The sequence below is a fragment of the Gordonia sp. J1A genome (assembly GCF_055393515.1).
Window position 1 is genome coordinate 168,235 of sequence record NZ_AP041607.1, and the last position, 115,343, is coordinate 283,577.

The 115,343-nt window shown below is 66.5% G+C and carries 99 protein-coding genes, 1 tRNA gene, 3 rRNA genes and 5 pseudogenes (1 of these 108 running past the window's edge); 57 read left to right on the top strand and 51 right to left on the bottom strand.

Annotation, left to right across the window (positions count from 1 at the left end; genetic code table 11):
- The 4 genes from ACZ5QD_RS00815 to ACZ5QD_RS00830 form a co-directional block, all read left to right on the top strand.
- Positions 1-1,115 (top strand): 16S ribosomal RNA (locus ACZ5QD_RS00815) (it extends 406 nt beyond the left edge of the window).
- A gap of 455 nt (positions 1,116-1,570) precedes the next feature.
- Positions 1,571-4,714: ribosomal RNA gene (locus tag ACZ5QD_RS00820) — 23S ribosomal RNA — on the top strand.
- A 181-nt stretch (positions 4,715-4,895) separates the two neighbouring features.
- Positions 4,896-5,012, top strand: a 5S ribosomal RNA gene (gene rrf, locus ACZ5QD_RS00825).
- Together the 16S, 23S and 5S rRNA genes form the textbook arrangement of a ribosomal RNA operon.
- 573 nt (positions 5,013-5,585) lie before the next feature.
- Entirely contained in the window at positions 5,586-6,320 is a 735-nt protein-coding gene (locus ACZ5QD_RS00830; RefSeq protein WP_006897595.1) for a TetR/AcrR family transcriptional regulator, read from the top strand.
- Here ACZ5QD_RS00830 and ACZ5QD_RS00835 read toward each other — a convergent pair.
- Complete coding sequence (locus tag ACZ5QD_RS00835; RefSeq protein WP_006897594.1) at positions 6,265-7,686, bottom strand: amino acid permease; 1,422 nt, start codon at positions 7,684-7,686, stop codon at positions 6,265-6,267. The two genes, ACZ5QD_RS00830 and ACZ5QD_RS00835, sit on opposite strands and share 56 nt — an antisense overlap.
- Positions 7,687-7,727: 41 nt before the next feature.
- On the opposite strand from ACZ5QD_RS00835, the gene ACZ5QD_RS00840 reads away from it, so the two are divergent.
- Positions 7,728-8,225, top strand: coding sequence for a GNAT family N-acetyltransferase (locus ACZ5QD_RS00840; protein WP_062368117.1), 498 nt, complete (start codon positions 7,728-7,730; stop codon positions 8,223-8,225).
- A 23-nt stretch (positions 8,226-8,248) separates the two neighbouring features.
- On the opposite strand, the gene ACZ5QD_RS00845 is transcribed toward ACZ5QD_RS00840, so the two are convergent.
- Positions 8,249-10,015, bottom strand: a complete 1,767-nt coding sequence (locus ACZ5QD_RS00845) for a BCCT family transporter (RefSeq protein WP_006897592.1) — start codon at positions 10,013-10,015, stop codon at positions 8,249-8,251.
- A 377-nt stretch (positions 10,016-10,392) separates the two neighbouring features.
- Between ACZ5QD_RS00845 and ACZ5QD_RS00850 the strand changes: the two genes are divergently transcribed.
- From ACZ5QD_RS00850 to ACZ5QD_RS00870, 5 genes are all read left to right on the top strand, one after another.
- Positions 10,393-10,974, top strand: coding sequence for a hypothetical protein (locus ACZ5QD_RS00850; RefSeq protein WP_231875779.1), 582 nt, complete (start codon positions 10,393-10,395; stop codon positions 10,972-10,974).
- Positions 10,975-11,048: 74 nt separating this feature from the next.
- Entirely contained in the window at positions 11,049-11,636 is a 588-nt protein-coding gene (locus tag ACZ5QD_RS00855) for a copper chaperone PCu(A)C (RefSeq protein WP_006897590.1), read from the top strand.
- The gene (locus tag ACZ5QD_RS00860) at positions 11,633-12,850 is read left to right on the top strand and encodes a Dyp-type peroxidase (protein WP_278126442.1); all 1,218 of its coding nucleotides are present in this window, start codon (positions 11,633-11,635) and stop codon (positions 12,848-12,850) included. The genes ACZ5QD_RS00855 and ACZ5QD_RS00860 overlap by 4 nt, the downstream gene beginning before the upstream one ends.
- A gap of 340 nt (positions 12,851-13,190) precedes the next feature.
- The gene (gene mfd / locus ACZ5QD_RS00865; RefSeq protein ID WP_464367025.1) at positions 13,191-16,781 is read left to right on the top strand and encodes a transcription-repair coupling factor; all 3,591 of its coding nucleotides are present in this window, start codon (positions 13,191-13,193) and stop codon (positions 16,779-16,781) included.
- Positions 16,782-16,842: 61 nt separating this feature from the next.
- Positions 16,843-18,399, top strand: coding sequence for an HNH endonuclease signature motif containing protein (locus ACZ5QD_RS00870; protein ID WP_464367248.1), 1,557 nt, complete (start codon positions 16,843-16,845; stop codon positions 18,397-18,399).
- Positions 18,400-18,418: 19 nt separating this feature from the next.
- On the opposite strand, the gene dapA is transcribed toward ACZ5QD_RS00870, so the two are convergent.
- The gene (dapA, locus tag ACZ5QD_RS00875) at positions 18,419-19,351 is read right to left on the bottom strand and encodes a 4-hydroxy-tetrahydrodipicolinate synthase (protein ID WP_006897586.1); all 933 of its coding nucleotides are present in this window, start codon (positions 19,349-19,351) and stop codon (positions 18,419-18,421) included.
- Positions 19,352-19,423: 72 nt separating this feature from the next.
- Here dapA and ACZ5QD_RS00880 point away from each other — a divergent pair, with 72 nt between their 5' ends.
- Together ACZ5QD_RS00880 and ACZ5QD_RS00885 are read left to right on the top strand one after the other, a co-directional pair.
- The gene (locus ACZ5QD_RS00880; RefSeq protein WP_006897585.1) at positions 19,424-20,401 is read left to right on the top strand and encodes a LysR family transcriptional regulator; all 978 of its coding nucleotides are present in this window, start codon (positions 19,424-19,426) and stop codon (positions 20,399-20,401) included.
- A gap of 64 nt (positions 20,402-20,465) precedes the next feature.
- Complete coding sequence (locus ACZ5QD_RS00885; RefSeq protein ID WP_006897584.1) at positions 20,466-21,608, top strand: nucleoside triphosphate pyrophosphohydrolase; 1,143 nt, start codon at positions 20,466-20,468, stop codon at positions 21,606-21,608.
- 96 nt (positions 21,609-21,704) lie between these two features.
- Here the strand turns inward: ACZ5QD_RS00885 and ACZ5QD_RS00890 are convergent.
- From ACZ5QD_RS00890 to efeU, 8 genes and pseudogenes are all read right to left on the bottom strand, one after another.
- A pseudogene (locus ACZ5QD_RS00890) lies at positions 21,705-23,942 on the bottom strand (DUF3427 domain-containing protein); the annotation flags it as partial.
- Positions 23,939-24,958: an IS481 family transposase gene (locus ACZ5QD_RS00895; RefSeq protein WP_143932887.1), complete on the bottom strand. Its 1,020-nt coding sequence runs from the start codon at positions 24,956-24,958 to the stop codon at positions 23,939-23,941. The pseudogene ACZ5QD_RS00890 and the gene ACZ5QD_RS00895, both read right to left, overlap by 4 nt.
- Positions 24,959-25,070: 112 nt before the next feature.
- Positions 25,071-25,913, bottom strand: a pseudogene (locus ACZ5QD_RS00900) (phospholipase D-like domain-containing protein); the annotation flags it as partial.
- A 63-nt stretch (positions 25,914-25,976) separates the two neighbouring features.
- Positions 25,977-27,281, bottom strand: coding sequence for a hypothetical protein (locus ACZ5QD_RS00905; protein ID WP_346075856.1), 1,305 nt, complete (start codon positions 27,279-27,281; stop codon positions 25,977-25,979).
- A gap of 120 nt (positions 27,282-27,401) precedes the next feature.
- Positions 27,402-27,815, bottom strand: coding sequence for a TIGR02611 family protein (locus tag ACZ5QD_RS00910; RefSeq protein WP_464367026.1), 414 nt, complete (start codon positions 27,813-27,815; stop codon positions 27,402-27,404).
- A gap of 35 nt (positions 27,816-27,850) precedes the next feature.
- Positions 27,851-29,152 carry an iron uptake transporter deferrochelatase/peroxidase subunit gene (gene efeB, locus ACZ5QD_RS00915; protein ID WP_372452502.1) on the bottom strand — a complete coding sequence of 434 codons (1,302 nt, stop codon included), beginning with the start codon at positions 29,150-29,152 and terminating at the stop codon, positions 27,851-27,853.
- Between the two features lie 94 nt (positions 29,153-29,246).
- On the bottom strand, positions 29,247-30,464 hold the full coding sequence (gene efeO / locus ACZ5QD_RS00920; protein WP_464367027.1) for an iron uptake system protein EfeO: 1,218 nt from the start codon (positions 30,462-30,464) through the stop codon (positions 29,247-29,249).
- 80 nt (positions 30,465-30,544) lie between these two features.
- Entirely contained in the window at positions 30,545-31,438 is an 894-nt protein-coding gene (gene efeU, locus ACZ5QD_RS00925; RefSeq protein ID WP_278126466.1) for an iron uptake transporter permease EfeU, read from the bottom strand.
- A gap of 308 nt (positions 31,439-31,746) precedes the next feature.
- On the opposite strand from efeU, the gene ACZ5QD_RS00930 reads away from it, so the two are divergent.
- From ACZ5QD_RS00930 to ACZ5QD_RS00950, 5 genes are all read left to right on the top strand, one after another.
- A complete protein-coding gene (locus ACZ5QD_RS00930; protein ID WP_062368088.1) occupies positions 31,747-32,490 on the top strand; it encodes a lytic transglycosylase domain-containing protein in 744 nt (247 codons plus the stop codon).
- Between the two features lie 80 nt (positions 32,491-32,570).
- Positions 32,571-33,854 (top strand): phosphopyruvate hydratase, encoded by a 1,284-nt coding sequence (gene eno / locus ACZ5QD_RS00935; protein WP_006897576.1) that lies wholly within the window; start codon positions 32,571-32,573, stop codon positions 33,852-33,854.
- Positions 33,855-34,209: 355 nt separating this feature from the next.
- Positions 34,210-34,575, top strand: a complete 366-nt coding sequence (locus tag ACZ5QD_RS00940) for an FtsB family cell division protein (protein ID WP_006897575.1) — start codon at positions 34,210-34,212, stop codon at positions 34,573-34,575.
- Complete coding sequence (locus ACZ5QD_RS00945) at positions 34,576-35,103, top strand: DUF501 domain-containing protein (protein WP_006897574.1); 528 nt, start codon at positions 34,576-34,578, stop codon at positions 35,101-35,103. It begins immediately after the preceding gene.
- On the top strand, positions 35,100-36,062 hold the full coding sequence (locus tag ACZ5QD_RS00950) for a Ppx/GppA phosphatase family protein (RefSeq protein ID WP_062368085.1): 963 nt from the start codon (positions 35,100-35,102) through the stop codon (positions 36,060-36,062). Before ACZ5QD_RS00945 ends, ACZ5QD_RS00950 begins: the two co-directional genes overlap by 4 nt.
- A 26-nt stretch (positions 36,063-36,088) precedes the next feature.
- Here the strand turns inward: ACZ5QD_RS00950 and ACZ5QD_RS00955 are convergent, their stop codons facing one another.
- The gene (locus ACZ5QD_RS00955) at positions 36,089-36,598 is read right to left on the bottom strand and encodes a DUF4395 domain-containing protein (RefSeq protein WP_464367249.1); all 510 of its coding nucleotides are present in this window, start codon (positions 36,596-36,598) and stop codon (positions 36,089-36,091) included.
- 194 nt (positions 36,599-36,792) lie between these two features.
- Between ACZ5QD_RS00955 and ACZ5QD_RS00960 the strand changes: the two genes are divergently transcribed.
- Positions 36,793-37,707, top strand: a complete 915-nt coding sequence (locus tag ACZ5QD_RS00960; protein ID WP_464367028.1) for a hypothetical protein — start codon at positions 36,793-36,795, stop codon at positions 37,705-37,707.
- A gap of 3 nt (positions 37,708-37,710) precedes the next feature.
- On the opposite strand, the gene recQ is transcribed toward ACZ5QD_RS00960, so the two are convergent.
- The 5 genes from recQ to ACZ5QD_RS00985 form a co-directional block, all read right to left on the bottom strand.
- On the bottom strand, positions 37,711-39,537 hold the full coding sequence (gene recQ / locus ACZ5QD_RS00965) for a DNA helicase RecQ (protein WP_045536920.1): 1,827 nt from the start codon (positions 39,535-39,537) through the stop codon (positions 37,711-37,713).
- 8 nt (positions 39,538-39,545) lie between these two features.
- Positions 39,546-39,851, bottom strand: a complete 306-nt coding sequence (locus ACZ5QD_RS00970; protein ID WP_006897569.1) for a hypothetical protein — start codon at positions 39,849-39,851, stop codon at positions 39,546-39,548.
- A gap of 46 nt (positions 39,852-39,897) precedes the next feature.
- A complete protein-coding gene (locus tag ACZ5QD_RS00975; protein WP_006897568.1) occupies positions 39,898-40,833 on the bottom strand; it encodes an alpha/beta fold hydrolase in 936 nt (311 codons plus the stop codon).
- A 154-nt stretch (positions 40,834-40,987) separates the two neighbouring features.
- On the bottom strand, positions 40,988-42,157 hold the full coding sequence (locus ACZ5QD_RS00980; protein WP_006897567.1) for a fatty acid desaturase family protein: 1,170 nt from the start codon (positions 42,155-42,157) through the stop codon (positions 40,988-40,990).
- 5 nt (positions 42,158-42,162) lie between these two features.
- A complete protein-coding gene (locus ACZ5QD_RS00985) occupies positions 42,163-43,239 on the bottom strand; it encodes a ferredoxin reductase (RefSeq protein WP_062368026.1) in 1,077 nt (358 codons plus the stop codon).
- Between the two features lie 167 nt (positions 43,240-43,406).
- On the opposite strand from ACZ5QD_RS00985, the gene ACZ5QD_RS00990 reads away from it, so the two are divergent.
- The 4 genes from ACZ5QD_RS00990 (at position 43,407) to ACZ5QD_RS01005 (ending at position 47,576) form a co-directional block, all read left to right on the top strand.
- Positions 43,407-44,099: a TetR family transcriptional regulator gene (locus ACZ5QD_RS00990; protein WP_006897565.1), complete on the top strand. Its 693-nt coding sequence runs from the start codon at positions 43,407-43,409 to the stop codon at positions 44,097-44,099.
- A gap of 53 nt (positions 44,100-44,152) precedes the next feature.
- Positions 44,153-45,601 carry a serine/threonine-protein kinase gene (locus tag ACZ5QD_RS00995; RefSeq protein ID WP_039867852.1) on the top strand — a complete coding sequence of 483 codons (1,449 nt, stop codon included), beginning with the start codon at positions 44,153-44,155 and terminating at the stop codon, positions 45,599-45,601.
- Between the two features lie 14 nt (positions 45,602-45,615).
- A complete protein-coding gene (locus ACZ5QD_RS01000; protein ID WP_006897563.1) occupies positions 45,616-46,533 on the top strand; it encodes a serine hydrolase in 918 nt (305 codons plus the stop codon).
- 179 nt (positions 46,534-46,712) lie between these two features.
- Complete coding sequence (locus ACZ5QD_RS01005; protein WP_006897562.1) at positions 46,713-47,576, top strand: serine hydrolase; 864 nt, start codon at positions 46,713-46,715, stop codon at positions 47,574-47,576.
- Between the two features lie 34 nt (positions 47,577-47,610).
- Here ACZ5QD_RS01005 and ACZ5QD_RS01010 read toward each other — a convergent pair whose 3' ends face one another.
- From ACZ5QD_RS01010 to ACZ5QD_RS01025, 4 genes are read right to left on the bottom strand one after another with little or no spacing between them, the layout of a single operon-like run.
- Complete coding sequence (locus ACZ5QD_RS01010) at positions 47,611-48,966, bottom strand: dipeptidase (RefSeq protein ID WP_006897561.1); 1,356 nt, start codon at positions 48,964-48,966, stop codon at positions 47,611-47,613.
- A gap of 28 nt (positions 48,967-48,994) precedes the next feature.
- A complete protein-coding gene (locus ACZ5QD_RS01015; RefSeq protein ID WP_006897560.1) occupies positions 48,995-49,753 on the bottom strand; it encodes a pirin family protein in 759 nt (252 codons plus the stop codon).
- Entirely contained in the window at positions 49,750-50,202 is a 453-nt protein-coding gene (locus ACZ5QD_RS01020) for a MarR family winged helix-turn-helix transcriptional regulator (protein WP_006897559.1), read from the bottom strand. The genes ACZ5QD_RS01015 and ACZ5QD_RS01020 overlap by 4 nt, the downstream gene beginning before the upstream one ends.
- Entirely contained in the window at positions 50,199-51,170 is a 972-nt protein-coding gene (locus tag ACZ5QD_RS01025) for a pirin family protein (RefSeq protein ID WP_006897558.1), read from the bottom strand. Before ACZ5QD_RS01025 ends, ACZ5QD_RS01020 begins: the two co-directional genes overlap by 4 nt.
- A 112-nt stretch (positions 51,171-51,282) precedes the next feature.
- On the opposite strand from ACZ5QD_RS01025, the gene ACZ5QD_RS01030 reads away from it, so the two are divergent.
- Together ACZ5QD_RS01030 and ACZ5QD_RS01035 are read left to right on the top strand one after the other, a co-directional pair.
- Positions 51,283-51,696: a hypothetical protein gene (locus ACZ5QD_RS01030; protein ID WP_006897557.1), complete on the top strand. Its 414-nt coding sequence runs from the start codon at positions 51,283-51,285 to the stop codon at positions 51,694-51,696.
- A gap of 74 nt (positions 51,697-51,770) precedes the next feature.
- Positions 51,771-51,989: pseudogene (locus ACZ5QD_RS01035) on the top strand (aquaporin); the annotation flags it as partial.
- 689 nt (positions 51,990-52,678) lie between these two features.
- On the opposite strand, the gene ACZ5QD_RS01040 reads toward ACZ5QD_RS01035, so the two are convergent.
- Together ACZ5QD_RS01040 and ACZ5QD_RS01045 are read right to left on the bottom strand one after the other, a co-directional pair.
- A complete protein-coding gene (locus ACZ5QD_RS01040; RefSeq protein ID WP_464367029.1) occupies positions 52,679-53,404 on the bottom strand; it encodes a GAP family protein in 726 nt (241 codons plus the stop codon).
- Complete coding sequence (locus ACZ5QD_RS01045; protein ID WP_464367030.1) at positions 53,374-54,321, bottom strand: DUF1214 domain-containing protein; 948 nt, start codon at positions 54,319-54,321, stop codon at positions 53,374-53,376. Before ACZ5QD_RS01045 ends, ACZ5QD_RS01040 begins: the two co-directional genes overlap by 31 nt.
- 115 nt (positions 54,322-54,436) lie before the next feature.
- On the opposite strand from ACZ5QD_RS01045, the gene ACZ5QD_RS01050 reads away from it, so the two are divergent.
- A complete protein-coding gene (locus ACZ5QD_RS01050; RefSeq protein WP_464367031.1) occupies positions 54,437-54,868 on the top strand; it encodes a hypothetical protein in 432 nt (143 codons plus the stop codon).
- Here the strand turns inward: ACZ5QD_RS01050 and ACZ5QD_RS01055 are convergent.
- A complete protein-coding gene (locus ACZ5QD_RS01055) occupies positions 54,865-55,251 on the bottom strand; it encodes a transposase (RefSeq protein ID WP_464367032.1) in 387 nt (128 codons plus the stop codon). The two genes, ACZ5QD_RS01050 and ACZ5QD_RS01055, sit on opposite strands and share 4 nt — an antisense overlap.
- 134 nt (positions 55,252-55,385) lie before the next feature.
- Here ACZ5QD_RS01055 and ACZ5QD_RS01060 point away from each other — a divergent pair, with 134 nt between their 5' ends.
- The 3 genes from ACZ5QD_RS01060 to ACZ5QD_RS01070 all read left to right on the top strand — a co-directional run bounded on the left by ACZ5QD_RS01060 (position 55,386) and on the right by ACZ5QD_RS01070 (position 57,890).
- Positions 55,386-56,684: an IS256 family transposase gene (locus tag ACZ5QD_RS01060; RefSeq protein ID WP_156479494.1), complete on the top strand. Its 1,299-nt coding sequence runs from the start codon at positions 55,386-55,388 to the stop codon at positions 56,682-56,684.
- 312 nt (positions 56,685-56,996) lie between these two features.
- Positions 56,997-57,230 carry a hypothetical protein gene (locus ACZ5QD_RS01065; RefSeq protein ID WP_464367033.1) on the top strand — a complete coding sequence of 78 codons (234 nt, stop codon included), beginning with the start codon at positions 56,997-56,999 and terminating at the stop codon, positions 57,228-57,230.
- 72 nt (positions 57,231-57,302) lie between these two features.
- Positions 57,303-57,890: a hypothetical protein gene (locus ACZ5QD_RS01070; protein WP_464367034.1), complete on the top strand. Its 588-nt coding sequence runs from the start codon at positions 57,303-57,305 to the stop codon at positions 57,888-57,890.
- A 521-nt stretch (positions 57,891-58,411) separates the two neighbouring features.
- On the opposite strand, the gene ACZ5QD_RS01075 is transcribed toward ACZ5QD_RS01070, so the two are convergent.
- The gene (locus ACZ5QD_RS01075; RefSeq protein WP_464367035.1) at positions 58,412-60,067 is read right to left on the bottom strand and encodes a recombinase family protein; all 1,656 of its coding nucleotides are present in this window, start codon (positions 60,065-60,067) and stop codon (positions 58,412-58,414) included.
- Positions 60,068-60,156: 89 nt separating this feature from the next.
- On the opposite strand from ACZ5QD_RS01075, the pseudogene ACZ5QD_RS01080 reads away from it, so the two are divergent.
- Positions 60,157-60,734, top strand: a pseudogene (locus ACZ5QD_RS01080) (aquaporin); the annotation flags it as partial.
- Between the two features lie 4 nt (positions 60,735-60,738).
- Positions 60,739-61,587 (top strand): alpha/beta hydrolase, encoded by an 849-nt coding sequence (locus ACZ5QD_RS01085; protein ID WP_464367036.1) that lies wholly within the window; start codon positions 60,739-60,741, stop codon positions 61,585-61,587.
- A gap of 22 nt (positions 61,588-61,609) precedes the next feature.
- Here ACZ5QD_RS01085 and ACZ5QD_RS01090 read toward each other — a convergent pair whose 3' ends face one another.
- From ACZ5QD_RS01090 to ACZ5QD_RS01130, 9 genes are all read right to left on the bottom strand, one after another.
- Positions 61,610-62,467 carry an SDR family NAD(P)-dependent oxidoreductase gene (locus tag ACZ5QD_RS01090; protein WP_464367037.1) on the bottom strand — a complete coding sequence of 286 codons (858 nt, stop codon included), beginning with the start codon at positions 62,465-62,467 and terminating at the stop codon, positions 61,610-61,612.
- Positions 62,464-62,625 (bottom strand): hypothetical protein, encoded by a 162-nt coding sequence (locus tag ACZ5QD_RS01095; protein WP_006897552.1) that lies wholly within the window; start codon positions 62,623-62,625, stop codon positions 62,464-62,466. Before ACZ5QD_RS01095 ends, ACZ5QD_RS01090 begins: the two co-directional genes overlap by 4 nt.
- 117 nt (positions 62,626-62,742) lie before the next feature.
- Complete coding sequence (locus tag ACZ5QD_RS01100; RefSeq protein WP_045536899.1) at positions 62,743-64,236, bottom strand: serine/threonine-protein kinase; 1,494 nt, start codon at positions 64,234-64,236, stop codon at positions 62,743-62,745.
- A gap of 8 nt (positions 64,237-64,244) precedes the next feature.
- Complete coding sequence (locus tag ACZ5QD_RS01105; RefSeq protein ID WP_045536897.1) at positions 64,245-64,934, bottom strand: hypothetical protein; 690 nt, start codon at positions 64,932-64,934, stop codon at positions 64,245-64,247.
- Positions 64,935-65,047: 113 nt separating this feature from the next.
- Positions 65,048-65,668 carry a TetR/AcrR family transcriptional regulator gene (locus ACZ5QD_RS01110; protein WP_464367038.1) on the bottom strand — a complete coding sequence of 207 codons (621 nt, stop codon included), beginning with the start codon at positions 65,666-65,668 and terminating at the stop codon, positions 65,048-65,050.
- Positions 65,669-65,677: 9 nt separating this feature from the next.
- The gene (locus ACZ5QD_RS01115) at positions 65,678-67,933 is read right to left on the bottom strand and encodes an MMPL family transporter (protein WP_464367039.1); all 2,256 of its coding nucleotides are present in this window, start codon (positions 67,931-67,933) and stop codon (positions 65,678-65,680) included.
- Between the two features lie 47 nt (positions 67,934-67,980).
- Entirely contained in the window at positions 67,981-69,381 is a 1,401-nt protein-coding gene (locus tag ACZ5QD_RS01120; protein WP_464367040.1) for a YibE/F family protein, read from the bottom strand.
- Between the two features lie 37 nt (positions 69,382-69,418).
- The gene (locus ACZ5QD_RS01125) at positions 69,419-70,576 is read right to left on the bottom strand and encodes an acyl-CoA dehydrogenase family protein (RefSeq protein ID WP_006897546.1); all 1,158 of its coding nucleotides are present in this window, start codon (positions 70,574-70,576) and stop codon (positions 69,419-69,421) included.
- Positions 70,577-70,626: 50 nt separating this feature from the next.
- Positions 70,627-71,244 (bottom strand): TetR/AcrR family transcriptional regulator, encoded by a 618-nt coding sequence (locus tag ACZ5QD_RS01130; RefSeq protein ID WP_006897545.1) that lies wholly within the window; start codon positions 71,242-71,244, stop codon positions 70,627-70,629.
- Positions 71,245-71,354: 110 nt separating this feature from the next.
- Here ACZ5QD_RS01130 and ACZ5QD_RS01135 point away from each other — a divergent pair, with 110 nt between their 5' ends.
- Entirely contained in the window at positions 71,355-71,975 is a 621-nt protein-coding gene (locus ACZ5QD_RS01135; protein ID WP_039867849.1) for a phosphoribosylanthranilate isomerase, read from the top strand.
- A gap of 106 nt (positions 71,976-72,081) precedes the next feature.
- Positions 72,082-73,584 carry an HNH endonuclease signature motif containing protein gene (locus ACZ5QD_RS01140; RefSeq protein WP_464367041.1) on the top strand — a complete coding sequence of 501 codons (1,503 nt, stop codon included), beginning with the start codon at positions 72,082-72,084 and terminating at the stop codon, positions 73,582-73,584.
- Here the strand turns inward: ACZ5QD_RS01140 and nagE are convergent.
- The gene (gene nagE, locus ACZ5QD_RS01145) at positions 73,547-75,613 is read right to left on the bottom strand and encodes an N-acetylglucosamine-specific PTS transporter subunit IIBC (protein ID WP_062367163.1); all 2,067 of its coding nucleotides are present in this window, start codon (positions 75,611-75,613) and stop codon (positions 73,547-73,549) included. The genes ACZ5QD_RS01140 and nagE overlap by 38 nt on opposite strands.
- A 175-nt stretch (positions 75,614-75,788) precedes the next feature.
- On the opposite strand from nagE, the gene ACZ5QD_RS01150 reads away from it, so the two are divergent.
- The 5 genes from ACZ5QD_RS01150 (at position 75,789) to ACZ5QD_RS01170 (ending at position 81,389) form a co-directional block, all read left to right on the top strand.
- The gene (locus ACZ5QD_RS01150; protein ID WP_464367250.1) at positions 75,789-76,808 is read left to right on the top strand and encodes an iron-siderophore ABC transporter substrate-binding protein; all 1,020 of its coding nucleotides are present in this window, start codon (positions 75,789-75,791) and stop codon (positions 76,806-76,808) included.
- 62 nt (positions 76,809-76,870) lie between these two features.
- Entirely contained in the window at positions 76,871-77,854 is a 984-nt protein-coding gene (locus ACZ5QD_RS01155) for a FecCD family ABC transporter permease (RefSeq protein ID WP_464367042.1), read from the top strand.
- Positions 77,851-78,894, top strand: coding sequence for a FecCD family ABC transporter permease (locus tag ACZ5QD_RS01160; RefSeq protein WP_464367043.1), 1,044 nt, complete (start codon positions 77,851-77,853; stop codon positions 78,892-78,894). Before ACZ5QD_RS01155 ends, ACZ5QD_RS01160 begins: the two co-directional genes overlap by 4 nt.
- 23 nt (positions 78,895-78,917) lie before the next feature.
- Positions 78,918-79,892 (top strand): siderophore-interacting protein, encoded by a 975-nt coding sequence (locus tag ACZ5QD_RS01165; protein ID WP_464367044.1) that lies wholly within the window; start codon positions 78,918-78,920, stop codon positions 79,890-79,892.
- Positions 79,893-79,982: 90 nt separating this feature from the next.
- Positions 79,983-81,389, top strand: coding sequence for a class II fumarate hydratase (locus ACZ5QD_RS01170; protein WP_464367045.1), 1,407 nt, complete (start codon positions 79,983-79,985; stop codon positions 81,387-81,389).
- A gap of 32 nt (positions 81,390-81,421) precedes the next feature.
- On the opposite strand, the gene ACZ5QD_RS01175 is transcribed toward ACZ5QD_RS01170, so the two are convergent.
- The 5 genes from ACZ5QD_RS01175 to ACZ5QD_RS01195 form a co-directional block, all read right to left on the bottom strand.
- Entirely contained in the window at positions 81,422-83,122 is a 1,701-nt protein-coding gene (locus ACZ5QD_RS01175; protein ID WP_433820544.1) for a fumarate hydratase, read from the bottom strand.
- A 100-nt stretch (positions 83,123-83,222) separates the two neighbouring features.
- On the bottom strand, positions 83,223-84,074 hold the full coding sequence (locus ACZ5QD_RS01180) for a patatin-like phospholipase family protein (protein ID WP_464367046.1): 852 nt from the start codon (positions 84,072-84,074) through the stop codon (positions 83,223-83,225).
- A gap of 53 nt (positions 84,075-84,127) precedes the next feature.
- Positions 84,128-84,658: a DinB family protein gene (locus tag ACZ5QD_RS01185; protein WP_006897535.1), complete on the bottom strand. Its 531-nt coding sequence runs from the start codon at positions 84,656-84,658 to the stop codon at positions 84,128-84,130.
- Between the two features lie 96 nt (positions 84,659-84,754).
- Complete coding sequence (locus ACZ5QD_RS01190; protein ID WP_051999673.1) at positions 84,755-85,168, bottom strand: hypothetical protein; 414 nt, start codon at positions 85,166-85,168, stop codon at positions 84,755-84,757.
- Entirely contained in the window at positions 85,135-85,545 is a 411-nt protein-coding gene (locus ACZ5QD_RS01195; RefSeq protein WP_006897533.1) for a hypothetical protein, read from the bottom strand. The genes ACZ5QD_RS01190 and ACZ5QD_RS01195 overlap by 34 nt, the downstream gene beginning before the upstream one ends.
- A 102-nt stretch (positions 85,546-85,647) precedes the next feature.
- Between ACZ5QD_RS01195 and ACZ5QD_RS01200 the strand changes: the two genes are divergently transcribed.
- On the top strand, positions 85,648-86,916 hold the full coding sequence (locus ACZ5QD_RS01200) for a competence/damage-inducible protein A (RefSeq protein WP_222111289.1): 1,269 nt from the start codon (positions 85,648-85,650) through the stop codon (positions 86,914-86,916).
- Between the two features lie 33 nt (positions 86,917-86,949).
- Here ACZ5QD_RS01200 and ACZ5QD_RS01205 read toward each other — a convergent pair whose 3' ends face one another.
- On the bottom strand, positions 86,950-87,552 hold the full coding sequence (locus ACZ5QD_RS01205) for a DUF998 domain-containing protein (RefSeq protein WP_222111288.1): 603 nt from the start codon (positions 87,550-87,552) through the stop codon (positions 86,950-86,952).
- 43 nt (positions 87,553-87,595) lie between these two features.
- Positions 87,596-89,194 (bottom strand): FUSC family protein, encoded by a 1,599-nt coding sequence (locus ACZ5QD_RS01210; RefSeq protein ID WP_222111287.1) that lies wholly within the window; start codon positions 89,192-89,194, stop codon positions 87,596-87,598.
- Positions 89,195-89,293: 99 nt separating this feature from the next.
- Between ACZ5QD_RS01210 and ACZ5QD_RS01215 the strand changes: the two genes are divergently transcribed.
- On the top strand, positions 89,294-90,439 hold the full coding sequence (locus ACZ5QD_RS01215) for a lactonase family protein (RefSeq protein ID WP_222111286.1): 1,146 nt from the start codon (positions 89,294-89,296) through the stop codon (positions 90,437-90,439).
- Between the two features lie 144 nt (positions 90,440-90,583).
- Here the strand turns inward: ACZ5QD_RS01215 and ACZ5QD_RS01220 are convergent.
- Positions 90,584-90,656 (bottom strand) — tRNA-Leu (locus ACZ5QD_RS01220).
- 112 nt (positions 90,657-90,768) lie between these two features.
- Between ACZ5QD_RS01220 and ACZ5QD_RS01225 the strand changes: the two genes are divergently transcribed.
- From ACZ5QD_RS01225 to ACZ5QD_RS01245, 5 genes and pseudogenes are all read left to right on the top strand, one after another.
- Complete coding sequence (locus tag ACZ5QD_RS01225) at positions 90,769-91,461, top strand: TetR/AcrR family transcriptional regulator (RefSeq protein ID WP_260868606.1); 693 nt, start codon at positions 90,769-90,771, stop codon at positions 91,459-91,461.
- A 2-nt stretch (positions 91,462-91,463) separates the two neighbouring features.
- Entirely contained in the window at positions 91,464-92,318 is an 855-nt protein-coding gene (locus ACZ5QD_RS01230; protein ID WP_222111285.1) for a 3-hydroxyacyl-CoA dehydrogenase, read from the top strand.
- A gap of 218 nt (positions 92,319-92,536) precedes the next feature.
- Positions 92,537-93,118: pseudogene (locus ACZ5QD_RS01235) on the top strand (MFS transporter); the annotation flags it as partial.
- 79 nt (positions 93,119-93,197) lie between these two features.
- Entirely contained in the window at positions 93,198-93,464 is a 267-nt protein-coding gene (locus tag ACZ5QD_RS01240; protein WP_260868657.1) for a hypothetical protein, read from the top strand.
- Between the two features lie 70 nt (positions 93,465-93,534).
- Complete coding sequence (locus ACZ5QD_RS01245; protein ID WP_222111284.1) at positions 93,535-94,242, top strand: DsbA family oxidoreductase; 708 nt, start codon at positions 93,535-93,537, stop codon at positions 94,240-94,242.
- Between the two features lie 18 nt (positions 94,243-94,260).
- Here the strand turns inward: ACZ5QD_RS01245 and ACZ5QD_RS01250 are convergent, their stop codons facing one another.
- Together ACZ5QD_RS01250 and ACZ5QD_RS01255 are read right to left on the bottom strand one after the other, a co-directional pair.
- A complete protein-coding gene (locus tag ACZ5QD_RS01250) occupies positions 94,261-95,385 on the bottom strand; it encodes an Rv3169 family protein (RefSeq protein WP_464367047.1) in 1,125 nt (374 codons plus the stop codon).
- Positions 95,385-96,506 (bottom strand): phosphotransferase family protein, encoded by a 1,122-nt coding sequence (locus tag ACZ5QD_RS01255; RefSeq protein ID WP_464367048.1) that lies wholly within the window; start codon positions 96,504-96,506, stop codon positions 95,385-95,387. The genes ACZ5QD_RS01250 and ACZ5QD_RS01255 overlap by 1 nt, the downstream gene beginning before the upstream one ends.
- Positions 96,507-96,633: 127 nt before the next feature.
- Here ACZ5QD_RS01255 and ACZ5QD_RS01260 point away from each other — a divergent pair, with 127 nt between their 5' ends.
- The 4 genes from ACZ5QD_RS01260 (at position 96,634) to ACZ5QD_RS01275 (ending at position 100,980) form a co-directional block, all read left to right on the top strand.
- Positions 96,634-98,847, top strand: coding sequence for an MMPL family transporter (locus tag ACZ5QD_RS01260; protein WP_346075914.1), 2,214 nt, complete (start codon positions 96,634-96,636; stop codon positions 98,845-98,847).
- A 9-nt stretch (positions 98,848-98,856) separates the two neighbouring features.
- Complete coding sequence (locus tag ACZ5QD_RS01265) at positions 98,857-99,480, top strand: TetR/AcrR family transcriptional regulator (protein ID WP_464367049.1); 624 nt, start codon at positions 98,857-98,859, stop codon at positions 99,478-99,480.
- An 89-nt stretch (positions 99,481-99,569) separates the two neighbouring features.
- Positions 99,570-100,436, top strand: a complete 867-nt coding sequence (locus ACZ5QD_RS01270; protein ID WP_006898061.1) for a Bax inhibitor-1/YccA family protein — start codon at positions 99,570-99,572, stop codon at positions 100,434-100,436.
- Between the two features lie 109 nt (positions 100,437-100,545).
- Positions 100,546-100,980, top strand: a complete 435-nt coding sequence (locus tag ACZ5QD_RS01275; protein WP_006898060.1) for a hypothetical protein — start codon at positions 100,546-100,548, stop codon at positions 100,978-100,980.
- 86 nt (positions 100,981-101,066) lie between these two features.
- Here the strand turns inward: ACZ5QD_RS01275 and ACZ5QD_RS01280 are convergent, their stop codons facing one another.
- Complete coding sequence (locus ACZ5QD_RS01280; protein WP_464367050.1) at positions 101,067-102,287, bottom strand: acetyl-CoA C-acetyltransferase; 1,221 nt, start codon at positions 102,285-102,287, stop codon at positions 101,067-101,069.
- A 97-nt stretch (positions 102,288-102,384) separates the two neighbouring features.
- Here ACZ5QD_RS01280 and ACZ5QD_RS01285 point away from each other — a divergent pair, with 97 nt between their 5' ends.
- Both ACZ5QD_RS01285 and ACZ5QD_RS01290 read left to right on the top strand, forming a co-directional pair.
- The gene (locus ACZ5QD_RS01285) at positions 102,385-103,800 is read left to right on the top strand and encodes a cystathionine beta-synthase (RefSeq protein WP_006898058.1); all 1,416 of its coding nucleotides are present in this window, start codon (positions 102,385-102,387) and stop codon (positions 103,798-103,800) included.
- Positions 103,800-104,942, top strand: a complete 1,143-nt coding sequence (locus tag ACZ5QD_RS01290) for a cystathionine gamma-synthase (RefSeq protein WP_006898057.1) — start codon at positions 103,800-103,802, stop codon at positions 104,940-104,942. Before ACZ5QD_RS01285 ends, ACZ5QD_RS01290 begins: the two co-directional genes overlap by 1 nt.
- 40 nt (positions 104,943-104,982) lie before the next feature.
- On the opposite strand, the gene ACZ5QD_RS01295 is transcribed toward ACZ5QD_RS01290, so the two are convergent.
- Positions 104,983-105,486, bottom strand: a complete 504-nt coding sequence (locus tag ACZ5QD_RS01295; protein ID WP_062367151.1) for an SRPBCC family protein — start codon at positions 105,484-105,486, stop codon at positions 104,983-104,985.
- 251 nt (positions 105,487-105,737) lie between these two features.
- Here ACZ5QD_RS01295 and ACZ5QD_RS01300 point away from each other — a divergent pair, with 251 nt between their 5' ends.
- The 3 genes from ACZ5QD_RS01300 to ACZ5QD_RS01310 all read left to right on the top strand — a co-directional run bounded on the left by ACZ5QD_RS01300 (position 105,738) and on the right by ACZ5QD_RS01310 (position 107,186).
- Entirely contained in the window at positions 105,738-106,037 is a 300-nt protein-coding gene (locus ACZ5QD_RS01300; RefSeq protein WP_197078048.1) for a hypothetical protein, read from the top strand.
- Positions 106,027-106,665, top strand: coding sequence for a DUF3558 family protein (locus ACZ5QD_RS01305; protein WP_464367251.1), 639 nt, complete (start codon positions 106,027-106,029; stop codon positions 106,663-106,665). The genes ACZ5QD_RS01300 and ACZ5QD_RS01305 overlap by 11 nt, the downstream gene beginning before the upstream one ends.
- A gap of 89 nt (positions 106,666-106,754) precedes the next feature.
- Complete coding sequence (locus ACZ5QD_RS01310; protein WP_006898053.1) at positions 106,755-107,186, top strand: helix-turn-helix domain-containing protein; 432 nt, start codon at positions 106,755-106,757, stop codon at positions 107,184-107,186.
- A 73-nt stretch (positions 107,187-107,259) separates the two neighbouring features.
- On the opposite strand, the gene greA is transcribed toward ACZ5QD_RS01310, so the two are convergent.
- The 3 genes from greA to ACZ5QD_RS01325 all read right to left on the bottom strand — a co-directional run bounded on the left by greA (position 107,260) and on the right by ACZ5QD_RS01325 (position 109,067).
- Complete coding sequence (greA, locus tag ACZ5QD_RS01315) at positions 107,260-107,748, bottom strand: transcription elongation factor GreA (RefSeq protein ID WP_006898052.1); 489 nt, start codon at positions 107,746-107,748, stop codon at positions 107,260-107,262.
- Between the two features lie 114 nt (positions 107,749-107,862).
- Complete coding sequence (locus ACZ5QD_RS01320; RefSeq protein ID WP_375002460.1) at positions 107,863-108,612, bottom strand: queuosine precursor transporter; 750 nt, start codon at positions 108,610-108,612, stop codon at positions 107,863-107,865.
- On the bottom strand, positions 108,609-109,067 hold the full coding sequence (locus tag ACZ5QD_RS01325) for a DUF4307 domain-containing protein (RefSeq protein ID WP_006898050.1): 459 nt from the start codon (positions 109,065-109,067) through the stop codon (positions 108,609-108,611). The genes ACZ5QD_RS01320 and ACZ5QD_RS01325 overlap by 4 nt, the downstream gene beginning before the upstream one ends.
- A 79-nt stretch (positions 109,068-109,146) precedes the next feature.
- On the opposite strand from ACZ5QD_RS01325, the gene mca reads away from it, so the two are divergent.
- From mca to ACZ5QD_RS01345, 4 genes are all read left to right on the top strand, one after another.
- Positions 109,147-109,998 (top strand): mycothiol conjugate amidase Mca, encoded by an 852-nt coding sequence (gene mca, locus ACZ5QD_RS01330; RefSeq protein ID WP_045537340.1) that lies wholly within the window; start codon positions 109,147-109,149, stop codon positions 109,996-109,998.
- Complete coding sequence (locus ACZ5QD_RS01335) at positions 109,995-110,360, top strand: hypothetical protein (RefSeq protein ID WP_006898048.1); 366 nt, start codon at positions 109,995-109,997, stop codon at positions 110,358-110,360. Before mca ends, ACZ5QD_RS01335 begins: the two co-directional genes overlap by 4 nt.
- On the top strand, positions 110,320-112,356 hold the full coding sequence (locus ACZ5QD_RS01340; protein ID WP_375002457.1) for a thioredoxin domain-containing protein: 2,037 nt from the start codon (positions 110,320-110,322) through the stop codon (positions 112,354-112,356). The genes ACZ5QD_RS01335 and ACZ5QD_RS01340 overlap by 41 nt, the downstream gene beginning before the upstream one ends.
- A 271-nt stretch (positions 112,357-112,627) precedes the next feature.
- On the top strand, positions 112,628-113,719 hold the full coding sequence (locus tag ACZ5QD_RS01345) for a 3-deoxy-7-phosphoheptulonate synthase (protein WP_006898046.1): 1,092 nt from the start codon (positions 112,628-112,630) through the stop codon (positions 113,717-113,719).
- Positions 113,720-113,824: 105 nt separating this feature from the next.
- On the opposite strand, the gene ACZ5QD_RS01350 is transcribed toward ACZ5QD_RS01345, so the two are convergent.
- Complete coding sequence (locus tag ACZ5QD_RS01350) at positions 113,825-115,273, bottom strand: PepSY-associated TM helix domain-containing protein (protein ID WP_375002455.1); 1,449 nt, start codon at positions 115,271-115,273, stop codon at positions 113,825-113,827.
- Between the last annotated feature and the right edge of the window lie 70 nt (positions 115,274-115,343).

Consider the following 115,343-nt stretch of genomic DNA (forward strand, 5'->3'; position numbering starts at 1 on the left):
ATGACGGCCTTCGGGTTGTAAACCTCTTTCGCTAGGGACGAAGCGTAAGTGACGGTACCTGGAGAAGAAGCACCGGCCAACTACGTGCCAGCAGCCGCGGTAATACGTAGGGTGCGAGCGTTGTCCGGAATTACTGGGCGTAAAGAGCTCGTAGGCGGTTTGTCGCGTCGTCTGTGAAATTCTGCAACTCAATTGCAGGCGTGCAGGCGATACGGGCAGACTTGAGTACTACAGGGGAGACTGGAATTCCTGGTGTAGCGGTGAAATGCGCAGATATCAGGAGGAACACCGGTGGCGAAGGCGGGTCTCTGGGTAGTAACTGACGCTGAGGAGCGAAAGCGTGGGGAGCGAACAGGATTAGATACCCTGGTAGTCCACGCCGTAAACGGTGGGTACTAGGTGTGGGGCTCATTTCACGAGTTCCGTGCCGTAGCTAACGCATTAAGTACCCCGCCTGGGGAGTACGGCCGCAAGGCTAAAACTCAAAGGAATTGACGGGGGCCCGCACAAGCGGCGGAGCATGTGGATTAATTCGATGCAACGCGAAGAACCTTACCTGGGTTTGACATACACCAGAAAGCCGTAGAGATACGGCCCCCCTTGTGGTTGGTGTACAGGTGGTGCATGGCTGTCGTCAGCTCGTGTCGTGAGATGTTGGGTTAAGTCCCGCAACGAGCGCAACCCTTGTCCTGTATTGCCAGCGGGTTATGCCGGGGACTTGCAGGAGACTGCCGGGGTCAACTCGGAGGAAGGTGGGGATGACGTCAAGTCATCATGCCCCTTATGTCCAGGGCTTCACACATGCTACAATGGCGCGTACAGAGGGCTGCGAGACCGTGAGGTGGAGCGAATCCCTTAAAGCGCGTCTCAGTTCGGATTGGGGTCTGCAACTCGACCCCATGAAGTCGGAGTCGCTAGTAATCGCAGATCAGCAACGCTGCGGTGAATACGTTCCCGGGCCTTGTACACACCGCCCGTCACGTCATGAAAGTCGGTAACACCCGAAGCCGGTGGCCTAACCCTTGTGGAGGGAGCTGTCGAAGGTGGGATCGGCGATTGGGACGAAGTCGTAACAAGGTAGCCGTACCGGAAGGTGCGGCTGGATCACCTCCTTTCTAAGGAGCAAACAACACGTCGATGCTGGTGCCGAATGTGTATCGGGTCGGTGTTTGTTCATGGGTGAAACACAAGAATCCATCATTTGTTTGTCGGTGGCCTGCGAGATGCGGGCGGGCCGGCGGGTGGTCGACCGTGAGTGATTGCGGTTGTGGACGAAGCACACTATCGGGGTTCTGAGGGAACACGCGTTCTGCGCGGGTTGTCTTGGTGCTCACTGTTTTCCGCCCCGAGTGTGGGGTGTTGGGGGTGGTGGGTGTGTGTTGTTTGAGAAGTGCATAGTGGATGCGAGCATCTAGCCCAGCGAGTTCCTTGGTGTTCTTGTTGGGTTGTGTGTTCTGCAATTTCGATTCTGGTTTGTGCGATCGCGTGTTGTGATCGTTGATTTTTGTTTGTTGTCCGCATTCGCGTCTCGGGCACTGTTGTGGTGTGTGGGGTGTGTTTGTGGGTGTTGTTGTAAGTGTTTGAGGGCGTTCGGTGGATGCCTTGGTACCAGGAGCCGATGAAGGACGTGGTAGGCCGCGATAGTCCTCGGGGAGTTGTCAAACGAGCTGTGATCCGAGGGTGTCCGAATGGGGAAACCCAGCACCAGTGATGTGGTGTTACCCACTCGTGAATGTATAGCGGGTGTGGAGGGAACGTGGGGAAGTGAAACATCTCAGTACCCACAGGAAGAGAAAACAAGTGTGATTCCGTGAGTAGTGGCGAGCGAAAGCGGAGGAGGCTAAACCATGCGTATGTGATACTCGGCAGGGGTTGTGCGTGTGGGGTTGTGGGGTGATCGTTCATCGTGCTGCCGTGCGGTGGGTCAGTGATAAATCGACATGTTAGGTGAAGTGGCCTGGAATGGTCTGCCGTAGTGGGTGAGAGTCCCGTAGCTGAAAGCGTGTTGACTGGCTTCGATTGTTCCCAAGTAGCAGCGGGCTCGTGGAATCTGCTGTGAATCTGCCGGGACCACCCGGTAAGCCTAAATACTTTCTGGTGACCGATAGCGGACTAGTACCGTGAGGGAAAGGTGAAAAGTACCCCGGGAGGGGAGTGAAATAGTACCTGAAACCGGACGCTTACAATCCGTCAGAGCCTGCGCACCTTTCGGGGTGGTGGGTGATGGCGTGCCTTTTGAAGAATGAGCCTGCGAGTTAGTGCTCAGTGGCGAGGTTAACCCGTGTGGGGTAGCCGTAGCGAAAGCGAGTCTGAATAGGGCGTGTTGAGTCGCTGGGTCTAGACCCGAAGCGGAGTGATCTACCCATGGCCAGGGTGAAGCAGCTGTAAGAGGTTGTGGAGGCCCGAACCCACTTCAGTTGAAAATGGAGGGGATGAGTTGTGGGTAGGGGTGAAAGGCCAATCAAACTCCGTGATAGCTGGTTCTCCCCGAAATGCATTTAGGTGCAGCGTTGCGTGTTTCTTACTGGAGGTAGAGCTACTGGATGGCCGATGGGCCCTATCAGGTTACTGACGTCAGCCAAACTCCGAATGCCGGTAAGTGAGAGCGTGGCAGTGAGACTGCGGGGGATAAGCTTCGTAGTCGAGAGGGAAACAGCCCAGATCGCCGGCTAAGGCCCCTAAGCGTGTACTAAGTGGAAAAGGATGTGGGGTCGCTGAGACAACCAGGAGGTTGGCTTAGAAGCAGCCACCCTTGAAAGAGTGCGTAATAGCTCACTGGTCAAGTGATTCTGCGCCGACAATTTAGCGGGGCTCAAGTACACCGCCGAAGCCGCGGCACTCACACATTTCATCCATGCCTGCCTGCGGGTGGGTGTGTAGTGGTGTGGGTGGGTAGGGGAGCGTCCTGCATCCGTGGAAGCAGCGGAGTGATCCAGTTGTGGAGGGTGTGGGAGTGAGAATGCAGGCATGAGTAGCGAAAGACAAGTGAGAAACTTGTCCGCCGGATGACCAAGGGTTCCTGGGCCAGGTTAATCCGCCCAGGGTGAGTCGGGACCTAAGGCGAGGCCGACAGGCGTAGTCGATGGACAACGGGTTGATATTCCCGTACCCGTGTATCCGCGCCCAGTGATGAATCATCTGTACTAACCATCCAAAAGCTGTCGTTGATTTCTTCGGATTTCTCTGATGGTGGCTGCGTGGGACCTTGGGTGTAGTAGTCAAGCGATGGGGTGACGCAGGAAGGTAGCCGGGCCAACTGGTGGAATAGTTGGTGTAAGCCTGTAGGGTGAGACATAGGCAAATCCGTGTCTTTTTGAGCCTGAGAGGTGATGCGTAGCCGTTGTGGTGAATTCGGTGATCCTATGCTGTCGAGAAAAGCCTCTAGTGAGTTGGTACACGGCCCGTACCCCAAACCGACACAGGTGGTCAGGTAGAGAATACTAAGGCGATCGAGTGAACTGTGGTTAAGGAACTCGGCAAATTGCCCCCGTAACTTCGGGAGAAGGGGGACCACGACCGGTGATCACTTTTTCGGTGTGAGCTGGTGGTGGTCGCAGAGACCAGAGAGAAGCGACTGTTTACTAAAAACACAGGTCCGTGCGAAGTCGTAAGACGATGTATACGGACTGACGCCTGCCCGGTGCTGGAAGGTTAAGAGGACCGGTTAATCATCTTTCGGGGTGGTGAAGCTGAGAATTTAAGCCCCAGTAAACGGCGGTGGTAACTATAACCATCCTAAGGTAGCGAAATTCCTTGTCGGGTAAGTTCCGACCTGCACGAATGGCGTAACGACTTCTCTGCTGTCTCAACCACAGGCTCGGCGAAATTGCAGTACGAGTAAAGATGCTCGTTACGCGCGGCAGGACGAAAAGACCCCGGGACCTTCACTATAGCTTGGTATTGGTGTTCGGTGCGGTTTGTGTAGGATAGGTGGGAGACTGTGAAGCCGGCACGCTAGTGTGGGTGGAGTCGTTGTTGAAATACCACTCTGATCGTATTGGGCTTCTAACCTCGGACCCTGATCGGGTTCAGGGACAGTGCCTGGTGGGTAGTTTAACTGGGGCGGTTGCCTCCTAAAGTGTAACGGAGGCGCCCAAAGGTTCCCTCAGCCTGGATGGCAATCAGGTGTTGAGTGTAAGTGCACAAGGGAGCTTGACTGTGAGACGTACATGTCGAGCAGGGACGAAAGTCGGGACTAGTGATCCGGCACCGGCATGTGGAAGCGGTGTCGCTCAACGGATAAAAGGTACCCCGGGGATAACAGGCTGATCTTCCCCAAGAGTCCATATCGACGGGATGGTTTGGCACCTCGATGTCGGCTCGTCGCATCCTGGGGCTGGAGTAGGTCCCAAGGGTTGGGCTGTTCGCCCATTAAAGCGGCACGCGAGCTGGGTTTAGAACGTCGTGAGACAGTTCGGTCTCTATCCGCCGCGCGCGTGTAGAAACTTGAGGAAACCTGTCCCTAGTACGAGAGGACCGGGACGGACGAACCTCTGGTGTGCCAGTTGTTCCGCCAGGAGCACTGCTGGTTAGCTACGTTCGGAAGGGATAACCGCTGAAAGCATCTAAGCGGGAAGCCTGTTCCAAGATGAGGTTTCTCACCCACCTTCGGGTGGGGTAAGGCCCCCTACAGATGATGGGGTTGATAGGCCGGAACTGTACGCACAGTAATGTGTTCAGGTGACCGGTACTAATCGGCCGAGGACTTACCAACAACACTCACCAACAATTCTTTTCGGATTCAACGAATCACGACGGATGGGTTGTGTGAGTCGGTTTCGGTGATTGCGTACACGCACACAGAATGTTTGCTCGTTCATCCACTATGTACTTCTGAAACAACACACAGACCACAACTCTGGTGAGGGGTTGTGGTGTGGATGGTTTCATATTGTTACGGCGGCTATAGCGGTGGGGAAACGCCCGGTCCCATTCCGAACCCGGAAGCTAAGCCCACCTGCGCCGATGGTACTGCACTGTAATGGGTGTGGGAGAGTAGGACACCGCCGAACACAACTTGTTGAGCCCCGATCAGACACCGTCTGATCGGGGCTCAACCCATTTCCCGGGACGTGCCCCCCGGCGAGTGTTGTCTGGGGTACGGCGCGCCTGACAGACCGCGAACGCACCCTCTTCAGACTGGTTGAGCGAGCGAAGCGAGTCGAAACCACCACACGACGGGAGAGCGGTCTCGATACGGCGTGCTCGCTACGCTCACCCACCTACTCGACAAACCTCGAGGGACCGTCTTTTCCAGGCCGGCTGAGCGAGCACCCCCTTAGGCTGGTTGAGCGAGCGAAGCGAGTCGAAACCACCACACGACGGGCAGAGTCGTGTCGATACGACGTGCTCGCTACGCTCGCCCGCCTACTCGACAAACCTCGAGGGACCGTCTTCCCGCAGGCTGGTTGAGCGAGCGAAGCGAGTCGAAACCACCGCACACGACGGGAGAGTGGTCTCGATACGGCGTGCTCGCTACGCTCACCCGCCTACTCGACCAACCTCGGGAGACCGGGCACAGCGCGACTCCCTCTCTCCGTGCTCGGTGGCTTTCGGAGTCTGAGGCCGACACTACCATTGGTGGCATGGCCATCAGCAGGCCCGCGGAGAGCGGAGCAGAAGTCGTCACGAAGGCACCCCGGGCCCGGATGACCGGGGCTCAGCGTCGACTGCAGCTCATCGAGGTGGCGCGGGGGCTGTTCGCCGAACGTGGCTTCGAGGGAACGTCGATCGAGGAGATCGCGCAGCGTGCCGGTGTGTCGAAGCCCATCGTCTACGAGCATTTCGGCGGCAAGGAAGGTCTCTACGCCGTCGTCGTCGACCGCGAGATGGAGACCCTGCTGGAAATGGTCACGTCCTCGCTCACGAAGAATCGGTCGCTGTATCGGATTCAGCAGGTCGCGCTGGCGTTGCTGACCTACATGGAGGAGCGGACCGACGGGTTCCGCATCCTGGTCCGAGGAGAGTCGACCAGCGGGGGCGAGGACACTCGCTATTCGAGCCTGCTGAACGACGCGATCAGCCAGGTGGAACACATTCTCGCCGGGGACTTCGAGCGGCGCGGATTCGATCCCGCGCTGGCGCCTCTCTACGCGCAGGCGCTGGTGGGCATGGTCTCAGTGACCGCACAGTGGTGGCTCGACGTCCGGCAGCCGGAGAAGGAGGTGGTGGCCGCGCATCTGGTGAATCTGTGCTGGAACGGCCTCACGCGGCTCGATCCCGAGCCGATGCTCGTCGACGCGGAGTACAAAGAGCCGACGCAGCCTACCGTGCACCCGGCGCTCGCCGACTCGGCTGCGTCGAACGACGACGATAAGTGACTGCTCCGGCAGTCCAGAGAACGGTCACCAGAACGGCGGTCGAGATCACCTGACCGCGAACCGACGGGGTCACGATTGCCAGCACCGTGATAGCGACCAGAGCTATCAGCGTGAGCCACGACAGGTACGGATACCCCCACATCTTCAGCGGCAGCGGCGTTCCGTCTCGCTCGGCGCGTCTGCGCAGCACGATCTGGGCGCAGGTGATCGCGAGCCACGTGACGAGCAGCGTCGAGCCGACCACCGATAGGAGACGGTCGAGAACCTGATCGCCCCAGAAGTAGGTCGCGGGCACTGCGAGGAAGCCGAACACGGTGCTGGCGAGCAGCGCGGGGACGGGAACCGCACGGGAGGAGACCCGCCGCGCCGACCGCGGCGCCATCCGTCGCACCGACAGGGAGAACAGCATCCGCGACGCGCCGTAGAGGTTGACGTTCATCGACGACAGCAGCGCGACGACGATGATGGCGCCCATCGTGGCGGCGACCGCCGGAAGGCCGGTCTGTTCGAGTACGCCGACGAACGGCGATTCGCGGATGCGCGGGTCGTCTGCCGGCAGGACGAGCATGATCACCGCCACCGATCCCACGTAGAAGACCAGGATGCGCCAGACGATGGTCCGGATGGCTTTCGTGACGCTCGGACCGGGATCGTCGGTCTCCGCGGCGGCGACGGCGATGATCTCGATTCCGCCGAAAGCGAACGCGATCACCAGAAGTGCGGCCGTGACACCGCCGATGCCGTGCGGGAGGAAGTCGCCGGCGTTGGCGAGTCCAGGAGACGGCTCGGACATCCAGCCGAAGAGGTAGGCCGCTCCGATCACCAGGAAGAGCACGATGAACGTCACCTTGATCAACGACAGCCAGAACTCCAGCTCGCCGAAGTTCGACACTCCGGTCAGATTGAGCACGCTGAATACGGTCATGAAGACCAGCGCCCACGCCCAGACGGGCAGCAGACCGACGAGTGCGTTGAGTCCTTCCGCCGCCGCGAGCGACTCGGCTGCGACCACGATTGTCATCTGGACCCACCACAGCCAGCCCATCATGAAGCCGGCTCCGGGTCCGAGAGCTTTGCCGACGTAGTAGGAGAACGCGCCGGGATTCGGATCGGCCGCCGCGAGTTCGCCCAGCATCCGCATCACCGAGACGATGATGACGCCGACGATGGCGTACGAGACGAGTGCCGCGGGTCCGGCGAGCGCGATGCCTTCTCCGGACCCGACGAACAGTCCCGCGCCGATGGCGGATCCGAGGCTCATCATCACGAGGTGGCGTGGCTTCAGCCCCGTCTTGAGGCGGTCGGCTCCGTGGTCCTCGACGTCCTCCTCGCGGACCTCGATAGGTTCTGACTCGTTATCGCCCACCAGTCGAGCGTAGTTGCCCGGCGGTGCGGCAAGATCAGCACATGCTGACCGTTCGCCCGGCGACGTCCGACGACTGCGAGGCCGTTGCCGACATCTACCGGTATTACGTCGAGAACTCCACTGCGACGTTCGACCTCGAGGCGCCCTCCGTCGCGCAGTGGCGGACCAGACTCGAGACGAGTGTTGCCGCGGGACGCCCGTTCCTCGTGGCCGGCGCACCCGGCGAGGTGGTCGGTTACGCCTGTCTCGGCGTGTATCGGGGAAAGGCGGGCTGGAGTTGGACCGCCGAGGACAGCATCTACCTTCGGCCCGAGGCGGCGGGCCGGGGGACGGGCAAGCACCTGCTGCGCGCGTTGATCAACGCGGCGGACCCGGCGGTGACGCGCACCATCATGGCCGTGGTCTCCGAGGACGTTCCGGACTCGATCGCGCTGCACACGAAGGTCGGTTTCGTCGAAGTGGGTCGCACACCCGGTGTCGGGCGCAAGTTCGACCGCTGGATCGGCTGCGTCTACCTGCAGTACACGATCGGGCCATAGATCGCCCGAAGGCCCAGTACGGTCTACTCGCGGTGCTTCGGGCCGAAACGCTCGGGTCGCCACCCGCCCCGGGTCCGGCTCAGGCGGTAGTCGATGCGGTCGTCGACATAATCGCGCAGGGCCGGCTCGTCCGGCATCGTGCTGAAGACCTCGCCCGCGATGTGCGACGTCGCGGCCTCCAACCGCTGTGCCTGAGCGGCCCGCCGCAGTTTGTCGTGCTCGAATCGCAGACCCCGCACGGTCGCAAAGCACATCATCGCGAGGATCACGCTGAACGGCAGGGCCGTGGCCAGCGACGCGGCCTGCAGCGACCGCAGTCCGCCCGCGAGCAGGAGAGCGATCGCGACGACGCCCTCGAGCGACGCCCAGAGCACGCGGGACCACACCGGCGGATTGGGGTGGCCGCCCGAGGCGAGCATGTCGACGACCAGTGAGCCGGAATCGGAGGAGGTGATGAAGAAGACGGCCACCAGGACGATCCCGAGGATCGAGAAGACCGTGCCGAGCGGCATGTCCGACAGCACGTGGAACAGCGATCCCTCGGGCGAGACCTTGCCGTCCTCCACCAGGTCACCCTCGCCGAAGAACTGCCGGTGCAGGCCCGTACCACCGAGCACCGAGAACCAGACGAATCCGACCAGAGTCGGCACGATCAGGCATCCGGCGATGAACTCGCGCACTGTCCGCCCGCGCGAGATCCGGGCGATGAACACGCCGACGAAAGGCGCCCAGGCGATCCACCAGCCCCAATAGAAGATCGTCCAGTCGCTGAGCCAGTCCTGTGCCTCCTGGCCCTGGAAGGCTCCGACGTCGAGCGTCATGTTGAACAGGTTGGCGAAGTAGACGCCGATCGACTGCACGAAGTTGCGCAGAAGAAAGAGAGTGGGACCGATCAGCAGCATCGCGATCACCAGCAGTCCGGCGATCGACAGGTTGATGTTCGACAACCACTTGATTCCGGTGCCCAGACCGCTCACCACCGACAGGGTCGCCAGGAAGGTGATGGCGACGATGAGGATCACCAGGAGGGTGTTGTCGACGGAGTCGATGACGCCGATCGACTGCATGCCCGCTGAGATCTGCTGCACGCCGAGCCCCAGCGACGTGGCGACGCCGAAGACCGTGCCGAAGATGGCGAGAATGTCGATGAGGTCGCCTGCCCAGCCCTTCACCCGATCGCCGAGCAGCGGTTCGAGCGCCCACCGGATCGACACCGGTCGCCCGCGGCGGTGGATCGCGTATGCCAGCGCGAGCCCGATCACCGCGTACACCGCCCACGGGTGCAGACCCCAGTGAATGAATGTCTGGGCCATCGCCAGACCGGCGATGTCCTCCTGGCTACCGCTCCAGCCGGGTTTCGGTTGCACGGTCGCATATGTGAGTGGCTCACCGACGCCGTAGAAGACCAGTCCGATGCCCATGCCGGCGGCGAACAGCATGCAGAACCAGCTCACCCTGCCGAACTCGGGAGCCTCATCGGGTCTGCCCAGCCGGATGCGGCCGAGCCTGGAGAAGCACAGCGCGACCGCGAACACCACGAAACACGCGATGATCAGCATGTAGTACCAGCCCAGGTTCGAGACGATCCAGTTCTGGACATCGGTGAAGACTTCGCTCGTCTGGTCGGGGAACGCGACGGCGAGAGCGCTCACCGCGACGATCACGATCAGTGCCGGCCAGAACACCGCCGGAGCGATTCCACCGCGGCCGAGCCGGACTCCCTGGCGCTTGAGCTTCTCGGTGATCTCCTCATCGGTGTCGTTCTCGCCGACGTGCCAGTGGTGGGGCACCGGTGCAACGCCCGGAGATACGGATGTCGCCTCTTTTGTGTACGGGTCGATCAAGACTGCGCCGTCCAAGAGCACGGCGGCTGTGTCCGTCCCGTGCTCAGTGTCCGTCCCGTGCTCAGTGTCCGTCCCGTGCTCAGTGTCCGTCCCGCGCGGTTCGCTGTCAGTATTCTCCCGTTCGTCAGACATGCACTCCACGATCGGTGGCGAACGCCGATGATTCAAACCGAGGCGGCGATCGCCGAGGTCAGGCAGCGTGTCCGACGGCCGGGTCGACGACGGTCCGGTCGACGAGCGCGTCGACGACGAGCAGTCGCGCGCAAGAGCCGCGAAGGGCGGCCGACTCGGCCGGTACGACCTCCGGTAGTACCCTTGACGACGTGCTGATTCGCCCGACGCCGACCGGTGCGCAGGTCCCCGCGACCGCGCACGGGTTCCTGGCGTCGGTGGTCTCGCTCATCCTGGGTGTCGCGGCCCACTCGATCGGCGGTGGGCACCTTCCCACGACGGCGCAGTCCGCGGTGCTCCTCGGCCTGGCGCTCGGGGTCGGACTGGTCCGCGCCGCTCAGGTGCGATCGGTGGAGCGAGCACGGGCTCGCGGCCGGATCGGCATCTCTGCGACCGGCGCGTTGGTCGCGCTGTCCGCGGGCCAGGCGACCGCTCACGGAGTGCTGTCGCTGATGGCAGGGCACGCGGGACACGGAACCGGCGTGACGCCCGGGCCGTTGATGCTGTTCTGGCACGCACTCGCCGTCCCCGCCGCGGCTGCCGTGCTCTTCGTCGCCGAGCAACTGAGCCGGGCGTACGGCAACAGCGTGTCCCATGTCTGGCGGTTGGTGAGCACGCGGGTGTGTCTCGACCCCGCTTTCGTCGTCATCCGCGCCGACCGGCACGCTGCCGCGCTCCGGCCCGCGCCGATGGTCGCCTCCGCCGCGGTCCGCGGTCCTCCTTCGCTGGTCTGAACCCCATCCGACACCACCCCGGCGGTCTCATCCGATCGCGGGGTATCAGACTCTGCACGAAAGAGACATCACTCATGGCGATAAGCCGTACCCTCATCCGTTCGCTCGGCCTCACCGCCGCAGCCCTGCTGTCCTTCGTCGTCGTGGCCTGCGGCAGCGACGACTCCTCCGCACCGGCCTCCGATTCGATCACCGTCTCCGACCAATGGGTCAAGGCCGCCGAATCGGGAATGACCGCCGCCTTCGGGACCATCGCCAACTCGTCCGACCACGACATCCGCATCGTGTCGGCGCACACCGACCTCGCCCGCACCACCGAGATGCACGAAGTGGTCGACAACGGCTCCGGCGGCACCACGATGCGCCAGAAGGACGGCGGCTTCCTCGTCCCGGCGAAGTCGTCGATCACGCTGTCGCCGGGCGCTGAGCACTTCATGCTCATGGATGTCACCAGGCCGATCACGACCGGACAGAACGTCGCGTTCACGATCCGCTTCGAGGACGGCTCCACCAAGACCTTCGACGCTCTCGCCCGAGACTTCGACGGCAATCAGGAGAATTACGCGCCCGGCGGGGACACTGACCACCCGGACATGGACCACGGTACGGCCGGGCACGACATGCAGCAGTCCGAGTCGGCGCACGCCGACTCGCATCAGTGACTGAGCAGCGGACTGGTCGCGTCTCGCGCCGTACCCTCCTCGCCGGCGGAGCGGGCCTGGCGGGCATCGGCATCGGGGCGGCCGCGGTGGGCGTCGGGCGAGAGTTCTCCTCGCCCGACCCCGCCGCGGGTTCCGGCCTGACGCCGTTCTACGGCACGCATCAGTCCGGCATCGTGACCCCGGCTCAGTCGCACGCTCAATTCGTCGGCCTGGATCTCGTCGACCCGACCGACGTCGACACTTTCGCGGGGGTCCTTCGCCTGTGGACGCAGGACGCGTCGAGGCTCACCCGTGCCGAGCCGAGCCTGTCCGACACCGAGCCCGAACTCGCGGTGCTGCCGTGCAACCTGACGGTCACCGTCGGTCTCGGTGACCGGGTGTTCCGGGCGCCGGCTCTCGCGCCTCTGCGGCCGTCATGGCTCGCGCCGCTCCCGCCCTTCTCGATCGACCGGCTGGATCCGCGGTGGGGACAGACTGATCTGCTTCTGCAGATCGGCGCCGACGACCCCGTGGCCCTGGCACATGCGACGCGCATGCTGACCTCGTCGGTCCGCCGCAGTGTGCGGGTCCGGTGGGTGCAGCGGGGGTTTCGCAACAGTCCGGGAATGGCGCCGGGCACGATGCGCAACCTGTTCGGACAGGTGGACGGCACCGTCCAGCCGAGCCCCGACGACTACGGCTCCCTTCTCTGGGACGACGGGCGCGAACAGCCCTGGATGGCCGGCGGGACGAGCCTGGTGTTGCGGCGCATCGCGATGCACATGGACACCTGGGAGGCGCTCGATCGCCGGGGGCGGGAGCTCTCCACAGGTCGCACCCTCGACAACGGCGCACCGCTGACCGGGCGCTACGAGTCCGACGATCCTGATTTCGAAGCCTCACGCGGCGGCATCCCGGTGATCCCGCCGTCGTCGCACATCGCGCGGGCGCATCGTCGGGCGCCGGACGAGCAGTTCATCCGTCGCGGGTTCAATTACGACGACCCGCCCGAGGCGGGCTCGGCGGACACGTCCAACAGCGGGCTGATCTTCGCCGCGTATCAGCGGGATCCGGTCAAGCAGTACATTCCGGTTCAGCGGCGCCTGGACGAACACGACGACCTGAATGAGTGGACGACGCCCATCGGCTCCTCGGTGTACGCGATTCTGCCCGGCGCCGCTCCTTCGCGCCCGCTCGGCGCATCGCTGCTCGCGGCCGCCGGTCGGTCGGGGTGAAGGAGGGGGAGCGGTGCCCTCCCCAGGCTCGTCGAGAGGGCCCGGCGCGCAGTGCCCTCCCCAGGTTCGTCGAGTAGCCTCGGCGCGCGGTGCCCTCCCCAGGTTCGTCGAGTAGCCTCGGCGCGCGGTGCCCTCCCCAGGCTCGTCGAGTAGCCTCGGCGCGCAGCGCCGCGGCGTATCGAGACCGTGTCAGGCGGCCTGCGCGGTCTCGATGCGCCTCGTCGCTCCGCTCCTCGACTTACTCGACGAGCCTGGGGGACCGACAAGCCCGGGACCGACGAGCCTGGGGACCGACGAGCCTGGGGGCGACAGGACGCGGTGGTCTTCTACACTTGACACAGTGTCGACCCCCTCTGCGCCGCGTCCCTCCCTGTCCGGGCTGACCTCCTTCGCGTTTCGTGATGCGGCCTTCGGTTTGCTGCGGGAACGAGTGGGCGAGACTCGCCTCGACATCACGGCACCGGACGCGGCCCGGCCGCTGGTGGTTGCGCAACTGGCCGAGATCTCCGAGAACCCCGTCCTGGTCGTGACCGCCAACGGTCGGGAGGCCGACGACCTCACGACCGAACTGTCGGAACTGCTGCCGTCGGGGCCCAACGGGACGTCGGTCGTCGCTCAATTCCCGTCGTGGGAGACGCTGCCGCACGAGCGGCTATCGCCCAGCGCCGACACGGTCGGTGCCCGGCTCGCGGTGCTCAGTCGACTGGCCGACCCGGCGGTGTCCCCGTTGCGCGTCGTGGTCGCGACCGTCCGTTCCCTCGTGCAGCCGATGGCTCCCGGGCTCGGTGCGATGCGCGCGGTCACGCTCACCGAAGGCACGGAGGCGCAGTTCGACGGTCTGATCGAGAAGCTCGTCGAGATGGCCTACGAGCGCGTCGACATGGTCGGTGCCCGCGGCGAGTTCGCGGTGCGCGGCGGCATCCTCGACATCTTCCCGACCACCGCCGACTATCCGGTGCGAGTGGAGTTCTGGGGCGACGAGGTGACCGACATCCGCGCGTTCTCCGTCGCCGACCAGCGGACGCAGCCGGAGATCGACACGTCGGTGGTCCAGATTCATCCGTGCCGAGAACTGGTACTGACCGCCGAGGTCCGGGACCGGGCCGCCGAACTCGCGTCGACAGTCGAGGACGAGTCGCTGCGCGAGATCCTGACCAAACTGTCGGAGGGCATTCCCGTCGAGGGAATGGAAGCGCTGATCCCGGCACTCGTCGACGGCCGGATGCAGATGCTCACCGAGGTGATGCCCGACGGCACTCGGGTACTGGTCCTCGATCCGGAGAAGGTGCGCACCCGTGCCGCCGATCTGGCGAGGACCGGCGAGGAGTTCTTGGAGGCGTCGTGGAACGCCGCGGCGCTGGGGGCAGCGGCGCCCGTGGCCGCGGGCGAACCCTCCATCGACCTGTCGGCGAGTGCCTACCGCAGCGTCGGTGACGTCGAACGTGCGACCGTCGAGGCGGGCAAACCGTGGTGGACGATGAGTCCGCTCTCGGCGGGATCGGGCGAGGAGCTCGAACTCGATCTGCAGCCCGGGCCGGCGCCGCACGGCGACCCCGCCGAGCTCGACGAGTTCATGACGTCGTTGCGCGCTCAGGTCGCCTCGGGCGGTCGTGCGGCGTTGATCGCCGCCGGCCGGGGCACTGCGATGCGATTCGTCGACCGTCTCGGTGAGGCCGAGGTCCCGGCCCGGCTCGTGGAGCCGGGCGATGAGTTGCCGGCCGACGCGGTCGCCGTCTTCCACGGCACGCTGCGGCGCGGACTGGTCTGCCCGTCGGCGCGTCTGGTGATCGCCACCGAGGCGGACGTCACCGGCGCTCGCGTCGTCGGTGTGAAGGACGGCCGGCGACTGCCGGCCAAGCGGCGCAATCAGGTCGACCCGCTGGCGTTGAGCGCCGGTGACCTGGTGGTGCACGACCAACACGGCATCGGCAAGTTCGTCGAGATGATCGAACGCACGGTCTCCGGTGCCCGGCGCGAGTACCTCGTGATCGAGTACGCGCCCGGCAAGCGGGGACAGCCGGGCGACCGCCTGTACGTTCCGATGGACGCACTCGACCAGTTGTCGCGCTACGTCGGCGGTGAGCAGCCGGGGCTCAGCAAGCTCGGCGGTTCCGATTGGGCCAATACCAAGCGCAAGGCGCGCAAGGCGGTCCGGGAGATCGCGGGCGAACTGGTGCAGCTGTACGCCGCACGGCATGCGGCACCGGGTTTCGCGTTCAGCCCCGACACCCCGTGGCAGCGGGAGATGGAGGACGCCTTCGACTACACCGAGACCGTCGACCAGATGACGGTGATCGGCGAGGTCAAGGCCGATATGGAGAAGCCGGTCCCGATGGACCGGGTGGTGGTCGGCGACGTCGGTTACGGCAAGACCGAGATCGCAGTCCGCGCCGCGTTCAAGGCCGTTCAGGACGGGAAGCAGGTCGCGGTCCTGGTACCGACGACGATTCTCGCCGGGCAGCACCTGCAGACCTTCACCGAGCGGATGGCGGGCTTCCCGGTCACCGTGCGCGGGTTGTCGCGGTTCACCGATCCGGCCGAGTCGAAGGAGATCATCGCGCAGATGGCCTCCGGTGAGGTCGACGTCGTCATCGGCACGCATCGGCTGTTGCAGACCGGCGTCCGATGGAAAGACCTCGGTCTGGTGATCGTGGACGAGGAGCAGCGCTTCGGTGTGGAGCACAAGGAGCACATCAAGGCGCTGCGCACCCACGTGGACGTGCTCACCATGTCGGCGACACCGATCCCGCGCACCCTCGAGATGTCGATGGCGGGTATCCGCGAGATGTCGACCATCCTCACTCCACCCGAGGAACGGCACCCGGTGCTGACGTATGTCGGCGCATACTCCGACAAGCAGGTCGCGGCGGCCATCCGGCGCGAGCTGTTGCGCGACGGTCAGGTGTTCTACGTGCACAATCGCGTCTCGACCATCGACAAGACCGCCAAGCATCTCGCGAACATGATTCCCGAGGCCCGGGTGGTGGTCGCGCACGGGCAGATGGGCGAGGAGCAACTGGAACGAACCGTCCAGGGCTTCTGGGACCGCGAGTACGACGTCCTCGTGTGCACCACGATCATCGAGACCGGGCTCGACATCTCGAACGCCAACACCCTGATCGTCGACCGTGCGGAGAACTTCGGGCTCTCGCAGCTGCACCAGCTGCGCGGGCGCGTCGGGCGAAGCCGGGAGCGCGGGTACGCGTACCTGCTGTACAGCCCGGACAAGCCGCTGACCGAGACGGCCTACGACCGGCTCGCGACCATCGCCCAGAACAACGAACTCGGTGCCGGCATGGCGGTGGCGCTCAAGGATCTTGAGCTGCGCGGTGCCGGCAACGTCCTCGGTGCCGAGCAGTCCGGGCACGTCGCGGGTGTCGGCTTCGACCTCTACGTGCGGTTGGTCGGCGAAGCGGTCGAGGCGTACCGAGCCGCGGCCGACGGCAAGCCAGTGGCGACCGAGGAGAACGTCGAGGTGCGCATCGACCTGCCGGTGGACGCGCATATCCCCGTCGAGTACGTGGAGGCGGACCGGCTCAGGCTGGAGGCATACCGCAAGCTGGCGTCGGCCACCAGTGACGATGACGTCGACGAGGTGATGAGCGAACTGACCGACCGCTACGGTGAGCCGCCCGTCGAGACGCAGCGTCTCGCGGCGATCGCGCGTCTGCGGCTCCGGTGCCGCGAACGCGGTATCGCGGAGGTCGGTCTGGCCGGTCAATCCATCCGGATCTCACCGATGCTTCTGCTCGACAGCCAGCAGGTCCGGCTCGCGCGCATGTACTCGTCGGCGAGCTACCGTGCCGCGACCCACATGGTGACACTGCCGATCCCGCGTACCGGCGGCGTCGGTTCCCCCCGACTCCGGGACACAGAGCTCGTCGACTATCTGGTCACGTTCCTTCAGACGATCGCGCCGCTGGAGTCGTAGCGTCCGGTCGATGTCAGACCCCTCCGATAGTCTCGAATGTGAGTTCGATGAAGGGGGCGGCATGAGTAGTCGAATCGACAGTTTTCAGGGTTCGACGGTCCGGATCGACGACGATGCGATCGTCATCCGGATCGGAATCCCGGACGGCGCGGAGGGCGATCGAGCCGCGCTGTTGCGATTCGCCGCTCGATCTGACTGCTATCAGGGCGCGGTGATGTGGCATCGCTACGCCGCCGTGTACCGCATGTATCAGGCGAGAAGGGCTGAGTTGGAGGCCGATTCGGCGGTGGACGCGTACTCGCGGCTCTACGACCCGCAATGTCAGACGGCCGCAGCCTACGCGGTCGCAGCCGGAGTGCGGCCGCACACCGCTGAGATGTTCGTCGATCGCGCGATCGCGTGCGTGGAGCGGATCCCGGCGGTGGGCAGGCTGCTGCGCGACGGTCGGATCACGGTCGCGTGGTTCACGCGGGCCGTCGAGCAGACGGCGCTCGCGGACGATCTGGAGCTCCTGGAGTTCATCGACGCGGAGATCGCGCACCGTCTCTCCGAAGCGGGCGGGCTATCGGCCGCCCGCGTCGAGTCGATCGTCTCCGCGGTGGTCGCCGAGTACGATCCCGATGCGGTGACCATGACGCGCGAGCAGATCGCAGCAGGAAAGAACGTGGTCGTGTCCCCGGTGTCCGACGGCATGTCGGAGATGGTCATCACCGGTTCGTCCGAGGACGCGATGATCGCGCTCGGAACCATCGACGCCCTCGCCGACGGCGTCTGTCCCTTCGATCCCCGCACGAAGCAGGCCCGTCGGTCCGATGCCGCGACCGCGCTGCTGCATCGCGCCGAGTTCACCTGCCGATGCGATCGCGACGACTGCGCTTCGGCCCTGTCGCCGGAGCAGGTCGAATCGCGGCGCGGTCAGATCGTGGTTCACGTCGTGGTCCGCAAAGACGCCCTCGACGGGACGTCGGAGACTCCGGCGTACGAAGACGGGGTCGGTCCGATCTCGGCCAGGCGTGCGCGTGAACTCATCGCTCGGCCCGACGCGGTGGTACGGGAACTCGACATCGACAAGGTCGTCGCCGACTGCGCCGCCCATGCTGATCGATACCGGCCGTCCGCCGCTGTAGCCACCGCGGTGCGGGCCCTTTTCGGCACGTGCACCTGGCCGGGCTGCGATCGTCCCGCGTGGAAATCCGATCTCGATCACGTCGTCGAGTTCGATCACGTGGACCCCGCCGCGGGCGGCCCGACCTGCTTGTGCAATCTGAACCCGAAATGCCGCTTCCATCACGGTCTGAAGACCTTCGGCAGCGGGTGGGTCGACGACCAGGTCGTCGATGCGGCCGGTGTTCTCTGGTCGGAGGTGACGACCCCGGACGGAGTCTCGGTGCGTCAGCAGGCGCTGAACCTCTGGTTGCTGCCGGAGCTGGGCCGCTTCCAGTGCCGTCACGGCGTGTCGATCGGCCAGTCGCGCGAACCGCCACGACACGCCGAGGGGGAGCCCGAGAGGGCACGGACCCGCACCCAGGCCAAACACCGCTATCGGATGCAGCGGCGCGCGGCTAACCGCCGACGCCGAGAGGCGATGCTGGTTGGCGACGGCGAACCGCCGTTCTGAGGGTGATAGCGCGCGTCGGCTATGCCGTCAGCAACCGATCGCCGGTCGGCTGACCGTCGGCCGCGAGGGCGGCGCGGATGACGGCGACCTCAGAGGCGGTCGCCTCGAGCAGTGGCGCGCGTACGGCGGCATGGGAGATGACGCCGATCTCGCGGAGCGCGGCCTTCGCGGTCACCACACCCGGTGCTGTGCGCATCAGTGCGATCGTCAGGGGGAGGACGGCGTCATTGATCGCGCGGGCCCGCGGCAGATCGCCCGCATCGATCGCCGTGATGAGGTCCCTGTTGCGGTCTGCGCCGACCACTCCCATCACGCTGACCAGACCCGAGGCTCCGGCCGCCAGGTACGGCAGGTTCAGCTCGTCGATGCCGCAGTAGTACGCCATCCCGGTCTCGGCCATCACCGACATCACCTCGAACAGATCCCCCTTCGCATCCTTCACCGCGGCGATGCGCGGGTGGTGCGAGAGTTCGACGAGCGTCTCCCGGGTGAGAGCGAGGCCGGTGCGGCCGGGGATGTCGTAGAGCATCACCGGGAGTTCGGTGGCGTCGGCGATCGCCACCGTGTGAGCGATCACTCCGGCCTGAGACGGCTTCGAGTAGTAGGGCGTCACGACCAGCAGAGCGTCGGCGGCGCCTGCCGCGGCGACTGCTCTGGCGGTCTGGACGCTCTTAGCCGTGTGATTGGTGCCCACGCCGACGACGAGGCGGGTCGCCGAACCCGCCGCGGCGCGGACCAGTTCCAGTACGCGAAGCAATTCGACGAGTTCGAGGGTCGGAGCCTCCCCGGTGGTGCCGGCCACCACGATCCCGTCGCAGCCGGTGTCGACGAGATGCTTCGCCACCGCGCCGATGCCGACCTCGTCGAGCGAGCCGTCGGGGTTCATCGGCGTCGGCATGGCGACGAGGTTCGATCCGAAGATCGCGCGCGCGGGATGCGAGGTCGAAGTCATGCATTCATCGTCGCCACGGAAATAGTTCACCACAAGCGAGGAGTTATCGTGAGTAATCGTTAGGAGTACTTCATGATCGATGTCGGAGCATTGAGAGCTCTGCGGGCCGTCGCCGATTTGGGGACGATGGCGCGGGCCGCCGACGAGCTCGGGTTCACGCCCTCGGCCATCTCTCAGCAGATCAAGAGGCTCGAGTCGCAGGTCGGGGTGCGTCTGGTGGCGCCGGCCGGGCGCCGGGTGGTGCTGACTCCGGCCGCACATGCGCTCGTCGAGACCGCGCCGGAAGTGCTGAACGCGCTTGAGAAGTCGGTGGCGGCGGCACGGTCGGTGGATGCCGGTTCGCCGCGCGGTGTGGTGAGGATCGCAGCGTTCTCGACCGGTGTCCGCGGCATCGTCGCGCCCGCATTGAAGCGTGTGCGACGCCTCCATCCGGAGGTGCGAGTCGAGGTGACGGAACTCGATCCGGTGCCCGCCGTGTACGCGGTCGAGTCGGGCAACGCCGATCTCGCGATGGTTCACGACGCCGACGGCGTGACGGTCGCGGTGCCGGCGGGGCTGGAGCGGTCGCATCTGCACACCGACATCGGCGACCTCGCGGTGCCGCTGGGGCATCCGCTGGCTGAGGCCGACCGGCCGATCCGGCGGGCCGAGCTCCGCGACTGCGGATGGGTGACCAGTCCCGTCGGCACGGTCTGTCATCGGTGGTTCGAGCGGTTGTTCGCCGAGTCGGAGCAGCAGCCGGACGTGATCCACTCGGTGGACGACTTCGGCACGCAGATGGCGTTGGTCGAGGCGGGCGACGTGGTCGCGCTGATCCCGCGCCTCGCCCGGCCTCGCGTGCCGGAGGGGGTGGCGGTGCGCGAGTTGCAGAATGCGCCGCGGCGTGAGGTCCATACCGTGTGGAGGCACAGCGCGGAGGCCGACCCGGCATTGCGGGCAGTACTGACGGAGATCAGGGGCGTGCCGAGTGAAGACGGCAGTGAGGATGGCTCGGTGTCAGGCCGCCATCCCGGCAGTAATGCGCGACACGATTCCTTCCCGCGCGTGTGACCGGAGCGAAGCCTTGTGACGCGTTAATGTCGAGGTTGACACTGATTTGCGAGGAGGAGCTTCCATGACCGTGGTCCTGCTCGACGCGTCGCGACCCGATCTCGTTCCTGCCGGTGCGGTGGCGCTGCTCGCGGAGACCGTGGCCGTCACCGAAGAGGTGCACCCGTCGCTGTTGTGGCAGTTGCCGTCGTACGAGCTCGTCGGTCTGGTCGAGGACGACGGTACTAAGACCCTGGTGAGTTCTGATCGTGATCATCCGGCTGTCGTCGAGCGGTTGAAGTGGGGCGAGCCGGTCATCGAAGGCAGTAATCTCCCGGGCGGCAAGCTGCTGCGGGCTGTCGAGCTGATGGACCGGCTTCGTCGCATGGGCCCGTGGGAGCGGTTGCAGACGCACGACTCGCTGCGCAAGTACCTTCTCGAAGAGGTGTACGAGCTGCTCGACTCGATCGACCACGGTACGTCCGAGGAACTCTGCTCTGAGCTCGGCGATCTCCTCCTGCAAGTGCTGTTCCACGCGCGCATCGCCGCTGATTCGGCGGTCGGGGCGTTCGACATCGACGACGTGGCGCAGAGCTTCATCGACAAAGTGTCGAATCGAACACCCGGCGTTCTGGGCGGTGAGCACGCCGATCTGCATCGTCAGATCAACGAGTGGGAGGCGGCGAAAGCCGCCGAGCGCGAACGCGGCAGTGTGCTCGACGGCATCGTCACCACCCAGCCGGCGCTGGCCTTGGTGCAGAAGGTGTTCGAGCGTCTCGCCGGCGCAGGTTTCCCCGTCGCGGCCGTGAGCCCCTCGCTCTATCGAGTCGATATCCCCTTCCGCAAGCATGCCGTCGGCAGCGTCGAGGACGACCTCCGTCGTCGCGCGATCGCATTGATGAACCAGGTCCGTACCGCCGAGGGCGCCGCCGCCGAGGACGGTGTGGTGCCCCGGGACGACAACACGTGGCGCAAGTACCTGGGAATGACGTATGTCGAGGAATCGGCGGAGCCCGACGCGGACGCAGACTCCGGCGCGGACGTCGAGGAAGCCGGCATCGAGGACACCGCTGAGGACCCTGCTGACGAGGATTACGAGGAACTGGTCGTCGACGAAGACCCGATCGCCCGGAACAAGAAGGGCAAGACTCACAAGGTCAAGGATCTGAAGGTCCCGAAGGTCCCCGGCATGGTCGTGGTGGAGAAGTGGAGCGCCGAGGGGGAGTAGGCGACCCGTCGGCTGGTTGAGCCCTGCCCGCTGGTTGAGCCGCGAGGAGCGGAGCGACGAGCGTGTCGAAACCACGGGAGCGCGGGGGCGGCGAATCTACCCCGCAGCCACCTTGGCTTCGTGGAAGAACTCGGCGGGCATCTCGTATGAAAGTCTCCAGGTGACGGCGATCGGTCGCTCGCCTCGGTGATCTGCCATCGTTGCTGGGCCGATGAACATGTACGGCATGGGGCCAAACTCGCCCACCTTCCGATGTCGGACGAACAACAGCACAGTGCTGGTCCCGTTCACATAACGTTGACCAGTCCTTGAAGCAAGTGTCGTTGTCGACTGACTTTCCCAATGGAACAACCTACGGCTTATCGGATAGTCCCGATACATTGTCGTCGGCGAGAATCCGGTGTCAGACTTCGTCAACGTCACAAAGAATGCGTCGACATTGAGGTCGTCGATATACTTTACACCTTCGCGAAAATTCCCTGGCTTGGATTGTAGTGCCGCAACACCGAGAGCAGCAAGAATCTCCTCGCGCTGGTAATGTGCGTGGAGCTGCAGCGGTAGATCACGCAGTGATCCCGCCAGTGGTCTTGTTTGCTGTCGAGAATTCTCAAATCCGTAGTCCGTAATCGCGATCAGTTCTTTGCATGCCTCAGGCTCTGATCGCAGAAGTTCTAGAGCTTCACGGAGGGAAGCGAAATCTCCGCCTGTCGGCCAGACGGAAAATATCAACATATCCGCGAGTCGCCTGTCTCGATCGGATAGTTCGCTGTAGGTCTTCGTGTCGGAGAGTAAGCGCCGATACGCTATCGCGCGGACGGGATCGTCAACATGTGAAAATGCTCGGTTTCGCTTGAGGATCTCAGATTCCAGCACCGAACCTGACGCGGAGAGATGGCCGGCATCTCGGCGCAGGCGAGTCCATGACTTGTTGCCGTCCTTGACAAGGTTCGCAAGTGGCAATTCGGTTTCGTCCAGGAATTCTCCAAAGGTGATATCGCCCACCGATTGTAGTTCGCGGACCATGTCTTTCCATCGCATCGTGAGCTGCCGTTGAAGGCTGGCCAGAACAATTTCTTGGGAGGTCTTATCGAACACGATCCGACACCCGGACGGTAGCGTTGGGAATTGATCGATGACCTTCTGTTTCTGTGACCGTCGACTGCCTCCCGTTAGTGCTCGGAGCCGGAGATCCCAGCGAAACTCTTCGCGTTGGTTGCCGACAAAATCGAGAATAGTGAGAATAGGTTTCGATTCAGTGCGGCGAAGTCCACGCCCCAGTTGCTGCAGGAATACGGTTGCGCTCTCTGTTGGCCGGAGCATGAAGATCGTGTCGACTTCCTTAATGTCGACGCCTTCGTTAAATACGTCAACCGAAAATATTGCATTGATGGAGCGATTGCCCAGACTAGCGAGGAGTTCGGTCCGCTCGGCGCCCCGGATTTTGCCAGACACCGATGCAGAGGGGATTCCGGCTTCTGTGAATACTCGCGCCATGTACTCGGCATGGCGAACGCTCACGCAAAATCCCAGTGCACGCATGTTGAGCGGTGCGACGATCTTATCGCGTACTGCGTTGAGCACGATCCGTGCACGCGCATCATCCCCGGTATACAACGTCTCAAGTTCTGCTGTTTCGTAACCTCCTCTCTTCCAGCTGAGTCGGGATAGGTCGGTACCGTCGGCAATTCCAAAGTAGTGAAATGGGCACAGCAGCTCGGCCTCGAGTGCATCCCACAATCGAAGTTCAGATGCGATGCGACCATCGAAGAACTGGCGAACATCGATACCGTCGGCGCGCTCTGGGGTAGCAGTGAGTGCCACCATCTCATTGGGCTGCAGGTGATCGACTATCTGTCGATATGTACGTGCCGAAGCGTGATGAAACTCATCTATAATTACCACTTCGAAGTGGTTCGCAGGAATTTCGGTGACGTAACTACTGAGCGACTGTACGCTCGCGAAAACGTGATCCCATCGCTCTGGGCGAGCTCCGGCGACATACAACTCGCCGAAATTTGGGTCGGTTAACACCTCTTGGAAGGTCCTGAGTGCCTGATTGAGAATCTCCTCACGGTGCGCTACGAATAGTAGCCGTGGGCGGTGTTCGGCTGCGTGAGCGATGCGGCGATAGTCCAGAGCTGCAAGAACGGTCTTGCCGGTTCCTGTCGCCGCTACAATCAGATTTCGGTGTCGGCCATGTACGTCACGCTCCGCCTGCAACTCCTCGAGCATGATTTGCTGGTATGGGTACGGCCTCACTTCGAGTCTTGAAGTACTCAGAGTTAGCGAACGGTGCCTTCGATTACCCGAAGCCACTGCGAGGGCGTCGTCTAGGTGTACTGACCCGACAGGTTGGGTACGCGGTCGGCGGGTGAGTTGCCTCGGAGTGCGGTGTGGCCGCGTTCGTGATTGTAGATGCGAAGGAACTCGGGGAAGGCCGCGACGCGTTCGGTTTCACTGAGGTAGGGACGGGCGTAGGCCCATTCCTCCTGCAGGGTCCGGTTGAATCGTTCGACCTTGCCGTTGGTTTGCGGCCGGTACGGTCTGGTCCACTTGTGCTTGATCTTGTTGTCGTGCAACAAGTCCCGAAATATGCGGGACCGGTAACACGACCCGTTGTCGGTCATCACTCGCGCGGTGGTGACACCGATCGAGGCGAAGTGCGCCAACGCCCGAGTCATGAACGCGGTCGCGGTTTCCTTCTTCTCATCAGCGAGGATCTCGGAGTAGGCGTAGCGGGAGTGGTCGTCGACGGCGTGATGCAGATACGCGTACCCCAGGTTGGGGCGGCCAGCAACTTTGCGGGTTCGTCCAGGCTCGCGGTGGGCACTGGAGTTGCGGGTGCCCTGGGCGCGGCCGTGTACGCGATGTCCACCGCCGTCGGGGATTCTGCCGAGCTTTTTGATGTCGACGTGGATCAAGTCTCCGGGCGCTTGGTGTTCGTACCGGCGAATCTCGCGTCTGCGGGCACGTACCGGCGCCCCGGTTGCCGGGTCGATCCACGACAGTCGTAGGCAGCCGTAGCGGGTGAGGATGCGGTGCACCGTGGAGACGTTCAACCCCAGGTGGTATCCGATCCGGGCTGGCCCCCAGCGGCGGGAGACGCGTAACCCGACGACCCGGCGTTCCCGGCGCCGGCTGGTGCGATGCGGACACGATCGGGGCCGGCTGGACCGATCACCCATTCCGGCCGGCCCGTGGTCGCGGTAGCGATCCGCCCATCGCTTGGCCGTGGTGACTGACACGTTGAACCGGTCAGCTGCGCGGCGCAGTGGCCACCGGTCGTCCACAACACACCGAGCCAGACGCAACCGGCCAGTCGGGGACAGCGGTGAATTACGGTGGGACATGAAGACCTCCGGGTTGAGGAGCGGTTCTTAGACAGCTCCACACCTCACTCGGAGGTCTTCCCTATGTCACGTCGACTCGCCGAACTCTGTACCTAACGTTCCGGGTCAGTACATCTAGGCGATCTCTGTCTCGATCCGGATCATAGGATTCGAACGAAGGGTCACTGTTCCAATAGGTCTCGAATGTCGATGTGAACTTGTCGATTAAGGCAGGGGTGGTGACTCGCGACAGTCGCACGTTCCATTCGACGCCGTCAATCATCGCGGCATTGGAGAGATTCGAAGAACCGATGTATGCGGTATCGTAACCCGAATGGCGGCGGAACAACCACGCTTTCGCGTGGAGGCGGGTTCGGAGATTGTCATATTGCACGCGGACTTGCGCCCCGTAATTGCGCACGAGTCGGTCGAGGGTCTCTCTTTCGGTGGAACCCAGATACGTCGTTGTGATGACCCGGAATGGTTTACCAGTGTCAGCGAGCGTCGCGAGTTGAGCTTCGAGCAAACGGACGCCGCTCCAACGGATGAACGCGCAGACTAGGTCGACCGAATCTGCCGACGCAAGTTCGGCTGGGAGCTCATGCCCGATCGAAGGCTCGCCGCTAGCGTTGGTGAGGAGCGCAGCTTCGGACAAAGGAGTTGTGGGGCGAATTGAAGCTCGGTTTGTTAGGCCGGGATGCTCTGATTGGTAAATGCGGAGGAGCTGACGTGCAGGCTCCTCAACAGCGGCGCTCTCGGAGTCGAGACGACGGATGACGTCGTTGGCGGCATTCAACCGGTCCGATCGATCTTTGATCGCGGTGAGATGCCGGTAGACTACGTCGCTCACGTGCCGAGCGAGTAGATGCGGTTCGTCGACAGCATCGATGCGGGCTGTTTCGTAACGCCGTCCGCTGGACTCGAGTTCAGCGTGGAGCTCTTGGGTTACCAGCTGTTCGTAGATGCCTTCTTCCACTCGCACAGTGTTGCATCCGCCACCGACATTTCTCACGAACACCCCGGTTTGCGCTGTTAGCGACTACCCGAGGTCGGTCGGTGAAGGAGTCGCTGCGGGCAAACTGGTTTCTGGCGGCTCAGACGTGACGCCGCCCTCACCCACCTCCGGTCTCCGGACCACCTCGACACCCACTGCCACGACGACCAGCGCGACTACCAGCCAGGCCATCGCGGTGAATGTCACCGGCCGCGAGGCGAACAAGGCGGCCATGCCGAGTGCGAGGGCGATCCAGTAGATCACGGCGCGGTACTTGTCGACGGCTCGGCCGAAGCCACGGGTGTCGCCGCCGGCGCGGTCCAGCGCGCCACGCAGACCAGTGAACCCCGAGTCGAGGACCGACCGCACGGCGCGGGCGGGCCGCGCCGGGCCGGCGAACCAGCCGACCACCGCGATCAGCAGCCCGAGGAAGGTGAGGGCCCGCAGCGTCGACGCCATCATCGCGGTCACCTGGTCGAAGATCGCGTGCGCGACAGCGCTCGGCAACGGATTCGGGCTCATCGAGAAGACGAAGACGTTTCCACCGATCCAGACGCCAATCGACATCAGTGCGAAGATGACGGCCGCGGCCAACGACGACGCGACCGTCGCCCGTCGCCGGCGGTTGGCTACCAGGATCCCGCCGACGAGCAGTCCGACCGCCACCCACGACAGCCAGAGTCCGCCGATCACGGCCACCCGGTACGAGACGCGCGCCAGACCCAACGAGTCCGAGTGGAGGATCGTGACTGATCGGTTCGTCACCGGGATCCGGTTCACGAAGTCGAGGCCGCGGGCGGATAGACGCTGCTTCACCGCGTCGACCAGCGGGGCGAGCTGCAGGCTCAGGGTGCCGCTGTCGGAGAGCGCCAGCGCCGCGTCGGGCTGATCCTTGAGCAGCGCCGTCGCCTGTCTGTGGGTGACGCGCAGACTCTGCGCCCAGAGATCGGCGAACTGATCGGAGGCCACCAGCCGCTGGGCCGTCGACGCGACGAGCGACTGGATGCCGGCGACGGCGGGCCCCCGGAGAGACGAGATGGCAGCAGCGGCCCGCGGCGGAAGTCCGGACTCGGAGATTCCGTCGAAGGCCTGACCGATGATCTGGTCGAAATCGACCTGCTGGTTGATCTGATCGGTGATCTGGTCGGCGACGAAGTTCTGGACCGCCGGATCGTCCGCGAGCGGGGCGAAGGTCGCGACGAACTGGTCGCTGTCGACGAGCTGCAGGCGTACCCATGTCCCGACGGAGGCGACGGGCGCGAGGATCAAGGCGACGACGATCATGAGTGCGCTGACCACGGCGCGCAGCCTGGAGGTCGATCGGCCGGCGGCGGGTGAGGTCTCGTTCACCCGTCGATCCTCGCACCCGGGAGGGCCACCGATGATCGAAGTCGCCCCGGCCGGGCGAGGCGTCGATCGATCACACGACCGGCGGCTCAACCCGTGAGCGCAACCCGTCAGCTCAACCCGTCAGCCCAGCGGCGAGTCGAGCCAGCCGTAGTCGAGGCCGACCCAGCCCTGCGCCAAGTCGAGTGCCCCCGTCACCCACAGTGTCAGCAAGACGATGGCGCACGTACCGACGGCGAGCGCGAACTGCGCCAGCCGATTGCCGTCGATGTAATCGGAGTACATCGAGTTGAGTCTGGACATGATCCACTTGCGCAGGCGTGCCGCCCATTCCAGTTCCTGCGACAGAATGAGCAGTCCGAGGAAGACGATGGCCCATCCGGGCCCCGGATACGGGATCGTGATGACCCCGGCGGCGGTGACCAGAAAGCCGACCGTGATGGTGAGGTACCGCAGCACCCAGCCGAATCGAGACGTCCGACGGACGCGCGTGTACGCGGTTCCGAGTGATCTGATCCGGTCCATGGTCGTGGGCACGGCGGTGAGGTCCTTACGATTGTCCGGGGACGCTGCTACTTCTCGAACAGACGTTGTCCCCAGTATTCACCGGGACGCAGCCCCGGCGGGACGGCGAAGATCGCCGAACCGTTCGGTATCAGATATTCGGTCATCGCGTCCTTGCGTGACAACTGGTGCTGCATCGGCACGAACTGCTTGAAGCTGTCGCGGTTGAAGGCGACGAAGAAGAGTCCCGCGTCGAGATGGCCGAAACCGTCCGAGCCGTCGGTGAAGTTGTATCCGCGCCGCAGGATCTGCGCACCGTTGTTCATGTCGGGGTGAGCGAGACGGACGTGGGAGGTCAGCGGAATGATCGGCGTGCCGTATGAGGTGATCTGGAAATCGGGCTCGTCGAACTCGTCCTCGCCGCTGAGCGGCGCGCCGGACTGCTTGGTCCGGCCGATGATGTCCTCCTGCTCCTTCAGATTCGCTCGGTCCCAGGGTTCGATGTCCATCCGGATGCGCCGTGCGACGAGATAGGTGCCGCCGGTCATCCACTGTGCCGCCGGCGGGTTGTCGCCGGGAGCCACCCACACCCATTTATCGAGGGTCTCGGTGTCCTCGGCCCGGATGTTGGCGGTGCCGTCCTTGAAACCGAACATGTTGCGCGGCGTCTCCTGCGAGCGGGTCGTGGACGACGTGCGACCGAAACCGAGCTGCGACCACCGGACGGAGACGACGCCGACGCCGATACGCGCGAGGTTGCGGACGGCATGGACCGCGACCTGCGGATCGTCGGCGCACGCCTGGATGCAGATGTCGCCGAACGAGCGCGAGGGCTCGATCTTCTCCTGCGCGAACGCCGGCAGGTCGGCGAGGGCCGCGGGCTTGCGGTCGGCGATGCCGAACCGGTCCTTGCGGCCGGGGTCGGAGGCGCTCGGCCCGAACAGTCCGGGGCCGAAGCCGATGGTGAGGGTGAGGTGTGCGGGCGACAGGCCCAGTGCCTCGCCGGTGTCGGCGGGCGGGTGATACTCGCCCATGCCGGTGGCACCGCCGGGAACGGTCTCCTCACCGCGCGTCATCCGCTCGGCCGCGACAGTCCACTTCTTCAACATGTCGACCAGCGCTTCACGCGAGTCGGTGATGACGTCGAAGGCGGCGAAGTGCAGGCGGTCCTGAGCCTCGGTGACGATGCCGGCCTGCCTCTCGCCGCGGAATGCGACGACGCGGTCGGGCTCGGAGTCGCCACGACCTCCGACGGTCGCGCCGATCGCGGCTCCGCCGGCGAGACCGGCTGCGATGCCGACCCCCGCGGCACCGAGCACGGTGCGGCGGGACACACCGGGCTTGGGTGCGTCGGGTGCGGGGGTCTCGATACGCCCGTTGCTCGCTTCGCTCGCATCGGGCACTCGACCAGCCTCAGGGTCTCCGGTCGGCTGCGCTTCGCTGTCACTCACTTCGTATTCCCGCTCACTTCTGCAGAACCAGGCCGGGCACCTGCGACAGAGTCGCCGAGAGGGCGTCCACCTTGTCCGACAACTCCTTGCGCTGTGCCGGCGACACCTTGTCGTACGAGGCGTGGCCGTCGCCCTCGCGGAACTGGTCGATGAACGACCGGACGTCGGCGAACTGAGCGGTGATCTTGTCCATCAGCTTCGGGTCGCGCGCCGAGATCATCGGCTGCAGTTCCGCGATCAGCGTCTCGGAGCCGTCGATGTTGGCGGCGATGTCCCACAGGTCGGTGTGGCTGTAGCGATCCTCCTCGCCGGCCACCTTGGTCTTGGCGATCTCGTCGATCAGCGCCTGCGGGCCGTGGACGAACATCTGCGTCTCGAACTCGAAACCGGGGGCGGAGACCTCGTCGCGCAGTTGCGTCACGTCGGTCAGGAGCTGATCGGCGGCCTTGTCGATGGCGGCCTTGGAATCGGCGGTCTTCGCGGCGGCGGCGTCCGCGGGCGCCACCTGACCTTCGGCTTCGCCGACCTCATCGGCCTTCGGAGGGAAGAGGAAGCGCTCGATGCGGTGGAATCCGGTGAACTCCTGCTTGCCGTCCTCGGTGTCGTCCCAGCGCATGTCGATCTTGGGGTCGAGGTCGGGGAACGACTCGGCGACCGGCTCGATGCGCTCGTAGAACGTGCGGACCAGGCCGAAGCCGTTGCGAGCCGCATCCAGATCGCCGCTCTTGACGTCGCCGGTGAAGGTCTGCACCTGTGCGACCAATCCGTTGAGCTGGCCGCGGACGTACTCGAGGTAGCGCTGCTTGGCGGCCTCGACATCGGCCGGAGCCTGGCTCTTCTGCTTGGTCTCGCCGGTCACTTCGATCTTCTGTCGGATGCCGGTTCCGACCATGCCCGGTTTGCACGCGACGGTGTAGGTCCCCGGCTCGCTGAACTCCACGCTGAGCTTGCCCTTGAGGCCCGGACCGATGTTCTCCACCTCGGCGAGGACGCGATTGTTCTTGCCGTAGACGTAGAACTCGGTGACCTTGGATCCGGCGTTGCTGATCTCGAAGTTCGCGGTGCCGGTCTGCAGATCGGTGCTCGACAGTTCGCAGCCGTCGTTGGACGAGGTCACAGTCACCGCGCCGTCGCCGGACGATTTCGCCTCGCATGCGGCAAGTGCCAGCGGCGTGGCGGCCACAGCGCCGAGCACGACGACGTTCCGCAGAACGGGGGAGAGCTTGACCATGGTGTTCCTTTCACGGTGTCCACGCGGTGAGTCGGAGTCGGCGTGGTGGGGAGGACGGGAGTGCGCCCGGGCGATGCGGCTTATGAGGCCTCTTCCAGCGTGGCGGGGGCAGCCTCGGGTCTGCGCGTCGACGACCGTCCGCGGGCGTAGAACAGCCCGCCCACGATGACGATGTATCCGGCCCAGGCGATCACCTGCAGGACGGTGGGCTCCGGGCGGAAGTTGAAGATGCCGGCCAGGATCACGCCGTACCAGGCGCTCTGGTCGTACCAGGACGAGATGTCGAAGGCGATTTCGCCGAGGCCGGGCAGCCAGCCGTACACCTGAAGCGCACCGACACCGTAGGCGAGGATGCCCGCGGCGACGACGATCAGGAAGTAGCCGGTGTAGGTGAAGAATCTGGCGAAGTCGATCGCGATGGCGCCCTTGTACAACAGCCACGTCAGCACCACCGCGACGAGCATGCCGAGCAACAGACCCACAAGGGGCCATACCCCGCCGGAGACGCTCTCGGCATACCCGACCATCAGCAGGGCGGTCTCGAAGCCCTCGCGTCCGACGGCCAGGAAGGCCAGTCCGAAGACAGCGGCGCCGCCGACCGCCAGAGCGTTGGTCAGCCCCGACTTCAGATCGCCCGATATATGTGCGGCGGCTTTGCGCATCCACAGAACCATGAACGTGACGATGGCGACGGCGACCAGGGACGCGATCCCTGCGAGCAGCTCGGCGCCCAGAGAGGAGATCGTCGACGAACCGAACTGAATGATGAGGAACGTGGCGATCATCATCGTGAGCGCCGCGGCGACGCCGAGCCAGATCCACTTGAGCGAGTCTCGGCGATCGGACTTCACCGCGAAAGCGATGAGGACCATGACGACGATCCCGGCTTCCAGCCCCTCGCGCACACCGATCAGACCGCTCCCGACCATCTGGGTTACCACCGAGGGGGCGCCCTGTGCGATGAGCATCGTCACCGTCTTTTCCTTCCGCCGTGCGCCGCCGGTCAGGTTGGCCGGACAACCCGGTAAGGATAACCCACGTTGGGTGAGCCTCTCCTAATCGGATTCGTCCTCTAGCTGCATCGACGCCGGAAATGCGTAAACCGGATCAGCGGCGGGAACTCCCGCGGCGTTTTCGGAGTTGGTCTGGTGGTGTGCGAGGCTTGTGCGCGCCGTGACCCCCGGCCGTTCCGGCGAGCCGGTGCGGTGCGATCGAGTGGCAGTGACGAAAGATCCAGTGCAGTGACGAGAGATGAGGACCTGTGACCCGAGTTGTGCGATCGGTGACGACCAATCGGCGCCGGTGGTGGGTCGCTCCCATCGCGGTCGCCGTCGCGGTCTCGCTGTCGTCGTGCGGGATCCGGATGCCGTGGGACCGTCCGGACATCCCCGACGGGCTGCCGCCCGGGGTCGGAACCCAGCAGCCCTACATCGACATCAACTCGCCCGGCCGCACCGCGGACAAGATGCGTGAGTGGGCCACACCCATCTCCGATGCGACGGCCATTCCGCTGACCGCTCTGGAGGCGTACGGCAACGCCGCCGAAATCCAGCGTCAACAGCATCCCGAGTGCGGGATCGGCTGGACCACGCTTGCCGGGATCGCCGCGGTGGAGACCAAGCACGGCAGGCACGGGGGCGCCACCGTCGCACCCAACGGCGACGTCCGCCCGGAGATCCGCGGTCCCGCTCTCGACGGCACCAAGGGCAACCGGGTGATCCGTGACACCGACAAAGGACGGCTCGACGGAGACACGACCTACGACCGCGCGATGGGACCGTTCCAGTTCATTCCCGAGACGTGGATGCGCTACGGAGTGGACGCGAATGGCGACGGCGCGGCCGACCCGGACAACATCGACGACGCGGCGCTGTCGGCGGCGCGGTATCTCTGCGTGTACGCGGGCGGCGACATGACCACGCCCGAAGGCTGGGAAGCGGCCGTGCACGCCTATAACAATCACGACGAGTACGTGTTGAAGGTGCGCAACTACGCGAACGCCTACTCCGTGAACATCCGCTACTGATCTGCGTTTATCCTGGACCTCGGAATCTGTCGGCGTCTCCGCCGACCCGACGACATCGAACATCGAATTGGGGCTGACAAGTGGCAATTATCGAGCAGGTAGGCGCGCGCGAGATCCTCGACTCCCGCGGCAACCCGACCGTCGAGGTCGAGGTCGTCCTGGACGACGGCACCTTCTCGCGGGCAGCGGTTCCCTCGGGTGCCTCGACCGGTGAGCACGAGGCCGTCGAGCTGCGCGATGGCGGCGACCGCTACCTCGGCAAGGGCGTCAAGAAGGCCGTCGAGGCAGTCCTGGGCGATATCGCCCCCGAGGTCATCGGTATCGAGGCCGACGATCAGCGCGTCCTTGACCAGACCCTCGTCGATCTGGACGGCACCCCCGACAAGTCGCGCCTCGGCGCCAACGCTCTGCTCGGTGTGTCGCTGGCGGTCGCCAAGGCCGCGGCCGAGTCGGCCGGTCTGCCGCTGTTCCGCTACGTCGGCGGGCCGAACGCTCACATCCTGCCGGTCCCGATGATGAACATCATCAACGGCGGTGCGCACGCCGACAACGGCATCGACTTCCAGGAGTTCATGATCGCGCCGACGGGTGCGGCCACGTTCGCCGAGTCGCTCCGCTGGGGCGCCGAGGTGTACCACTCGCTCAAGTCGGTCCTGCACAAGCAGGGCATGAGCACGGCGCTGGGCGACGAGGGCGGCTTCGCTCCGGATCTGCCCAACACCGAGGCCGCGATCAGCGTGATCGCCGAGGCCGTCGAGAAGGCCGGTTACAAGTTCGGCAGCGACATCGTCATCGCGCTCGACTCGGCGTCGACCGAGTTCTACCGCGACGGTGCCTACCAGTTCCAGGGCAAGGCGCAGTCCGCCGACGAGATGATCTCGTTCTACGAGAAGCTGGTCACCGACTTCCCGATCGTGTCCATCGAAGACGGCCTCGCCGAGGACGACTGGACCGGATGGGCGTCGCTCACCGAGTCCATCGGCGACAAGGTGCAGCTGGTGGGCGACGATCTGTTCGTCACCAACCCGGAGCGCCTCGAAGAGGGCATCAGCAAGGGGATCGCCAACGCACTCCTGGTGAAGGTCAACCAGATCGGCACGCTCACCGAGACTCTCGACGCGGTCGCGCTGGCGCACAACAGCGGCTACAAGACCATGATGAGCCACCGATCGGGCGAGACCGAGGACACCACCATCGCCGATCTGGCGGTCGCGTGCAGCTCGGGCCAGATCAAGACCGGTGCGCCGGCACGCAGCGAGCGCGTCGCCAAGTACAACCAGTTGCTGCGTATCGAAGAGGGCCTCGGCGACGCCGCGCGCTACGCCGGTGACCTGGCGTTCCCGCGCTTTTCGTTCGGTGCGTGATTAGCTAGTAGGTATGGCAGAAGGCGAGACCGGGAGCGGGGGGAGCGGTGGCGCCGCCCGCCGGCGCAGCAGTCGCGGGCGATCCGATCGGCCGGCGAGTTCGTCGCGTCGATCGCGTCCCGACCAGCGGCGCACCCGGTCTCGCGACTCTGCTGTTCCGCCCCAGCCGACCGCGCCCCGCGAGTCGGCCGGTGACGGCGATCCGCGTGCTGATCTCGGCGGCGCGTCGGTAGGCGCCTCCCATGCCGGCGCTCGCCGTCGTCGCACCTCGGAGCGTCCTCGCGGCAATGCGTCCGGGGACCTCCCGGCGTCGCCGTCCCGGCTCGTCCTGTTCGCGCAGCGTCGCGGCGTCAGCGTGACGACAGTCGGCATCGCGGTCGGCATGGCGATCTTCCTGATGCTGACGCTCGCCGTCCCGGTGCGGACCTACATCGCCCAGCGCAACGAGTTCAACCAGCTGCAGGAGTCGAATGCGCAGCTGCGGCGGGAGACTCAGCAGTACAAGGACAAGCTGGCGCAGCAGAGCGATCCGGCGTACATCGAGGCGCAGGCGCGGCAGCGTCTGCAGTACGTGCCGAAGGGCGAGAAGCCGATCGTCATCATCAACCCGACGCGCCAGCAGCAAGAGGCGGAGCAGGCTGCGGAGCGTCAACGCAAAGCCACGCCGTGGTACGAGAATCTGATGGATGCGGTGTCGACGCCGCCGGAGACCCGAGGGTAAGTGAGCATCACCGAAGCCGACCTGCAACTGGTCGCGAAGCAGTTGGGACGTGAGCCGCGCGGGGTGCTGGAGATCAGTTACCGCACTCCGGACGGTCAGCCCGCGGTCGTGAAGACGGCACCCCGGTTGCCCGACGGCACCCCCTTTCCGACGCTCTACTATCTGACCGACCCGCGGTTGACGGGGGCCTGCAGCCGTCTGGAGTCGGGTGGCGTGATGCGCGAGATGACCTCGCGGCTGGCCGAGGACGCCGACCTCGCTGCCGGTTACCGCGCGGCGTACGAGAGCTACCTCGCCGAGCGTGACGCGATCGAATCGCTCGGCACCGACTTCGCCGGCGGCGGCATGCCCGATCGGGTGAAGTGCCTGCACGTGCTGGTGGCGCATTCACTGGCCAAGGGGCCGGGCGTCAACCCGCTGGGCGACGAGGCCGTCGCACTGCTCGCCGACATCGAGAAGCTCCGCGGCATCGCCGTGCCCGCCGACTGGCCGTTGCACGCACCGGATTCCGACGAGGCCGGCGCGTGACCCGGGTGGCCGCCGTCGACTGCGGCACCAACTCGATCCGGCTGCTGATCGCCGACGTCGACGAGAACGGAGCGCTCTCCGACGTCCGGCGCGACATGCTGGTGGTGCGGTTGGGGCAGGGCGTCGACGCGACCGGCCAGTTCGCCGACGAGGCGATCGAGCGCACCCGCGCGGCGCTGGCGGGCTACGTCGAGGCGATGGTCGCGGCCGGGGTGGAGCGAGTCCGCATGGTCGCGACGTCCGCGACACGGGACGCGGGCAACCGCGACGAGTTCTTCGCGATGACGGCCGAACTGCTCGGCAAGGTGCAGGAGGGCGCGGTGGCCGAAGTGATCTCCGGTGACGAGGAGGCACGGCTGTCGTTCCGGGGCGCCGTCGGCGGTCTGGACCCGGCGGACGGACCCTTCGTGGTCACCGACCTCGGCGGGGGCAGCACCGAAGTCGTCGTCGGCTCGGTGTCGCGAGGGCAGGCGGTCGTGGCCGGCGCATACTCCGCCGACATCGGCTGCGTGCGACTCACCGAACGAGCACTCGCGTCCGATCCGCCGACCCTGGACGAGCGCGCCCGTGCCGCGGCGATCGCGGCGGAGGAACTCTCAAAGGCGTTCGCCGCGGTCGATGTCGGCCCCGCGCGCACGTGGGTGGGGGTCGCCGGAACGTTGACGACGTTCGCGGCTCTTCACGCCGGTCTCACCGAGTACGACCCCGAGGTGATCCACCACTCGCGGATCCCGCTGGCGGAACTTCACGTTCTCTGCGGACGCATCGTCGCGATGACACGCGAGGAGCGGCTGGCGCTCGGACCGATGCATCCGGGGCGTGCCGACGTCATCGGCGGCGGCGCGCTCGTGACCCGTGAGCTGGCTCGACAGTTGGCCGACCGTGCCGCCATCACCGAGATGGTGGTCTCGGAGCACGACATCCTGGACGGGATCGCGTTGGGTCTGGCCGCTCGCTGAGGGAGGCGGCTCCAGAACCCCCGCCTCTAGGCCCGATTGCGGCCGAAGTCGTTGCAGGCCTCGCAGACGCTGTCCGGAATGATTCCGGCGCGCTGGAGCAGTCCGAATCCGATGCAGCCGAGGCAGAGACCGAAGGCGAACTCGAGGAACGCCGCCACGACCAGCAGCCCGACGACGATCTGAGCCGCGAGACCGAAACCGGCCGCAGACAGTACGAATGCGCAGCCGGAGAAGACCAGGCCGATGGTCTGAGCGAACCGTTTGGGCGGTCCGGGAACCATCTTCGTGCGTTTCCAGATGCGCGGCGCGATGACATGCACGGCGAGCCTGCCGAACGGCGAGTACCGCGGGCCGCCCGCGACCCGCAGGGCGAAACCGAGGGCCAGGAGCCCGTACAGCCACGGCTGATCGACGGCGATGGCCACGATCGCGAGCGCGATGACGAGACCGGCGGTGGAGCGTGCCGCGTAGTCGTTGACCGGGTTGGGGAAGTCGAACACACCGCGGTGCCACGACGGCGTCTCCGCGACGGCGATCGACGAATCGACCTGGGTGAAGACGTCTGAGTCGGTCACGGGTACTCCAATCAAGCGATGACGCTTCACGATAAGACCGGTGGACGTCGGATCCAAGATTTTGACTCACCGTGAGCCGAAGGCCTGCGGCGCGGTCGTGGCTCGACGACGGCGCGTGCCGGAACCGGTACGCGGCGTCATGCGTCCAAAGACACATGAGGGATTCGGGAGTTCATTCGCGGCGCGGTCTTCTCGCCGCCGGATACGACGACGCGGCCATCCGGCGGGCGGTACGCGGGGGATCGCTGGTGCGTCTGCGGGCTGGGTGGTTCGCGCTCCCGGCTCACGACGAGAGGGCGGCTGCGGCGGTCCGTGACGGTGGAGTGCTCACCTGCGTCGACGCTCTCCGCTTTCACGAGTTGTGGGTGCCGCCGGGACACTGCGGTCTGCACTTGAGAAGGAGCACGAACCTGACCGGCGTCAACGTCGCCTGCCGGCCTTTCGGTGGCTCACTGCGGACGGCGACGCGGGCTGTCGATCCGGTTCCCGTCGCGTTGGCGTACGCCGCACGCTGCCTCTCCGACGAGGAATGGATCGCGGTCGGTGACTCGTACCTGAATCTCACGGGTAAGACGCGTGCGGATCTTCGATCCGAGCTGCGCGGAGCCGGGCGGACGGTGGAACGGCGGATAGCGAAGACTGATCGGCGGGCGCAGTCCGGGACGGAGAGCATCGCCCGTGTCCGGCTGCGGTCGGCGGGGTTCGATGTGACGGTCCAGCCGTATGTGGAGGGCGTCGGGTGGGCGAATCTGCGGATCGGGAGACTGTTGATCGAGTGCGACAGCGTGTTGCACCACGCCACGCGGACTGGGTACGCGAACGACCGCCGCCGCGACCGCCGCGCTCTGGTGGACGGGTGGCTCACGCTGCGCCTGACCTACGACGACGTGCTCTACGGCTGGGACGCGGTCCTCGCCGACATCAAGGCCGTCACCGCCAGGGACCGGCACCGGGCACGCTCGGCGAAGCACCGGGCGATGCTGCAAAGATCAGTACGTATGTCGACCGGCGAGGGAACATCGCCGGAGGACGGCAGTGACGGTACTGATCTCAGCACTGCGGTCGACTGACCGCTACGCGGACTCGAAATCGACCAGGACCTCCAGGACCTGGTCGCCGTACTTCTCGAGCTTGCTCTGCCCGATACCGGAGATCGCCAGCAGCTCTTCGTGATTGGACGGTTTCGCACGTGCGAGCTCTTCGAGGGTCTTGTTTCCGAGCACCGTGTAGGCGGGCAGCCCCGCGTCCTTCGCGACGGACGAGCGCCAGCGGCGCAGTGCCTCGAAGAGTCCGCGATCGGCGTCCGGCAGGTCCGGTGCGCTCGAGCGTGCGGCTTTCCGGGAGCGGGCCGGAGCCTTCGTGTCCTCGCGGAGCATCACCGTGGTCTCACCGCGCAGAACGGGGGCGGCCTTCTCGGTGAGGCGCAGCACTCCGTAATCGCCCTGCGGAGCGATGATTCCGAGAGCCACCAGCTGGCGGACCACGCTTCGCCATCCGCCGGCGTCGAGTTCGGTGCCGATGCCGTAGGTGGTGAGGCGATCGTGGCCCTGCTGCTGGATACGAGCGTTGTCCACACCCAGCAGGATGTCGATGAGATGACCGGCGCCATAGGCCGACCGGTTGAAGTCGCGGTCGAGCCGGAAGATGGTCGACAGGAGCTTCTGCGCCGGCACCGTGCCGTCCCAGGTCTTCGGCGGGTTCAGACAGGTGTCGCAGTTGCCGCAGGGTTCGATCCGCTGGTCGAAGTACCCCAGCAACTGCTGCCTCCGGCACGTCGCCGTCTCGCAGAGTGCGAGCATCGCGTCGAGCAGCTGCGACTGCACCCGGCGCCGTGCGGCGTCGCCGTCGGACTGGTCGATCAGGCGCCGCTGGTTCATGACGTCGGCGAGCCCGTAGGCCATCCACGCCACCGACGGCAGGCCGTCGCGGCCGGCGCGTCCGGTCTCCTGGTAGTAACCCTCGATGCTCTTCGGAAGATCGACGTGCGCCACGAAGCGCACATCGGGTTTGTCGATGCCCATGCCGAACGCGATCGTCGCGACCACCACGATCCCGTCCTCGCGCAGGAACCTGTGCAGCGTGTCCTCCCGCACCCGGCGGTCGAGTCCCGCGTGGTAGGGCAGCGCGTCGACGTCGTTCGCGCGGAGGAACTCGGCGATCTTCTCGACGCTGTTGCGGCTCAGCGCGTAGACGATGCCGGTCGCGGGCTCGCCGTCGACGACGCCTTCCGTTCGGATGAACTCCAGCAGTTGCCTGTTGGCTTGCGCCTTGGGCTCGATGCGGTAGGTGATGTTGGGCCGGTCGAAGCTGGAGACGAAGTGGCGTGCGCCCTCCAGGTGCAGCCGCGCGGTGAGCTCTTCGTGCGTGCGGCGGGTGGCGGTCGCGGTGAGCGCGATTCGCGGAACGTCCGGCCAGATGTCCGCCAGCTCTCCCAGCGCCAGATAGTCCGGCCGGAAGTCGTGGCCCCACTGCGAGACGCAGTGCGCCTCGTCGATCGCGATCAGCGACAGCGTGCCGCGCGCCAGGAACTCGCGAGTCCCCCGTTGGCTCAGCCGTTCGGGGGCGACGTAGATCAGGTCGAGTTCGCCTGCGAGGAATGCTCTTTCGACTTCCGCTCGCTCTTCGGGGAGCTGAGTGGAGTTCAGGTAGGCGGCGCGGACGCCCAGTTGGCGCAGAGCTCCCACCTGGTCGGCCATGAGCGCGATCAGCGGCGAGACGACGACGGCGCACCCCTCACGGACGAGCGCGGGCACCTGATAGCAGAGGCTCTTGCCGCCGCCGGTCGGCATGAGCACGACGGCGTCGCCTCCGCCGATCACGTGCGAGACGATCTGCTCCTGGTCGCCGCGGAACTCCGAGTAGCCGAAGACGTCCCGGAGGACTTGATACTGGTCGGGCACGATGTCGCTCAGTGGTCCTCTCGACCGGAGCCGCCGTCGTCGGCGTCCGCATCCTCGTCCGTGTCGTCGTCGTAGCCGTTCAGCGAGTCGAGTTCCTCCGGTGGGGTCTTCGGCTTCGCCTCCGGTTCGGAGTCGTTCCGTGCGGTTTTGGCCGCCTCGCGCATCTCGAACCCGTCGGTGACCAACTCGCCGATCTCTCGCGCGACGTCGGCGACGGCGGTGGTGATGATCGACGTGATGTTGCCGACCCGATGCGCGGCGCTCTCGACCACCTCCTGGATCAGATCCTTGTTCCGTTCTGCACGTCCGACCACTTCTCGTCCCTCCTGCCGGTGCCCTGCTGAAGACCAATGGTAAGCCTCACCGCCGAAGCGACTTCTCGACGAATGCCACGATCTCGCCTTCGACCTCGTCGCGGATCTCCGGCTCGTTGTGCACCTCGTGGCGGAAGCCGGTGTAGACGCGGGTGCGCACGTCGGCGTGGCCGGTCGCGACGAGCCGGTTGGCGACGTGATAGGCGCCCTCACCGTAGTCGGTGACGGGGTCCTGGTCGCCCGCGAGGATCAAGACGGGGAGGTCGCGGCGGATCTGCGGATACCACTCGTCGCTGTTCACCTGGTCGTAGAGGTCGATGAATCCCTGCAGGAACCGGACACTCATGGGCGCGCCGAAATTGTTGAACGGGTCCACCGAGTGATCGCGCACCACGTCGGGGTCGCGGGCCACCCAGTCGGTGGGACCGGCTCCGTCGCCGTAACGGGAGACGAATCCGTCGAACACGGCGCCGACGATCTCCGGGGAGGCGGCGGCGCTGCGGTCGGGCTCGGCGGCGAGCGCCCCGCGATCGACCACGGTCTCGATACCCCTGATCTGCGCGGCGATGCCGCAGAGGATCAGGGCGTCGAGATCGTCGCCGCGCTGTGCGGCCAGACCGCGGGCGATCATCGATCCCCACGAATGGCCGAACACCGCGTGCGGCAGGTCCGGATACTCGGCGCGTGCGATGTCCATGAGCGTGAGCTCGTCGGCGACGGCGGTCGCGGCCCCGTCGTCGCCGGTGTCGACCCAGAACCCCGACTCCATCGCGGTCTTGCCGTGTCCGGCGTGGTCGTCGGCGACCACTGCGAATCCGGCATCGAGGAGCCGGCCGATCAGATGCAGATACCGGCGGGAGTGCTCACCGAGACCGTGGATCAGCTGGACGACGGCCCGGGCCGGTCTGGTGGGCCGGTACATCCAGCCGTGCACGGTGTCGCGCCCGTTGTGGGAGGTGAAGGTCAATTCGGTGAGTGCCACGGGAGAGTCCTGACTGTCGGAGGACACCGGTCACGGCCGGTGGGGATGCGCCGAATGTATCCGCCGGCGACCGAAAACGTCCCGCAGACGGTGCACCGAGGGCATATTGCCCTCGGTGCACCGTCGACGGGACGATCTCAGGCGTGTCCGACCCTCAGGCGGCGTCGACGGCCTTCGAACGCTCGATGTTGACCACGATGTCGTTGTCGTCGCGGGTCATCCAGTTCGGCAGCGACAGCTTCGCGATCTTCATCCACGTGGAGCCGAGCTGCTTGCGGAGCGGACCGGTGTTGTACGGCAGACCGTACTTCTCGCAGATCGCGCGGACCTCGACCGCCATCTCCGGGTAGCGGTTGGCCGGGACGTCGGGGAACAGGTGGTGCTCGATCTGGTGGGAGAGGTTGCCGCTCATGATGTGGAAGAGCCGGCCGCCGGTGATGTTGGCCGACCCGAGCATCTGCCGCACGTACCACTGGCCCTTGGTCTCGTCGACGCATTCCTCAGCGGTGAAGGTCTGAGCGCCGGTGGGGAAGTGACCGCAGAAGATGATCGAGTACGCCCAGATGTTGCGGACCAGGTTGGCGCCGGCGTTGCCGACCAGGGTGGAGACGAAGAACGGTCCGGTGAGCGCGGGCCAGAGAATGTAGTCCTTGGCGACCTGCTTGCGTGCCTTGCGCCACATTCCGCCCAGCAGCCCCTTGACGTCGCTCCACTTGCGTTTGCCCTGGATGACGTTCTCGGCCTCGAGATCGTGGAGCATCACACCCCACTCGAACAGCACCATCAGCGCGGTGGCGTAGGCGAGGTTCCCGAGGAAGTACGGGTGCCACTTCTGGTCGCGTGCCATGCGGAGGATTCCGTAGCCGATGTCGCGGTCCTCGCCGAGCACATTGGTGAAGGTGTGGTGCAGGTAGTTGTGGCTGTGCTTCCACTGGTCACCGGGGCAGACGTTGTCCCAGTCGAATTCGCGCGAGTTGTAGGTGTCCTCCCGCATCCAGTCGTACTGGCCGTGCATCACGTTGTGGCCGATCTCCATGTTGTCCAGGATCTTCGCGATCCCGAGCGACGCGACGCCGGCGAGCCATACCGGCGGAAGGAACGGAACGAACATCGCCGCGCGGCCGGCGAACTCGAGCTTCCGCTGCGCGCGAATGATCGAGTAGATGTACTCGCGGTCGGACTCGCCGAGGTCGGCCACGATACGTGCGCGGAGTTCGTCGAGCTCCCGGCCCAACTGCTCCACCTGCTCGTAGCTGAGGTCGACTCGGGTGCCCGCCGCCGGGGCGGTCTCGGTGCGGAAGTAGTCGCTGATATTGATGGCCATTGCTGCTAAACCTCGATTTCCACGTCGCCGACGGGGGCGTTGACACAGATCTGGATGTGCTGATCGGGCTCGGAGTCGAGCTCTCCGGTCAGGATGTTTCGGGTGCACCCGGTCTTGCGGACCTTGGTGCAGGAGAAGCAGATGCCCATGCGGCATCCGTATTCGGGACGCAGCCCGGCCGCTTCGGCCTGTTCGAGCAGCGTGCGACCGTCGTTCGGTGTGGTGACGTCCGACGCGGTGTAAGTGACGTCGCCGGTGATCGGCTGGTCGGGGTCGAGCACCGGCGAGGTGTCGACGGTGAATGCTTCGGTGTGCAGTCGGTCGGCCAGGTCGCGCCGGTCCGCGTACTCGCGAACCGCGTTCATCAGGGCCGGGGGTCCGCACAGGAACACCTGTGCACCGTCGACGTCGGCGACGCCGTCCAAGTGGTCGTCGTGGAAGTGCTCGGGAGTATCCGTGCGGGTGTAGTGAAGTCGCACGTCAACGTGGTTCAGGGTGCGATCGAGCGCGTCGAGTTCCGCGCGGTAGGGAACGTCCTCCGGTGTGCGCGCATAGTGCACGAAGGTGACCGGGCGGTCGTGTCCTTCGACAATCAGTGTGCGCAGCATTGAGAGGACAGGTGTAATCCCGCTGCCGCCGCTGACGAGCACGGTCCGGTCGGGGCGGACGTCGGGGAGGACGAACTCTCCGGTGGCCGAACTCAGGGTGAGGACCGTCCCGGGGCGGGTCTGCTCGCGCAGGTAGCGGGAGATGAAGCCGCCGGAGTGCGCGGTCACGGTCAACTCGATCTCCGAGGCCTTCTGCTCGGCGTTGGCCGGGGAGAAGAACCGACGGTGGCGGACGCCGTCGACTACGACGCTGACCTCGATGTACTGCCCTGCGCGATGGCCTGACCACTGGCGGGTGGGGCGCAGGGTGAGGGTGACCGATCGGTCGGTCTGCAGGCGGACGTCGGTGACCTTGGCGCGTGTGTCGCGCCAGGTGATCATCGGATCGATCAGTTCCAGGTAACGATCGACGGGGTACGGGGTGGCGGTCGCCTCGACAATCGTCTCGACGAGGCGGGCGATCTTGCTGGCCATCGTTCCTCCTTTGAGGATCGTCGTTCACTTTCAGTGAACGTCTGTACACAAACGAGCATGACATATGACCGCGCCGGGGTGTCAAGGCATTGCCGGTGTGTCTGCCGTCACGTGCGCTCGCCCACCGCGGGACCGGGCGCCGATCCCGACCGCCTAGACTCGGGTTTGTGACTTCCTCTCCCGACTCACCAGGCACGACGCCGCGCAAGGTGCGCGCGAAGCGGTCGCGGCCGGGGTCCGGGGGCAGTCGTGCGGAGAAGAAGGAGCAGACCAGGCAGGCGCTGCTCGACACCACGATCGACTTGGTGGACGACCGTTCTTTCGGAAGCATCAGCCTGCGCGAGGTGGCGCGCGGGGCGGGCATCGTCCCCACCGCGTTCTATCGGCATTTCGCGTCGATGGAAGACCTCGGCGTGACACTCGTCGAAGACGCCATGCGGGTGCTGCGCGGCGCCTTGCGGGAGGCGAGACGGGATCTGGCCGGGCGAGGCATGCCGACCGCGCGCGAGTCGCTGTCGACCCTGCTGAAGAAGGTCCACGGCGACGAGGCGCAGTTCCGCTTCCTGGTGCGTGAACGCCACGGCGGCGTCGCCGAGGTGCGCCGGGCGATCGCGACCGAGCTGCGCTTGTTCTCGCGTGAACTGGCGATCGACCTGGCCCGTGTTCCCGCGCTCGCCGATTGGGGCGTGGACGATCTCGAAGTCGCCGCCGATCTGATCGTCACGATCATGATGACCACGGTGGCCGAGCTTCTCGACGGCGACGGCCGGGAGTCCACCGAGCGCGCGCTGGTCGAACGCGCCGAGAAACAACTGGTGATGGTCTTCCTCGGCATGTCGGCGTGGAGGCCCTCTCACTGAGATCCGGACCTTCCCGGCACGCCCTGTCGGAGGGATGAGGAAGGATGGTCCGCATGGCACAACAGGGTTCTCGGGTCGGCACGCAGTTCGGGCCCTACCGGCTCGACGCTCTTCTCGGGTACGGCGGCATGGGCGAGGTGTACCGGGCGTACGACACGGTGCGTGACCGCGAGGTGGCGGTGAAGCTGCTGCACGAGCGTTTCGCGGGCGACGAGACGTACGAGGAGCGCTTCCGGCGTGAGGCGCAGGCCGTCGCACGGCTCGGCGAGCCGCACATCATTCCGATTCACGACTACGGTGCCATCGACGGCGTCCTCTACCTGGACATGCGGCTCGTCGACGGCGAGGATCTGCGGTCGCGGCTGCGTCGGACCGGCCCGATGGCGCCCGCCGACGCGGTGGGGCTGATCTCGCAGATCGCCGAGGCGCTCGACGCCGCTCACTCGGTCGGACTGGTGCACCGCGATGTGAAGCCGGAGAACATCCTCGTCACGGCCACCGACTTCGCCTACCTCGTCGACTTCGGCATCGCGCATCAGGCGGCGGACACGCGGCTCACTCAGGCCGGGACCGCGATCGGATCGCTCGCGTACATGGCGCCGGAGCAACTCGACGGTGTTCCGTCCGGTGCGATGTCGGATGTGTACTCGCTCGCCGCGGTGCTCTTCGAGACACTCACCGGCAAGCCGCCGTTCCCGGGGGCCACGGTCAGCCAGATCGTGCGGGCCACCGTGATGAACGAGGTGCCCTCGCCCCGGCAGTCGGCGCCTTCGGTGTCGCCGCAGCTCGACGCCGTGGTGGTTCGGGGTCTGGCGAAGGATCCCGCAGCGCGATTCGGTTCGGCGGGACAGATGGCCGCGGCCGCTCGGGCCGCGCTCGAGGGGCATTGGCCGGACAGTGCGTCCGCGCCGACCACGTCCGTGCAGACGGGTCCTCGAGCCTACGATCCGACGGTCCTCGGGGCCCGCCCGCAGACGGCGCCGCTGCCGGAATCGCAGGCCTACCCGGAGCCCCAGTTCTCCCAGCCCCAGTTCGCGCAGCCCCAGTTCTCCCAACCCCAGCAGTACTATCCGCCGCAGCCGAACGGCGACGGTCGCGCGCTGCCCGTCGTGCTCGGGGCGCTGATCGGTCTGCTGGTGCTGGCGTTGATCGGTCTGGGTGTCTACTGGTTCGGTTTCCGTGACTCCGGCGGCGCCGGCACGACCGCGACACCGTCGTCGACCACCATCACCACCACCGTGCCGCCGACCACTGTCGCGGCCACCCCTCCGCCGGGTACCACGAACTGCGATTCGGAGGTGGGCGTCGCCTCGAGCGTCACCAGCTGTGAGTTCGCGTTCAACGTGAAGTCGGCCTATCTCGCGGCCGGGCCGAAGGGACAGGCTCGCACCGTGGTGGCGGACAGCCCGGTGACCGGTCGCAGCTACACGATGTCGTGCAATCCAGAGGATGGAGTAGTGGTGTGCCGCGGAGGCAACAACGCAGTGGTGGTGATCTTCTGACTCGGCGGATCACGGTGACGAGGCGGACCGCGGTACGCCGGGCGGCCGCGGTGGCGGCTGCGGTGGCGTGCCTGGTCCCGACCGCGGCGTGCGGGACGTCCGACGGCGACGGACACGCGGTGGCCACCGTCGTGGTGACCGAGACCGCGGGCTCACCGGTTGCGTCGTCCGACCCGGTCGGCCCGGCGTCGCGCACCGAGGCGGCGACGACCGATGCGGCGTTGACCGCGAGCTTCGACGCGATGGCCAAGACGCTGGCCGCTCCCGTGGGGCTCGCTCTCGTTCCGGTCGGCGGCGGTGCGGCGATGACCTTCGGTGACCAGTCACCGCAGGTCGCGTGGTCGACGATCAAGGTGCCTCTGGCTGTTGCCGCGCAGCGGAAGAACGGGCCGAGTGACGCCGAGACGGCCGCGATCGTGGCCTCCGACAACGCCGCCGCTGAATCCCTGTGGGCGTCGCTGGGGTCGCCGGCGGAGGCCGCGGCGGCCGTGACGCGCGTACTGCGCGAAGGGGGCGACGAACACACCACGGTGCCCTCGCGCCGGTTGCGCCCGGAGTTCACGGTCTTCGGGCAGACCACGTGGCGTCTGGCGGATGCGGCGGTGTTCTCGGCGCATCTGCCGTGCCTGCCCGACACCGGGCGGATCGTCTCGTTGATGCGGAACGTCGCCGGTAACCAGCAATGGGGGCTCGAGTCCGTACCGGGCCGCCAGACCGCGGTGAAGGGCGGCTGGGGACCGAGTGTCTCCGGCGGCTACCTGGTCCGCCAGATCGGTCTGCTCACGCTGCGCGACGGCCGGCAGGTCGGGGTCGCGATGAGCACCCAGGCGTCGGCGGGATCGATGGAGCCCGGAACCCAGGTGCTCGACGGTGTCGCCCAGTGGCTCTCGAAGCACCTCGGGGCGCTGCCCGGTGGACGGTGCCCCTCGTGACTTCCGCCGTCTGACACCGCCGCCCCGGTAACACGTCCGCAACGCTGCGATTGCGTCTGCGGTACGACGCTGTCGGTGGCGATTGCCCTGCACTAATGTGACTGAAGTTGTCAATGTTGCAAGAGGTGCTTGTGTTGCGAATGGTTCGATGGTGTGCGGCAGTCTGCGCGGCGGTTGCGGTGACGGCCGCGGGTAGCGGGGTGGCGCAGGCCGCACCGCCGCTGCCGTTGCCGAATGTGCTTCCGCCGTTGCCCGCGATTCCGGGGATTCCGAGTCCGCCGCCGCCGGTCGACCTGGGTAAGAGCTTCGACAAGCTCAGCAAGAGCATCGTCAAGGCGAATCCTGGGCGCGTGGGTCTCGCCGTCACCGCGACGGGAACCGGTGAGCCGCTGTTCTTCGGAACGGTGCGGACGGCGCGGGCGTGGTCGACGCTGAAGGCGCCGGTTGCGGTGGCCGCGGAACGGGCCCACGTCGCCGGCCTCGAGCCGATGGAGACCAAGTCGATCCGAGACTCGGATAACGCTTCGGCCGAGGCGATCTGGGACTCACTCGGCTCGACGCGACAGGCGATCGACGCCGTCAGTGCGGTCTTGCGCGAGGGCGGTGACTCTCGGACGCGGATCTCGTCCGAGCTGAGCCGCCCCGCGAGCTATCCCGGCGCCACCCAGTGGGCGACCACCGATCAATCGGTGTTCGCGGCGAATCTGCCCTGCCTGGCCGGATCAGATCCGCTCCTCGCCTATATGAGTTCGGTGGGACCGAATCAGCGGTGGGGGCTGGCGAACGGGAAGAAGGGCGTTCAGACGGCAGTGAAGGGCGGCTGGGGCCCGGTGTCGGACGCGACCGGCAAGTACGTCGTGCGGCAACTCGCGGTCGCGACCACGCCTCGTGGCCGGGTCGGCGTGAGCCTGGTGGCCGTCCCCGCGAGCGGACGTTTCGAGGACGGTGCCGCCATGCTGACTCGCCTGGGCGACTGGGTGCAGCGAAACCTGAAGAACATGCCGGCCGGGCAGTGCCCGCCGGCTGCGAATCCGGTGCGCTGAACCCGGCTGCGTCCCCGGCGTGTCCCCGGGCGGCTCAGCGACCGAACGAACTCAAGAGAATCGCCTCAGTGAGGGCCGTGCGACGGATCTCGCCGGGGTCGACGCTCTCGTTGGGAGCGTGGATCGCACACATCGGTTCCTCGACTCCGAGCAGCGCGATCTCTGCGCGCGGCACCGTTTCGGCGAGCACCGTGCACAGCGGAATCGATCCGCCCTGACCGGAGAACTGCACCGGCAGACCGTCGTACGCGGTCGACATCGCATCGATGAGTTGCCGGTAGCCCGGACCGGTCGGATCGGCGGAGAACGGACCCCCGAAGGCGTCCGGTTCGAACTCCACGCGCACACCCCACGGGATGTGCTTGCGCAGATGAGCGACGAGCAACTCGTACGACTCCCGCGGATCGGTGCCGGGCGGCACGCGCAGGTTGAGCATCGCCGCGGCGGTCGGCATGATCGCCGCAGCGCACTCGTCCGTGCTCGGAGCGTCGAGCCCGATCACGGTGACCGCGGGGCGGGCCCACGCCATGTCGGCAGGCGTGCCGCTGCCGAGGACCTCGGTGCCGGGCAGTGCGCCGACGGTCTCCTGGAACTGCTCGGGAGTGAATGCGAAGCCCTCCCACTTCTGGTCGCTGCGCAGGCCGTCGATCGTGGTGTCGCCCGCAGCGTTGCGCAGCGACGCGAGTCCGGCGACGAGCGCCGCCATCGCGTCGGGCGCGGGGCCGCCCGCAGCTCCGGAGTGGACGCCGTTCTCCAGAGCGGAGACGGTCACCTTCACGTTCACGACGCCGCGCAGGCTGGTGGTGAGGGTCGGGACACCGACCGCGATGTTCCCGGTGTCGCCGATCAGAATCAGGTCGGCGTCGAACAGGTCCGGGCGGGTGCGGACGAGTTCATCGAGTCCCTCGCCCCCGGCCTCCTCCGAGCCCTCGATGATCAACCGCACGTTGCACGCGGCCCCGTCGCCGAGGGCACGCAGCGCGGTGAGGTGAGCCACCACGTTTCCCTTGCAATCGGCGCTGCCGCGCCCGTACCACCGTCCACCGTCCTCGACGAGTTCGAAAGGCGGTGTCCGCCACAAGGATTCATCGCCCGCGGGCTGGACGTCGTGATGGCTGTAGAGGGCTACCGTGGGACTGCCTGCGGGGCCGGCGCGATGACCGACGATGGCGGGCGAGCCGTCGGAGGTCACAATGACCTCGGTGTCGAAGCCGAGCTCGGAGAAAGCCCGCGCCACCCATTCGGCGCTGGCCCGGCTCGCATCGGCGCGAGCGGGATCGATGTGGATCGAGGGGAACGCGACCAGTTGCGCCAGGTCGGCGCGAGCGCGATCCATCAGGTCGTCGACGCGGGAGGCCAGAGTTTCCGGGGTGAGGTCCACGAGGCTCATGTCATCCAGGATGGCACGCGGGCCGTTCTCACGCCGGACGAGCCGCGTCGAAGCTCGCGTGCATCTCCCAGTACAGGATCTCGGCGTCGGTGCTCGCTTCCAGCGTGACCTCGCCGCCGTCGGTGAACCGCACGGCGTCCCCTTCGGCGATCGGGGCCCGGGGGAGCTCGCGGCTGCTCGCGGAGACCTCGCCGCGCACGACGAACAGGTGGGCGAACGGGGCGGCCGGCAGGGTGATCGCCCGTCCCGGACGCGGGCGCGCGACGTGCAGGGCGGCGTACCTGTTGGCGATCGTCAACGCGTCGGATCCGGCGTGCTGCGGTCGTCCGGACGCCACGACCACCGGGTCGCCCGCGGCAAGCCGGGAGCCGAAGTCGCGGTAGCCGTGGTCGGGTTCCAGTTCATCGGCATGCGGTGGCACCCACATCTGGATCACCCGCAGGCGTCGCCCCGACGCGCGCGAGGCGGCGTTGCGCTCGGAGTGGGTGATGCCCCGCCCGGCCGTCATGGCTCCGGCCTGACCCGCTTCGAGAGTGACCGTGTGACCGTGCGAATCCCGATGGATGAGCGAGCCTTCGACCACCCAGGTCACGATCTCCATGTTCTGGTGGTGATGGGCGTCGAGTCCTTCGCCGGGATCCACGACGTCGTCGTTGTGCATCGCGAGCACGCCGTGTGCGTTCGCGAAGATGTCGAAGTTGCCCGTTCCCGGGAACGACTGCCGGGAGCTGAGCCATTCGTTGGCCCAGAAATGGCGATCGGCGGCGGGAATCACGGTGACAGTCATCGGTTCTCATTTCGGTCGAGGTGGTCGGCGAGGCGGCGCATCACACCGGCGAGCGCGGCGGCGTCGCCGTCGCCGATGGCATGGAAGAACAGTTCGTCGACGTCGGCCGCGTGGACGAGTGCCGCGGCCTCGAATACCGCGGCACCGTCCTCGGTGATGACCGCATAGCTGCCGCGACGGTCTTCGGCGGCGTTCTCCCGGCGCAGCCAGCCGCGACGGCAGAGGACGTCCACCTGATACGACAGCCGCGACGCGGAGAACACCATGCGCCGACCGAGTTCGTTCATCCGCAGTCGGCGGTCGGGAGATTCGTGCAGCAGGAGCAGCACGTGATAGTCGGCCAGACACATGCCCGCGGACGATCGCAGTCGCCGGTCGAGTTCGGTCTGCAGTCGAGCGGAGTTCTCGATGAACAGTCGCCACGCCGCCCGGGCGGCTGGATCGGTCATCGTGCAACGTGCGGCATCAGGGCGTTCGGCGGAATGAGGCCGAATCGTCCGGCCCGGTAGTCCTCCATCGCCTCGATCAGTTGCTGCCGGGTGTTCATGACGAACGGTCCGTATTGGACGACGGGTTCGCGGATGGGCCGACCGCCGAGCAGCAGGACCTCCAGAGCCGGGCGGTTCGAGTCCTGAGCGGCGTCCGCTGAGACGGCGATCCGATCGCCGGCGCCGAGCACCGCGAGTTGTCCGCCCTCGATGGGGCGTTGTTCGGCGCCGACCCGACCGCGCCCGGAGAGAACATAGACGAGCGCGTTGAAGTCGGTGCGCCAGGGCACCGACAGCCGAGCCCCGGGCTGGACGGTTGCGTGGGCGAAGGTGATCGGTGTGTGGGTGGACCCGGGACCGTGGTGGCCGTCGATCTCGCCGGCGATGATGCGCACCAGTGCGCCGCCGTCGGAGGAGGCGAGCAACTCGACTTGTCCGCCCTCGAGGTTCTGGTATTGCGGGGTCAGGAACTTGTCGGCTGCGGGCAGGTTCACCCAGAGCTGGATGCCGTGGAAGGCACCGCCGGACTCGACCAGCTCCGCCGGTGGGGTCTCGATGTGAAGGATGCCCGAGCCCGCCGTCATCCACTGGGTGGCGCCGTTCTCGATCAGCCCGCCGCCGCCGGTGGAATCCTGGTGCTGGAAACGGCCGTCGATCATGTAGGTGACCGTCTCGAATCCCCGATGCGGATGCCAGTCGGTGCCGCGCGGCTCGCCCGGCTCGTACTCCACCTCGCCCATCTGGTCCATGTGAACGAACGGGTCGAGGCGATGCGCGGGCACTCCGGCGAAGGCGCGGACCACCGGGAAGCCCTCGCCCTCGTAGCCGCGGGGGCCGGTGGTGATGCCGGTGACGGTGCGGTCGGTGCTGGTCGGTGTGGTCTCCGAGAGTCGAGGCAGGGTCGAGGTGTCTGCGGTGACGGCGGGCATGGCGTCCTCCTGATCGGATGAGTAGTTCAGATTTGAACGACTTCACTCATCTGAAACGCCATCGTGCCGAGATTTGTTCCATCTCCGCGAAGAACCCGTCATACTCGCAGTCATGGCTATCAATCCGATCGTCGACCGCCCGTCCCGCGGCGGAGATCGTCAGCGTCTGCGGAAGTTGGCTCAGGCCGCTCTCAACGCAGATCAGACGGTGGATCAGGTAGAGGGCATCCTCGGCGATGTCGGGCCGGTGCTCGGCTCGATGGGCAAGACGATCGACGGTCTGGACTCCACGATCGAGAAGCTCAACGTGACCCTCGACGAGCTCAACACCACCCTCTCGAAGGTCGACGAGACCGTCGGCCGGATGGCCGCCGTGGTGGTGCGATTGGAGAAGGTCGTCGGACGTGTCGAGACCATCGTCGCCGTGGCGGAACCGGCGTTCCGGCCGATCGAGATGATCGAGAACGCGGGGCACACGATCGAGGCGATGGGCCGGGGCATCGCATCGCGAATTGGTCTCAGCTGAAACACGATTCGTCCGATTGTGGCCGAGATCTCGTAGTGTCGCCCGACAAGGGGACATCGAACGAGGAGGGCCCTATGACGGAATCCGTCTCCACTCCGGCCAAATGGCTGGCTGAACTGTTCGGAACATTCTGGCTCGTATTCGGCGGCGCGGGTACCGCGGTATTCGCCGCAAAACAGGTCGCGGACGCCACCAACGACAGCGGCGACGTGATGCAGATCCAGGTCGGCGTCGGGTTCCTCGGCGTCGCACTGGCCTTCGGTCTCACGGTCGTCACCATGGCGTACTCAGTCATCCCTTCTTACACCCGGTTGACCTGGACTTTTGTTTCACCGCACAATCACGTCGACTTTGCATGAGGGCTTGCGGCACCTCGCCGGCCGCACATCAGGGGCTCGGAGTCGGTGAGCAGATGCGCGAGTCCGGTCGCGACGCAGGGGAAGTTGAAGTCGCTCATCACCGCGGGCATTCACGATCCCGACCATCACCTCGACGCGGTTGCGGGGGTGCAGACCCACCTCGTGACCCGGTACGACGCTGAGCACACACAGACGAAGGGCCAGCCGACTGGCCCGGTCCTCCAACTATGTATCGGTGGTCGGCCGACCATCCGATCCGGGCGAGTCGACGCTCAACCCCCAGCAGGTTGTACAGCCCGGCAGACTCCGCCGGCCGCAACAACCAAAGCCAGATTCGCTGCCGCCAGGAGATTCCGGTCGTCGAATCCTGGACGGGCGGTGTGAGTAGATTTCGACGACGAGGTGCTGCTTGTGGACGGTCGGATGAAAACTTCGCATTCAACGCCGTTCCAGAACAGGAAGGCACCTCGTTCTGCGCCACGCTCTCTCCAGACCCCGCCACACCGGTGGATCAGGGTTCAGGCCAGGGCGACCGCGTCATGAAACTACGTGGATGCTCTCCTCTGACGCCATCGCCGGGTAGATGGCTATCCCGATGTTGTCGTTCCTCGCAGGCTCGGCATCTATTGGAATGCGCCGATCCCCTCTCCCAGAACCTTGACGCCAATGAACACCAAGAGAGTCACCATGATGACGGTGTTGTACTGGGCCAACCAGTCTCTAAGCCCACCCAGTGCGGTCGCCGTTCTACTCGGGGCGAGAACGGCGAGCAGGGTCGGAATCAGCACAGTGGTTGCGGCGACAAGGCAGAAAAGCGCCAGGACGCTGACCGTCTGTCCCGGATCCAAGCCTGCGCGTCCGACATTCGCGCCCGCAGCGGCCGCAGCCAGGAGGTTCTTGGGGTTGAGGGCCGATAGTGCCAAGCCCATACCGAGGGCGGCGGCGATCGACATCTGGTCGATACGGCTCATCCAACCGGGAAGCTCCGTCCGCTCGCCCGCCGCAGGCCTGGACCGCCACTGTCGCCAGCCCAGCCCCAGAAGTCCCACGCCTAGAAGTAATTGCACGACGCCCAGGATCGGTTGCGGCCCCTCGTCACCCCCAGACGGTACGGCGTCGGCTAGCAACGTGAAAAGGGTCACCGCTACGGCAATGCCCGCGATCCAGCCGATCGCGAAAGTCGATCCGAGCCGAACTGCGCGGGGTGACATGAGCATCAAGATCACGGCGATGATCGGTAACGGGCTGATGGCGATCGCCACGGCAGTCGGTAGAACGGAACCGATAACGGTAAGCAAGATGTGATTCCCTTCCGAGGTCAGTCTGCGGTAAGAGTGGGGAATCGCCAACTGCCGTCGAGAATCTCCGGCCGAGGACGGTACAGGCGAACCAGGTAGTTCCAGCCTTCGGTTAGAGGCAGATAATTCGGCGCAGTCGGGTCACCGCCGAATCGCACGGTGATGGCACCGTCCGCGTCGCGGACGCCGGTCACACTGTTGACGCTGTACGCACCCTGCTCATTGGGTGAAAAGTAACCGTCCTTGTCATACATCGACACCGACCAGAAGCCGTCCACGGGGACCTCGCCGACGGTGATCGTGTACTCGCCGACGGGCAGTCCCGGCTCAACGTTGATGTACGAAGCCTCCGTCTCGGGCAGACCTCCCCACGCGGAGGCAGAGGCGAGTAGGTGACGGACCGGGTCAACTTCGTCTCGTGCGCCAAAGCAGCCTTCGAGACCGCCAAGCCCTTTGGCCAACGTGAGTAGCGCATCGCGAGTCTCGGTGAACGACTCTTGTTCGTATTCGGTGGGGAGGAATTCCCGGTCGGCTGTCGATGTGACGCCGAGTTGGTCTTGCAGGCTGTTGACCGTAGCCACGTCTGCGGGATCTTCGGGGTCAACGAGGATTCGGGCTGCTGCGCACACGAAGTCGCTTCCCAGTTCCCGTGCATTCAGCGTGTAGGTGCCGGCCTGGTGGATCACGCGGTTGATGAAGTGTTCCTGGTTCACCAGCATCACGGAGATGTAGCGGTCACCCACCTCAGGAATGGTGAGGGTGGCACCTTGGGAGACGTCGATGATCGCCGCGCTGTACAGGGTGTCGCGGTTCATCCGGATCACGGTCTGCTGGTCGATGGGGGTGGGCGCACGGAAATGGTTCCAGATGTTGGACGATCCGGCAGCCGCTACCATCCCGGCGAACATCCGGTCGCTCTCGGCTCGCGCGAAATTCTCGAAAGTTACCGCCGCAGCTGCGATGCTCATCTGATCTACCCCTTAGACAGTGTGTGGAGGTCGACTGTAATCGATCTACTCAAGTGGGCCAACGATGGCTCGCTGCAGCGCTGTTTTTGATATGCCGACCTCGCAGGAGATAACAATGATCCGTCTTCGTGGCCACATCGGTACAGCCGCCCTGCTCGGCGCCGTAAGTGTAACCATGCTCGTGGGCTGCTCTTCCAATGATCAGGATTCGGCGGAGCATGAGGCCGCAGCCTGTGCGGCGCTCACCAACCTCGACTCTGTGCTGGCGACCGCCTCGAATGAACTCGCCGACGTCCAGACAGTCGGCGAACTGAGGACTGTCCGGGAGAATGTCCGGTCTGCCTACGAGGAGGCCGACTCCGCCCTCGACAGGGTGGCCGAAGATCGGGCGGAATCTCTCCAGCAGGCCTGGAACACCTTCCGCGACGAGACCTCCTCGGTCGACGACGACACCGAGCTCACTGACGCCCGGGACTCCTTGCTGGAGGAGGCGCGTGCGCTGGCCGTTGCACGCAGCCAAGCCCAGTCTGGACTGTCCTGCGACTAGAGCGTGTCTCCTAATGTGCGTAGCCAGGTCAGGATTGCGCACAGCGTGACGGCGGCGCGGTAGGTGGTCGCGAGTTTGTCGTAACGGGCGGCCAGGGCGCGCCGTTGTTTGGCCAGCGCGAAGGATCTCTCGACGACGTTGCGGTTTTTGTAGATGTCAGCGTCGAGTTTCGGGGGACGGCCGCCACGGCTGCCCCGGCGCTGGCGTGCAGCAATGGTGTCGCTCTTTTCGGGGATGACGGCGGTGATTTTGCGACTGCGGAGCTGGCGGCGAATCGCGCCGGACGAGTACGCCTTATCGGCGATCACCGCATCCGGGCGGGTGCGAGGCCGGCCACGACCCGGTTGTGGAACGTGGACGTCGGCCAGAACTTCAGCGAGCATCGCGCCGTCAGGGCGTGTCAGATGGTCTGTGTAAGCGGTGAGGTTCAACCCTGAAGGGACCCGCTGTAGTGACTGTCAATCATGATGTGAGCGTGGATGATTCGCGTGCAGAGCAACGCCGGCGACAGACCGAGATGGCCAACGAACTGATCGCCTCAGGGGCACTCGACGACGTTTTCGCCCGCATCGATGCCGGCGAGCCGGTCGGCGGGCAGGACGGCCTGCTGAACTCGCTTCTCAAAGCGACCCTCGAACGAGGCCTGAATGCCGAGCTGACCGAGCACCTCGGGTACGAGGCCGGAGACCCGGATGCGGCGTCGTTTCCGAACTCCCGCAACGGATACGCCGCCAAGACCGTGGCGACCGAGATCGGCGATGTGGCGTTGTCGGTGCCGCGGGACCGGGACGGCAGCTTCACGCCGATGCTGGTCCGCAAAGGCCAACGCCGCCTCGACGGCCTGGATGCGATGATCGTCTCGCTCTACGCCGGCGGCATGACGATCCGCGACATCCAGCATCATCTCGCGTCGACGATCGGCACCGACCTGTCGCACGAGACGATCTCGAAGATCACCGAGGAGGTCGCCGACGAGGTCGCCAAATGGCAGACCCGCGACCTCGAGGCGCTGTATCCGGTGATCTACCTCGATGCGATCATCGTCAAGATCCGCGATGGCGGGCACGTGCGCAACAAAGCCGCCCACATTGCGGTCGGTGTCGATATGGAGGGCGTCAAGCACGTCCTGGGGATCTGGATTCAGCAGACCGAGGGCGCCAAGTTCTGGGCCGCCGTATGCGCCGAGCTACGCAATCGCGGGGTCACCGACGTCCTGATCGTGTGCTGCGACGGGCTGACCGGTTTCGCCGAGGCCGTAGAGGCGACCTGGCCGGAGGCGACCGTTCAGACGTGTGTGGTGCACCTGATCCGGGCGTCGATGCGGTTCGTCGGTTACGGCGACCGCAAAGCCGTCGCCGGGCTGCTCCGGCCGATCTATCAGGCCTCGACCGAACAGGCCGCTGCCGATGCGTTGGAGGCGTTCGCCGACTCCGACCTCGGTCGCAAGTACCCGTCGGCGGTCAAGACGTTCCGGGATGCGTGGGAGCGGTTCATTCCGTTCCTGGCGTTCCCGCCGGAACTGCGGCGGGTCATCTACACCACCAACAGCATCGAATCGTTGAACTACCAACTGCGCAAGGTCACCAAGAACCGTGGGCACTTCCCGAACGATCAAGCCGCGATGAAGCTGCTGTGGATGGCGATCTGCAACATCGAAGACAAACGCGCCCGCGACCGCGCCAAGGAACGCGGCCTGCCCGCCGCCAAACGCCGAGCCTCCGGACGACTGGTCGAAGGCGCGGTCACCACTAACTGGAAACGTGCCCTTGAGCAACTCTCACTCGCGTATCCAGACCGTATCAACCATCACCTATAAATCGAATACCTGATCGACTTACACGGAAAAGTTGACAAGCTCCGCCGTCATTTCGTTAGCCGCCGGTGACCACGTTCGCCAGCGTTCGTCCGCGCCCGTCGACCGCGCTGTGGATCTTGGTCGTCAACCCGCAGAGCGGCCGACCGACGCCGTGACCTGCAACGACCTCGACCACCTCGCTCCCATCGACGAGAGCTCGGTTCGGCGCCCGGCATTGAGAGATTCGGCTACCGTGCCGCCTACTTCACTCCGCAGGGCGAGCTCGTCGACACCTACGAGGTCTACGAGCTCGATGGTCACACCAACCCCCGCGTGGACGACCGCCTCAGCAGCCCGAGCGACTCGTCGTACGGCACCTTCCGCATTGCGGCCACTGACGGCATCACGATCCCGGCCAAGGCCGACTATTCGAAGAACGACGGCAAGCACGCCCTCGACGTGCTCACCACCGGTGACGACATCTGGCTGCTGCGTGGTGGCACTGCGCTGTATAAGGCCCGGCTGGTGAAGACCTCCAACGGTGTCGACCCGACCAGCTGCGTCTGAGACTGCTTAGCGGCCGCAGAGCGGCCACCAAGGGGCTCGGTGACCTGTCCACCGAGCCCCTTGGAGGCTTCTATGTCCGCTTTCCCCACCGATCGCTCCGCCTTCTGGTGGATCCTCGAGCGCGCCGGCGGCCCCGACAGCGCCTTCGGGCCCTTCGACTCCGCAGACGCGGCCGAAACCTTCGGCGCGCAGGACCCCATCGCCGACGACCAAGCGGCGGCCGACTCGCTCGGAGACCGGGTCGCCGAGGCCAGCATCGACGCGCTCGCCGCAGAGGGCGTCACCGATGTCTGGATTGTCGGCGCTGACATGGCTGACGTCGACCGCCGCGAGCGTCTCATCGCCGCCGGCCGACTGTCGCCCGGGGCCCGCAGCATGTCACTGGCCGACGCGATCGATCAGCACAACGCGGCCAACTGTCTCGACCCGTCCGACTCCGACTACATCCCGCAGTCGGCTGGCGTGGCCGTCACCCTGGTCGACGCCGCAGCGACCGCCCAGAAGCCGGATAATCCGGCAAAAAGCCGCGGCGGGGGGAGTCTGGGGGGACCCGGGGGGATTACGGGGGGACCTAGAATCGAGGTCCCCCCAGTCCCGCAACCGCCTGACCTGCGGAAACAGGTGCCGCGGGGGGATGGGGGGGATGGGGGACCATTTTGAGGTCTACGCGTATGTGAAAACCTTTTCCGGATCATCCGACACGCATGTGCCTACATATGCGCCGCGACCGCGTTTAGGTCCCCCCCATCCCCCCGCAGTGCCCGAAAACAGTGCCTGAACTGCGGAAATAAGCGGGGGGACCTCGATTTTAGGTCCCCCCCAGGTCCCCCCAAACGGAGCTGCATCCCCCCCAGGTCCCCCCGCAGCGGCCTGAACTGTGGTCCAAACCACAGCGGGCATGCGCTCCATCACCACGTCGTAACCAACCGCGCTGCGCCACGGTCTGTAGGTCACGACGCGTGAGAAGTGACCATGCCTGCAGGGACTACGCCACCGCAGGCTGGTCACCGACGCCGCTTGGCGGCACTCCGCTGCGGCCACGTCCCCAGCCGTGGAACCGCTGCACGCCTCGGCAGGCCCTTCCGCGGATCGTTAGCGATGCGAAACAAAGTGCGGCTTATGTATAGAGAGATGCCCCGCGGCACAGTGCTGCGAGGTCCCGGCCGTCCCGGCTCGTTACGTCATCGACGCCGTGGTTGTGACTCCTCCACGACACTCGGCTGCGCGGGTCCCTGCTGCATCCACACCGCGGCCATGGCCTCTGGCAGGTCACTGAGCCCCGCTGCTGTCCATGCACCGATGGACTTCAACCGCGCCAGCTCCGCGATGGGCCGCAGCAGCACACCGCCGCCCAGGTCCGGCTCTTTCATCGCAATCTCGATGTCGTCGACCACCGTCCGGGCACCCTCGCTGTGGGAGAACCACCTCATCGACACACTTTCTCGCAACCACACGTTGCGCTCCTCCAGCGGGGCTGTCGCCCACCAGTCACCGAAGTTCTGCCCGGTGCCCTCGTATCGCCACTGCGCGGGCTCCTGCGGCATCGCCGCCAACGTCTCACGGCGCGTGGCCAGCGCCGCGATCCGCTCATCCAGCCGCGCCCGCTGCGGTGTGCCTCTGCGGTATGCACCGGTGCCGACGAGGTCGGCGAGGTCAGCCAGTGCCTCGTCCACCTCCGCGAGCTCGTCGCTGTGGTCGCTGCCCTCGAACCAGACCCTGCGCATCCGTTCCATGTCGCCGAGCACGCTCAGCAGGCGGTCCTCGAGTGTCTGCTCGGCCAGCTCCAGTGGGATGCTGCGGTTCTCGCACGTGGCTGCGTACTGCGCCGAGGCGCAGCGGTATCGGGGCCGGCGCCCCTGGCCGCCCTTGAGCCGGTACGCGCCTCGGCCGCACACGCCGCAGACCAGCACGCCGGTGAGCAGGCCTTGGGTTCGCACGGTCGGCTCCCTCCGGTTCTCCCTGCTCTTCAACTCCTTGGCCACACGGTCGAACATCGTCCGCGTGAGGATCGGCTCGGCCCGCACCAGCGGCCTACCGCTGTCGTCGGTCAGCACCCGCTCCGGTCCCAGCACGCGGTGCCCCCGACTGTTGCGCACCGGATTTCCGTCCTCGTCGAGCACCGGCTCCCGGCCGACGACCTGCCCCAGCAGTGTGCGAGAGGTCAGCGCGCGCTTGAGCGGCGCCGAGTGCCACTCATAACCCCGGACCTCGCGGCCGCGCAGTTGCGCGAAGCGATCTCTCGGCGTCAGCACTCCTCTTCGCGTCAGGTCGTGGGCAATCGCTCGCAGGGGCTCATCCGCGAGCACGCGCTTCACGACCTCGTGGATGACCTCGACCTGTTCCGGGTCCTGCACCAGACGCCACTCGCCATCGACCCGCTCCGGCTTGTATCCCCATGGCGGTACGCCTCCCCGCCACCGCCCGGCGGCGAAGTTGTGCTTGAAAGCGGCGTGATTCCGCGCCGAGATCGCTTCCAGTTCCATCTCCGCGACCTTGGCGACCAGCAGCGCGATGATGTCACCGAAAGGTTGGCTCAAGTCCAGGAAAGACTCTGTGGCGCTTACCAATACGATTCGATGATCCTGTGCCCACCGGATCATCTCCGCCAGATCGAGCAGCCGCCTGACGAGGCGATCCATCCGGTAGAAGACCAGCACGTCGACCTCGTGGTGGCGCTCGCGCAACCACTTGCCCAGCTGTGGTCGATCGAAAGGCGTTGTCGCGCCGGCGCTCACGTCTAGGTCCTCGGCCACGCCGATGGCCTCATAGCCGCGTTGCGCACACAGTTCTCGGCACGCCTGCAGCTGCCGCTCCGGTGACGTGGTCGCCTCGGTCACCCGCGACAGCCTTACAACGATCAACGCCCGCTCCGCAGCCTTCGGCTTTCCCCCATATGTCGGACCATACGACACGGTAGTAAAGCCGAACATCGGAGTACGCGGTGGGTCACATCTCCGGCGCCACTTCAACCCCGCCGTCACTCTCGGGGCCGCAGTCGGCGGGCGACTTCCGTGGCGCGACGTCCCCGGATACTGGATCTCGCAGCTCGTCGGCGGTCTGATCGCGGGTGCCGCGATATTCGGTATCGCACAGGGCAAGCCCGGCTGGGACGCGACCGGAAACATGGCGGCGAACGGCTTCGGCGATCACTCTCCCGGCGGCTACTCTCTGGCCGCGGTCGCGATCGCGGAGGTGCTGCTCACCGCCTTCTTCATCATCGTCATCCTGGGCGCCACCGACGTTCGCGCGCCGAAGGGCTTCGGCCCGTTGGCGATCGGCCTCACGCTGACCCTGATCCACTTGATCTCGATCCCGATCTCGAATACCTCGGTGAATCCCGCGCGGTCGATGGGTGTGGCGTTCTTCAACGGCGACGGCGCGCCCGGCCAGCTGTGGGCGTTCTTCGTGTTTCCGCTGATCGGCGGCCTGATCGGCGGCGTGCTGTATCCGCTGCTGTTCGAGAACGGAAAGCTCGCGGTCGGCACTCGGCGTAACGCAGAATGATGGAGTGAGATCTCAAACGCTGTCCGTGGCAGGCGTCCACGGCGTCTCGATCGTCTACGACGTCCATCGTCCCGAGTCCGGGGCGGTGGGCGTCGTCGTCATCTCGCACGGTCTCGGGGAGCACGCCGGACGTTATCGGCACGTCGCGCAAAGGCTCACCGACCTCGGCTACGTGGTCGTCGCTCCCGATCATGCGGGACACGGCAGATCGGGCGGGAGAAGGCTCGGGGTGACGGACTTCCGCGACTTCACCAGCGACCTGCACACGGTCGTCGAGCAGACCGACCGCGGCGACGGCCCCACCTTCCTGATCGGGCACAGCATGGGCGGCGCGATCGCACTCGACTACGCGCTCGAGCACCCCGGCGTTCTGGACGGGCTGGTGCTGTCGGGGGCCGCACTCGTGCCGGGCGACGATCTCCCCGGCTTCATGGTCAGGCTGGCCCCGGTGATCGGCAGGCTGGTGCCGCGACTGCCGGCTACCGCACTGCCCGCGTCGGCGGTCAGCCGCGATCCGAAGGTGGTCGCAGCGTATGAGGCCGATCCGCTGGTATGGCACGGGAAGATCCCGGCGGGTCTCGGGGGCGCCCTCATCTCGACGATGGCCACATTCCCGGATCGGTTGCCGAGTCTGACGACGCCGACGCTCGCGCTGCACGGCGGCGGCGACAGGCTCGCGAATCCGGAGGGTACCCGAATGGTCGGGAGGCTCGCCGGCGGCGACGTCACAGTGAAGATCTACGACGGACTCGCACACGAGATCTTCAACGAGCCCGAGCACGACGCCGTTCTGCGCGATGTGACCGAGTGGATCGCAGCGCACCGTCCCGAGGGCCGGACGCCGCCCGACTGACCGACGCGGGCCGCGCGAGCCGTCAGATTCCGAGACCGGCGGTCAGCCGACCGGCCAGCCGCGGTGACACGGCGGCCACGGCGCGCAGCACCAGGGCGTACCGGGGATAGAGTTCCGCGGGCCGGGTGTCGGCGGCGCGGATCAGCCAGGCCGCTGCCTCATCGCTGGTCAGAGCGGGGGCGTCGGCGTAGTCGGCGGTCGGTGCGATCATCGGAGTGCGGACGAGCGGGAAACCGGCATTGGTGACAGCCACTCCGGTGCCCCGGCACTCGGCGTCGAGCGACCGGCCGAAGGCGGCCAGCGCGGCCTTCGACGCGTGGTACGCGCTGAACTTGGGCATCGCGCCGGCACTGACACCCCAGGTGACGACGTTGATGATGTGTCCGCGCCCGGCCTCGACCATCGCGGGCAGCAGACCGAGAACGAGTTGGACCGGCCCGAAGTAGTTGAGGGCCATCGTGCGCTGGTAGTCGTGGAAGCGCTCCACCGTGTCGAGGGCTGATCGGCGGATGGAGCGCCCGGCGTTGTTGATGAGGATGTCGGGGACGCCGAACCGCGCGAGGATCTCGTCGGCGAGGCGTTTGGCGTCGTCGGGATCCGAGAGGTCCGCGGTGACCGGGAAGGCCGTGCCGCCGTCGACGGTGATGGAGTCGCATACCGCGTCGAGAGCATCGGGCCGTCGTGCGACGGCGATCACCGTGGCGCCGCGCGCTGCGAACAGCCGCGCCGCGGATTCACCGATCCCGGAGGAAGCGCCGGTGATGACGACGGTGGCGCCGTGCAGGTCGCGCTGCCGCCCACCGAGCATGTGCCGGAGTTCATCGAGGGTCTGCGGCGGATTCAGCAGGGCGCTACGGACGGCGTGCAACATCGGATTCACTTGTACTGCTTGATGACTCGGAGAGCTTCCTCGGCGTCGACATTCTTGGCCACGAGCTTGCCGTTCTTGACCTTTCGGATGCTGTAACGGTCACGTTTCTTCGCGTCGGCGACGTGGAGTCCGGCCTTCTTGGCCTTCTTGTTGAGATCTTCCAGCACAGCAGGATGGTAACGCCTCAAGGTGAACGCCTTCGACCGGTCGGCGACTCGAGTCGGGCCGGGGTGCATCGCCGCAGGTCGTGGCGGGTTCCGGTGAATCGGTGACGCGCTGACTCCTCAGCAGATGTCGGTACCGACGGGCGTCACGTCATCGAGACGTCGCGTGTACGCTCCGCCGCCGAGGCGCGAGGTGGTGGCGCATGCGGCGGCCGGTGACGAACCGGGGTAGTAGACGGCGTAGACGGGGTTCCCGTTCTCTGACTGTTTGAGCGATGCGCAGGAGTGATCGGTACGCAGATAGGCGGCACCCGGGTACCGGGCGAGCGCCGCGGCGATCTCAGCCGCATATGCACCCGGCGTGACCGCGTTGTAGACGACGGTGACGGCCTGCCCGTTGCACGACGGCCGGCTGATCGGTGTCGGCAGGCCCAGATCTCCGGCGCCGAGGCCGGGGACGGGACTGACTTCGTCGACCGGCGTCGGCTCCGCGTGAGCCGATTCGGTCAGTGTGGACTCCGATCGATCGCCCGTGCCGTCGACCGTCCCCGTGCCTCCGACCGTCGCAGTCTGGGTGACCGGCGCGGGCTTGAGGGTGCTGGTCGCCGCGGCCGTATCGGGACCGCCGGTTCCAGACGAGTAGAGCCAGGCGATCGTCCCAGCGGCGAGGAGGACCACGGCGGCCACGCCGGCGGCGATGACGCCGTTTCGGGCGCGGCTCGATCGCGGTGCGGTCGTCGGTGTCGGCACCGGTTTCGGAGCGACCATTGTCGGCGCGTGCGGGGGAATGGGTGCCGCGGGGCGCTGCCCGGTCAGGGCCGCTCGGGCGGCAGCGGCGAACGCACCCGCGGACGCGATTCGGTCGGCCGGGTCTTTGGCGGTGCCCGCGGCGATGACGGCGTCGAACGGTGTGCCCGTGGGTGGCACCGGACCACTCAGGTGGCCGGCGATGACCTGTTCGATGCTCGTCGACGGATAGGGCGTGGAACCGGTGAGGCACTCGTACAGGACACAGGCCAAGGCGTACACGTCGCTGCGCGGGCTGACCGGAGTCTCGGAGCCGAACCGTTCGGGCGCCATGTATGCGAACGAACCGATCGCCATTCCCGTCGACGTGAGACGAGTCTGACCGGCGGCTTGGGCGAGTCCGAAATCGGCGAGGTACGCGAAGTCCCGGCCGTCGAGCAGGATGTTCTCGGGCTTCACGTCTCGATGCAGCAGACCGGAGGCGTGTGCGGCGTCGAGCGCCGCAGCGACCTGTTCGATCACATGGACGGCCAGGCCGGGATCGCGCAGACCGTCGTCGATCCGCGCGCGGAGGTCGCGACCGTGCACGATCCGCATGTCGAGGAAGAGCCGACCGTCGATCTCACCGAAGTCGTGGATCGGAATGATGTGCGGGTCGTTCAGCCTGGCGACGGTCTGTGATTCGCGCATGAAGCGCGCTCGGAAGGCCTCGTCGCCGGCGAGGCCGGGAGGTAGGAGTTTGAGTGCCACCGTCCGGTCCTTGACAGTGTCGATCGCCTCGTACACCTCGCCCATCCCGCCGCGGCCGAGGAGTCGGACGAGCCGATACGGCCCGATGGTCGAATCGGATCGGTCAGCACTGGTCATCGGCGTCCTCAACTGTCGGGGCGGGCCGGTCCCTCCAATGCGACGCGCAGCCGCTGCTCCAATTCCGCGGCGCCGGCCGCGGGGAGGTCGATCAGCCCGTCGAGTTCCCGCCGCGCCCGAGCATAAGCCTGCTGTCGTTCCTGCGGACTCGCAGCCTCGTCGCCCGCCAGATTCAGCAGCCGCTGGGCACGGGCGAGACGTTCCTGCTCGGCCGGATTGAAATCGCCGCGCCTGCGCCTGCGCGCCTCCTTCTCGGCCACGTCGAGTGCTGTCGCGTAATCGTGGACGGCGTCGCGATAGCGTTCGACGGCCTCGGGTGAGGTGTCGTCGGGAGACGGACGCAGCAGTTCGGCGCGGCTGCGCGCGCGATGGAACTCCGCGGTCAGCGGTTCGCGCAGGTCGACGAGCATCGGGTAGTCGAGGATGGTCGCCAGATCCGTCTCGTACCCGAACCATCGACCGTCGGTGGTCTGGTGCTCGGTGACCGCGCGACGCAGATCGCGCTCGAGCGATTCGGCATCCACCCGGGCCCGGCTCTGGGCCCGGGCGAGCGCGACCTTGGCCTCCTGCCGCAGGCGGTAGCGCTCGAGCCGTCGCTCGGCGCGACGCTCGTTCCATGCCCCGAGCGCACGTACGGCACCGCCGATCGTTCCGCCGAAGACGAAGATCAACCACCAGTAGTGTCCGATCGCACCCATCACGCCACCCACGGATTCAGCGTACTGCGGACGCGGCCGAGATACCGGTCTCGAGCGGGGCGCCGACCGCACCGGGTAGCCGGAGCCCCATCCGCCGACCCACAGCCGACCCGTCAGACCGGCAGCCCCTGCTCCATCAGGTCGAGGGCTGCGAGGCATTCGTCGAGTGAGGCCAGGCCGGTGCGGGTGATGTCGGTGAGATGGAACATCACTCCAGAGACTGCGGAGACGAACACGCGGAGCCGGAAATCGTCGTGCGCGACGCCGAGATAGTCGGCGAAGTAGTCGGTCGCCGCTGAGATCACGCGGTCGGACTCGAACTGGTACGTCGCGCGCAGGCTCGGCTCGCTGTGCAGAATCCGGAGCCGTTCGGGATTGGCCGCCCATTCGTCCTTCTCCGCGATCCGGTACATCCGCGTGATGAGTTCGCGGACGAGACCGAAGTGGCTCAGACCGGCGGGGATCTCCTGGAGGATCGCGTCGCGCTCGTCATCCAGGTCGTCGCTGATGATGACCTGTTCCTTCGACTGGAAGTAGCGGAAGAACGTGGTGTGCGAGACATTCGCCGCCTCGGCGATCTGCGCGACGGTGGTCGCCTCGTAGCCGTTCCGGTCGAAGAGCTCGAGTGCTGCCGCCCGGATGTCGGCCCGAGTCCGGGCCTTCTGGCGTTCGCGTAAACCGGGCCGCGGCCCCGAGGAGGTCCTCGGGGCCGCGGCGTTCGGATTGTCGTTCATGTCCGTACTCTATGCCGTCCCGCTCGGGCTCGGCTCGGGGCTGTCGCCGCCCACCGCCACCGGTGTCTCGGTCGAGGGCAGGCCGCGGTCGCGGACCTTCTCGCCTTCGATGTCGAAGTTGAGGACCAGCTTGTCGAGCCAGCGGGGCAGACCCCACGCGCGGTTGCCGAGCAACGCCAGCAGGCCCGGAACGATGACCATTCGGACGAGGAAGGCGTCGAAGAAGACGGCGATCGCGAGGGCGAAGCCCATCATCTTGGCGGTCGTGTCCGGCGACAGCATGAACGCGGCGAAGACGCTGATCATGATGACTGCGGCGGACACCACCACGCGGGCGCCGTGGCGGTAGCCGGCGACGATCGCGTCCTTCGCGCTCATGCCGTGAATGAACTCTTCACGCATGCGGGTCACCAGGAACACCTGGTAGTCCATCGCGAGGCCGAAGACGACGCCGATCAGGAAGATCGGCAGGAACGACAGCAGCGGCTTGGTGTGGTCGATCAGGCCGAAGGTGCCGTCGGTGAAGATGGCCGTGGTGATGCCGAACGTCGCCAGCATCGAGAACACGAAACCGATGGTGCCGATCAGCGGAACCCAGATGGAGCGGAAGACCCCGATCATGATCAGGAAGGCCAGACCCACCACGACGACGAGGTAGGGGATCAGTGCCTTGTCGAGCTTCGCCGAGAGATCGGACATGATCGCCGTCTGGCCGCCGACATGAATCTCCGCTCCCTGTGCCTCGACCGCCCCGGAGGTGTCGCGGATGGCCTCGACCAGGTCGTGAGTCTGCGGCGAGGACGGCGAACTGAGCGGCGTGACGATGATCATCGCCGAATCCGCGCCCGCGTTCGGGTTCTGCGGGGACGGGCCGTTGCCGGTCCAGGAGACCATTTCCGGCGCCGCGACGCCGGGCAGCGCCTTGATCTTGGCGACGGCCGTGTTCGCCGCCGCGTCGATGGTGCCCTCGTCGGTGTGCATCACGACCACCAGCGGACCTGCGACACCGGCGCCGAAGCCCTTCGCCATCAACTCCTGTCCGGCCACCTGGTCGTCGGTGACGGTGTCCATGCCGAGGGTCATGTTCTTGATCGGGATGGCCGCGACGATCAGAATCGCGAGGCCGGCGACGACGAACGGAATCGGCTTGTTGACCAGAGTCCGGCCGAACTTGACTCCGAGGGAGTCGGAGTCCTTCGATTCCTCGGCGTGCCTGATCCACGGAATCCGGGGTGTGAAGGCGAAGCGACCGAAGGCGCCCAGCAGCGCCGGAATGAAGGTCAGCGCGGCCAGGACGGCGACGAGGATGGCCACGGCCGCGCCGAGGCCCATCTGGGTGATGATCGGGATACCGATGACCATCAGGGCGGCCACCGCGATGATCACCGTCAGGCCGGCGAAGACGACCGCAGATCCGGCGGTGCCGACGGCGCGGCCCGCGGCGTCGGCTCGGTCACCGCCTCGCGCGGCTTCGGACCGGTAGCGCGAGACGATGAACAGTGCGTAGTCGATCGAGACCGCGATTCCGAGCATGGTGATGATCGCCGTGGCGGCCTGATTGATGGAGAGGACCTCGGCTGAGAGAGTCACGAGCATCATCGTGAGTCCGACGCCGACGATGCCGGTCACCAACGGGATGAAGGCCGCGATGAGCGCGCCGAAGGCGATGATCATGATGACGAAGGCGATGGCGAAGCCGATCAGCTCGGCCTTGCCCGCGGGCTCCTGCGCCGACATGACGCCGCCGGTGGCCTCGACCTTCAGGCCGTCGCCGCGATGCTTCTCCAGCACGTCGAGCAGCTGATTCTTGGTCGCGACGTCCACGTCCATCAGATTGATCTTCTGGTGAACGCTGATCAGCCCGATCTTGCCGCCGTCGCCGATGACGGCGGAGGCCATCTCCGGTTTGGCGGCCGCGACGGCGAGCGGGTCGAAGACCGTCCCGGCGTCAACCTCGTCGAGCGTCTTGAGGTCGGCGACCAGCGACTGAATCTCGTCGGCATGGCGGGCGAGACCGTCGTCCGCCGCGACGACGACGACCGTCGACGGTTCCTCCTGCTGCTTGTTCTGCGCGGGGAAGTTCTCCTGCAGCTGCTCCATCGCGACGCCGCCGTCCGTGCCCGGCAGGTCGAAGTCCTGCGCGAACTTCGGCTGCAGTGCGCCGACGGCTCCCGCGACGATCACAAGCGCGGCCACCCAGGTGGCGAGCACCCACCATTTGTGCCGGAATGAGAACCGTCCGACGCGGTAGAGAATCGATGACATGCTAACGATTGTTAGTCAGTACCACTTTCCGTGCAAGGTGAACTCGTTCACTTCTCCGTTGCCTGTGCGCCCGGCCTCACAAGTGCCGCGGCGATCGCGGTGGTGAGCGGCACGCTGCCCGCGAGAGCGATGCCGCCGACGAAGGCGCGCGCCAGTTCGATCGCGACTTCCTCGCTGGTGATCAGTGAGCTGAAGGGCTGAGCCGCCACCGAGAACAACAGGAGCAGGGGCAGGGCGCTGCCCGCATAGGCGAAGACGAGCGTGTACACCGTCGAGGCGATGTGGTCCCGCCCGACGCGCATCGCCGAGCGGAATGCCCCGAGGCGGGTCTGTCCCGGAATCGCGGCGAGCTCGAAGGTCGCCGACGCCTGGGTGATCGTCACGTCGTTGAGGACTCCGATGGTGCCGATCACGAATCCGGCCAGCAGCAGTCCGTTGAGGGAGATGGTGCCCTGGTAGAACTGCAGATTGGCGGTTGATTCGGCCGACAGTCCGGTGAGACTCATCGTCGATATCGCCAGACGGCTCAGGACGGTCGCGAGGACGAGTGAGGCCAGCGTGCCGAGCAGAGCCGAACTGGTCCGCAGATTGAAGCCGTGCGCGAGATAGAGGACGGCGAACAGGATCGCGGCCGCCGAGACCACCGCCACGCCGACCACGGAATGCCCGTCGAGGATCGATGGCAGAGTGAAGAAGCCGAGGACCACGAAGGCCACGATCAGACCGACGATCGCGCGGGCGCCGCGCCACGTCGCGACGGCGATGATCGCGAGCACGAAGGCGATGGCCCAGACGAGGATGCCGGTTCCCCGCTGGTAGTCGTAGAAGCCGTAGCGGGCGCGGCCGTCCGGGCCAGGCATCGCACTGACGCGGATCGCGTCGCCCTTCTCAAGCGTGGGCTGCCCGGGCTGCGGTTCGTCTGCGGTGGCTGGGTCGGCCGCCGGCGCACCGGGGACGTCCGCAGACTGAGCGGCGTTCGTCGCGATCATCAGGACCGTGTAGCGCCCGGAGTCAGGGCCCGACGTCAGCTTGAGGATCGACGCCCGGCACGGACCACCGGTGGTCGGGACGGTGGGGAACTCTGCGGACGCCACGCCCGTCGCCGGTGACGAGCAGTCGGCCTTGATCTGCGAGATCACCTCGGCATCGGACACCTGGATCGGACCGCCCGTGGCGGATCGGAACTGCATGGGAATCGGGCGGTCGGCGTGGCCCGGCCACAGCACGATCATCCCGATGCCGACGGCGAGTGCGGCGACGGACAGCAGTCCGATCACCACCGGTTTCGCGTAGCGAGTCAGCTGGCCCGGGAGGTCGCCGCCGCCGTGATGATGGCCGTGCGAATGGCCGGAATGCGCCGCCGCGCGCGGAACGTCGGCCTTTCGGCGTCGCTCCGCACGCGGCGGTGGGTCGTCTCTCGGCTCCGGCTCGGGCAGTCGATGGCTCACGCGCCCGAGACTAGAGCGTCGGAGGTCGGATGTCCCCTTACAGACCCATGTCCTTGGCGATGATCGAGCGCATGACCTCGCTGGTACCGCCGTAGATCCGGTTTACTCGGTTGTCGGCGTACAGGCGGGCGATCGGGTACTCGTTCATGTAGCCGTAGCCGCCGTGCAGCTGCAGGCAGCGGTCGATCACGTCGGCCGCGGCTTCGGTGCAGAACAGCTTCGCGGACGCGGCATCGGCGGCGGTCAGCTCGTTCTTGTCGTAGGCCTCGAGTGCGCGGTCGACGACCGCTTCCATCGCGTCGACCTTCGCTTTGCACGCGGCCAGCTCGAACTTGGTGTTCTGGAACGCGGCGACGGGCTTGCCGAACACCTGACGCTCCTGCGTGTACTCCTTGGCGAAGCGGATCGCCGCCGCACCCTGCGCGTACGCGCCGACGGCGATCGAGAGGCGCTCGCGCGGCAGGTGCTGTCCGAGGTAGTAGAAGCCCTGGTTCTCCTCGCCGAGGAGGTCCTCCACGGGGACCTTGACGTCGGTGAACGACAGCTCCGCGGTGTCGGAGGTGCGCAGACCCAGCTTGTCGAGCTTGCGTCCGACGGCGTAGCCCTCCGACTTGGTGTCGACGACCAGGAGGGTGATGCCGAAGCGGCGATCGGTCTCGCTCGGAGCCGAGGTGCGTGCGCAGACGATCACGCGGTCGGCGTTGACGCCGCCGGTGATGAAGGTCTTGGCGCCGTTGAGGACGTAGTGGCTGCCGTCCTCGGAGAGCTTCGCGGTGGTGCGCATACCCGCGAGATCGGAGCCGGTGCCGGGCTCGGTCATCGCGATGGCGAACATGGTCTCGCCGGACGCCATGCCGGGCAGCCAGCGCTTCTTCTGCTCCTCGTTGGCGTGCTTGAGGAGGTAAGGGAGACACAGCGGGATGTGTGCCGCGGAGCCGCCGAGGCTGACGCCGGCGCGGGCCATCTCCTCGGTCAGGACGGCCTCGTACTTGTACGAGTCCACGCCCGCGCCGCCGTACTCCTCGGGCACCTCGATGCCGAAGACGCCGAGCTCGCCGATCTTCAGGTAGAAGTCGCGCGGCACGATGCCGTTCTCGAGCCACTCGTCGTAGACGGGCACGATCTCGGATTCGATGAACGCCCGGATCGTCTCCCGGAAAGCTTCATGGTCCTCGGTGTAGATTTCGCGGCGCATCGCGCCACCTCCTTCTTCGATGGGTCACAGCGGGTAGGGCTGCGGGTGTTTCAGGACTTGGCTCCGGCTATGCGGAGTGCGGCGTCCGCGTAGAAGTCGGCCACCTGGGTCGTCGACCAGGTGCCGCCGTCGCGGAACCAACGGGCCACGTCGACGCTGCTGCCGACGATCGCAACTGCCGCCATCCGCGGATCGGGAGTGTCGAAGACTCCCTGGTCGATGCCGCGGTGGAGGATCGCCGCGAGCACGTCTTCGATCTGCTTGCGCAGGTCGACGATCTGCGCACGGTGGTCGGGCTCGAGTGCGCGGAGCTCGTAGTTCACCACGCGGGCGCTCACGTGCCGGTCGGCGTGGTACATCGCGAACTCGCGAATGAAGCGGCGCAACTGCTCGACGGGATCGTCCGTGCCCGCCGCGGCATCGCGCACTATCCGGAGGATCGCCTCGTGGCCGGCGAGCGAGATCTCGAAGAGCAGTTCCTCTTTCGAGCTGTAGTGCACGTAGACCGCGGCGGGACTCATTCCCGCGGCAGTCGCGATGTGCCGGGTTCCCGTGCCGTGGAAACCGAGTTCGGAGAAGGACGCCATCGCGCCCTCGCGGAGACGCTTGCGCGTCTGCTCGGACTTGGTCGTCGGTTCGTCGGGGTCGACGGCCGAGTGCTTCGCCATGGTTGACCTCCGCTCCGCCGGGAAATTTCTAAGCGATCGCTTATTTCTATCGCACTGTAGCACGGGTTACCGGCCGGTCACCTAATCGCCCGGTGGCTAGCATGGACGGCATGTACGTGAAGGTGTGCGGCCTGACCTCGGAGGATGCTGTCGGTGCGGCGGTCTCGGCCGGAGCCGATGCGATCGGTGTGGTGATGAACGAGACGAGTCCCCGTGCCGTCGATCGCGACCGGGCGCGCGCGGTGGTGCGCGCTGGACGAAGCGCGGGAGGGCCCGGCCTGGACATCGTTCTCGTCGTCAACGACAAGCCCGCGGTCGATGCCGCGGCCCTGGCCGTCGACCTCGGCTTCGACGTTCTGCAACTGCACGGGCGTCGCTACGGAGAAGCGGACTTTCGTGCGGCGGCGGAAGGGATCGGCCGGATCTGGCGCGCGACATCGCTGGTGCACGAGCCGCCGTTGACGGTCGGAGCGTACGGGGAGGAGCGGCTGCTTCTCGATGCGCCGAAGCCGGGGTCGGGGGAGCGCTGGGATCTGTCGATGCTCACTGACCGCGGACTGTCGGGCCAGTGGCTGCTCGCGGGCGGACTCACTCCGGACAACGTCGCGGACGCGATCGCTCAAGCGCACCCGTGGGGTGTCGATGTGTCCAGTGGCGTCGAGTCCGCGCCGGGCGTCAAGGATCTGGCCGCGATCAGCAGGTTCGTCGAGGCGGCGAAGTCGCGAAGGTGAGTCACGCCCGGCCGTGAGTGATTTCTGTCACACCCGGGTGATAGCTTTCTGGTAGGTCAAGAAACATGGTGTGACCAGCTGAAACATTCGGGGGAGGGTGGCAGTGATGAGCGGTCCGATCGTTACAGGTGTCACTTGTCTCGCGCTGCCGGACCGGCCTGCAGAGTTGTTGGCATTGATCGATGCCGCGGCGGTCAAACTCGCCGAGACCTCCCTGTCACCGCAGACCGAACCGGAACTGCTGGCGCACACGCAGATCGCCGAACGGATTCGGCGCCGCTGGGACGGCGTCTCCGCGGCGCTGCTGGTGGAGGTCTCCGACCGCAATGCTCACCGCACCGCGGGCTATCTGAATCCGCACCAGTACCTCTCACAAGGGCTGCGGCTGGGAACCCGCGAGGCCGGCCGGCGGCTGCGGATGGCTGAGGCGATCGGCGAGTTCTCCAACTGTCAAGGGCAGACGCTGCCTCCGCGCAAGCCGGCGACCGCCGCCGCGGTGGCGGCCGGGACTGTCGGTGCCGAACACGCGTTGGTGATCTCGGGCGTTTTGGCGAAAGTGCCCGGCTGTATCGCGCCGGAGGTCAAAGCCCGCGCGGAGGCGGAGTTGGCCGACGCGGCGGCCGGGTTGAATCCGGATGATCTGGGCAAGGTCGGTGACCGGCTGCTCGCTCACCTGGACCCCGATGGTCAGGAGAGTGATCACGTCGACCGGCAACGCCAACGCGGAATCACCATCCTCCCGCAAGACCGCCAACTCATGAGCAAGGTCCGCGGCGCCATGACTCCGGAGTTGCGGGCCAAGTTCGAAGTGATCCTCACCGCCTGGGCCGCCCCCGGCATGAACAACCCCACCGACCCGGACTCACCTACCGGCACCATCGACGCCGACGGCATCGACGCCGAGGCACTCGCGGCGGCGCGGGGCCGGGATCTACGCAGCGCCGCCCAACGCACGCACGACGCGCTGCTGGCGTTGTGCGACTACGTTCTCGCCCACGGCGGACTCGGAGCACCGAACCGGATACCAGCCGAGTTGGTCATCACCGTCACCGACCAAGAACTCGCCGCCCACGCCGGAATCGCCCTGACCGCCACCGGCACCCGCATCCCGATCGGCGAACTCGTGAACCTCGCTGCCGAGGCTGTGCCGCATTTGGCGGTCTTCCGTAATCACACCAGCGAAGTCCTCTACCAAGGCCGCGGGGCACGGTTTGCGAGCAAGGCGCAGCGGTTGGCGTTGTTCGCCCGCGACCGCGGCTGCACCGCCCCCGGCTGCGACCGCCCCTTCGCCCAAACCCAAGCCCATCACGCACCGGACTGGATCACCCCGGCCGGACGCACCGACATCGACGCCCTCGGCGCCGCCTGCGGACGCCACAACCGCGCAGTCGGCACCAACCGCGGCCAATGGGAGACCACCATCCTCCCCGACGGACCCGACGCCGGACGCATGGCCTGGCGACCAGCCACCACTAACGGACCCTGGCGCCTGAACCCCGTTCACCACGCCGGACAAGCTCAGAACCTGCACCCGCCGCCGCGGATGACTCCAGCACGCGCGGCGATCTCCGTCAGGTCAGTTCGACGGTCGCGGACTTGTCGTTCATGACGACCACCGGGGTCACGGTGGCGAAGCCCGCGGCTTGGATCTTGGCCAGATCGACGTTGAGGATCGGCTGTCCGGCGCTGACCGTGTCGCCGGCCTTCACGAGTGGTTCGAACCCGTCGCCTTTGAGTTTCACGGTGTCGAGGCCGACGTGAATCAGCACCTCCGTGCCGTCCTCCAATCGGAGTCCGATGGCATGACCGGTGGGAAACACCGTCACGACGGTCGCATCTGCGGGGGCCACCACTTCGCCCGACGTGGGGACGACGGCCGCACCCGGCCCCATCATGCCGCTGGAGAAGGTCTTGTCCGGGACCTCCGAGAGGTCGACCGCGTACCCCTGGAGCGGGCGCTGCAGAGTGATGACCTTCGCTGCCGGTTTCGTCAGAACGGCGGTCGAGCCGTCGTGCGCGGCACCCTCCTCGGCCTCCGCCTCGGCGACGGCAGCCTCGGCCTCGTCCACTGCTTCCACCGCGGCTTCGACCGCCGTCGGATCCACCTCGCCGGACATGATCTTCTCCATCGCGTCCTTGACGAACTGGACGTTGAGTCCATAGATGACCTGCACCGAATGCCCGCCGGGCTTCATGGTGCCGGCAGCTCCGGCCCGTTTGAGCGCGGAATCGTCGACCTTGCCCGTGTCGTCGATCTCCATGCGCAGACGGGTGGCGCAGTTGTCGAGTTCGAGGATGTTGGCCTTGCCGCCGAGAGCGTCGATGAACTTGGCCGCGGTGCCGATGAACCCGGCTGAGACGCCTCCCTCGTCATCGGCGTCGACGGGTTCGTCGTCCTCGCGCCCAGGCGTCTTGAGCTGGAACTTGAGGATCACCCACCGGAACACCAGGAAGTAGACGAAGAACCAACCGATGCCCAGCACGATGATGATCCAGGGATTCTCGGCCATCGGGTTCTTCCAGTTCAGCACCAAGTCGACGAAGCCGCCGGAGAAGCCGAAGCCCATTCGGACCGGAAGAAGCTGGCAGATCGCCATCGAGATGCCCATGAAGACCGCATGGATCACGAAGAGGAAGGGAGCCAGGAACATGAAGGCGAACTCGAGCGGTTCGGTGACGCCGACGAAGAACGACGAGACCGCGCCGGAGAGCAGGATGCCGTAGGCGATCTTCTTCCGCGTCGTCTTCGCGGTGGTGTACATCGCGAGCGCGGCGCCCGGAAGGCCGAACATCATGATCGGGAAGAACCCGGTCATGTACTGACCGGTCACGCCGAACGTGCCCTCACCCGAGAGGAAGTTGTTCAGGTCGTTGATCCCCGCTACGTCGAACCAGAACACCGAGTTCAGAGCGTGGTGCAGTCCGAACGGAATCAGCAACCGGTTGAAGAAGCCGTAGAGCCCGGTGCCGACGGCGCCGAGATCGACGATGTGCTCACCGAACCAGACGAGGCCGCTGTAGACGAGCGGCCAGATGAACAGCAGGATGAGCGCGACGATCAGGGAGACTCCCGCCGTCACGATGGCCACCGACCGGCGGCCGGAGAAGAACGACAGCGCGTCGGGCAGCTTGACGTCCTTGAAGCGGTTGTAACAGAGCGCACCGATGATGCCGCACAGGATGCCGATGAACGCGTTCTGGAACGCTCCGGGTGCGAAGGCCTCGTTGACGTCCGGGGTCTGGATCGCCAGATGGCCGTTGTCCATGACGAGCTTCTGGCCCTCGGTGATGGTCGCGCCCTCTTTGGCGATCGACGTCGTGTACCCGCGGCCGAGGAGTGTCATCACCGACGTGGGCGCCAGCAGGCTGGTGACGACCAGCCACGACACCAGACCGGCGAGCGCCGACGTGCCGTCGGACTTGCGGGCCATACCGATCGACACGCCGACCGCGAACAGCAGAGCCATGTTCGAAAGCACCGCAAGGCCCGCGGTCTGCAGGAACGAGGTGACGACGTTCGGCTTGTCGTCGTTGATGCCGATGATCCAGTTGGCGATACCGACGAGGATCGCGGCCACCGGCAGGACGGCCACCGGCAGCATGATCGATTTGCCGAGGTTCTGCAGGAATTTCATCATCTCGGTGGGCTCCCATTCGGTCGTGAGACATGCGAACTGACGGGGCGTTCGGATGGACCTTAACCCGAGTGTCGCGGGCCACGGGCCTGTTCTGAGCCAACGACCGGAGCTGTTACATTAGGGAAGCCTATCCAAGTATAGGCTGACCTAATTCGACAATTCGGAAGTGCTGCTGATGTCACCTCGCCGACTGCTCGGCCTCGTTCTCGCGACCGCCCTCACCGTCTCGCTGGCGGCCTGTTCTTCCTCCGGCGACGGGGCGGGATCATCGGGTGCCGGGGGCGCAGGATTCCCGGTGACGGTGGAGCACGTGTACGGAACCACGACCATCGAGAGCAAGCCGGAGCGTGTGGCGACCGTCGCGTGGGCCAATCACGAGGTGCCGTTGGCGCTGGGCGTGGTCCCGGTAGGCATGAGCAAGGCGGCGTGGGGCGACGAGAACGGCAACGGTGTGCTGCCGTGGGTGGAGGACGAACTCAAGCGACTCGGTGCACCGACGCCGGAATTGTTCGACGAAACCGACGGCATCGACTACGAGGCGGTCGCCGACACGCGGCCCGACGTCATCCTCGCCTCGTACTCGGGGCTCTCGAAGGAGGAGTACGACAAGCTCTCGAAGATCGCACCCGTGGTGGCCTACCCGAAGACCGCGTGGGGCACGTCCTGGCAGGACATGGTCCGCATGAACTCCAAAGCGATCGGGCTCCAAGCAGAGGGGGATCGGTTGATCGAGAAGCTCACCGGTCAGGTGAACGGCTCCCTCGACAAGCATCCCGAGCTCAAGGGGCGCAAGGTGATGTTCGCGTACCTCGACCCGACCGATCTGAGCAAGATCGGCTTCTACACGACGCACGACACTCGGCAGGGCTTCCTCGACAGCGTCGGAATGGCGCCGCCGGCGGAGGTGGCCGCGAAGAGCGCGGGGACCGACGAGTTCTACGTCGAGGAGAGTGCCGAGCAGGCCGAACGGTTCCGTGACGTCGATTTGGTCGTGACTTACGGCGACGACTCCACGGTCGCGCGGCTGAAGGCCGACCCGTTGCTGTCGAAGATCCCCGCGATCGCTGCCGGGCATGTCGCGATCTTGAAGGACGCGACCCCGCTGGCCGCCATGGCGAATCCGTCGCCGCTGTCGATCCCGTGGGGCATCGACGACTACTTCTCCACTCTGGCCGCGGGGCTGACCGACAAGTGACCGCGGTCGCGCCCACCCGACGGGACACTGTCCCGGACCGATCGGCGGCTCGCGGCGTCGGGGTGCGAATCGGGAGTCTGATCGCGGGCGCGCTCCTCCTCGTCATCCTGTTCGGTGTCTCGGTGGCCTTCGGTGTACGCGCGGTGAGTCCAGCAGAGATCTGGGGCGCGCTCACCGGCGGATCGGACGGCATCGCCGAAGCCGCGGTGCTCAAACGGATTCCGCGCACCGTATTGGCGATGCTGGTCGGCGCGGCCCTCGCTCTCTCGGGCGCGGGTATGCAGGCCGTGACTCGCAATCCGGTGGCCGATCCCGGCATCCTCGGGATCTCCACGGGCGCCTCGCTCGCCGTCGTCACCGGCATCGTGGCCTTCGGGATGTCCGACTCCTACTCGTACATCGCCGTGGCGATCGCGGGAGCGTTCGCCACCGCGGTCTTCGTCTACGCGGTCGGTTCCATGGGGTTCGGCGGTGCGACGCCGCTGAAGCTCGCCCTCTCCGGCGCGGCCACCGCCGCCGCGCTGACCTGCCTCATCAGCGCAGTCCTGCTCCCTCGCGTCGACGTGATGCAGAAGTTCCAGCACTGGCAGGTCGGCGGCGTCGGAGGCGCGGACTGGCACCGCATCGGTGTGGTCGCGCCCTTCCTCGCGGCCGGGGCGATCGTGATGCTCGGATGCGCTCGCGGGATGAATTCGCTGTCACTCGGCGACGATGTCGCGACAGCGTTGGGGGAGAACGTGTTCCGCACACGTCTGGTGACCGGGATCGCGGCGGTCGTGCTCGCGGGTGCGGCCACCGCCATCGCCGGTCCGATCGCATTCGTCGGCCTGCTCGTGCCTCACGCATGCCGCGCGTCAATCGGCGCCGACCACCGGTGGCTGTTGCCCTTCTCCGCACTTGCCGGCGCCGGGCTGCTGGTGCTGTCGGACATCGTCGGCCGGCTCGTGGCCCGACCGAGCGAGGTGGACGTCGGCGTGGTGACGGCGCTCATCGGAGCGCCCGTGTTCATCTGGATAGTTCGTCGTCAGCGGGTGCGTGCGCTGTGACCGCCGCGACGGAATCTCCCGCCTTCGACCTCTTCGCCGGCCGTCGTGCACGGGTTCGGCGCGCCCGGCTCGTGACCGGGGTGTTGGCTCTTACTGTGATCGGGCTGTTGTTCGTCAGTCTGATGGTCGGCAAGACCTTCTATCCGCTCGGCGACGTCCTGCGCGTCCTGGGCGGGCAGACGGTTCCCGGCGCCTCGTTCACCGTCGGCGAGCTGCGACTTCCCCGAGCGGCGACGGCGTTGCTCACCGGCGCCGCCTTCGGTCTGGCCGGGGTGACTTTTCAGTCTCTGCTGCGCAATCCGCTCGCCTCGCCCGACATCATCGGGATCTCCTGGGGTGCGTCGGCGTCGGCGGTCGGCGCGATCGTGGTGTTCGGACTCACCGGACCGGCGGTGTCGGTCGCCGCGCTGGTCGGTGCACTGCTCACCGTGGGGGCGGTGTACGGGTTGTCGATCGCCGGAGGGTTCGCCGGAACACGCCTGATCCTCATCGGCATCGGCGTGGCGGCGATGCTGAGCAGCCTCGTCTCGTACGTGCTGGCCAAGGCGTCGCAGTGGGATGTGGCGGCCGCGTTGCAGTGGCTCACCGGAAGCCTCGCCGACGCCTCCTGGCCGCAACTGGTGCCGCTGGCCGCCGCGATGGCGGTGCTGCTGCCGGCACTCGTCGTCAACTCGCGGAACCTGGTGGTGCTCACCCTGGGTGACGATTCCGCCGCAGGTCTCGGCACGCGCGTCGATGCCGCGCGTCTGGTCTTCATCCTCGGAGCCGTGCTGCTGTTGGCATTCGCAACCGCGGCGGCCGGTCCGATCTCCTTCGTCGCGTTCATGTCCGGTCCCATCGCGGTCCGGCTCGTCGGTCCGGGTTCCTCACCGCTGATCCCGTCGGCGCTGGTGGGGTCCACCCTGGTACTGGCGGGCGACCTGGTTGGCCAATACGCGCTCGGCCACCGCTATCCGGTCGGTGTCGTGACCGGTGTCCTCGGTGCGCCCTTCCTCATCTACCTGCTCATCCGTGTCAACCGCGCCGGCTCGTCGATGTAGCCGACCGCACCGATTGGAGATCCATGCCTGTCACCGAGACCACCCCGCTGCCGCCGCTGTGCGTCACGCGTGCCGCCGTCGGCGCCGTGCAGCGGCTGTCGCCGAACTTCGTCCGTATCACGTTCACCGGGGCCGGCCTCACCGGTTTCGGCAATCCCGGCGCCACATTCGACCAGCGGATGAAGCTGATCTTCCCTCCGGTCGCCGGTGAGCTCCCGGAGTTGTCCGACTCCGACACCTGGTATCAGGACTGGCTGGCGATTCCCGAGGACCGGAGGGGAGCGATGCGCACGTACTCGATCCGTGACCTCCGGATCGACGACGGTGGCGCGACGGAGTTCGACGTCGACTTCGTCCTGCACTTGGCGCCCGACAAGACCGGACCGGCCTCGTCGTGGGCGGCAGCGGCGGCGGTGGGAGACGAGTTGCTGATCGTGGGACCGCGCCGCGGGCGACTCGACGGCGGCGGAGTGGAGTACATGCCGGGCGCGGCCGAACGTGTGCTGCTGGCCGGCGACGAGACGGCCGCGCCCGCGATCGCCCGCATTCTTGAGGACGCGCCCGCTGATCTGGCGGGAGCGGCCTACATCGAGATCCCCGAGCCCGACGACGCGCTGCCGATCGATGCGCCCGAGGGCGTCGCGGTGCACTGGCTCCCGCGCGAGGGAGCGGGACAGGGAGTGCGGCTGCATGCGGCTGTCCTGGGTCATCTGGGTGAGTCCGCGGGCGACCTGGACGGTGCCGTCGACGCACCCGACACGGACGCGCTGGTCTGGGAGACGCCGACCTTCTCCGGACTCGGCGAGGAGATCCATGCCGGTTCGGGCCATGACGGGACGGGCCATGACGGGAGGGCGGCGCAGGCGTACTACTGGATCGCGGGCGAGAGTCGCGTCGTCACCACGCTGCGGCGCAGACTGGTCAAAGACCTGGGGATTCCGCGCGCGCAGGTCGCCTTCATGGGGTACTGGCGCGAGGGAGTGGCGATGAAGGGATGACGGGCGGGACCGCTCGGTCCGCCCGCGGATGGTCGGACAGACGGAACAGGCCAGCGGAACATCGGTCGAGACGGAGAGGTTGAACAGAACATGGCTGAAGACACTGGTGAGTACCGAATCGAACACGACACGATGGGCGAGGTGAAGGTCCCGGCCGATGCGCTGTGGCGTGCGCAGACGCAGCGGGCCGTCGAGAACTTCCCGATCAGCTTCCGCCCGCTGGAACGCACTCAGATCCGTGCGCTCGGACTGTTGAAGGCGGCGACCGCGCAGGTCAACCGTGATCTCGGGCTGCTCGACGAGGCCAAGGCCGATGCGATCATCGCAGCGGCGCGGGAGATCGCCGACGGCCTGCACGACGACCAGTTCCCGATCGACGTCTTCCAGACGGGGTCGGGGACGTCGTCGAACATGAACGCCAACGAGGTGATCGCGTCGATCGCGGCGGCCGGCGGCGTGACCGTGCATCCGAACGACGACGTGAACATGTCGCAGAGTTCCAACGACACCTTCCCGACCGCCACGCACGTGGCGGCCACCGAGGCCGTCGTCCGCACCCTCATTCCGGCGCTGGAGCATCTGCGGGGCGCCCTCGCCGAGAAGTCGGACCAGTGGCGGTCGGTGGTCAAGTCGGGCCGCACACACCTGATGGACGCGGTCCCCGTGACGCTCGGCCAGGAGTTCGGCGGATATGCGCGGCAGGTCGAAGCCGGCGTCGAACGACTCCGATCGACGTTGCCTCGCGTGGGTGAACTCCCGATCGGCGGCACCGCCGTCGGGACCGGGCTCAACGCGCCCGACCGGTTCGGATCGCTCGTGGTGGCCGAACTCGTCCGACTGACGGGTGTCGAGGATCTGCGCCTCGCGCGCGACAACTTCGAGGCTCAAGCCGCACGCGACGGGCTGGTGGAACTGTCGGGACAGCTGAAGACGATCGCCGTGTCGTTGACCAAGATCGCCAACGACGTCCGCTGGATGGGGTCGGGGCCGCTCACGGGGCTCGGCGAGATCGCGTTGCCCGACCTCCAGCCGGGGAGTTCGATCATGCCGGGCAAGGTGAACCCGGTGCTTCCCGAAGCCGTCACACAGGTGGCGGCGCAGGTGATCGGCAACGACGCCGCCGTCACCTGGGGCGGCGGCAATGGCGCCTTCGAGTTGAACGTCTACATCCCGATGATGGCGCGCAATGTCCTCGAATCGGTGACTCTGCTCGCCAACGTCTCCCGACTGTTCGCCGACCGGTGCATCAGCGGGCTGGTGGCACATGAGGATCGCCTGCGGACGCTCGCCGAATCGTCACCGTCGATCGTCACCCCGCTCAACTCCGTGATCGGGTACGAGGAGGCCGCCGCCGTCGCCAAGGAGGCGCTACGCGAAGGAAAGACGATCCGGCAGACGGTGATCGATCGCGGGCTCCTCGGCGACCGGCTGTCGGAGGAGGAACTCGATCGGCGGCTCGACGTCCTCAAGATGGCGAACCTGGAGCGGGAACGGTAGACGTTCCCCGCTCCCGGCGTCACCTGGGCGGCCTACCGCTCCTTCGAGCGGATGCGCACACCGCTCAGCGGCACGCTGACCGTGCCGCCCGGATCGGTGAAGAAGTCGTTGCCCTTGTCGTCGACGACGATGAAGGCGGGGAAGTTCTCGACCTCGATCTTCCACACGGCTTCCATGCCGAGCTCGGGATACTCGATGACCTCTTGACTCTTGATGCAGTCGAGCGCGAGACGAGCGGCGGGGCCGCCGATCGATCCGAGGTAGAAGCCGCCGTGCGTATCGCACGCGGTGGTGACCTGCTTGGACCGGTTGCCCTTGGCGAGCATCACCATCGACCCGCCGGCGGCCTGAAACTGCTCGACGTAGCTGTCCATCCGGCCGGCCGTGGTGGGACCGAACGATCCCGACGCCATGCCCTCCGGGGTCTTGGCCGGACCGGCGTAGTACACCGGGTGGTTCTTCAGGTACTCGGGCATCGGCTCGCCCGCGTCGAGTCGTTCCTTGATCTTGGCGTGCGCGATGTCGCGGGCCACCACCAGCGGACCGGTCAGCGACAGCCGTGTCTTGACCGGGTGCTTGGTGAGCTCGGCCAGGATCTGGTCCATCGGTTGGTTCAGATCGATCTCGACCACCTCGCCGCCCGCGATGTCCTCGGCGACGCCGGCGTCCGGCATGTACTGCGCGGGATCGGTCTCCAACTGCTCCAGAAAGACGCCGTCGGCGGTGATCTTGCCGAGAGCCTGACGGTCGGCGGAGCACGAGACGGCGATCGCGACGGGCAGCGACGCTCCGTGGCGCGGCAGCCGGATCACCCGGACGTCGTGGCAGAAGTACTTGCCGCCGAACTGCGCGCCGATCCCGAACGACTGGGTCAGCTTGAACACCTCCTCCTCGAGTTCCGGGTCGCGGAAGGCGTGCCCGGAGAGGTCGCCCTCGGTGGGCAGGGTGTCGAGGTAGTGCGCGGAGGCGTACTTCGCGGTCTTCAACGCGAACTCTGCGGAGGTGCCGCCGACGACCACCGCGAGGTGGTAGGGCGGGCACGCAGCGGTGCCGAGCGAGCGGATCTTCTCATCGAGGTACTCCAGCAGCCGCTTGGGATTCAGGATCGCCTTGGTCTCCTGGAACAGGAACGACTTATTGGCGCTGCCGCCGCCCTTGGCCATGAAAAGGAACTTGTACTCCGGTCCCTTGGGCCCCTGCTCGGTCGCGTAGATCTCGACCTGAGCCGGGAGGTTGGTGCCGGTGTTGCGCTCCTCGTACATGGTGATCGGAGCGTTCTGCGAGTACCGCAGGTTCAGCTCGGTGTACGCGTCGTAGACGCCGCGCGAGATCCACTCGCCGTCGTCGACGCCGGTCAGCACGCCTTCGGACTTCTTGCCCATCACGATGGCGGTGCCGGTGTCCTGGCACATCGGAAGCACTCCGCCGGCCGAGATGTTCACGTTCTTCAGCAGGTCGAGGGCCACGAAGCGATCGTTGCCCGAGGCCTCGGGATCGTCGATGATCTTCCGCAACTGCCGCAGGTGCGCCGGCCGCAGGTAGTGGCTGATGTCGTGCATCGCCTCGGCGGTCAGTCTCTGGAGCGCTTCGGGTGCCACCTTGAGGAAGGTCTGGCCGTCGACCTCGATGGTCGAGACGCCTTCGGTGGTGACGAGACGGTACGGGGTCTCGTCGGCACCGATCGGCAGCAGGTCGGAGTAGAGGAATTCGGGGGCTGAGGCTGATTCACTCACGACTGGCATCGTAGCCCGCGCGATGTGCGCGGCTGACCGCCGCCGGGGGTGAGGGCGCCGCCGGCGGGCCGGGCGACCGGTGTGCAGGCGCGAGGTCCGTTCAGTGCCAATGCATGTCGATGTGGTCCGCGGGAGACGCGCGGCGGCCGCCGTCGACCCGGAGAGCGTCGACGGCCGACTCGTAGCCGCGGACGATCAACTCGTCGCCGCGCGAGAAGTCCATCGGGCCGATGTCGAGTGGGCACGGCGGCGGCAGCACGATCAGCTCCGCGTCGCCGGTGTACTCCCGGATGTCCCGAATCAGCCGCTTGTGGATGAGAAGGGTCATCGTGTGGATCAGCGTTCCCGCCACACCCGTGGGAGGTTCGGTCAACGCGCACGGATACCCGCAGGGAAGGACGTAGACGGTGTCCGCCCGTGCGGAGAGCGCCTGCGAGATCGCGGTGTTGTCGGCGACGCCGCCGTCGATCAGCAGCCGGCCGTTCCACTCGACGGGTGGAAGCAGTCCGGGGATCGCGGTGCTGGCCAGGACTGCCTCGGCCACGGGGCCGTGATCGATGTTCACCTCGTCGCCGGTCAGCAGGTCGGTCGCGACCACTGTCAGCCGAATGGCCGCGTCGTCCATCTGCTCGAAGTCGAGATACCGGTCGGTCAGGTTGCGCAGTCCCTGGTCGCCGAAGAGCGCGGGCTGATGCCCGAGGAGACCGCTGACGATGTGCCGTGGACTGGGCGGGAACAGTTGCCACGTGTGCAAGCCGCGCCAGATGTCGCCGAGTTCGTCGACGACGCGTGGACCGAACCCTCGGCCCGCCACGTACGCCGCGTTCAACGCACCCACCGAGGTACCGACCAGGAAATCGGGCTGCACCTGCCGTTCGGCGAGAGCGCGGAGCATACCGATCTGCATCGCCCCGAGGTTCGCGCCGCCGGACAGTACGAAACCCGTGGTCATCGCCCCACCTCCTCGACTCCACGATAGGTCGGGCGGCACGGGAGTGGGTGCGATCACTCGCGCGCGGGAAGCCCGACGTCGGTGCGGTGGTGTTCGAGTTCGTGCAGGACGTACATCGCGAAGGTCTCCACCGTGAACACGGTGCCGTCTCCGCGCAGTCCCTCGCGCGACCAATCGTCCTCTCGCACGAGCCGGTACATCTCGGCGAAGCCCGCCACCGCCGCGGTGAGTTGGCTGCTCACCGCGTCGGGACTCTGCGACCCGTAGTCGGCTTCCACCGCCGCGGCGTCCTGATCCCAGTCATCGAAGCAGACCGGCTGCGTGCGCAGCATCTCGTCGAGGCGTTCGGTCATCACGCTTCCGACGTCGCGGACGTGACAGGCGTACTCGAGCGCCGACCACGTGTGGTCGTCGGGCCGCACGCGCACGTCGGCACGAGCCAGAACGGTGTTCCATCCGGTGATCGACGCGGCGATCCGGTCGGCGACGTCCTCCCGCCGGACGGTGGCGGGATCGAATCCGCACGCGGGGCATCGCTGCCTCGTCACCCAGGTCCAATCCTTGCCGTCTGGCTCGAAAGTCATGAAATCAGACTAAGTCCACCGAGGCCGGAGAGGCGCGGCCTCCGACCTCCGTCCGCGTGGCGCCCGAGGCCGGCGGCTCGATCCGCGCTCACCGCGTCAGAGACCGTCGAGGATCTTCAGGCGCAGCCGATCGTGTTCCTCGCGCGAGATCCGCCCGCCGTCGAGCAGCCCGGCGAGTTCGTCGAGTCGCTGCGAAGTCGACCGGCCGTCGGCGGTCGCGGGTCGAGACGCCTCGTGCTCGGTGAGAATCGTCTGGATCTCGGAGCGGACCTCGGGATGGCTCCGGATGTCGAGCGTGGGGCCGAGTGCGACGCCGTGTCTGCTGAGCGCGTCGACGATCCGCAGCAGAGGTTCAGCCTGTCCCGTGAGGTCGTGGGTGCGACCGTCGTCCTCCGAGACGAACCGGGCCGGCACCGCACCCGTGTACAGCGCGGTGGCGTGCCAGTCGATCACGACCCGGCCGTCGGCGCCGACAGTCACGCCGACCAGCCCGCGGCCGAGCGAGCCCACCGAAGCGGTCGGTACCACGGTCTTGAGTTCGGTGGTGAACTCGTCGATCCGCGGCCCGCGGATCTCCAGTCGAAGGCCATCACTCGGTGGCCGCCGATCTCGGTGGCGGTGTCGGCGACGTGCGCGATGGTGCCGATGCCGGGGACCCCGGGCTCGTCGAGCTCTTGGACCGGAGGATGCGACCTGTGGAGCTTGAGGGCGATGAAGGTCGCGATGACGACGACGTCGACCAGCCCGATGACGCCGACGATCAGCAGCCACAGCGGCGGGCTCGGGACCACCAGGTAGACGATGATGAAGACAGGGAACACGATGCCGGCGAGGAGGGAGAAGCCGAGAACCCTCGCGAAGGTGCCCAGAAGAGTCGAACCGCGCATGTGCCAACCGTAAACGAGACGAACCGAGTCATCGCAACGGCGTGCTGGTCCGGGAAGCCGGGTTCATGGCCGGGTGTGCACTCGCGACGTAACCTCGTCTGTGTGAGCATTCGCGCAGGAATCGTCGTCACCGGCACCGAAGTCCTCAGCGGCCGAATCACCGACCGGAACGGTCCGTGGGTCTCGCAGCGACTCCTGGAGATCGGAGTCGACGTCGCGCACATCACCGTCTGCGGCGACCGCCCGCGCGATCTCGCCGCGCAACTCCGATTCCTCTCCGATGAGCGCGTCGATCTGATCGTCACCACCGGCGGGCTCGGACCCACCGCCGACGATCTCACCGTGGCCGCGGTCGCGGATTTCACCGGCCGCGACCTCGTCGCCGATCCGGTGATGCGACAGACCATCGAGTCGGTGATCCGCGGCTGGCGCAAGTACGACGACGTGCTCCCCGACGCAGTGGTGGCGGCGATCGACAAGCAGGCGCTGATCCCGGCGGGCGCGGAGGCGATTGCGCCTGTCGGCACCGCGCCGGGTGTGGCGGTGGCCGCCACCGACGACGTTCCGGCGATCCTTGTCCTGCCCGGCCCGCCGCACGAGGTGCACGGGATGTGGCCGGCAGCCCTCGCGACCTCCGCCGTCGAGGACGCGATCGCCGGGCGCGACTCGTACGACCAGCACACGATCCTCGCGTACGGGCTGTCGGAGGCGGACCTGGCGGTGTCGTTGCGACGCGCCGAGGGAGTGGTCGAAGGCTTCGACGAGCTCGAGATCACCACGTGCATGCGAGGCGGCGAACTCGAGATCGTCACCCGCTTCGAATCCAGTGCCGCGCAATCGTATCGGGATCTGGAAGAACTCATCCTGACCAGGCACGGCGACCGCGTGTTCTCGACCGACGGCGAGCCGATCAACGAGGTTCTCGCGCGGCTGCTCGGGTCACGCACCATCGGTACGGCCGAGTCGTGCACCGGCGGAATGGTGGCGGCGGCGCTCACCGACCGTGCGGGATCCTCGGCCTACATGCTCGGCGGCGTGGTCTCGTACGCGAACGACGTGAAGTCGGGCGTGCTCGGCGTCCCCGAAGACCTCATCGCCGAGCTCGGGGCGGTGAGCGAACCCGTCGCCGCCGCGATGGCCGAGGGCGCGAGGCGCGTCCTGCGCTCCGACATCGCCGTCTCCACCACCGGAATCGCCGGGCCCGGCGGAGAACGTCCCGGAAAGCCGGTCGGGACGGTGTGCTTCGGCCTGGCGATCGACGGTCGCCCGACCGTCACCGTCACGCGGAAGTTCCCAGGCGACCGCGGTGCGGTGCGGCGGCTCGCCACCTCCGCGGCGCTGCACATGGTGGCCGGCGCACTGCGCGAGTAGCGCCGACGAGACCCGCGGCCGGAACCGGCCCAGTCACGCACCCAACAGGGCGATCGCGACCAGAAGGTAGAACAGCGTGACGGCGACCAGGAAGACCCGCTCGGCCGTGCCGAAGAGTCTGCGGCGCAGGGGTGTGATGACCAACGCCGCGATCGCCGCGATCAGGGCGACGAGCGTGACGATGTGAAGGACCTGGCCGGCGACCGCCAGGCTGCCGCCGACCGCGTCGGTCATCCAGCGGGAGAAGTTCCCGGTGAGCGAGTACGCGATGGCGAACCAGGCGATCGCCAGGACGTAGTGGACGATGCCGATACGCGTGATCGTCTGGCCTTCGACGTCGGTCGGGACCAGCGGAAGCACAGTGAAGATCGCCGTGAGAATCAGCAGGAGGACGACCGTCAGACCGCGGTCGGGCCAGTCGGTCAGGCCCCACCACACCGCGCCTGCGAGAGTGAGCCAGCCCAGGGCGGTGGTCCAGGTCATCGCGGCGGAGAGTCGCTTGGTGGGACCGACGGCGTAATCGCTGACCGCGTGCTCGATCGCGTTGTAGGGGCTCGCAACCATGTGCAGCCCGGCGAACATGCCGAGGCGCGCAAGCCACAGAATCACCGAGATGACGGCCAGTACGGAACTCATCTCTGCATTCTTGCGCGTCGGAGCCGACGCCGCTCGCCGAATCTCAGACGGTCGGTTGCCACGACCGCGCGAGCGCGCGGTACCCGCGCTCGGACAACGCGTGTTCCGATGCGCGCAGATCGGCTAGCTGCGGATCGTCGTTGACCGCTCGTTCGACGACGGCGAGCTGCTGAGACAGCTCGTAGTGGAGAGCCACGCGCGCGCGATGGCCGTCGGGCTCGAAGGCCCGGCCGGCACGGTTGACGGCGTCGACGGCGTCGATGGCTCGGGCGGTTCGCCGCGACTGGGTCAGAGCGAGCTTCCTCGGGAACCGGTACGAGGTGAGCCAGGTGACGGCGAGCGCGGCGAGCGCGCCGACGATGGTGTCGAGGAAGCGGTCGGCGGACACGAGTTCGGCTCCGGCACCGGTGACCGACTCGACCATCACCAGTGCCATCGGCGTGATGAAGATGAGGGCGATCGCGTAGTTCAGCGCGAGCAGCGCGTACATGCCGGTCATGCACGCCAGAACGATCACGATCGACCACCACTCGTTCGGGTGCAGCAGCGAGAGCAGGTACGTCGCACCGACGCCGATCAGCGTCCCGACGGTGCGTTGACCGGCTCGCCGGATCGACGTCGCGCGGTGGGACCACTGGTTCAGGATGATGACGCCGGTGAGGATCGCCCAGTACGGGTGTCCGGCGCCGGTGCTGAGCGCTACCAGTCCGCCGAGGGCGGCGACGAAGCCCATTCGCCATGACGTGAACCACTCCACCGAGGTCCAGTGCAACGCGTGGGAGGCGAGGTACGCAGTGGCGGGCCTGCGTTCGACGAGCGCGGCGCGGGGGACGTCGTCGCGCGGCGTCGGGTCCTCCCCGAGACGGGTCAGCATCTGTGAGTACAACGCTGACTGCGCCTCGTACGGTGTGTCCGCGAGTTCGTGGTGCCGTGCGTTGCGGGTCGCCGGCCATGCTGATCGGAGAGTGACGAGGGCGCTGTCGCACGCCGCGAAGGCGGTGTTCCGGATCTGGCGGCGCATCTCGTCCGGGACGTCGTCGGGCAGACCGACGTACGCGGCCACCGCTGCCTTCGCTCGCGCCACCGCACGCTCCTCAGGCCCGTGCGGCTCGAACAGGAGGGGGACGGTGAGCAATGCCGCCGTGATGGTTCCGGCCAGTGCGGTGAGACCGACCAGACTCCAGCCGAGGTGCTGGTCGACACCGAAGAACGCGCCGACGATGCCCGCGTACATCGGCAGCACCGGTGACGGCCCCCGGCCGAGCATGAAGGTGTTGTACAGCATCGAGAAGACCACCACGATGAGTACCGCCGCCGGAACGAAGGCCCAGCGGTGCGGCGCGATCGCCACACCGAAGGACATGGATCCCACGATCAGCGCCGTGACCAGAAGGGTGTTGCGCACCCGGGGCCACAGCGGGCGATCGGTCTCCCAGAACGTGACGAAGGCGCCGAGCATCCCGAAGATGCCGAGTTCAGGGCCGAAGAGCGCACAGCAGATCAGGACTGTCGTCGCGGTGATCGCGGCCTTGACGAGTGCCGGCCGGATGGTGCCCGGGATGTGCTGCACCGCGAAGAGGCCCAGTAACCCGCGGGTCACGCGACGCAGTGCGGGGGAGCGTACGGGACCGTTCTCATTCACACCGTTCGACGTTAGTCGAACGCTCGAGCCGATGATGCGGCGGGAGTGTCCAAGAAATCGAACAGTCGGCAACTCTCATACGGCCCTAAATTGACGTCCATGAGAATCCGTGTAGCACTCGTCACACTGTGCGTCGCCGCCGCATCCCTCGTCGGGAGCGGAAGCGCCGCGGGGCCGTCGATGGCCGATCCGCCCCCGTCGGGCGGCGTCTCCGGGTCGAAGCCGTACAACCTGTACACGCACGGCTTCCTGAGTTCGCCGACCGTGGGCTACCGGGTCACCGACCACGGGCCGGTGCGCAAGATCGGCGGCAACCCCGTCGCGGGAATGGGCTCGTGGCCGAAGACAGCGTCGCCCGACGGCAGGCATCTGCTCGTCGCATCCGGTGTGCCCGCGGTCCTGCGCAACTACGACATCGACAACGTCGGCCGACTGCACCTGCGGCAGGAGACGCCGCTACCGGACATTCCGGTCGGTCTCGAGTTCACTCCGGACAGTAAGAACTTCTATCTCACGATGGGCGTCGCCAACGCCACGATTCAGCCGTACCGCATGACGGACGACGGCTCGGCGCGGCCGTTGGGCCGGCGGGTTCCGGTGGGGCAGCCGCTCGACGGTCTCACGACGGTGATGGTGACGCCGAACACCCGCCATCTCATCGTCGGCAGCTACCTGCGCCACGAGTTGCTCCGCTTCGACATCAAGGCGGACCGCACCCTCACCCCGGTGCGGCAGCGCGTGCCGACGCAGTCGGGCCCGATCTTCCCGGTCATCACGCCCAATGGCCGGCACGTGTACATCATGAACGAGACCGGCAACAGCGTGTCCGGCTACAACATCCTGGGTGATGGGCGACTGGTGCCGACCGGGCAGGCTCCGATGCCGACGGGTCTGTTCCCGCATGTGGCCAGCGTGACTCCCGACGGCCGATTCATGTACGTCCCGAATCTGGCGTCGACGTTCATCAGCGTGTTCGCGATCAATTCGAACGGCACACTCCGCGCGCTGCCGAATGCGCAGACCGGCACCAGCCCGCTCGGGCCGATGCCCGAGTCCTCCACGCTCTCGCCGAGCGGCAAGGTGCTGTGGACACTCGGCCAGGACATGGCGCGCGGCAACGAGTGCATCATGCAGCGGTTCTTCGTGATGCCCAACGGCACGCTGCGCCACGACCGCTCCACCTATGTGCGAACTGGAACGCTGATCTCCGACGGAAAGATGATCACAATGGCCCCCGGCCGGTAGTCACCCCCGGCCGGTGACCACGGTCGCGGTGGACCGTGGACGCGACGTCGGCGCAGGCGACAGCCTGCGCCGACGTTGTCGTTCGGTCGGCCGGAGGTGTGCGTACTGATCTCTGCAACTGCGGATGTGACCGCGAATATCGGGTGCCCCCACCGGGATTCGAACCCGGACTGAGCGGATTTTAAGTCCGATGCCTCTGCCGTTGGGCTATGGGGGCGCGTGACAAGCATGCCAGGCCGCCGGAGGCCGGGTGTCTGCCGGTCTCCGCCGAACCGGTGGAACCGGACTTCAACCATGGCGCCTGCCGCAGAAACGGAGTACGCTCATTAATGGGCGTGATCGACGATTGCGGGAGGTGGCAGGTGGTCGAGAACGAGACGGCTGCCGGCGGGCGCCGCGACCGCAATATGCGTCAGAAGCGCGACCGTATCTTCCGCGCGGCGACGGAACTGTTCGCCGAGAAGGGATACGACGCCGTCACCACGCGCGAGATCTCCGAACGTGCCGACGTCGCCGCCGGGACCCTGTTCCGGTACGCGTCGTCGAAGGTCGAACTGCTGCTGATGGTCTACAACGAGCAGTTCCGTCGATCACTGGAAACCGGCGTCGAACGTTCCGCCGAGTCGGACGACGTGGTCGACGCGCTGCTCGCGGTGGTCGCGCCCATACTCCGGAGCGCCGCCGTGCGGCCGGAGAACGCGGCCGCCTACCAGCGGGAGTTGGTCTTCGGAACCCGATCCGAACGATATCGAGCAGAGGGCGTCGGCCTGGTTCGACAGACCGAGGCGGCGCTGGCGGACGTGCTCGCCGCGGAGGCGCGCCGACGGGGCGTCGTCACATCCGCGGACGCGGTGCGCGCCGCCGGCCGCTCGGTCTTCGCCGCGGTCCACCTCGACGTCGCGCGCAGCGCCGCGACACTCGACGACCCCGAGTCCGACGCCCCCTCCGACCCCGCCGATCTGCGCAGGCAACTCCGGCAGATCGTCGATGGATTCTTAGCCGATCACGATGAGAGGAACTGACAATGTCCGACATCAAGAAGGTAGTGGTACTGGGAACGGGCGTGCTGGGATCGCAGATCGCGTTCCAGTCGGCCTACAGCGGGTTCGAGGTCACCGCTTACGACATCGACGACGACGCCCTCGCCAAGGCGAAGGAGCGGTTCGCCGGACTGGTCGAGACTTACAAGAACGAGGTGCCGGGCGCCGCGGACGGGAAGGCCGAGGCCGCCCTGGCCCGGCTGGCGTACTCCTCGGATCTGGCAGAGGCCGTCGCCGACGCCGATCTGGTGATCGAAGCCGTTCCCGAGGTGCTCGACCTCAAACGCGACATCTATCAGAAGCTGTCCGCCGTGGCGCCGGAGAAGACCATCTTCGCGACCAACTCGTCGACCTTGCTGCCCAGCGACATCGTGGGGTCCACCGACCGCCCGGACCGGTTCCTGGCATTGCACTTCGCCAACCGCGTGTGGCAGTTCAACACCGCCGAGGTGATGGGCACCGCACAGACCTCGCCGACTGTCTTCGACACGATCGTCGAGTTCGCGGGCGAGATAGGCATGGTGGCCATCCCCATCCACAAGGAGAAGGCCGGCTATGTGCTCAACTCACTGCTCGTTCCCTTCCTCAACGCGGCGCTCGAACTGGCGGCGGGCGACTACGCCGAACCCAAGGACGTCGACAACACCTGGCGGATCGCAACCGGAGCACCGATCGGGCCGTTCCAGATGTACGACGTGATCGGTCTCAACACGCCGTACAACATCATGGCCAACGGTGATGAGCACGCCCAGCAGCTGGCCGCCTGGCTCAAGGAGAACTACATCGACAAGGGCAAGCTGGGGATCGCGGCGGGCGAAGGCTTCTACAAGTACCGGTGACAGGTCCGCACCGGCTCGCGTCGCTTGCCACGGTGGCATCTGCTCTACCGTGAATGTGATCGGATGTGCGCGAGCCGGTGAGGGCGGTGGGCTGTTGTTCCCGCTGATGACGTCGATTCTGGTGGCGGCAGGCGGTGGTCGCGCGATGGGCCGGCTCGTGGCACTGGTGAGTCTGGCCGACCGCGCTCGGCCCGATTCTGGGTCCGGTGATCGGCGGCGTGATCCTGCACTGGCTCGACTGGCAGTGGCTCTTCGTGGTGAACGTCCCGGTCTGTCTGGTCGCGCTGGCGCTCTCGCACCGGATCCCGGACGACCGTGCGCCCGACTCCGACCGCGCCCGTCTCGACGTGATCGGCCTGTGCCTGCTCGCACCCGGTCTGGTCGGAGTGCTCCTCGGTCTCTCGAACACCCACCGCGGTGTGATGCGAACCGACGTCCTGCTCCCGATGCTCGCCGGTGTCGTGCTCCTGGCCGTCTTCGCGTTCCGCTCCGCTCATGCCACTGGAGCCACGCTCGTCGACGTGCGGGTGCTGGCCCGGCGCGCGGTGTCGGCGTCGTCGATCGGGCTGTTCTTCTTCAGCGTGGTCTCGTTCGGTGCGATGCTCGCGCTGCCGTTGTATCTGCAGAGCGAACGTGACGAGTCGGTGCTCATGGCCGCCCTCGTCCTCATTCCGCAGGGAGTGGGTGCCCTGATGTCTCGGTCCCTCGCCGGTGCATTGACCGATCGCATCGGGGCTCGCTGGATCGCTGTTGCGGGCTGCGGCATCGTCGCCGTGGCCACCGTCCCGTTCGCGCTCGCGGACGCCTCGACGAATCTGGTGTGGCTGATGGTCGCGCTCTTCGTTCGCGGTCTGGCTGGGAACACTGCTGAGTCCGCTGATGGCGGCGGGCTTCGAGGGGGCCGACGGTTCGGAACGCAACGACATCAGTGTCGTCACGCGGTCGTTCCAGCAGGTCGGCGGCTCATTCGGGACGGCGGTGATCGCCGTCGTCCTGACCGCCGGCGCCACCATGACCATCGGGTTCCGCTACTCGTTCTGGTGGGCCACCGGCCTGGCGGTCGCGGGCGGTGTGCTGGCGCTGCTGCTCCCGGGCCGAGCCTCGGTGCCGGCGCCCACTGTCCGGCACGAAGGTGTCCGGGCCTGAGGCACGAAAGGAACATCGACGCCGGCGCTGGTGTTGGACCGAGACGACATCAATTCTTGGAGGCGCGCTCATGCAGGTCGAGATCTGGACCGACGTCAACTGTCCCTTCTGCTATCTGGGAAAGAAGCGATTCAACGACGCGTTGGCCGAGTTCGACCACGCCGAGCAGGTGCAGGTGGTGCACCGCTCGTTCGAACTGGACCCGACGGTGCCCGCGGGAACCTCGGGCGACGTAGTGCAGCATCTGGCGGAGAAGTACGGGCGCACCCTGGAGCAGGCCGCGGAAGGCGAGCGACGGCTCGGCGACGCGGCGCAGGAGGCCGGGCTGGAGTACGTCACCGACGGGCGCGACTACGGCAACTCCTTCGATATGCACCGGCTCCTTCACTGGGCGAAGGAACTGGATCGGCAGGAGGCGATGCTGGACGCGCTGTACCTGGCCAATTTCGCGGAGAGCGAGCCGTTGTTCGGCGACACCGAGCGCCTCGTCCGGGTCGCAGTCGGTGCCGGTTTCGACGAGACGAGTGTGCGAGAGGTTCTCTCCGACGAGCACCGATACGCAGACCTGGTCCGCGCCGACGAACGGCAGGCGCAGGAGTTCGGCGTCAACGGAGTGCCGTTCTACGTCTTCGACCGCAAGTACGCGGTGTCCGGGGCGCAGCCGGCGGAATTGTTCACCCAAGTCCTCAACAGGGCATGGGACGACCGTCCTGCTCCGACGGTGCTCGCCGACGGCGACGCCTGCGGTCCCGAGGGTTGTGCCGTCCCACAGGACTGATCTGGTCTGTGCCGTCGTCTACGGCGCCACATCCGTGTAGTCGGTGAATCCGTACTGATCGTGCGGACCGATGACGGAGAACTCGAACAAGCCATCGCCCCGCACGGTGCGATCCCCCTCCGACAGTTCGAAGGTCGCGAGATGGTCGGCAGGACAGAACAGCTTCATGGTCGCGTCGAGTTCGGAGACCTTCAGGTGCAGCGACTCCACCTTCTCCTCGCCCTGCCACATGCCGTGCCGCCAGTCCTGTTCCAGTCCGTAGCCCGTGCCGAATCCGATGAAGTTCGCCAGCCGTGGCGCGCAGCGCACCACGATCTCCTCGCCTCCGGGGCGGATGAACCGCAGGATGGCCGACGCCGGCTCGCGCCCGCCCGAGACGAACGTGACGTCGTGCTCCACGCGGCCGAGCCATTCCGGCTCGCGCGCCGGATCGTTCCAGATCCGTCGCGCATCGCCCAAGACCCGCTCGCCGGTGCGCAGTTCCTGCACGATCACCGTGACCGCGTAATCGTCGAACCGCATCACCGAGTAGATCCAGAAGAACGACGCGGCATCGGTCTCGGCGGCGCGTCGCCCCGGCGGCTCCGCTTCGCCGACCGGGCGCACACCCCACGACCGGTCGCGGTTGCCGCGCCAGGTGTGCGGCTCCACCGCGAAATGAGTGCCGTCCACTGTCATCGATCCGGTCCATCGGCCGGTCTGGACGAATCGCATGGTGTCGAAGGTGACGCGTTCGAGCTGTCGCTGAAAGTGGCGCGGCTCCAGAGCAGCAGGAGAGTCGGCGTCGAAGACGAGATCGAAGGAGAGGTCTCCGTGGCCCGGCGCGAGTCGCACGTGCAGCTTCTGCAGACCATCCACCACCTCGACGAGGAAGGGGCCCACGCGCAGGTCGTTGCGGTTGGCGCCCAGCGCCCGTGATCCTCGCACCACGATGTGCTCGTCGCGATACCGCACCACGGCGAAACAATCGGTGACGCCGAGATTGGGATACACGCCGAGTCCGACGATCAGCCACGGGTCGTCGGGATCGCCGTGATGGCAGTTGAAGTAGTAGCGATCGTAGAAGTTGCGGTCGGAGGTGCCGACGTGACGGATCACCTCGGCGACCTGGTGAATCGGGTAGTCGTCGATCTCCGAGAGCATCATTTCACCTGTTCCCAGTAGGTACCGGCCAGCATCGCTTCGAGAGTCGCCCGGTGCATGATCAGTTCGTCGGGATCGGCGGGTTCGGCTGCTTGACCGAAATGGATCGCGCGACATTGGATTCGGAACATCACCACCGCGTGGATCAGGGCCGCGTACGTGGTGTAGAAGTCCAGATCGGCGGGTGCGTGTCCGGTCTGCCGCCGGTATTCGGCGGCGACGTCCTCGCGTCGCAGGAAGTGGGGCAGTCCCTCGATTCCCGCCATCTCCGCGAGGTCCTGAAAGAAGCGGTGGAGAAAGATCATCCACCCGATGTCGAGTTCCCTCGGGCCGAGGGCGGCCATCTCCCAGTCGAGAACGGCCACCGGTTCGAAATCGCGGTACATGATGTTGCCGATGCGGGCGTCTCCCCAGGTGAGCACGTTCTCGGCCGGCTCCGGCCTGTTCTGCTCGACCCAGGCGAAGGCGCGTTCGATGAGTGGCGACCCCGCCCGGCCTGCGCTGGCCCAGCGGTAGAAGTCGCGAAGGCGCCGGATGTGTGCGGCGAGCGGAGACTCGCCGGCGGCGGGCTGCGCGATGAACACGTCCGGCACCGGTACGCGGTGGATCTCGGCGAGGACTCGGACCGTCGCACACATCATCGACGATCGCTGTTCGGGCGTGGCCTCGGTGACCCAGGAGCCGAAGTTGTACGGCATGACATCCGGCGGCACCTGTCCGTCCACGCGGTCCATCACGAAGAACGGTGCGCCCAGCGCCGCCGATCCCGTCTCCGACCACCAGAGCCGGGGCAGCGGAATGTCGGAATGAGTGCGGACGTGATCAATGAGCCGGTACTGCCCGTCGAGGTCGTAGGAGGGGAAGACCGGATCGCTCTCGGCTTGCGGCGCCACGCGGATCACCAGGGACCGCTCCTGACCTCCCCACGACGCTTCGGCGAGGAGCGTCTCGCTCGACATCCCGTTCGACTCCGGCACCGTCACGGCCGTGACACGTGCGTCGGGACCCTCCTGCCGACGCAACCAGTGACCGAGTCGTTCGCGGAGCCAGTCCGGATCGCGCCGGGATTCGCTCGGTCGTGCCACCTGCGCGCTGCCTTCGTGATCGATCGCATCCGCCATATGTCGATTGAAACACGTTCTATTTCAAACGTGTGGTGAATCACCCGGCGGCGGTCGGGGCTTCCTCGAGTGGACGCCCAGTTGCTAACTTAACGCTGATAAGTGATCGCGATCAGGGGACTCGGAGATGCTCACTGGATTGACACGACGTGTGGTCGGCGCGCCCAGACTGGTACTGGGAGTAGCGGTGGTGCTGCTCGCGCTGTGCGGCTTCTACGGGCTCGGTGCCGCGGACAAGATGCTCGCCGGCGGATACGACGACCCGCATGCGGAGTCGTCCCAGGCCCGCGACGTCCTCGATCGGGAGTTCCATCGGGGCGGTGCCGACGTGGTGGTGAAGATCGACGGGCCCGCGGGTACCGATATGGCGACGAGCGGCGCGGCCGCGGAGGTCGGCCGGAAGATCGTCGGTGAGCTCGAGGCGGCGGGCTACGTACAGAAGCCCATCCTCTCGATCTGGTCGAATCCGGGGCTGGCCGGAGAACTCCTCAGCAGGGACAAGTCCTCCACGCAGATCATCGCGGGCCTCGACGGCGGTGACGAACTGGCTCCGAAGCATGCGGCCGAACTGTCCGATCGGCTCACCGGGAAAATCGACGGCTTCGAGGTGAAGGTCGGCGGCCAGGGGTTGATGTACAGCCAGGTGAATCAGCAGACGTCGAAGGATCTCGCGGTGGCGGAGGCCATCGCGATCCCGATCAGCTTCCTGCTCCTGATCGTGGTGTTCGGCGGGGCGGTGGCCGCGGCACTGCCGATTCTGGTCGGCGTGGCGGCGATCGCCGGAACGATGGCGTTACTGCGGGTCATTGCGGGATTCGCCGACGTGTCGATCTTCGCGCTCAACCTCACCACCGCGATGGGGCTGGCGCTGGCGATCGACTACACCCTGTTGATCGTCACCCGATACCGCGAGGAGGTCGATCGCGGGTTGAGCCGTCGCGACGCCGTGCTCCGAACGATGGACACCGCCGGGCGCACGGTGTTCTTCTCCGGCATCACGGTCGGACTGTCGCTCGCGGCGCTGGCGATCTTCCCGATGTACTTCCTCCGTTCGTTCGCCTATGCGGGCGTCGGTGTGGTGGTCGTGGCGGTGGCCGCGGCCCTGATCATCACGCCCGCACTGTTGGTGGTTCTCGGCGATCGTGTCGACGCGCTCGACGTCCGGGCGTGGATCCGGCGGCGGCGCGGCCGTCCCGAGCCGGAACCGAAGCCGATCGAGCAGACGGGCTGGTACCGCATGGCGACGGTGGTGCTGCGACGCGCCGTCCCCGTCGCGATCATCGTTCCCGCAGTGCTGCTGCTCCTCGGAGCACCCTTCCTCGGCATCAAGTTCGGCTTCCCCGACGACCGCGTGCTGCCGTCGACGGCCACCGCCCACTCGGTGCAGCAGGAGATCCGGGACGAGTACGACCAGGACTCGGGCGGCACGGCGACCGTGGTGGTCGAGGGGGCGGTCTCCGACCACGCGATGTCGGACTACGCGGCGGCACTGTCGAGAGTCACCGGGGTCGGCGCCGTCACAGCCCCGGTCGGCGTATTCCTGGAAGGGCGTCAGGTGGCGCCCGGCGACCCCTCGGCCGGGTCGGGCGAGTACTCGGTGGTGACGGCGTCGAGCGACGTCGATCCGCTGAGCGAGGCAGGTCAAGATCAGGTGTCGGCGCTGCGCGCGGTCCCGGCCCCGCAGGGTTCAGTGGTCCAGGTGACCGGCCTCGCCGCACTCAACCACGATGTGGTCGCGGCGTTGCTCACCTATCTGCCGTGGGTGCTCGGTGTGATCGCCGTGCTCACGTATGTCCTGCTGTTCCTGTTCAGCGGGAGCGTGGTGCTACCGCTCAAGGCCGTCGTCCTGAACGTGCTGTCGCTGTCGGCCACGTTCGGCGCGATGGTCTGGATCTTCCAGGACGGTCACCTCGGGGGCCTCGGCACCACGTCGACCGGCTACCTGGTGGCGACGATGCCCGTGCTGATGTTCTGCATCGCCTTCGGGCTCTCGATGGACTACGAGGTGTTCCTGCTCGGCAGAATCAGGGAGGAGTGGCTCAAATCCGATCGGACCAGAGCAGCCAACGACCACGCCGTCGCCGTCGGCATCGCCCGAACCGGGCGCGTGGTCACGGCAGCTGCCCTGCTGATGAGCATCGTCTTCGCCGGGATCGCCGCGTCGGAGGTGTCGTTCATGAGAATGTTCGGAGTCGGTCTCACCATCGCAGTGTTGATGGACGCGTCGTTCATCCGCATGCTTCTGGTTCCCGCGTTCATGCGGATCATGGGAGTGGGAAACTGGTGGGCGCCGGCACCGCTTCGTGCGCTGCACGACCGGTTCGGATTCAAGGAGGAGTGAACTGCGGTCATGAACGATCATGTGTCGCCCCGTCCGCGCTCACCGCGAGGATCGGGCGATCAGCTCGCCGAGGAGATCATCTCGGCCACCACCGACCTGCTCATCGAGTCGGGCAGTGAGGATAAGGTGTCCATCCGGGCGGTCGCGGGCCGTGTCGGGGTGACGCCTCCGTCGATCTACTTGCACTTCGAGGACAAGGAAGCGCTGCTCGACGCCGTATGCGCCCGATTCTTCGAGCAGTTCGACGAGGTGATGATGCGGGCGTCGGAGGGGATCGACGACCTCTTCGACCGCGGCTTGGCGCAGGGGCTGGCCTACGTCCGGTTCGCCATCGACAGTGCCGTGATGTACCGCATCACCTTCGCCCGCGTCACCCCGCCGGGGGAGCCGACGCTCACCGACGAGGTCTTGCTCTCGTCGGCGTTCGTGCACTTCTCCGACACCGTCGAAGAGATGATGGACCAGGGACTGATTCCGCGTGCGGACACCGTGCAGACGGTCCTCACGCTCTGGGCCACTGCGCACGGTCTCGCATCGCTGATGATCGCCAAGCCGGGCCTGCCGTGGGGTGAGGGATACGAGCTGGCGGAGTCGGCGCTGCGCGCCGTGTGCAACGGCCTCGGTCAAGAATAGGTAAAGTCGGAACCGAATCGGCTCGAGGATCGTTGAACCCGTGAATCAGCCAAGTCAACTGATGCGCACAACTTTCTAAAGGAGCACCAGTGCGAGAGAGCAGTAACCCGATCATGCGTGGCGTGGTCCGTGACAATAAGAAGGAGGCGGGCGGTTACGCCTCCTTCGGTCAGGGACTGGCGGGCGCCGGCCAGGCGTCGATGGCGACCGGCCAGCAGCAGTACACCGACCAGTACACCCAGGGATACGTGCCTCAGGCCGACACCCGCCCGATGACGATCGACGACGTCGTCACCAAGACCGCAATGACGCTCGGCGTCCTGATCGTCGTCGCCGCCGGCGCCTACTTCGCGATCTCGCAGCAGGCCTCGCTCGCCGCGCCGCTGATGGCTGTCGGTGCGATCGGCGGTCTGATCCTCGTCCTCATCGCGAGCTTCGGCCGCAAACAGGACAACCCCGCGATCGTCCTCACCTACTCGGCATTCGAGGGACTGTTCGTCGGTTCGATCTCGTATGTGTTCGGTAACTGGGTCATCAGCGATGACACCTCGGCCGGTGCGCTGATCGGGCAGGCGGTCCTCGGCACCCTCGGTGTGTTCGTCGGCATGCTGGTGGTCTACAAGGTGGGCGCCATCCGCGTCACCCCCCGATTCACCCGCATGCTGATGGCGGGCATGGTCGGTGTGCTCGTCCTGATGCTCGGCAACCTGGTCCTCGGACTGTTCGGCGTCGACAGCGGCCTGCGGAGCGGCGGACCGATCGCGATCATCTTCTCGCTGGTCTGCATCGCCCTCGCGGCTTTCTCGTTCCTGCTCGATTTCGACCAGGCCGACGAGCTCATCCGCGCCGGCGCGCCGTCGAAGGCGGCATGGGGTGTGGCGCTGGGGCTGACCGTCACCCTGGTCTGGCTGTACGTCGAGATCCTGCGACTGCTGAGCTACTTCAACAGTGACTAGTCAATAGACTTGGCTGGTCGGCTCAGAGCCCGGTGTGCACCGAGAGATCGGTTGCATCACCGGGCTCTTTGTTGTTCGGTGGATACAGGCGCGACGACGGGAGTCGGACATGATCGAACAAGGTCTACGGCGGCGGTTGACGCTTGCGGCGGCGGTCGCGGGCTCGGTTGTGGCGGCGACGGTGGGCGCGGGGACCGCCTCGGCGGCGCCGGTACAGCCGTTCGCGATCCAGCCGGCATCCTTCGGGAACCCGAACGGCAGTTTCGATGTGCCGCCCATCCACTGCGGGCTCGAGAGCGGCCCCGGGGCGGGCCAGGTGACCGTGACCGGAACCCTCTCCGAACGGTGGGGCTGTCTGCCGTTCGGGCGCGTGTGGTGGCTGAACACGGCGACCGGCGCGACCGGCGCCGCACGGATGTCGGCCGGGCTCAACGACCACCCGGCGCAGGCGGTGCTGCACACCGGGCGGGGCCGGATCGTCGTCACGCTGATGGCCGCGGGCGGGGTCGTCACACCGGGATTCGCGACGGTCGACGTTCGCTGAACTGCGAGCGGCCCCGCGGACGCAGAACGGGCGGGTCCGAAGAAGATCTCGGACCCGCCCGTTCGCGGTCGTGTGAGGGCTCGCCGTCAGAGACGCTCGAGCACCATCGCCATGCCCTGGCCACCGCCGACGCACATGGTCTCGATGCCGAACTGACCGTCGTAGGTGTTGAGGTTGTTCAGCAGGGTGGTGGTGATCCGGGCGCCGGTCATGCCGAACGGGTGACCCAGGGCGATCGCGCCGCCGGAGACGTTCAGCTTGTCATGGTCGATGCCGAGCTCGGCCGCCGAACCCAGGACCTGGACGGCGAATGCCTCGTTGATCTCGAACAGATCGATGTCGGAGATCGACATGCCTGCGACGCGGAGAACCTTGCGCACGGCCTCGATCGGGCCCAGCCCCATGATCTCGGGCGACAGGCCGGTGGCCGCGGTCGCGACGATGCGGGCCAGCGGCTTGAGACCGAGCGCCTTCGCTTTGTCATCGCTCATGACGACCAGCGCGGCGGCGCCGTCGTTCAGCGGGCACGCGTTGCCCGCCGTCACCGTGCCGTCCGGACGGAAGACCGGCTTGAGCTGCGAGATCTTCTCGTAGGTGGTGCCGGCGCGCGGGCCGTCGTCAGTGGTGACCTGGGTGCCGTCGGCCAGCGTGACCGGGTCGATCTCGCGGGCGAAGAAGCCGTCGTTGATGGCCTTCTCGGCACGGTTCTGGCTCAGGACGCCCCAGCGGTCCTGATCCTCGCGGGAGATGCCGGTGTACGAGGCGACGTTCTCGGCGGTCTCGCCCATCGCGATGTAGACGTCGGGGAGCAGCCCGGCCTCGCGGGGATCGTGCCACTTTCCCGCGCCGCCCTCGGAGGCCTTGGCCGTACGAGCGATGGCCTCGTCGAAGACCGGGTTCTTCGAGTTGGGTGCCCCGTCGGCGCCGCCGGAGACACCGAAGCTGGAGACGCTCTCGACGCCGCCGGAGATGAAGACGTCGCCCTCGCCGGCCTTGATGGCGTGGAACGCCATGCGAGTGGTCTGCAGCGACGACGAGCAGTAGCGGTTGACGGTGACGCCGGGGACGTGGTCGAGACCGAGCTCGACGGCGACCACGCGGCCGATGTTGTAGGCGCCCTGGCCACCGGGCTGGCCGATGCCCATGTGGATGTCCTCGATGTCGGCGACGTCGAGTTCGGGAACCTTGGCGAGTGCGGCGGCGACCATCTGGCGAGCGAGCTCGTCCGGACGAACGTCCTTCAGAGAGCCCTTGCCGGCGCGGCCGATCGGGGAGCGTGCGGTGGAGACGATGACAGCTTCAGACATGTGCGCCACGTTACTCCAGGGCGTCACTGCGCATTTCGGACGATCCATTGACCGCCCGATCGGGCGGGGCGTGGTCGTAGATGGGACCATGGACGGTATGCGCATCGCCAATCACGTTGTAGACCTGGTCGGGAACACTCCGCTCGTCAAGCTCAACAAGGTCGTGCAGCCGGGGTCCGGCCTGGTCGCCGCCAAAGTCGAGTACCTCAACCCGGGCGGCAGTTCCAAGGACCGCATCGCCACCCGCATGATCGACGCGGCCGAGGAATCCGGCGAGCTCAAGCCCGGTGGCACCATCGTCGAGCCGACGTCGGGCAACACCGGTGTGGGTCTCGCGTTGGTCGCGCAGCAGCGCGGTTACAAATGCGTCTTCGTCTGCCCGGACAAGGTGGCCGAGGACAAGCGCAACGTGCTGCGCGCCTACGGTGCCGAGGTGGTCGTGTGCCCGACCGCCGTCCCGCCGGAGCACCCCGACAGCTACTACAACGTCTCCGATCGCCTCACCCGGGAGATCCCGGGAGCGTGGAAGCCGAACCAGTACGCGAATCCGAACGGCCCGCTGAGTCATTACGAGACCACCGGTCCGGAGATCTGGCGCGACACCGAGGGCAAGGTGACCCATTTCGTCGCAGGCGTCGGCACCGGCGGCACCATCACCGGAACCGGCCGCTACCTCAAGGAGGTCTCCGACGGGCGCGTGAAGGTGGTCGGCGTCGACCCCGAAGGCTCGGTCTATTCGGGTGGATCGGGGCGTCCGTACCTCGTCGAGGGCGTGGGCGAGGACTTCTGGCCGGACGCCTACGACCCCACCGTCCCCGACGAGATCGTCGCGGTGTCCGACGCCGACTCGTTCGAGATGACCCGGCGGCTGGCGCGTGAAGAGGGCCTGCTGGTCGGCGGCTCGTGCGGTATGGCGGTGGTGGCCGCGCTGAAGATCGCCGAGCGTGAGGGGCCGGACGCCGTGGTCGTGGTGCTGCTTCCGGACGGCGGTCGCGGCTACATGTCGAAGATCTTCAACGACGATTGGATGAGCAGCTACGGGTTCCTGCGCACGCCGCTCGACGGCACTCCGCGCACGGAATCGCGTGTCGGCGATGTGCTCCGAGGAAAGGGCGGCACGCTGCCTGATCTGGTGCACACGCATCCCCAGGAGACGCTCCGCGACGCGATCGAGATTCTTCGCGAGTTCGGCGTCTCGCAGATGCCGGTTGTCGGCGCCGAACCGCCCATCACCGCCGGCGAGGTCGCAGGCGCGGTGTCCGAGCGTGACCTGCTCAGCGCGGTCTTCGAGGGGCGCGCCAATCTGGCCGACCCGGTGTCGGCGCACATGGGCGAGGCGTTTCCGCTCATCGGTGCGGGCGAGCCCGTCTCGGCCGCGATGGAAGCTCTCAGCACCTCCGACGCGTTGATGGTGGTGGACGACGGCAAGCCGGTCGGCGTCATCACCCGGCACGACCTGCTCGCCTTCGCGAGCACGCACCCGATCGCCATCCGTCAGCAGGAGGAGAAGTAGTGTCCGAGCAGGGATTTTCGACCAAGGCAATTCACGCGGGCTGGGATCCGGATGAGCGCACCGGTGCGGTGAACGTGCCGATCTACGCGAGCTCCACGTTCGCGCAGGACGGCGTCGGCGGGATGCGCGACGGGTTCGAGTACGCGCGTACCGGCAACCCGACCCGCCGGGTGCTGGAGGCCAATATCGCGGCCATCGAGGCCGGACGGTTCGGTCGCGGGTTCGCGTCGGGCATGGCGGCCACCGACGCGCTGCTGCGCGCCACGCTGCGTCCCGGCGACCACCTCGTGATCCCGAACGACGCGTACGGCGGCACCTTCCGGCTGATCGACAAGGTATTCACCGAGTGGGGTATCACCTACTCGGTGGCGCCGGTCGTCGACGTCGAGGCGATCCGTGCGGCGATCACCCCCGCGACCAAGCTCGTCTGGGTCGAGACGCCCACCAATCCGCTTCTCAACGTCGGCGACATCGCGGCTGTCGCCGAGGTCGCGCACGCGGCCGGCGCCAAGCTCGTCGTGGACAACACCTTCGCGACTCCGTACCTGCAGCAGCCGCTGACGCTCGGCGCCGATGCCGTCGTGCATTCGACGACCAAGTATCTCGGCGGACACTCGGACGTGGTCGGCGGAGCGATCGTCACCAACGACGAGCAGCTCGACTCCGACATCGCCTTCCTCCAGAACGGCGCGGGCGCAGTTCCGGGGCCCTTCGACGCCTACCTGACGATGCGAGGCATCAAGACACTCGCCGTGCGAATGGACCGGCACTGCGACAACGCCGAGAAGCTCGTCGAGTTCTTCTCGGCGCATCCGAAGATCGAGAAGGTGCTCTATCCGGGGCTGGCCGACCACCCGGGGCATGCGGTCGCGGCCAAGCAGATGCGGCGCTTCGGCGGCATGATCTCCGTTCAGCTGACCGGTGGTCGTGAGGCTGCGCTCGACTTCTGTGCGCGGACTAAGGTGTTCACCCTCGCCGAATCGCTCGGCGGCATCGAGTCGCTGATCGAGCATCCGGGAGCGATGACCCACGCGTCCACCGCCGGCTCTCTGCTCGAGGTGCCCGACAACCTCGTCCGACTGTCGGTCGGAATCGAGGACGCCGACGATCTTCTCGAAGACGTGCGCCAGGCGCTCGCGTAACGGGGACGACGCCGTGAGCCGTGGCGAACGGCTCGCGGTGTCAGCCGTTGAAGGTCGCGAAATGCTTGACGGTGTCGGTCTTCACCGTGCCGAAGGCGCCGTTGGCGATGGGACCGGACAGGAACGGCGGCAGCCCGGTGCCGCCGAGTTCCATCGCGAACTTCCAGACAAGGCGTGAGCCGTGCTCGGTCGGCGACACCCCGGTGTATTCGCCGAACTTCCTGAGTCCGGGGATGTTCGCCCGCACGCCGTGGAAGCCGTGTTTGTACGTCGACGTCTCGGAGTCCTCGTCCCACAGGAAGAAGTACTCGTCCATCTTCACGACGCCCGGGGCGAGTGCCACCGAGCGTGTGGTGCCCACGCCGTACGGCGCGGGCGATGTGTACGTGACCGAGTTCAGTGCACGGCACCAGTCCAGGGTGTTCTGGCGCGTGAACTCGGCCCACGCGGTCTCGGGAGCGACGGGGATGTGCACATCGATGGTGTACTTCATCGGCGCGGTGTCGAAGTAGAACTCGTCGAACGGTTGCAGGTCGTAGGCCATGGGTACGCAGTGTAGCCGTGCGCCGACACGCCGGTGCGGTTCTGGCTGGTCTCTTGACCAGCGAAAACGGTTGCTGGAAAAGAACTCTCGCGCAAAGTGGAACCGATCGGGCGTTTGGTGCGTCTAATTCATGAACACGAAAACAGACTTGATGGCGAAGGGGATTCCGGAGCGGAGACCGTCTCGATTTGGGGGGTGACGGTCTCCGCTACGGAATGTCGTTCCATCGCGTCGGCGCACCGGAGGGCATAGTGAGCGAACTCGTCTACGTGCAGGAACTCTGGCGAAAACGGGCGGAGGTCGCGCAAGAGTGCGCCGATGAGTTGGGGGAGTTGGCAGCGGCGCTCGGCAGTGTTATCCGAACGAACTACTTCGGAACGGGTTGTGTGGAGGGCGAGGGACTCTTCCACAGTCTTCAAATACTGGTCCGTGATGGTGTTCAGTCTCTGAATGGCCAGGCGGACTCTGCAGCGGGGCTGGCCGAGACTGCTACTGCAGCAGAGCTGCGTCTTAGGGAAGCGGATGATGTGGCGATCCGACATGTGTCCTAGCGCATGCACAAGGGGAGCGAGAGTACTCGGTGCTCTGCTGCTCACGTTCGTCGCCGGCGGTTGTGCGCACATCCGTGAGGCAAGCGAAGAAGTGCGATCCGCTGGAACGGTAGGGGTCTCTCAACAGCAGACAAAGACTGGGGCGCTCCCTTTCGAGAACGCGTTCCCCCATCGGTGGAACGAACGGAACGACGGCACCACCTATGAACCGTGTGCGGCCGTGTCGCATGAGACCCTGGTTGACCTTGGTCTCGACCCATCGACGGTTAACGACTCTGCAGGGACGGACGGCCAGTCTTTGCGAGGCTGTCGATGGAAGTCGACGGCTCTCGGTCGAGCGGATTGGACGGTGAGCCAGTTCGTAGGGAATTCCGTGAGCCTTGCGGCCAACCAGGCGAGATACTCTTCAGAGGTTGATTCTTGGCTACCGGACGTTCAGATTGGCGGTCGCACTGTCGGAGTTCATTACACATCTTCGGGTCAGGATTGTGACACCTACGTCCAATCTGGCCGAGCAGGTGTGATCACGTTGGTCATGTTCCATGTAGTCCCACCGCCGCCGCCCTCCGAGATCTGCGACCGTGCACTGGCCTTCACTCGCGCGACGATCTCGAAAATGCCTTTGTGACAACCAATTTCGCCGCGTAGCCGCAGGTCACGGCACTCGCACACGGTGGTGTGCGGACATTCTGGTGTGCAGTCGTCAGATTGGTTGTTGTGCTGTCGGCCGACCGTGGATCCCTCGAGTGGGATACCTATGCGTTCGCGTTCGGTCATCGTCTGGTGACCGTCCGGAAGGCGCGCGGCCTGTCCCAGGAAGAGCTCGCGGAGCGGTGCGGGTTGCACCGAAACGCGGTATCGAATCTGGAGCGAGCGACCAGCAACAGCGCGTCGGGGATCGCCGACCCGCTGATGTCGACGGTGTACCGCCTCGCTCGGGCGCTCGACGTTCCACCGACCTATCTGATGCCCGGCGCTGATACGCGGCCGGGGATGCGGGCGGCCGAGCAGGAGACCAACCACGCGCTCTCCGACGTCGAGGCGGAGCTACTGAGGCTGCTGGCGGATGAGTTCGCGCAGTCGGACGAGACGACGCCCGACCGGCCTGATGAGCCCCGCCCAGACGACTTTCCGGGCCGGCGGTACTGACGTTCCCTCGGAGTGGGTCCAGACATGAGAAAGGGCCGATCCGCTGTGCGGATCGGCCCTTTCCGGCCTGAACTTACGGCTGGTACGGCTCTGCGCTGACCAGCGTCACACTGATCTCGGCGCCGCTGGGGACCGTGTACGTCCGAGTCTCTCCGACCTTCGCATCGATGAGAGCCGCGCCCAGCGGCGAGCTCGGCGAGTAGATCTCGATGTCGCCCGAACCCTCCTCGCGGGTGGCGATGAGGAAAGTCTCCTTGTCCGACTCGTCGCCGTCGTAGTAGACGGTCACGACCGAGCCGGGGAGCGCCACACCCGACTGCTTCGGGGCTTCGCCGACCTTCGCCTTGTTGAGCAGATCCTGCAGCTGGCGAATACGCGCTTCCTGCTGGCCCTGCTCCTCGCGCGCTGCGTGATAGCCGCCGTTCTCCTTGAGGTCGCCCTCTTCGCGGCGCTCGTTGATCTCGGCGGCAATGACCGGCCGATTCGCAATAAGCGAATCGAGCTCACCCTTCAAGCGCTCGTACGACTCCGGCGTCAACCAAGTCACACCCGCATCGGTCATTGTGGTCTCCTTTGCTGTCCGCTACTGGACGATCTGTCCGCTTGGACTGCTCTAAATGCAGCAACACGGCCCCTCGCGGAGCCGTGCACAGCCAATGATAGCAGCGCCTGTGTTCTAAGGCACATCCGAGGTGACTCGGCTAACATCGGCGAGCGCTTCGGCATAGCTCGGCTCGGCCCGCTTGAGGTAGCGGACCACGGCGTACGTGATCGGCATGACGACCACTTCCACCAGCGTCTTCCACACGAAACCGATGACGACGTAGTTGATGAAGTCCGACCACGTGCTGATTCCGATCGCCGTGGCGGCAATGGAACAGAACACGAGCGTGTCGAAGAACTCGCCGACCACGGTGGACCCGATCAGCCGGGCCCATAGGTGCCGCTCCCCGGCCCGCTCCTTCATCTTCACGAGCACGAAGGAATTCAGCAGCTCGCCGACGACGTAACCGGCGAGCCCGGCGGCGACGATCCGCGGAACCGTGCCGAGGACCGACTCGAACCCGGACTGGCCGTCGTAGAAGTCTGCGGCGGGCAGTTCGATCGCCACCCAGAAGCACAGGGACGCGAGGACGATCACAGCGAAACCGGAGGCGATGGTCCGGCGCATCGCGCGGAACCCGTAGACCTCGCTGATGACGTCGCCGATGACGTAGCTCAGCGGGAACAGGAAGAAGGCCCCGTCGGTCACCAGGCCGTTGACGTGAAGAGGGCCGAGGTCGAAGTGCAGCCAGTCGTCGAACAGGACGACGGCCTTGGTGGCGGCGATGTTGCTGATCAGCATGATGCCGACGAACAGCGCCGTCAGCGCCGGGTAGTACGGACTGGCGAGTTTGGCGAAGACCGCCTGCCCGGCGTGCGTCATGCGTTCGGGGAGAGGTAGGGGGGTACGTTGAGCGTGCAGCCGAACACCTCGCCGATCACCGGCGGCCGAGACGTCGCGACCTCGGTGCGGGCGCCGACCTGCACCTCGGTGCCCGCGGGGACCAGCACCTCGCGGCGGCCCACTTCGGCGCCGTCCTTGGCGCGCGCGCGGACGATGCAGACGACGGCGTCGTCCGGGCTGTTGCGGTTGACGGTGTACTGAACGGCGACGCGGTCGGACGAGAGGAGCTCGTAACCCGTCGCCTGTCCAGAGACGTCCGGATCGCCGAACTGACGGAAACCGAGGTATGCGATCCCGACACCCGCGACGACGACGAGCACGGCGAGCCCGTAGAACCAGCGGCGCTTGCTGCTCCGCGACCGATCTGCCGGATAGGTCGCCCGCGGGCCACTGCGCGGCTTCTGCTGGTCGGCGCCCCCGTCTGATGTGCTCACGCGTCAATACCTACCATGTTGGGTAGGAGCTAAGCGAAGGTGAGGAAGCGTGACCGAACGCGCGAACGGGCTGCGGCTCATGGCTGTGCACGCACATCCCGACGACGAGTCGAGCAAAGCGGCGGCGACTCTGGCCAAATACGCAGCGCAGGGGCACGAGGTGATGGTCGTCACCCTCACCGGCGGGGAGCGCGGCGACATCCTGAACCCGGCGATGGACCGCCCGGGAGTGATGGACAACATCACACAGATCCGGCGTGACGAGATGGCTGCCGCGGCCAAGGCGCTCGGCGTGCAGCACCGGTGGCTCGGCTTCGTCGACTCGGGTCTGCCCGAGGGCGACCCGCTGCCTCCGCTGCCGGAGGGATGCTTCGCGCTGGTACCGCTCGAGGAGGCCAACGAGCGTCTGGTGAAGGTGATCCGCGAGTTCCGTCCGCACGTGATCATCACCTACGACGAGAACGGCGGCTACCCGCATCCCGACCACATCAAGTGCCACGAGGTGTCGATGGCGGCGTGGGACTCGTCCGGTGATCCGGAACAGTTCCCCGAGGCCGGCGATCCGTGGACGCCGCTCAAGCTCTATTACACGCACGGTTTCATCCGCGATCGGATCCTCGCGTTCTCGGACGAGTTCGAGAAGGCCGGTCAGGAGAACCCGTTCAAGGAATGGCTCAGCAAGTGGCGCCGTAACCAAGGCGACATGATGGGCCGCGTCACCACCCAGGTGGAGTGCAGCGACTACTTCGTGCAGCGCGACGACGCACTCCGCGCACACGCGACGCAGATCGACCCCAACGGCTTCTTCTTCGCTGTCCCGCTGGAATGGCAGCAGCGACTGTGGCCGACCGAAGAATTCGAGCTGGCGCAGACCCGGGTGCACACAGACCTCCCGGAGAACGATCTCTTCGCCGGAATTGAGCAGCAATGAACGTCCTGTCCCTGTCCTCTGACGCGGTGATGCTACTGGCCGACGAGCCGGCGAAAGGCCCGGAATTCGGCAAGGCGTCGCCGATCGGCCTGCTGATCATCATCCTGCTGCTGATCGCCGTCTTCTTGCTGATCCGGTCGATGAACAAGCAGCTCAAGAAGCTGCCCGAGAGTTTCGACGCCGACAATCCTGCACCGGACCAGGCCTTCGACGACGGCACCGACCGAGTCGACGACCCGGCCGGGCTACCCGAGTCGACGACACCGGCCGAGGCCGAGAACGGCGCCGGTGACGGACACCGGAACAACACGGGCCACGACAATGGAGGCCAGAACAGTGGAGGATCCACAGACCGCGGATAGCGCTCGTAATCGGCTCGGTGAATCGTCGAGCCCCTATCTGCGCCAGCACGCCGCCAACCCGGTTCACTGGCAGGAGTGGGGTGAGGAGGCCTTCGACGAGGCGCGCCGCCGCGACGTCCCGGTGCTGCTGTCGGTGGGGTATGCCGCGTGCCACTGGTGTCACGTGATGGCGCACGAGACCTTCGAGAACGAGACGCTGGCCGCGCAGATGAACCGGGACTTCGTCTGCATCAAGGTGGACCGAGAAGAACGTCCCGACATCGACGCGATCTACATGGCCGCGACGGTCGCGATGACCGGCCAGGGCGGGTGGCCGATGACCTGCTTCCTGACACCCGACGCCGATCCGTTCTACTGCGGCACCTACTTTCCGCCCACGCCCCGCAACGGGCAGCCCGGATTCTCCGAGGTGATGGACGCGATCACCCGGACCTGGGATCACCGGCGCGACGAGGTGATCGTCGCAGGAACCAAGATCGCAGAACACCTGCGCGCCAACGCGGCCTCACTGCCGACCGGGCCGCCGCCGGACGCACAACTGCTCGCCGACGCGGTCCGCGCGATCTGTTCCGACGAGGATCCGCGCTCGTCCGGATTCGGCGCTGCGCCGAAGTTCCCGCCCACCGCCCTGCTGGAAGCACTGTTGCGCGCCGATGAACTGCTGGGTCTCGGCGAAGCAGGTGCCGTGGCCACGCGCACCGCCCACGCGATGGCGCGCGGAGGCATATACGACCAGCTAGCGGGCGGTTTCGCCCGCTATGCCGTCGACGCAGACTGGGTGGTTCCGCACTTCGAGAAGATGCTCTACGACAACGCTCTGCTGTTGCGCGCGTACGCCCATCTAGCGAGGCGCGGTGACGCGCTGGCGCTGCGGGTGGCGGAGGAGACCGCCGACTTCCTCGACGAGCACCTGTGGACCGGGTCGGGATTCGCCTCGTCGCTCGATGCCGACACCGAAGGCGTCGAAGGGCTCACCTACGTCTGGCGCCCCGGCGAACTCATCGACGTGCTCGGACCCGACGACGGCGCGTGGGCCGCGGCGCTGTTCACCGTGACCGATCGGGGGACGTTCGAGCAGGGGGCTTCCACGCTGCAGTTGCTCCGCGACCCGGGCGACCGGATCCGTTACGCCTCGGTGCGGTCGCGTCTGCGCGCCGCACGGGACCGGCGACCGCAGCCCGACCGGGACGACAAGGTGGTGACCGCGTGGAACGCGATGACGGTGACGGCTTTGGCCGAGGCCGGCGCCGCGCTGGCAAGACCGCGGTGGGTGGCGCGAGCCGCCGAATGCGCGCGGGTCCTCGCCGAGGTGCACTTGGTCGGGGACGAGTTGCGACGGTCGTCGCTCGACGGGACGCCGGCGGCGCCCCTCGGCGGTCTCGACGACTACGCGGCCTTCGCGACGGCGCTGCTGACGCTGCACCAGGTGACTGGTGAGATCGGCTGGCGCACAACGGCGTCGGCGGTCATCGAGAAGATGATCGAGGTCTTCGCCGACCCGGATTCGTTCGGCGCCTGGTACGACGCCCATCCGACCGGCCTGCTGCTCCGTCCGCGCGATCCGGTGGACGGGGCCACCCCGGCGGGTGCCTCGCTGGCCGCCGAGGCGTTGCTTCTGGCGTCGACTCTCGTCCCCTCCGTCGACGATGCCGCACGCTACGGGGAACTGCTCGACGCGACCCTGAGCCGCTCGGGACTCATTCTCGCCAAGGCGCCGCGCTCGGCCGGGCATTGGCTTTCGGTGGCGATCGCGCGAGTGGCCGGGCCCGTCCAGGTGGCGGTGGCTCAGTCCGCCGACAGCGCGGGCGAACTCGCCGCGCAGATCCGGCGCGGCGTGCCGGGCGGCGTGGTGGTGGTCGCCGGCGAACGGGATTCGCTGCCGCTGTTGGAGGATCGAGGACCGGTCGGCGGGTTGGACGCCGCCTACGTGTGCCGCGGAACCGTCTGCGATCTGCCCGCCGTCGACGCGGAGACCGTGCTGGCCGCGATCCCGTGACCCCCGACCGCCGATTTGGCGGCCGGGGAAGCGGTTGTGCTAGCCTCGGTCGCGTGATGCAGTCCGCACGCTATTGGCGTTTCTTTATCAAGGCTCCGGGTGGGGCCGAGATGAAGCGATAACGCGCGCACGCATCAACCTTCCCGGAGCCTGAGCAGTGACCTGATGGTCGCTGCTCTCGTCGTTTCGGGAGTATCTCAGAGCGCCTCAGGCGTGAATCCGGAAGCGGCGGACCAGCCCGATTCGCGGATGACACCTGAAAGGCATTTCCTTGACTACCACCACCGACGCCGCAACCACCGACAGTGGGCAGAGTTCGTCCACCTCCGACCGGCGGGTGACGGCGTTCTCGCCGATCCCGTCTCCGGAGGCTCTCCGCAGTGAGCTTCCGCTGACCGCGCGTCGCGCCGAAGCCGTGCAGCGCGATCGGGAGGAGATCGCGGCGATCCTCGCCGGCCACGACGATCGGATGATCGTGGTGGTGGGGCCCTGCTCGGTCCACGATCCGGTCGCCGCGCTCGACTACGCCCGTCGCCTCGCGCCGCTCGCCGAGCAGTACCGCGACGCGCTGAAGATCGTGATGCGCGTGTACTTCGAGAAGCCGCGCACCACCGTGGGATGGAAGGGACTGATCAACGATCCCGGGATGGACGGATCGTTCGACGTCGAGCGCGGACTGCGGACGGCCCGCGCGCTGCTGCTCGACGTCATCGATCTGGGACTGCCGGTGGGCTGCGAATTCCTCGAGCCGACCAGCCCGCAGTACATCGCGGACACCGTCGCCTGGGGCGCGATCGGCGCTCGCACCACCGAATCGCAGGTGCATCGCCAGCTGGTGTCGGGACTGTCGATGCCGGTCGGTTTCAAGAACGGGACCGACGGCAACGTCCAGGTCGCGATCGACGGCGTCAAGGCCGCGGCGGCCGAACACGTCTTCTTCGGGGTCGACGACTTCGGTCGCGGCGCCGTTGTCCACACCTCGGGCAACGAGGACTGCCACATCATCCTGCGCGGTGGCACGCCCGGCCCGAATTACGACGCGGCTTCGGTGGACTCCGCGGTTCAGACTCTCGCGGAGGCCGGTCTGTCGCCGAAGGTGATGGTCGACTGCTCTCATGCGAACTCGGGCAAGGATCACGAGCGGCAGGCGGAGGTCGCGGTGGAGGTCGCGGAGATGTTCGCCGCGGCTCGTCGTGCGGGCGAGGACCAGGTGCTCTCGGGTGTGATGCTGGAGAGCTTCCTGGTGCCGGGAGCGCAGTCGCTCGGCGGCGACCTGGTGTACGGGCAGTCGGTCACCGACAAGTGCATGGGATGGGACGCGTCGGCCGAAGTGCTCGCCCGGTTGGCGCGCGCCGCGCGGTAGGGGTGCCGAGCGGCACCCCTACCCTCAGCGGCGACTACCCGGAGCGGGGTACGGGCGCGCCATGCCTCGCCGCCTTTCGCCCGTTCCGGGTAGACGGAGAATCAGCTATGCGGCTGATTCGAGACCGCGTGTGCGGACGGCGCCGATCACTGTGTCGACCACCAGGAATGCCAGCAGTGGCCAGCCGAGCAGCGGGATGAACCAACCGATGGCCACCGCTGCCACCGCGATCGCGAGCGTGAGGGGCAACGGGAGCTCCCGCAACGCGCCACGTGCCGGGGGCGCACCGATCCGGCGGGTGCGCGACCGCCGCTGCCACCACGACCGGTAACCGAGCACGATCGCGACGATGAGCGCGATCATCACCGCGAACAGCAGGAGCTGATTGGCCAGGCCGAACAGCAGCCCCATGTGCAGCTGGATGCCCCACGCGGACAACTTGGCGGCCAGCGGCCAGTCGGAGAAGTCGTTGACGTCGACCACGGCGTCGCGCGACGGATCGACGGCGATGGAGCTGGTCGACATCCGCCACGGGACGCGATTCTGGGCCACGACGAAGGCTGTCGAGGCGTTGTCGGGGATCGTCACCTCCACCGGCCCGCCGATGCCGTTGGCGCGCGCGATAGCGATGGCGCCGTCGATTCCCGCGACCTCGTCGGCCGAGGACATGGCACCGGACATGGAGCCCGATCCGCTCATCTGATGATCGGCGTGCTCGCCTCCGGCGGCCTGCGGTGTGCCGGTGAGGGACGAGTCGACGGTCGGAGTGGTCCAATTCAGCGCCGACCGCAGCTCGGTGACGTGTTCGCCCGCGTAGGTCGACCAGGTGAGGCCGGTGGCCGACAGGAACAGCAGCGCCACGGCGATCCAGGTGCCGATGACGCCGTGTCTGCTGATGGTTCGGCCTCGGCCGCGCATGCGGGGAAGGCCGCGCAGCATGGAACCACTGCCGGTCGCACGGCGGCGCTTGCGGACCTGGACCGCCCACATGACCAGACCGCCGAGCGCGACGACCCACAGCCACGACGCGGCCAGCTCGGAGTACATCCTGCCCGGTTCGCCGAGGTGCAGACTGCGGTGGAGTTGGTCGATCCACGTACGGACCGGGAGCGCGCCGGACGACCCGTACGACGCGAGCTGGCCGAGCGACTCACCGGTCACCGGGTCGATGAAGACGGCGAGTCGCTCCGACTCGCCGAGCGACGGGTCGGAGAAGAGCACGCGAGTGGTGGCACCGGGTTCGGTGGCCGGCTGCACCGCCGTGACCTGGAGATCGGGGCGTACGGCCTGGGCGGCGCGGACCTGCTCGGCGACCGACTTGGCCGGACCGGACGAGTCCGTGTGCAGTTGGTGCCGGTAGATCAACTGCTCGGCCGACGGGGAGACGGCGTAGAGAGCGCCGGTGACGGCGGCGATGAGCAGGAACGGAGCGATCAGCACGCCGGCGTAGAAGTGCAGTCGCTGAACGAGGCGGATGAGGGTCGCGCGGGTGGATGCGGGTCTCGGCGGCGAGTCCGGAGTTTCCGGGGTCGCCGAAGACAGAGTGGTGGACAACGGTGTGCCTTTCGGTCAAGCAGAAGTCATCGCGCGCCGTCGACGGCACGCGATGTGATGACGTGGGTTG

Coding starts and splice junctions, on each gene's coding strand:
- ACZ5QD_RS01195 (WP_006897533.1), bottom strand. CDS start 85,545: ATGCGCGGTTCGACTCTTCTGGGCACCTTCGCGAGGGTTCTCGGCTTC.
- ACZ5QD_RS01180 (WP_464367046.1), bottom strand. CDS start 84,074: ATGACCACGGGTTTCGTACTGTCCGGCGGCGCGAACCTCGGGGCGATG.
- ACZ5QD_RS00855 (WP_006897590.1), top strand. CDS start 11,049: ATGGCGATAAGCCGTACCCTCATCCGTTCGCTCGGCCTCACCGCCGCA.
- dapA (WP_006897586.1), bottom strand. CDS start 19,351: ATGACTTCGACCTCGCATCCCGCGCGCGCGATCTTCGGATCGAACCTC.
- ACZ5QD_RS01280 (WP_464367050.1), bottom strand. CDS start 102,287: ATGTCTGAAGCTGTCATCGTCTCCACCGCACGCTCCCCGATCGGCCGC.
- ACZ5QD_RS01240 (WP_260868657.1), top strand. CDS start 93,198: ATGGCGGCGGGCTTCGAGGGGGCCGACGGTTCGGAACGCAACGACATC.
- ACZ5QD_RS01305 (WP_464367251.1), top strand. CDS start 106,027: ATGTGTCCTAGCGCATGCACAAGGGGAGCGAGAGTACTCGGTGCTCTG.
- mca (WP_045537340.1), top strand. CDS start 109,147: ATGGCTGTGCACGCACATCCCGACGACGAGTCGAGCAAAGCGGCGGCG.
- ACZ5QD_RS01125 (WP_006897546.1), bottom strand. CDS start 70,576: ATGCGCCGCGAAATCTACACCGAGGACCATGAAGCTTTCCGGGAGACG.
- ACZ5QD_RS01230 (WP_222111285.1), top strand. CDS start 91,464: ATGTCCGACATCAAGAAGGTAGTGGTACTGGGAACGGGCGTGCTGGGA.
- ACZ5QD_RS00840 (WP_062368117.1), top strand. CDS start 7,728: ATGCTGACCGTTCGCCCGGCGACGTCCGACGACTGCGAGGCCGTTGCC.
- ACZ5QD_RS00960 (WP_464367028.1), top strand. CDS start 36,793: ATGAGGGATTCGGGAGTTCATTCGCGGCGCGGTCTTCTCGCCGCCGGA.
- ACZ5QD_RS01025 (WP_006897558.1), bottom strand. CDS start 51,170: ATGCCCGCCGTCACCGCAGACACCTCGACCCTGCCTCGACTCTCGGAG.
- ACZ5QD_RS01295 (WP_062367151.1), bottom strand. CDS start 105,486: ATGGCCTACGACCTGCAACCGTTCGACGAGTTCTACTTCGACACCGCG.
- ACZ5QD_RS01115 (WP_464367039.1), bottom strand. CDS start 67,933: ATGTCATCGATTCTCTACCGCGTCGGACGGTTCTCATTCCGGCACAAA.
- ACZ5QD_RS01105 (WP_045536897.1), bottom strand. CDS start 64,934: ATGGGTGCGATCGGACACTACTGGTGGTTGATCTTCGTCTTCGGCGGA.
- ACZ5QD_RS01260 (WP_346075914.1), top strand. CDS start 96,634: ATGCTCACTGGATTGACACGACGTGTGGTCGGCGCGCCCAGACTGGTA.
- ACZ5QD_RS00895 (WP_143932887.1), bottom strand. CDS start 24,958: ATGTCCCACCGTAATTCACCGCTGTCCCCGACTGGCCGGTTGCGTCTG.
- ACZ5QD_RS01010 (WP_006897561.1), bottom strand. CDS start 48,966: ATGAGCCTCGTGGACCTCACCCCGGAAACTCTGGCCTCCCGCGTCGAC.
- ACZ5QD_RS01030 (WP_006897557.1), top strand. CDS start 51,283: ATGGCTATCAATCCGATCGTCGACCGCCCGTCCCGCGGCGGAGATCGT.
- ACZ5QD_RS01335 (WP_006898048.1), top strand. CDS start 109,995: ATGAACGTCCTGTCCCTGTCCTCTGACGCGGTGATGCTACTGGCCGAC.
- ACZ5QD_RS01070 (WP_464367034.1), top strand. CDS start 57,303: ATGTCCGCTTTCCCCACCGATCGCTCCGCCTTCTGGTGGATCCTCGAG.
- ACZ5QD_RS01020 (WP_006897559.1), bottom strand. CDS start 50,202: ATGACCGATCCAGCCGCCCGGGCGGCGTGGCGACTGTTCATCGAGAAC.
- ACZ5QD_RS01215 (WP_222111286.1), top strand. CDS start 89,294: ATGAGAATCCGTGTAGCACTCGTCACACTGTGCGTCGCCGCCGCATCC.
- ACZ5QD_RS01255 (WP_464367048.1), bottom strand. CDS start 96,506: ATGGCGGATGCGATCGATCACGAAGGCAGCGCGCAGGTGGCACGACCG.
- ACZ5QD_RS01060 (WP_156479494.1), top strand. CDS start 55,386: ATGGCCAACGAACTGATCGCCTCAGGGGCACTCGACGACGTTTTCGCC.
- ACZ5QD_RS00885 (WP_006897584.1), top strand. CDS start 20,466: ATGACCGTGGTCCTGCTCGACGCGTCGCGACCCGATCTCGTTCCTGCC.
- ACZ5QD_RS01285 (WP_006898058.1), top strand. CDS start 102,385: ATGCGCATCGCCAATCACGTTGTAGACCTGGTCGGGAACACTCCGCTC.
- ACZ5QD_RS01110 (WP_464367038.1), bottom strand. CDS start 65,668: ATGAACGACAATCCGAACGCCGCGGCCCCGAGGACCTCCTCGGGGCCG.
- ACZ5QD_RS01185 (WP_006897535.1), bottom strand. CDS start 84,658: ATGACTTTCGAGCCAGACGGCAAGGATTGGACCTGGGTGACGAGGCAG.
- ACZ5QD_RS00985 (WP_062368026.1), bottom strand. CDS start 43,239: ATGGCCAGCAAGATCGCCCGCCTCGTCGAGACGATTGTCGAGGCGACC.
- ACZ5QD_RS01275 (WP_006898060.1), top strand. CDS start 100,546: ATGATCGAACAAGGTCTACGGCGGCGGTTGACGCTTGCGGCGGCGGTC.
- ACZ5QD_RS01135 (WP_039867849.1), top strand. CDS start 71,355: ATGTACGTGAAGGTGTGCGGCCTGACCTCGGAGGATGCTGTCGGTGCG.
- ACZ5QD_RS01165 (WP_464367044.1), top strand. CDS start 78,918: ATGCCTGTCACCGAGACCACCCCGCTGCCGCCGCTGTGCGTCACGCGT.
- greA (WP_006898052.1), bottom strand. CDS start 107,748: ATGACCGATGCGGGTGTGACTTGGTTGACGCCGGAGTCGTACGAGCGC.
- ACZ5QD_RS01045 (WP_464367030.1), bottom strand. CDS start 54,321: ATGAGCATCGCAGCTGCGGCGGTAACTTTCGAGAATTTCGCGCGAGCC.
- ACZ5QD_RS00870 (WP_464367248.1), top strand. CDS start 16,843: ATGAGTAGTCGAATCGACAGTTTTCAGGGTTCGACGGTCCGGATCGAC.
- ACZ5QD_RS01100 (WP_045536899.1), bottom strand. CDS start 64,236: ATGACCAGTGCTGACCGATCCGATTCGACCATCGGGCCGTATCGGCTC.
- ACZ5QD_RS00980 (WP_006897567.1), bottom strand. CDS start 42,157: ATGGCCATCAATATCAGCGACTACTTCCGCACCGAGACCGCCCCGGCG.
- ACZ5QD_RS01340 (WP_375002457.1), top strand. CDS start 110,320: ATGGAGGCCAGAACAGTGGAGGATCCACAGACCGCGGATAGCGCTCGT.
- ACZ5QD_RS01170 (WP_464367045.1), top strand. CDS start 79,983: ATGGCTGAAGACACTGGTGAGTACCGAATCGAACACGACACGATGGGC.
- ACZ5QD_RS01320 (WP_375002460.1), bottom strand. CDS start 108,612: ATGACGCACGCCGGGCAGGCGGTCTTCGCCAAACTCGCCAGTCCGTAC.
- ACZ5QD_RS01265 (WP_464367049.1), top strand. CDS start 98,857: ATGAACGATCATGTGTCGCCCCGTCCGCGCTCACCGCGAGGATCGGGC.
- ACZ5QD_RS00995 (WP_039867852.1), top strand. CDS start 44,153: ATGGCACAACAGGGTTCTCGGGTCGGCACGCAGTTCGGGCCCTACCGG.
- nagE (WP_062367163.1), bottom strand. CDS start 75,613: ATGATGAAATTCCTGCAGAACCTCGGCAAATCGATCATGCTGCCGGTG.
- ACZ5QD_RS01250 (WP_464367047.1), bottom strand. CDS start 95,385: ATGCTCTCGGAGATCGACGACTACCCGATTCACCAGGTCGCCGAGGTG.
- ACZ5QD_RS01130 (WP_006897545.1), bottom strand. CDS start 71,244: ATGGCGAAGCACTCGGCCGTCGACCCCGACGAACCGACGACCAAGTCC.
- ACZ5QD_RS01140 (WP_464367041.1), top strand. CDS start 72,082: ATGAGCGGTCCGATCGTTACAGGTGTCACTTGTCTCGCGCTGCCGGAC.
- ACZ5QD_RS01205 (WP_222111288.1), bottom strand. CDS start 87,552: ATGAGTTCCGTACTGGCCGTCATCTCGGTGATTCTGTGGCTTGCGCGC.
- ACZ5QD_RS01055 (WP_464367032.1), bottom strand. CDS start 55,251: ATGCTCGCTGAAGTTCTGGCCGACGTCCACGTTCCACAACCGGGTCGT.
- efeO (WP_464367027.1), bottom strand. CDS start 30,464: ATGGTCAAGCTCTCCCCCGTTCTGCGGAACGTCGTCGTGCTCGGCGCT.
- ACZ5QD_RS01225 (WP_260868606.1), top strand. CDS start 90,769: ATGGGCGTGATCGACGATTGCGGGAGGTGGCAGGTGGTCGAGAACGAG.
- ACZ5QD_RS01150 (WP_464367250.1), top strand. CDS start 75,789: ATGTCACCTCGCCGACTGCTCGGCCTCGTTCTCGCGACCGCCCTCACC.
- ACZ5QD_RS01015 (WP_006897560.1), bottom strand. CDS start 49,753: ATGACTGTCACCGTGATTCCCGCCGCCGATCGCCATTTCTGGGCCAAC.
- ACZ5QD_RS00830 (WP_006897595.1), top strand. CDS start 5,586: ATGGCCATCAGCAGGCCCGCGGAGAGCGGAGCAGAAGTCGTCACGAAG.
- ACZ5QD_RS00880 (WP_006897585.1), top strand. CDS start 19,424: ATGATCGATGTCGGAGCATTGAGAGCTCTGCGGGCCGTCGCCGATTTG.
- ACZ5QD_RS01245 (WP_222111284.1), top strand. CDS start 93,535: ATGCAGGTCGAGATCTGGACCGACGTCAACTGTCCCTTCTGCTATCTG.
- ACZ5QD_RS01050 (WP_464367031.1), top strand. CDS start 54,437: ATGATCCGTCTTCGTGGCCACATCGGTACAGCCGCCCTGCTCGGCGCC.